The sequence below is a fragment of the Nostoc sp. JL31 genome (assembly GCF_017114965.1).
Taxonomy (GTDB): Bacteria; Cyanobacteriota; Cyanobacteriia; order Cyanobacteriales; family Nostocaceae; genus Nostoc; species Nostoc punctiforme_A.
This window is the reverse complement of the sequence record NZ_JABXKO010000096.1, coordinates 173,015-276,131: the sequence shown is the minus strand read 5'-3', so window position 1 is coordinate 276,131 and position 103,117 is coordinate 173,015. Positions and strand designations below refer to the sequence as shown.

Here is a 103,117-nt window from a genome sequence, read left to right as displayed (position 1 = left end):
TGACCTTCTGAGGCTCAACTTTGACCTTCTGAGGCTCAACTTTGACCTTCTGAGGTTCAACGTTGACCTTCTGAGGCTCAACTTTGACCTTCTGAGGCTCAACTTTGACCTTCTGAGGCTCAACGTTGACCTTCTGAGGTTCAAAAATACCCTGGCGACTTAACGCTTCTCAATGGATTCCAATACAGACCTAACCCCCAGCCCCTTCCCTTGTAGGGAAGGGGAGTAAGATTCAAAGCCTCTCCCCTACAAGGCTACGGTGTACACACAAGTGGTATCTGCAAGGGTTTCAAGCTTTCTAGACACAATAAATTGTCATTACGAGCAAAGCGAAGTAATCGCATAATCCCGTAGCTTTTGCGATTGCTTGTCTACGACACGCACTTGCGTTCGTCGTTCCTCCTCGCAATGACATTTCGGAGCGATCCAACAGCTTAGGGATAGACGACGAAACCAAGTGTGAGCTGTAATTTCAAGCTGTAATTTCAAGACTTGTGTGTACACCGTAGCCTTGTAGAGGAGAAGAATGGAAGTGAGGTCAAAGTATATTTTAGATAAACGAGATGCGCTACAGAAATCACAACTACACAGACAAAACCCGCCTACGCTAGTTTCAAAAATGTTTGAATACAAAACGCAAAAAGGGCATAACAATGTTATGCCCCGAAAAATGACGTGTATTTTACCAAGTTGATAACTGGTATAATTGCCTATTTTAGGCTTTAGCTAACTGGGACTTCGGATTGCTTTTTCTTAGAACGGCGGTTAAACCTGCGTCCCATCTCATCAATTACTGCATCTAAACCTGCAACATCACCGCTAGCTTTGGCATAGCTATAAACTGCTAATGCTGCTGTATAGGCTTCACTAGCAGCAGCTATACAGGTATCATCCACCAATTCTTGCAGTTGCGTTAGAGACAACAGCACCGGATACAAGTCCTCATATATTTCCAAGTCCCGGCGCATTTCTTCTAAATCAAAGTAACGAGGCAAAAAGTTAGGGTTTTGTGTTGCCACTTCTAAGGCTTTGCTGACAAAAGCCCGACTTTTATCTCCCATCTTTAGCATTGTTCGCCGATCTTCAGGGGTCAAATCAACCAAAAATGGTAACTTTTCTTTAATAGTAGCGATCGCCTGCATGACCACTTCTTTGTCTGCTGGGGCTAAACTGGCACTGATACGATTTTCTGCCATTTTTAATACTCCTTTAGGGTACTTAATTTCAGTATTCCCAAAGTTGTAGAAGCGATCGCATTCATCAGAGGGGAACACTCAAAAATACTTACAACTGCCAATCCTCAACTCTGCTGTTGAAGTTGTAATTTTTCAAGCTATAATCCAGTCAGGCTTCTATTTACCAGCAAAAGTGCCCGATAACCTGCTTGGACAAAGTGTTGATCGGCGGTTGCTGCAATAATTAAGCCCTGATCCTGCATGGCAATAAACGAAATACAATCAGTTAACCCCCAGGCTTTGTCTAAACGGGACTGATAAAGTTGTAAAGCACGGTTGAGCAGTTGTGTGTCTACACTTACAACACACATATTTTGTGTTTGATAACACTGCTGGATAAATCGTATCGCGGCTGTGCGATTAAAAGCACTCAAAGCATTACCAACTTCAATTAAAACAGCTTCAGTTACCCATACTTCCACGGCGCTTTGAACACGCGGTAGCAGTGTTTTAGCCTTGAGATGATATTGATCGCGTACATTTAGTAACGCTTGGATAAAAACAGTGTCTAAAAATATTCGCTCACCCGTCATGTGTTAATTTCAGGCTGACGTTTTGGTGTGCCATAGAGGTAATGATCGTGTTGATTTGCCCAATCTTCGGGTGCATCAACTGTCCCTGTTAAATCTTCTAATACATCCCACACATCAGCCACTTTAGTTTCAGATGAGTTAATATCCTCAGAAACAATGGTAATCACATAGCGTTTATTCGGTTCTAAATCAGGTGGAATATCTGGACGCAAAACAGAACCATCAAATGTAACCGTTAAAATTTTGCTCATTGTTCTATTTCTCCTAACCGCTAATCACCGCGATCGCATCAATCTCTACCAACACATCTTTAGGTAAGCGCGATACCTGCACACAAGCCCGCGCTGGGGCTGTATTTTCCGGGAAATATTTAGCATATACGGCATTCACCGCCGCGAAATCATTCATATCAGCTAGAAATACAGTGGTTTTCACCACATCTTCAAAAGTTGCTCCGGCTGCTGTGAGGATGGCTTCAAGATTAGCTAATACTTGCTCAGTTTGCTTTTTGACATCATCAGTGTAGACAACATCACCAAGGCGGGGATCGATGGCAACTTGCCCAGCGATGAATACAAATTGACCTGAAGCTGCGATCGCTTGATTATAAGGACCCACTGGTGCGGGTGCGTTATCAGTATTAATTACTTTACGGGTCATAGATATTACTTTCTCTAACGATGTTTCCTGTTTACCAATTTCCGCTTCAGCTGCGATCGGTTTGTAGACTTCTCCATCTGGCATTATCGCACCAGTTAGGTCAGCATCTTTAAAGGTTGCCCCATAGATATTTGCGCCAGTTAAGTCAACCCTTCTCAAATTTGCTCCATCCAAATTTGCCTTGGTTAAATTTGCCCATCGCAAATTAACTTTTTCTAAATTCGCTCCTTGGAGTAAGGCTTTTGTAAGGTTTGTAATTTGAAGAGATGCTGCTGTAAAATCTATATCAGCCAAATTCATGCCTGAGAGATCAACTTGGTACAGGTTTGATCTATGAAAGATACTTCCTTGGAGTTTGGCACTTTGCAATATTGCCTCACTTAAGTTTGCCAGAGTTAAATTTGATCCAATTAAGTACGCCTGACCCAAATTTGCCTTAGTTAGATTAGCTCTACTAAAATTAGCTTCAGCTAAAGAAGCCGCAGTCAGGTCTGCACTACTAAAATTTGCCCCACTTAAATTTGCTATATCTAAGTTTGCATAAATTAATTTCGCACTACTTAAGTTTACATCTGTCAGGTTTGCCTGTTCTAAGTTTGCATGATTCAAATTTGCGCTATTCAGATTTGACCTACTTAAGTCAGCACCATTGAGGTCTGCCCAATAAAATATTGCTGAAGAAGCATTTACTGAATTTAATTTTGTATCTATTAGAGACGCTTTAGTGAGATTTGTACTATTAAGTTTTGCTTGGGTTAAGTTTGCTCCACTTAAATCAACTCCAGTCAAATTTGCACTAGTTAGGTCTATTTCACTGAGTTCTGCACCTTTGAGATTTTCTTGACTCAAATTTACTGAATGAAATTTCCGTTCCCCTGCGGCGTATTTCTCCAACAGTTCCTCAGCGTCCATAATGCACCTTTAAATACCACTGACACAGTATAATCACAAAAACTTTGTGTCACAGGTATTCCTCTCTTTTCTTCCTTCGCGCCCTTTGCGTCTTGGCGGTTCGTCCCTCCTACCCCAACCTCGGACGTATCCCATAATGCCGATACCGCCAATAATCGCGCAGAATGCGATCGTGGTCAAAACATAAATTACCAGGCACTCGCCAATACTCAAAAATGCCTACACCCTTAGCATCATCTCCAGCCTTTGGTTCACCCTTAGCTGTCGCCAAAAACACAATGCTAATCGTATGCTGACGCGGATCGCGATTTGGGTCAGAATACACCAATAATTGTTCAACCAACTCCACCTGTAAACCCGTCTCTTCCTCAGCTTCTCGCCGCGCCGCAACTTCCACCGCTTCGCCATAATCTACAAAACCACCAGGAATAGCCCAACCTAAAGGTAGATTATGTCTTTCAATTAACACTATTGGCCGATGAGGTCGATCTACTAGTTCAATGATGATATCAACTGTCGGTGTAGGATTTCGGTAAGTCATAGTTATTTAGTCATTAGTCATTAGTCATTGGTCATTGGTCATTAGTCAATGGTTATTCCCAAAGGACATATGACAAAAGACAAATGACAAACAAAATGAGTTTACTTGATTTCCCCTACAAATACCGTTCAGTGATAAATTCGATGCGATCGCATCGTGTCTCCATCAGACAATTGCTCCCTCTCATAACTCAGGTTAAATATGCCTTTTCCTAGATCCAGTGGCATTTTGCTGCATCCTACCTCTTTTCCCAGTCGATTTGGCATTGGCGATTTAGGCTTAGAAGCCTATCGCTTCATTGATTTTCTTAAAGAGAGCCATCAACAATATTGGCAAGTTTTACCACTGGGCCCCACTGGATACGGCAATTCTCCGTATATGTGCTACTCGGCAATGGCAGGAAATCCTCTGCTAATTAGCCCAGAAAAACTCTTAGAAGAAGGTTTACTATCTGAAGAAGACTTTGCTAATTTACCAGGATTTCCGGTAGAAAAGGTAGATTTCGACCAGGTTGTGCCGATTAAGATTGGGCTACTCAAAAAAGCCTGTGACAACTTTAGAACCAATGCTACGCCTATCCAGCAGAAGGAGTTTGCAGGTTTTTGCGACAGTAAAGCCTACTGGCTGGATAATTACGCCTTATTTATGGCGCTAAAAGATGACAATGAGAATGCAAACTGGCACGCATGGAAGCCAGAATTTGTCAAACGCGATCCCCAAGCATTGGAGCAAGCACAGCATCGGCTCAACGGAGAGATTTATTATTACAAATTCGTCCAATTTGAGTTTTTCCGCCAGTGGTCTGACCTCAAAAGTTACGCTAATATGCGCGGCATTGACATTATTGGCGATATCCCCATCTACGTAGCTCATGATAGTGCCGACGTGTGGGCGCATCCCGACATCTTTTGCTTAGACGAAGAGACAGGAGCTGCTGCCCAAATGGCAGGAGTTCCACCAGATTACTTTAGTGCCACCGGTCAATTGTGGGGAAACCCGGTTTATAACTGGGAGGAATTGCAAAAACAAGACTTTAAATGGTGGGTACAGCGCTTTGAAGCAATGCTGGATTATGTAGATATAATTCGCATTGACCACTTCCGGGGCTTTGAGGCTTATTGGTCTGTGCCTCAAGGTGAAGAAACTGCCATGAATGGTAAATGGGTGGAAGCGCCAGGAGATGCTTTTTTTGCAGCGATTAGGGAGAAGTTGGGCAAGCTACCCGTCTTGGCGGAAGATTTGGGAGTAATTACACCAGAGGTAGAAGCGCTGCGAGACAAGTATGAATTTCCGGGGATGAAGGTTTTGCAGTTTGCATTTGGTTCCGATCCTAGTAATCCATTTTTACCATTCAATTACCCGCGAAATGCTGTAGTTTATACTGGCACTCACGATAATGACACAACTGTAGGCTGGTTCAATTCAGCTAATGACAACGAAAAGCATAACTTATGGCTTTATTTAGGTTGTATTAGTCCTGAAGGCATCCAGTGGGATTTAATTCGCCTAGCTTTGAGTTCCATAGCCAACCAAGCGATTATTCCCTTGCAAGATGTTTTGGGATTAGGAAACGAAGCGCGGATGAATTTTCCTAGTGTTGCTGAGGGGAACTGGGAGTGGCGCTATCAAGCAGGAGCGTTAACAGACGAATTACGCGATCGCTTGAAAGTTCTTACCAGACTCAATGGACGCGCCCCAGAAGCACAATAAGGTAGTTCTTGAGCAGGGAAGCAGGGGGAGATGGGTAAAAGAAGGCAGACAAGGGAGAGGGAAGAGTAAATGCTTCCTTTTCCTCCTTTTCTCCTTGTCCCCCTTATCCTTCTCATCTCCCACAGTCTTTTTGTTCTCTATGAGACGCTGCGCGTAGCTTGCTTCTCTGTAAGAGTACAATTTTGAATTTTGTTAGCGCAGCGTTAGCGAGTCCGCGAGCGTCATTTTGAATTGATTTCTCCTTCATCTCAAAACTTAGGCTTGGCAGCAATCCTAACTTCTTCCTCTTTGCCTGGCTCTCCCATTTCCTTGGCTTTCTCTTGATTAACACTCACCAACACACCACCAGCATTATCAGTTTTCACTGTCAGTTGCTCTTGGGCTTTCCAAATTCGGTGAGTTCCCTCTGGCAGAATACCCTCAAACTCGGTTTTGCCATCGGCTACTACACGAATCCAAGATGAGGCTTTCAAAGTTACACCAATCTGGACAACCTGTTTCTTTTGGACACCGCTAAGGGTATCGCTGACAGGTTGTACCTGTGTTGACTCTTTTAGTTGAGCTAGTTCTGGTTTAACAACAGACTTTTGTTTTGGATATGGCTGGTTTGGGCTATTACTTGCTTGTAGTAACGCGTTGTTTAATAACTGAGATAACCCATTTACAGAGCATACTATTAGGAATATGTAAAGAAAGTAAAGATGAATTGGACGTAGTTGAGCTAGGGGTGAATTATTCCCCCTACTGAGAGGGCTAACTTGTGGAGAACTGATCGGAAAAGTGCCAGAAAAGTCTACTCCATTCAAGCCTAGTGCATCGGCAAATTGTCTGATCAAACCCTGAATATAGACTGGTTCTGGTAGATCGTTTAAATTACCTTCTTCGATCGCCTGCAATAATCGTCGGGGAATCCTGGTCAATGCAACCACTTGCTCTAGGGATAAACCCTGTTCTTGACGCAATGCCCAAAGTTGAGCGCCTAACTCTGCCAACTTTTCGGCTCGTTGTTCCTCTAATGAAAGTGATGGCTGGTGCTTATTCTTCTTTCTTAGCCATTTCATGCCTACTGACACTCCTTAACTCCACTGAATCAATAATTAGGTTGCGTTATCTGATCTTGCAAAAAGTGAATCTCACGATCTTTGAGGGAACGATATTTACCCTCTGATAAAAAGGGTTCTTTGGGAGTTTGTAATTCAATTGGGCCGATAGCAGTCCGATGCAGCTTGATTACTGGGTATCCTAACTGTTGAGCTATACGGCGAATTTGGCGATTTCTTCCCTCCTGCAACACTATTTCTAAAACGCTTTCCTCGGTACGACGTTCGATTAGGCGTACCTTAGCGGCCCTGGTTTTTCTACTCTCCAACATCACACCTTGACGCCACATCTGTAGTACTGTTTCTGGAGGATGTCCTTTCACCAAAACATGATATGTCTTGGAAATACTGTGACGTGGATGGGTTAGTCCAAATGTCAGTTCTCCGTCATTAGTCAGGATTAATGCTCCTGTCGAATCTGCATCTAGACGGCCAACTGGGTGAATACCTGAACCCTCCCGTAATTCTTTCGGTAGTAAATCCAGGACTGTTGTTCTGCGATGAGGGTCGTAGCAAGTCGAAACCACTCCCGCTGGTTTGTGCAGCAATAGATATATTAAAGCCGGACGCTGCTTTTCAGATACAGGCTTACCATCAATTGCGATCGCATCTTTTTCGGGATCAACTTTTTGACCTAAATGTGCCAATACCCCATTAATCCGCACCCGTGAGTGCCTAATCATGTCTTCGGCTTCACGACGTGAGGCGATACCCCATTGAGCAAGAATTTTTTGTAACCGTACCTCCATGTGGAAATTGCTTATTTACTGTTATCAATTAAATGATATTTGCATTTTGTAGCGAGTAGACATAAATGTTACATTTGAAGCTTATTTAATTTCGGTTCAGTTGTTGAGCAAATACTCCTAAACAGATTGGTTAAATGCCAGAGCAAAATCCCCAAACAACAAGTGGAAATAAAATCCGCATAATTACGCAAGTACTCACAACAGCAGTCAAGCTCTGGTTGAGAGCGCAGGTCAGCCAAATATCGGAACTAGAAGTGGAGATTAAAGCTAGCGATCGCCAACTTTTCTCTGGACGCATTCCTTCGGTATCTGTTTTTGCTACTCATGCAGTTTATCAAGGTCTCCTAATTACACAAATTCAATTAATAGCAGAAAATATTCGGGTAAATATCGGTTCCGTACTCAAGGGAAAATCTCTGCAACTGTTAGAAACAGTACCAGTGGTTGGCGATTTGATCGTAGACGAGAAGGATCTGAATGCTTCTCTCTCATCAGACTTATTATCAACTGCTTTGAGCGATCTATTGATTAAGGTTTTACCAAAAGATTATTCCCAGTCACAACCAATCAAGTGGCAAGAAATTCTCCTTGGGAACAACCAAATTATACTGCGAGGTTTGAGAGTAACCAATAGTGAAACAACGCCTCTAGAGATTTGTCTGGGCTTACAATTACTCAGTGGGCATGAGTTGCAACTAGTACATATCCCAATCAAGCGCGATCGGGAAGATATATTAAAGGACAATTATGAGTACAATCTCGATCTTGGCTCAGATGTTGATATCGAAGAATTAACGCTGATCCCAGGCAAGCTAGTGTGTCGTGGGCGGATTAACGTTAACCCTTGACGATCGCAAATTAAAAAATATTAATACCCTATTTTAAATGATGTGGCGTCTAGTGGAACAAGAGCAGGGGAGCAGGGGAGAAGTTGCAGTAAGCTTTTCCTCTCTGCCCCTCTGCCCCTCTGCCTCTTGTGCCCAATGTCCAATGCCCAATGCCCAATTCACCTATTTACTAAGTAGTGGCAAAAGTAATGTCACAAAATAGTAAACCAAAGGAGCAGTAAAAATATAACTATCGGTACGGTCTAAAATACCACCATGACCGGGGATTAATTGCCCAGAATCTTTAACTCCAGCATCCCGCTTGAGCATAGATTCTGTGAGATCCCCTAAAAGACTAGCAATACCAATCAGCAAACCTAATGCTAAACCTGTGAAGGGGGATTCAGGCAAGTGAAGATAATAGGCTCCTGCTATGGCTACGGCAACACTTGAAGTAATGCCAAAGACAGCACCTTCGACAGTTTTTTTCGGGCTAATGTCAGACAAACGGGTTTTCCCAAAGAATTTGCCAATGGTGTAAGCACCGATATCAGCTGCCCAAATACAAAAAAAAGTCAGTAGTGTGGCTGTAAAACCTTGTGCTAAAGAAGCGGAATTTGCCTTTTCCCAGAAATCTGTCCAGGTTGTGGGCCAGTAACCTCCAAAAGGGAGATTACTAAAAGCAGCGCTATCAATTGCTCGTAACCGCACCCAGTAACTTGGTAAATAACCGACGTAAAATAGCCCCATAATAGAAGCGGAAACATCAGCGATCGTGGCAAATTTGGGTTGAAACAGCAGGTAAAAACAAATAAGTGTGCCAGCTATTGGCATCACAGCGTCAGCTAAACTGCCATCAAGGGTACAAATCACTAGCAAGACTTGGCTGACAGCCATAGTGGTTTTAGCGGCGGGAGCGATGCCTCTGGCTCGCACCAAATTAAAATATTCCTGTTGACCCAAAAAGATGATGACCGCAAAGATGATGGTAAAGTACCAACCCCCCAAAAGGGTTGCGGAAAGAGCAAGAGCGATCGCAACAATTCCACTTATAATCCGAGACCAAGGCATAGAAGTATTAAATATTGGGAATGGGGCATTGGGCATGGGGCATTGGGCACTTGTACTGACCGTAGTCGTTGGCGCAGCCTCTCGTAGAGAAGTATTGGGCATTGGGCGTTGGGCATGGGGCATTGGGCATTTATTAAATTAGTTATTCTTTCTTCCCCTACTCCCCGTACTTCCTCATCTCTGTCTTCTTCCTTCCCTTACCGCCTCTTCCAATGCCCCATGCCCTATGCCCCATTCCCTAATCCAGTTTCTCACCACTGAGGATAAAAATGGGATCGACGGCGGTAAAGGTTTGAGAAAAGCCGCGTGTCTCTAGGCGGTTAACCGCAGACTGAACGACTTCGATATTTCTAGCTCTTAATAGGGAAAAGCTCTGGGAAATAGCATACAGACTTTCTAGATTAGCAGCTGTGGCTACAACCCGACCGGATGGCGGCAAATAATGCCAAGCTGCTTGCAGAATTTCCTGAATAGGTCGTCCTCCCTCAATACAAACGCGATGAGGGGTAATTTTGAGGTCATGTAAACACTCTGGGGCGCTGCCTTCAACAACTTCGACATTTTTCACATCAAAGCGATCGCAGTTACGCTTGATCAAATTAGCGACTTCTTCATCCCTTTCGATAGCGATAATTTGTCCACCTGGACACAATAGCCCCACCTCTACCGGAATTGTACCTGTCCCAGCGCCAATATCCCACAACACAGAATCTGATTTTAGCCGCAGTTGAGAAATCAATAGCAGTCGGACTTCTCGCTGGCTCAGGGGAATTCCTGGCAAATGCTCAAATAAATCATCGGGAATACCTGGGGTAATATAAGGCCAAAGTTGGGAGGGCATAGAATTACGCAATTATACTAAAGATATCGATTTGCCAAATTGAAAAGCTATCAGCTATAAAACTTTTCAACCGTAGCATTATAAGAAAACATAATGATTGGTGAAATATTAGGCGAACGCTACGAAGTTCAGCAGCTATTAGGAAAAAAAGCAGGGCGGCGGACGCTATTAGCTCGTGATTTGCAAACTCAGGAATTAGTCGTCATCAAGTTACTCTCTTTTAGTAGTGATTTTGAGTGGGATTCACTCAAGTTGTTTGAGCGAGAAGCTGAAACTTTAAAAAACCTAGCACATCCCTCAATTCCTAGCTATTTAAACTATTTTGAGGTAAACTTACTAACCATCCAAGGATTTGCTCTAGTACAAACTTATATCCCTGCACAAACTTTAGAGCAATACTTACAAACTGGACGGACTTTTACAGAAACTGAAATCAAACAGATAGCTAAAGCACTTTTAAAGATTCTCGTTTACCTACATGAGCTACATCCGCCTGTAATTCACCGTGATATTAAGCCTAGCAATATTTTATTGGGGGAGCGCTCTGGTAATAGTGTAGGTCAAGTTTATTTGGTAGATTTTGGCTCAGTGCAGACTGTCCTGGCTAGCGAAACCGGGACAAGAACTGTGGTAGGAACTTATGGCTATATGCCACCAGAGCAATTTGGCGGACGCACTGTTGCAGCATCAGACCTTTATAGTTTAGGCGCAACCTTAATTTATTTAGTGACAGGGACTCACCCAGCCGATTTACCCCAAAAGGATTTTCGGATTCAGTTTGAACAATTGGCTAATCTCAGTCCCAGCTTTAGCAATTGGTTAAAGTGGATGATTGAACCCAGTTTAGAACGGCGTTTGAGTTCTGCTGAACAAGCAATCGCAGTTTTAGAGAAACCACAACCGACAAACTTTCCTACTTTAGTTGTTGGCAAACCAGAGGGGAGTAAGATTCAACTAACCAAAAATGGTGATTCTCTAGAAATTATCGTTCCACCATCTGGTTTTGATCCATCAATAATATTTACAGGTTTATTTGCGATCGTCTGGAATTCATTTATTCTTTTTTGGACAATTGGCGCACTCTCAGCACCTTTTCCTGTCAACATCCCCTTTGCTTTGTTCTCGCTTCCATTTTGGGGTGCTGGTTTTATGATGGTGTATAAATTTTTCTTTCATTTTTTTGGACGCATCTGCTTACGCCTGAATCCCGAACAAATAACCCTAACTTGGGAGTTGTTTGCTTGGAAATTTTATCGTCCCCGTGCATTGCCAAGACAAAGTATTAATAAATTAGTTTACATTCCCAAACATTTTACTAAAGATTCTGAAGGTACTAGAAGTGCCGTTCCCGCACAATTGGATATTTGGGTAGGAGTAAAAAAATATCAGCTTGGTGGTAGTGGTGGTGCAATTAAATCGGAAGCGGAACTGGAATGGCTAGCTCAGGAATTAAGCGATTGGTTAGGTTTGCCAATTACCAATCCAATGAAAAGTTAGTTACGCTCATTATGAGCGGTTGTTTATTTGAGCGTATAGTACTGTTGCCTTTTCCCGGGTAGCTTGATTCAATAATTTGCAACAGTTCTTCGTTTTTCACCTGCAAACCTCACTAACTTTGTAGCGATATTTACCAGACTAGTGTATCGCAACTTCTGCGATCGCACTCCTGCATAACTAGCAACTTAGGTTATTAGCGATTATGCCAAGTTGCTTTACCAAAAGTTTTTGAGGACAAAAATACTTATTTCTATTGATTTTATTTATACCCTATTTCCGAAAGAGGGTCGAGCGCTGATCGGTGGGGAACTCATCGGACTTGAGCCATCAATGTCTATATTTAATTACAGATGCCTTAGAGGAAATTTATATGTTTGGACTGGGATGGCCAGAAATAGCTGTAATTAGCATAGTCGCTATTCTAATTTTCGGCCCAAAAAAAATTCCTGAACTGGGAACTGCACTGGGCAAAACCCTACGAGGTTTTAAGGAGGAGATGAAAACTCCCAGCGAGGAAACCAATCAGGAAGAAGAAAAACAGTAATTAAAAGAGTCAGGAGGAGCCAGCACACTGCTTTCTCCTGATTACTCACTACAGCAAGGTATTAACAACAGAAGAAGGTGCGATCCCATTTTGGGAATCGATGACAGTTGTGCTGGGATTTTGTTGGTGTGTCTCTTCCTTGGCTAAACCACGCAGCTTAATTAACTTAATAGCTCTAGTAACACTTTCTGGCAAAATTACCACCAGGCTGTTATCAGGAGCCATGTCTAAGCCTTTATTGATCGCTTGGGTTTCATCCAGAATGGATTCATAGCGGCTATCAGGCTTAACTTCCGTGATGCCTTGAATAATCAACTGAGCAGCTGATCCCCGTAGTCGTCCCCGTGTATCATCATCTTCTTTGATGATGATGTAATCAAAAATTTGTGCTGCTAATTTACCCAAAGTAACAAAATCTTCGTCACGGCGATCGCCTGGGCCGCCAATTACGCCAATCCGTTGTCCTGTAGTCCAATTCCGCACAAAGGAACCTACCGCTTCATAACTGGCTGCATTGTGGGCATAGTCCACTAAAGCGTGGTAATTACCTAAATTAAATAGATTCATTCGTCCTGGCGTTTGGCTAACTGAAGCCCGGAAGGTCTTCAAACCAGCACGAATCTGCTCAATTGTGACGTTTTGCACAAACGCTGCCAAACTTGCTGCTAAAGCGTTGGCAATCATAAACGGCGCACGTCCGCCCATTGTTAAAGGTATATTTTCGGCTCTTTCTATGCGGTGTGTCCAATCACCTTTAACAATTGACAAATAGCCATTTTCATATACTGCCGCTACTCCGCCTTTTTGGATGTGCTTCCGCACTAATTCCGAATCGGGGTTCATGGTGAAGTAAGCAATATTAGCTTTAGTTTTTTCTGACATAGCAGCGACGCGGCGATCGTCGGCATTAAGTACCGCATAGCCATCAGGGAATACAGCTTCCGCTACTACACTTTTGAGGTTAGCTAATTGCTCAATGGTATCTATATCACCGATTCCTAAGTGGTCGGACGCTACATTCAATACCACCCCTACATTTGCGGCTTCAAAGCCCAATCCAGAGCGGAGAATGCCACCACGAGCTGTTTCCAGTACTGCTACTTCTACTGTGGGATCTTGGAGGATGACGTGGGCACTTTGGGGACCTGTATTATCGCCAGATTCTACTAAGTAATCACCGATATATGTTCCATCAGTAGTAGTATAACCTACTACTTTGCCAGTCTGTTTATAAATATGTGCTAGTAGTCGAGTAGTGGTGGTTTTGCCATTAGTACCCGTGATGCTGAGGATGGGAATTTGGCTAGATTGCTCGTTAGGAAACAGCATATCCATTACTGCACCAGCGACGTTACGGGGAATACCCACGCTTGGGGCAACGTGCATCCGGAAGCCAGGGGCGGCGTTAACTTCGACAATCACGCCATCAACTTCCCGCAGAGGACGGCTAATATCCGTGGTGACGATATCGAGTCCGGCGATATCCAAACCGATAATCTTAACTACTCGTTGTGCCAACCAAAGATTTTCTGGGTGAATTTCATCGGTACGGTCAACGGCACTACCACCTGTACTCAAGTTGGCTGTTGCCCTGAGATAACAAATAGTGCCCTTGGGTGGCACGCTATTTAGGGTGTAACCTTGCCTTTCTAGCAACTGGTAGCTGGTGCGGTCTAGTTCAATTTTTGTCAGGACGTTATCATGTCCTTCACCGCGATTTGGGTCAAGGTTTGTTTCTTCAATCAGTTCGGCAATCGTGGATCTACCGTTGCCAATGACATGAGCCGGGACGCGCTCGGCTACTGCTACTACTTTTCCATTTACCACCAGTACCCTGTGGTCGCGCCCAACGTAATATCTTTCGACAATAATTGACCGAGAAACTTGTCTGGCAGCTTCATACCCAGCTTCAGCTTCTTCCCAAGTTCTAATATCAATGGTGATCCCACGTCCATGATTGCCATCTAGTGGCTTGATAACTATGGGATAGCCGCCAACGAATTCAATGGCTTGTTCTAAATCGTCTAAGAAGTTGATTACTGTACCTCTGGGTACTGGCGCACCAGCAGCAGCGAGGATGCGTTTAGTGGCTTCTTTATCGCAAGCTAGTTCTACACCCAGAATGCTGGTGTTGTCCGTCATTGTGGCCTGCATCCGCTTCTGGTTGACGCCGTAGCCTAGCTGAATCAAAAAGCGGGCTTCCAGCGACATCCAGGGAATACCTCTTTTTTCTGCTTCTTTGACGATCGCTTCCGTAGAAGGGCCTAAAGAAGCATCGCGGGTGAAGTCTTTCAGGTCTTGGATATCTTGCTCTAATTCTGCCTTGGGATAACGGCCTCGATCAACGATACTCTGACACAGCCGTACTGCGGCTCGTCCAGCGTAGCGTCCCGCTTCCTCATTCAGGTACTCGATTACTACTTGGTAAATTCCGGGTGTGGCAGTTTCGCGGGTGCGACCAAAGCCGACATGCATACCAGCTAATTCTTGGAGTTCTAAGGCTACGTGTTCCACTATGTGGCCAATCATAGTGCCTTCTTTGACTCGCATCAGAAAACCACCGCGACAGCCAGGCGAACAATAGTGACCCTCCAGACTCGGCAGCGCCTCAACTAATCCTTCATAAAAGCCGGGGATTTCATTCGAGGGCGTCTCGCCAAGGGTTTCTAAATCGAGGCGCATGACGATCAGTTTGTGGCGTCGAATGCTCCAATAGTTTGGGCCGCGTAATGTCTGGATCTTGAGGATTCTCATGGGAATAGGTAGATGGAGATTCGGAACCAAAATTCTAGTTTCTTACTGGAATTGACCGCTAAACTGTTCGTTAGAAACAGTTTTTTCTTTTTACATGGTATTCTTATCATTTTTCTACGGTAAGAAATAATAAATGTGCGGTCAACTCAGTGTAACCTCAGATACTCTATCCCGTCAGCTGGAGATTCGGTGTACAGCAGGCAATACAGTCCGCTGGTACAAGTGGAAGCGATCGCCGTAGCTGAGGATATGGAGACGTAAATTATGTACGGTTAACGGTTCATTAGCACCGACATGGGGTTCGTTGGTATGGGTCAACTCAGTGGGATCAACAATGGTTACACTGCCTTTACCCATAACTTGTAGCCAACCATCACGTTCAAACACTGCACAAGTATCTTCGTCAATGCCAATACCTAAGCGATCGGGATGAGCTGAGATCGCACTAATCAGTCGCCCCATCCGATTACGGTTGTGAAAATGTTGGTCAACGATTACTTCAGGAATAAATCCCAAACCCGTCGCCATATCCACTAAGGAACGATTGGGCGTCTCTCCACTACCGCCGCCAGCAATCATATGATGCCCCATCACCGCCGCTCCTGCACTGGTGCCTGCTAACGTAAGTTGCCCCGCCCTCACCCGCTGGCGAATAATTTCCATTGCTGGCGTATCTGCCAATACGCCACAAAGACGCAGCTGGTCTCCTCCTGTCAAAAATACCCCACTACAGGCTTCTAAGGATGCTTTGATCTGGGAGGCTTCACACTGTTCTCGTTCGCGGATGTCTAAAATCTCTACCTTCTGGGCACCCATTTCTTCAAAAATGCGAATATACCGACCACCAATGATGGCAGGTTCGCGAGAGGCAGATGGAATAATTGTAATATAAGCCTTACTAGCACCGGCGCGTCCAAAAAAAGTTCGTAGGATTTCGCGCCCATGAACTTTATCTTCTGCACCTCCGATAACCAGAACGGCGGTTTTAGTTGCTTGGGGTGTCCTCATTTCTAGCGATTTAGCTTGTAATTGCGGCATTTTGGTTCTCCTGTCAACAACTTCAGGTGAATTTAACAAGTTTCAGTTGCCTGATAATTTTTGCGCTTTGCAACTTTCGAGAGGACACTTTTTGGAAGTTTGGAACTGGGGAAAGCCACTCTCCAAATTCTCGCTTAACGCTCGCGTTGCCTCAGTTTAAACGTGCTTGTTCACATTCCTCAAAGCCAGCGCCTTGTTTTTCACCTGTCCACTTGCAGCAGGGCAAAATAGTCTTTATGTGGCTAGATTCCCCCTTTAGGGTAGGGGATGAGCAGTTAAGACTACGCTTTTTTCTGAGGCTGGCTCGATGCATCCTGGAAGTTGTTAACTTGATATGATTATTAATTTAAATGTAGTTGTGACAACATTTAAACATAAATTAAGTAATTAGAAAAACTTTTGATCCCATCTAAAATCCAGAAGGCCCAGTAGTTTTAGATACTATTGATAAAGTTTAACTGGAGTTTAACCCGACCTTGGCTTGCTGGTGTTTGCTAGACATTCAAATTTAAGATTAGTGTCCTTGAATACGAATAACTGTGCGCTTTGATATAGTTACGCTTTTTCCTGACTGTTTTAACTCTGTTCTCAATTCTGGGTTGCTGGGTAAAGCCTTAGCCAAACAGATTGCCGAAGTGCATCTGGTTAATCCACGGGACTTTACCACTGACAAGCACCGAAAAGTAGATGATGAACCCTACGGCGGCGGTGTTGGGATGCTAATGAAGCCAGAACCTATTTTTACCGCTGTGGAGTCGCTGCCGATTCTACCCCGAAGAGAAGTAATTTTGATGAGTCCACAGGGTCAAGCAATTAATCAACCTCTTTTGAAAGAATTGGTGACAAATTATGACCAGTTAGTAGTTATTTGTGGGCATTACGAAGGAGTGGATGAGAGGGTGCTACATTTGGTCACTCGTGAAGTATCTTTGGGCGATTTTATTCTGACTGGTGGTGAAATTCCTGCAATGGCTTTGATTAATGGCGTCGTGCGGCTGATCCCAGGAACCGTGGCCAAAACGGAGTCCCTCACGGCAGAAAGTTTTGAGGAAGGGTTATTGGACTATCCTCAATATACTCGTCCTGCGAATTTTCGGGGCTTGAAAGTGCCTGATGTCTTGCTCAGTGGAAATCACGCCGCGATCGCAAAATGGCGTTACGAACAACAAATTCAAAAAACCCGCGATCGCCGCCCCGATCTCTTGGAGAAATTGAAGCAGGGGAAGCAGGGGAGCAGGAGAGCAGGGGAGCAGGGAGAGAATAATAATTTCTAACTCCTGACAAATGACAAATGACAAATGACAAATGACTAAAATTCGTATTGGTAATGGCTACGATATTCACCAACTGGTGAGCGATCGCGCTTTGATTTTAGGTGGAATTCAAATTCCCCATGAACTAGGTTTGTTGGGGCACAGTGACGCTGATGTGCTGACCCACGCGATTATGGATGCCATGCTTGGGGCATTATCTTTGGGGGATATTGGTCATTATTTTCCCCCAAGCGATCCCAAATGGGCGGGAGCAGATAGTTTAGTACTATTAACTCAAGTACATCAACTGATTCGGGATCAAGGTTGGCAGATCGGAAATATTGACTCGGTAGTAGTAGCAGAACGTCCCAAATTAAAACCGCATATTCACAAGATGCGCGACAAACTATCGGCAGTTTTAGAATTACAACCAAATCAAATTGGCATCAAAGCTACTACTAACGAAAAATTAGGACCTGTTGGACGTGAAGAAGGTATATGTGCTTATGCTGTAGTTTTGTTAGGTGCTTCAGAATAACTTTCTTTTAGCCTCTAATAAAGATATTCAAGACTGATTAAGATGGAAATAGATTAGTAATTATGAAGTTTTTTAGAAAGATATTTTTGGCAATTAAACATTTATGGTTGCCAATAATTTTTACTTCAGCAATAGCACTTACAGTTACCGCCTGTAACCCAGCTAACTTTAAAAGTTCAGCTGCTCAAGTGCCGCAATTGGTAAGTAGCATTCTCAGCGATCCCAAAACTTTTAACTACCCTCTGAGTCAAGAGTTTCCTAATGTTTTTCCTTTAATCTATGAGGGGTTAATCACCCAAAACCCAATCACTGCTAAAGTCGAGCCTGCATTAGCAGAATCCTGGCAAATTTCTGATGATAAATTAAAGATTGTTTTTACCCTACGCGAAGGGTTGAAATGGTCTGATGGTCAGCCACTAACAGTAGATGATGTAGTGTTTACCTACAATGATATTTACTTAAATGAAGCAATTCCTACTGATGTTAGAGACGCACTACGGATTGGTGAAAGTCGGAAATTGCCTACTGTGCGAAAAGTGGATGAACGCCGGGTTGAGTTTAGCGTACCAGAACCCTTTAGACCTTTCCTACTAAGTACAGGTTCGCCAATTTTGCCCGCACACATATTGCAACAATGGGTAAAAACCAAAGACCAAAATGGGAGTCCGATTTTTCTGACAAAATGGGGTGTTGATACTCCTCCCAACGAAATTATTGTCAACGGCCCTTACAAAATAGAGCGTTACGACACAAGTCAGCGTGTGGTTTTTCGGCGCAACCCCTACTACTGGCGCAAGGATGCTCAAGGCAATTCTCAGCCTTATATTGAACGAGTAATTTGGCAAATTGTGGAATCAACAGATACCTCCTTGCTGCAATTTCGTTCTGGCGGGTTAGATACTGTAGGAGTGTCGCCAGATTACTTTTCTTTGCTAAAGGTACAAGAAAAGCAGGGTAATTTCACAATTTATAATGGCGGACCAACATCCAGTACATCGTTTGTTTGGTTCAATCTCAACAAAGGTAAAAGGGACGGAAAACCACTAGTTGATCCAGCTAAATCTAGGTGGTTCAATAATGTGCAATTTCGGCAAGCTATAGCTTATGCAATTGACCGCCAAACGATGATTAATAACACTTTTCGCGGCTTGGGCGTGCCACAAGATTCACCGATTTCTGTGCAAAGCCCCTATTACCTTTCCCCTAAAGAGGGGTTAAAAGTTTACGATTACAATCAGCAAAAAGCAAAGGAATTGCTGCTAAAAGCAGGATTTAAGTACAACAAGAATCAGTTAGTAGACGATCGGGGAAATCGCGTTCGTTTCTCTTTGCTTACCAATGCTGGAAATAAAATCCGTGAGGCAATGGGATCGCAGATTAAACAAGACTTGAGCAAAATCGGCATTCAAGTTGATTTCACTCCGTTGGCATGGAATACTTTTACTGATAAAACTTCTAACTCCTTGGATTGGGAAGCTTCTTTGATGGGGTTGACTGGTGGATTAGAACCGAATGACGGTGCTAATGTCTGGGCACCTGAAGGCGGATTACACATGTTTAATCAGAAACCCCAAGCAGGACAAAAGCCGATTCAGGGTTGGGAAGTTGCTCCTTGGGAAGCAGAAATAGCGAATCTTTATATTCAAGCTGCAAGAGAATTGGACGAAGCTAAAGTTAAAGCAATTTATGCTGAAACGCAGCGAATTACCCAGGAAAATTTACCTTTTATTTACTTGGTTAATCCTTATTCAATGTCAGCGGTGCGTAATCGTTTTGAAGGTATTAAATTCTCTGCCCTTGGTGGCGCATTCTGGAATATTGAACAAATTAAAGTAACAGAAGATTAGGCATTGGGCAAAACAGTTCCGTTAGCGATAGCGGGGCGTTGAGCCAGTCCTGAGTAAAGAAGTGAGACCAATTTGAAAAATGATTGCGACAGATGGAAAACTGAAACACTTATCCAATGGATGTTTCACAATCCAAAATCTAAAATCTAAAATCCAAAATGGTATGAGATTCCTTACTCAGCACTCCTGAAGGGCATAGGGAATTAGTTATTAGACGACTGAGAAATCACAAAGGGCAAAAGACAAAGGGCTAATTACCGATGACCAATGAAAAAACTTTGCGATCGCTACTCGTTGCGGTTGCTAATGGTAAAGTTACGCCAGATACGGCATTAGACTCACTCAAAGACTTAACTTATGAATCTGTCGGTGAATTTGCCAAAATTGACCACCATCGCCAGCTAAGAACTGGTTTTCCAGAGGTGATTTGGGGGCCTGGTAAGACTACAGACCAAATTGCTCAAATTATGGAAGTAATGCGTCTCCGCAACCCGGTGGTAATGGCAACCCGCATTGAACCAGCAGTTTATACCGCACTGCAATCAAAAGTTAGTGGTTTGCGATATTACGAATCGGCGCGAATTTGTGCGATCGCTCCCCTTACCATCGAACCACAATTTGCAGGTGAAATTGGCATTCTTTCTGCTGGTACCGCCGATTTACCCGTTGCTGAAGAAGCTGCTGTCACTGCTGAACTTTCTGGTTTCCGCGTCCAGCGCCTCTGGGATGTTGGCGTTGCTGGGATTCATCGTTTGCTGAGTAACCGCCACCTGATTGAGTCCGCATCGGTATTGATTGTTGTAGCGGGGATGGAAGGTGCTTTACCCAGCGTTGTTGCGGGTTTAGCCAGTTGTCCAGTGATTGCCGTACCCACCAGTATTGGTTATGGCGCAAGTTTTGGTGGTTTAGCACCTCTATTGACAATGCTTAACTCTTGTGCAGCGGGAGTAGGCGTAGTAAATATCGACAATGGTTTTGGTGCAGCAGTTTTGGCGGGGCAGATTTTGCGGACTGCCGAGAAATTGCGGTTGGCATCAGCTGCATCTTGAGTTAAGACATTGAAGTTACATCCAATATTTCAGTAAATATCAGTAATTAATGTAAATCATAAACTGATGCTGAAATTTGCCACCTCTAACTTCTTAATCACAAAAGATGAGCAATTACAGCGATTTGACATCTCAGTTTCTTTGGAATTTGCCTGTAAATTGGACAGCCCTAGCACAAACAATCACCGATCCAAACGTTATGGGTCAGATGCAAAAAGCTTGGAGCCACTTTATACAAACAGGTCAAGTATGGGCATTGTTGATTGGTTTAGTCATTGGCTATATGATTCGGAATCTAACTAGCTACGGTTAAATTTAAAAGTTAGGAGTTGAAAGTGAGGAGTGAGAAGTTAGGAGTCAAAAACTCATAACTCCTCACTCTTAACTCTTAACTCTCACCCACTCTTTTCATAATTTATGACCGAAAAACAAACTTGGAGCCAGCGGTTTGAATCAGCGTTGCATCCAGCGATCGCTCGTTTTAATGCCAGTATAAGTTTCGATATTGAATTAATCGAATATGACCTCACTGGTTCTCAAGCTCATGCCCAAATGCTTGCTCACACGGGCATCATCTCCCCAGAAGAAGGAGAGCAACTGGTTGCAGGTTTAGAACAAATTCGCCAAGAGTACCGCCAGGGAAAATTTCAGCCTGGTGTCGATGCTGAAGATGTACATTTTGCAGTTGAACACCGACTGACAGAAATTGTTGGCGATGTAGGTAAAAAGGTGCATACAGCGCGATCGCGTAATGACCAAGTTGGCACCGATACCAGACTCTACCTCCGCGACCAAATCCAACAAATCAAAAGCGAATTGCGAGAATTTCAAGGTGTTTTACTAGATATAGCCGAAAAGCACGTTGAAACCCTGATTCCTGGCTATACCCACCTCCAACGCGCCCAACCCGTGAGTTTAGCTCATCACCTCTTGGCATACTTTCAAATGACGCAACGGGACTGGGAACGCTTAGGAGATGTTTCTCGCCGGGTGAATATCTCACCTTTGGGATGTGGTGCTTTAGCGGGAACTACTTTCCCTATCGATCGCCACTACACAGCCAAACTCTTGAATTTTGACGATATTTATGCTAACAGCCTCGATGGAGTGAGCGATCGCGATTTTGCGATCGAATTTTTGTGTGCTGCTAGCTTGATTATGGTTCACCTCAGCCGCCTTGCAGAAGAAGTCATTCTTTGGTCATCTGAAGAATTTCGCTTTGTCACCCTCAAAGATAGCTGTGCCACAGGTTCCAGTATCATGCCCCAAAAGAAAAACCCCGATGTACCAGAATTGGTGCGGGGGAAAACGGGACGTGTATTCGGTCATCTCCAGGCGATGTTAGTCATTATGAAGGGGCTACCCCTGGCATATAACAAAGACTTACAAGAAGATAAAGAAGGTCTATTTGATAGCGTTAACACAGTCAAAGCGTCTCTAGAAGCGATGACGATTTTGCTCAGGGAAGGCTTAGAATTTCGTACCCAGCGGTTAGCATCAGCGGTGGCGGAAGATTTTTCTAATGCTACCGATGTAGCAGATTATCTAGCAGCACGGGGCGTTCCTTTTCGGGAAGCTTACAACCTTGTAGGTAAGGTGGTAAAAACTAGTATTGCCGCAGGTAAACTCTTAAAAGACTTGAAATTGGAAGAGTGGCAACAACTACATCCGGCATTTGCAGCAGATATTTATGAGGCGATTTCCCCCCGTCAAGTTGTTGCTGCCCGCAACAGTTACGGTGGTACTGGCTTTGCACAGGTAAACAAAGCACTCATAGCCGCCCGCGCTCAAATTGCTCAATAGAAGGAATGGGGAGTCGGGAATGGAGAATAAAGAATGGGGAATAAAGAATAAATTCTTCCCCATACCCCATACCCAATGCCCAATGCCCAATGCCCAATGCCCAATGCTCCAATCCCCAAAATAAATAAGGGCGTACAAATAAATGTGCGCCCCAAAAGGTAAATAACCTAAACAATAAGGATTTAGGCAAGCAGCTTAGTCAGTGTCAGCTGCTGTTGCTGCGCCTTCTTCTTCTTCACTCTTTGGTGGTCTTTGTTGGAACCTTCTCTGCATTCTTCCTGTCGTAGTCCGTTTACGAAACTTTCTGGCATACGCCTGGTTACGTAGCGCCTTTTCTTTTTTCGGGTTACGGCGCTTGGCCATGTTCACCTCTATAAATAAACAACAAAAAAGTAGCAACTAGGCATCACGTAGGCAATATTAGCTACCAATGTTATTGATATACTTCTAGCCTAGTGCAGCAATAAATACGCTTTAAACAGTGTACTAGTCTATCGCATTATACCTAACTATGTCAATAAAATTATGAATGATCCCCGCCAGTAAGACGAAAAACATCTTTTCTTAGATTCCAATCTATCAAATAGATTAGAAATTAGCTCATTAGTTGTTTTTCTTGAAACAATCCAATATTATCAAGAAATAATTCAGGAGTTAGTCATTAAAACTCAGTAAGTATAGGTGGGTTTAAGCATAGAGTCTAATATTTGGTTTAGTAAGCTTTAATTAATTGTAGGTTTTAAAGCCTACTTAATTGCCTCTTATAAATTCAGATTTTTGAATTTTGACTTATTATTCATATTATTATTTTTAATGTGTTCTAAAAATCTATTAGTAACAGCTAGTTTCAGTAACGCCAATGCTAGCTATAAACTGAAAATTTACCTGCTTCAAAAAATATCATGTATAGATAAATACAGTGCTTCTATTGAAACTTGATGTTAGAATTGATAATATTCTACGTAAATCGTGAGAATAAAATCTCAACCCACAAACATTTTTGTATCAAACAAAACTCAACAAAAACTTTATTAGTTGAGCAGATGTAAGTGGTAGGGAACTATAGAATACAACACATAAATTTTGAAGATTGAACGTTATTGCTTTTTTTCCGGCAGCTGTAGAGTCCACACGTAGCTTATGGCGTATTGGACAAACAGTATTGGGTATAATATTTCGTCATCCCATTACTGGTACTAGTATCATCCCAATTTTACCCGATGGTCGGATTGTACTGATCCGGCGGCGCGACAATGGTCTTTGGTCATTGCCTGGAGGAATTGTAGATTGGGGAGAAGATATTCCCAATACAGTCCGCCGGGAATTGCTGGAGGAAACCGGGCTAGAATTGGTGAAAATTAACCGTTTGGTAGGAGTTTACTCTGCACCAGACCGCGATCCCAGAATCCATTCAATTTGTATTGTGGTTGAAGCCGAGGTGCATGGGACAATGGAGATTCAAGACACTTTAGAAGTCATGGAAATTCAAGCTTTCTCTCCCAGTTTACTACCTTCAGGAAAGATGTCTCACGACCATACTCGGCAGTTGCAAGACTACTTGAATGGCTTGACAACACTGGCATAAGAATATTTAGTCATTAGTCATTAGTCCTTTGTCATTTGTCATTTGCTGCCAAAGTTCTGATCTCAGGAAGCCTTAGCTTACACTTCTCTGTTTGTAATTTGTCCAGAACTAGTTAATAATTACCAATGACTAATGACTAATGACTATTTATTATGGTGCTAAAAGTTAACTACTAAATAAAATGGATACACTATTCCGTAACTCCCGGAGAAAGCTCTCTCAAGGGCTACTTTTCTGGCGTGAAGTCGGTGAAAAAACTCCTATAATTTTTTTACATGGTGCTTGGAATGAGAGCAGTCAATGGTTATCGGTGATGGAGTCCCTTGCACAAGATTTTCATTGTTTTGCACCTGATTTACTAGGGTTTGGTGAATCAGAAAATCCTAATATCCACCATTCGATAGATTTACAAGTTGAGTGTTTAGCTGAATTTTTGCAAGCTGTGAAGCTAGAAAAAGTATATTTAGTGGGGCATTCTCTTGGGGGTTGGATTGCTGCTAGCTATGCTTTAAAGTATCCAGAGAAAGTTGATGGTTTGGTACTGCTAGCACCAGAGGGTGTAGAGATAGCAGGACAAGAAGAGTATTGCCAGAAGATGCGGCGATTATTGAATTATCCACCACTAATAGTCAAATTTTTGCGATCGCTCAGTCCTTTAACTAAAATCCTGGGTTGGCATGAAAAAATTGCACAAGACTTGCAGTTGCGTCAAGCGCTATTGCCGTATCCCATAGGTTGCCAGTTACTTTTCAAACGGCGACAAGTAGAAATTGAGGCGGAATTACTGCAAAAGCAGCTTTACATGATAGATGTCCCAGTTTTTATTTTACAAGGTGGACAAGATACCCCAGATGCTTTAGCCAGAAGCCGTGTTTATGCTCAACTGATGCCAAAAGTTGAGTTGAAAATGATTGCCCATGCCGGAAATGACTTACCAGAATCTTGTGCTGAGGTTGTGGCGATCGAAATTCAGGAGTTTATTCAAGGTATTTTAAAAAGCTAGGACTTACGCATTGACAGAAAAGCCTAAATGACAGATATGCCTTTCAAGGCTTTTAGCTAGATTTTTCAATTATCTTTTTGCGATCGCAATTAACAAAGGATGCTTTGTAAAAGCCTGAAACAACCTATTTACGTTAATATACAAGATGATTCATTTGTACAGTGCGTAAATCCTAAAAGCCATAATTTCAACGAATTAAACTAGCTCATTCAGGGTTTGTTGCCAATCCACAACACATATTCCTTTGCTCTCAAAGCGTGATATGTGGTTTCAAGTTTGTTGTCACAACTATGACTTGAGCAAAACTCTTCAATTGGAGAATTGCTTGAGCAGCAAGAATTACATCACCATCCAAGCTGTCATTGCTTGCTGGATTTTATTACTTATTCTCCATTATTATTTTCTGCATTCCCAAAAAAATCAAATTTGGTTCCACAATTAAACGTGTTGCGATTTCAGGATATAAAGCTTGCAAATTGTTAATTAATAAAGTGCGATCGCCCCCTTTAATCGCAACTTTAGCATCAGGAAATAAATTCCACCACGCTTCAATAAAATCTTTAATACCAGCTAATATTGTATAAATCACTCCGCTTTGAATTGCTTCTGTTGTGCTGAGTGCAAAACGTGGTGGTAGAGAAACTAAATTTTGCATTTCCACTAATGGTAATTGTCCTGTTTGTTGACCGAGAGTTGCAAATTGTAAGCCCAATCCCGGCAAAATTGCACCTCCAACTAGACACTCATTAGCATCCGCAGCCGTAAAAGTTAGGGCTGTCCCAGCATCAATTACCAACATCGGAAAACCCCAAGTTTTCCCCGTCCCCCACAAAGCTAAAGCGCGGTCAATTCCTAGTGTGGGATAAACACCTTTTAGCGGTACTTGGTCTAATGTAATAACATGAGTATTTGGGTAAGTTTGCCAAATAGTAGTTTGACTGGGAACTACGGAGGCGATTAAGAGAGGGCAGAGGGGGAGAGTGTTTGTTAGAGATTTAAATTCGGGAAAAATTTTCTCTAGTAAATCATTCAGGGTTTGACATTCAGCCAACTGTTGTATAACAGACTCAGGAAGATAGTCAGTATCCCAGCCTGAGTAAAGCGTCTCGCCAATAAACAACGCCCAATGTAGCCGAGAATTCCCAATTTCCAGCGCTAGCCAAATTTCCTCTCTGTGTTCTCTGTGGTTCTGCGGTTTCACAGTTTTAACTTTTTTAAGTTAGTTATAGATTTTTAATAAAAATTAACATTCAAGCCATGTCACAATAAAAGAAGAGGAACAAATACTCATTGTGTTAAGGAGGGGAGTTATGGTAGCGCTCACCAAAAAAGCTGAAAAACGGCTCACCATACAGCAGGTGGAAATTGCTCAAGAAACGACGGCTATTCGCTCTTTGGATTGGGATCGCGATCGCTTCGATATTGAGTTTGGTCTGCAAAACGGTACTACTTATAACTCGTTTCTCATTCGTGGGGAGCAGATTGCCTTAGTTGATACCTCCCATGAAAAGTTTCGTCAACTATATTTTGATACGCTTACTGGACTAATCAACCCAACAGAGATTGATTATTTGATTATCAGCCACACTGAGCCAGACCATAGCGGTTTAGTGAAAGATTTGCTGCAAATGGCTCCAGAAATAACCGTTGTCGGTTCTAAAGTGGCAATTCAGTTTCTTGAAGATTTAGTACATCAGCCATTTAAGCGGCGGATTGTAAAAAATGGCGATCGCTTAGATTTGGGCAATGGTCATGAATTTGAATTCGTGATTGCTCCCAATTTACATTGGCCCGATACCATTTTCAGCTTTGACCACAAAACCAAAACTCTCTACACCTGCGATGCATTTGGGTTGCACTATTGCTCAGATAGCACCTTTGATGAAAACTTGGCAGCGATCGAAGAAGACTTTCATTACTACTACGACTGCTTGATGGGGCCGAATGCTCGGTCAGTTCTGTCTGCCCTGAAGCGGATGGCGGAACTGAAAACCATCGACATGATTGCCACAGGACACGGCCCATTATTATCTCACAATGTTGAAGAACTAGTTGGACGTTACCGCACTTGGAGCCAAAGCCAAGCCAAGCCAGAAACAGTGATTGGCATATTTTACGTTTCCGAATACGGATATAGCGATCGCCTCGCGCAAGCAATTACCAACGGTATTGGGAAAAGTGGTGTAGCTGTGGAAATTGTCGATTTGGGGTCTGAAGTCGATTTACAAGAACTGCGGGAACTAGTTAGCCGCTGTGCTGGGCTAATCGTTGGTCTAACTCCGGCTTCTGGCGCTGCGAGTATTCAATCTGCACTCAGCACAGTTTTAGGATCTGCCAAAGAAAAGCAAGCTATCGGCGTATTTGAAACAGGCGGTGGTGATGATGAGCCAATAGATCCTTTGGTGAGTAAATTCCGCAATTTGGGTTTGACAACAGTTTTTCCAGCAATTCGGATTAAACAAACACCCACAGAAAACACTTACAAGTTGTGTGAAGAAGCAGGTACAGACTTAGCTCAATGGGTAACACGCGATCGCACTATCAAAGCCATGAAATCCCTTGGTGCTGACTTAGATAAAGCATTAGGTAGAATCAGCGGCGGACTATATATTATTACTGCCAAAAAAGGTGATGTATCCAGTGCGATGTTAGCCTCCTGGGTTGCTCAAGCAAGCTTCAAACCATTGGGATTTTCCATTGCAGTCGCCAAAGATCGGGCAATTGAATCACTTATGCAAGTAGGCGATCGTTTTGTTCTCAATGTTTTAGAAGAAGGCAATTTCCAACCATTAATGAAACACTTTTTGAAACGGTTCGCCCCTGGTGCCGATCGCTTTGAAGGCGTGAGAACTCAGCCAGCCGAAAATGGTGCGCCCATCCTCAACGACGCCCTCGCCTATATGGAGTGCGAAGTTATCAGTAGAATGGATTGCGGCGACCATTGGGCAGTATATAGCACAGTCTACGCTGGACGGGTTTCTAAGCCAGAAAGTTTGACTGCAGTGCATCACCGTAAAGTTGGCAACCACTACTAAAAAGTTAGGAGTTAGGAGTTAGGGGTTAGAAGTTAAAAATTAGGAGTTGTAGTGACGAGTTTAATAAAACATATCGTCTGGACAACGGAAATTAAAAAATTTAGATTAACGACTTTCTTCAACTCATAACTCATAACTCATAACTCATAACTCTTGTTTTAGCTATGTCAAAAAATAAACCCCGTGACGTTCAAGTTTGCCCCATTGCTACAGATACGAGAATACTGCGATCGCGCAGTTGGTCAAGGCTGAGATTTGAAATTGAATATGCTCTTGCTAAGGGTACAACTGCTAATTCTTATTTAATCGAAAGCGAGAAAACCGCAATTATCGATCCTCCAGGGGAAACCTTTACGCAAATTTATTTAGAAGCTTTGCAGCAACGTTTCCATTTTGAAGATTTAGATTATGTAATTTTGGGGCACGTAAATCCTAACCGCGCTGCAACTTTAAAAGCTTTGTTAGAAATTGCCCCGCAAATCACCTTTGTGTGTTCTAATCCAGGGGCGATAAATTTACGTGCGGCGCTGGAAAATCCAGATTTACAAATTCTTGTCATGCGGGGCGAAGAAACTCTAGATTTGGGTAATGGGCATAATTTACAATTTATTCCTACCCCCAATCCCCGCTATGCAGATCAACTTTGCACCTACGATCCGCAAACAGAAATTCTGTACACAGATAAGTTATTTGGGGCGCACGTTTGTGGAGATCAGGTATTTGATGAAGGGTGGGAAGTATATAACGAGGATCGGCGCTATTATTTTGATTGCCTCATGGCTCCCCACGCCCGTCAAGTTGAAACAGCACTAGATAAACTCGCTGATTTTCCCGTGCGAATGTATGCCAATGGACACGGGCCTTTGGTACGCTATGGTTTAATTGACCTGACCAAAGCTTATCGGGAATGGAGTCAACAGCAAACTTCTGCTGACTTGACAGTAGCGTTAATTTATGCATCCGCTTATGGAAATACAGCCACATTAGCCCAAGCGATCGCTCGTGGGATCACAAAAGCTGGCGTTGCCGTAGAATCGATTAACTGCGAGTTTACTGAACCAGAAGAAATCCGGGCGGCTGTGGAAAAAGCCGGTGGTTTCATCATCGGTTCTCCTACCCTTGGTGGTCATGCACCGACACCCGTACAAACAGCTTTAGGAATTGTCCTATCCACCGCTACTAACAATAAACTCGCCGGTGCTTTTGGTTCCTTTGGCTGGAGTGGGGAAGCGGTTGATTTAATTGAGAGTAAGTTAAAAGATGCTGGCTATCGGTTTGGTTTTGATACAATCCGCGTAAAATTCAAACCCGACGATGCCACCTTACAATTATGTGAAGAAGCTGGAACCGACTTTGCCCAAGCACTCAAAAAAGCCAGAAAAGTGCGATCGCAGAGTCTTCCTGCAACAACTGTAGAACAAGCAGTTGGGCGAATTGTGGGTTCTCTTTGCGTTCTCACAGCCAAGGAAGGCGATCGCTCCAGTGCCATGTTAGCTTCTTGGGTATCTCAAGCCAGCTTCAATCCACCTGGTTTAACTATCGCCGTCGCCAAAGAACGCGCAGTGGAAACACTGACGCATACAGGAAATAAATTTGTCCTCAACATCCTTAAAGAAGGAAACCACTTAGGATTGATGAAGCACTTTCTCAAACCTTTTGGCCCAGGACAAGACCGATTTGCTGATGTCGCCACCGGAGAAACAGAAAGCGGTTCTCCCATACTTACGGATGCTCTAGCATATCTTGAATGCTCCGTACAAAATCGGATGGAATCTGGCGACCACTGGCTGGTTTATGCAACTGTCGAGAGCGGTAAATTGTTAGATAATGATGGCGTTACAGCCGTCCATCATCGCAAGTCAGCAACTCATTATTAATTGGCCATGGGCTAAACAGGGCATGGGCCAAACAGGGCATTAACTAAAGTCTGGTGTTTTCATCTCAAAGTTTCGTGTTCTGAACTCGGAGTTTGAAGTTATGAACTCAGAGTTTCGTGTTATGAACCTCAAGTGTCGAGTTCAAAACTCAAAGTTTCGTGTTCTGAACTCGGAGTTTCCTATTCCAAAGCTCAAGTGTCGAGTTCAGAACTCGAAGTTTGGAGTTTCAAGCTTGAAGTGTCGAGTTCTAAGTTAAAAGGTGGAAGTTTTGAGAGCGATCGCATATCATTTTGTTTTCACGAATCGTCTATTGGTAAGCTTGTCTGGAGAGATGTGATCGCTTAGTAAAAGAATTTATTTGTGACTTGTATCTTTTAGAGTATTTTTAATAAAAAGGGAATGCAGCCTTTCAGATTTGCTCATAAGCAGATAAAAAATCCTCTCTTGAGATATCCGATTGAGTACAGATGAATCTCAACGTCGAACCTTTAATTTGAGAGTGGTTAGGCATAGTCAGTGGAGTTTTTGTTCCATCTTCGCTCGCTTCATAACAATATGTTCCCTCTCCCTAATAAGCTGTTCCACATTTAAATTGCATAACTACGGCGGACAAGATGCCCACCCCACAAGAGTTATATAAATTTTAGATATGCAAACTAGATGTGGTTTACCTTAACAGTAAATCCCAGAAATTCTAATGTCTTAATTACTTTAGTTTTAGATACATCTACTGGGAATTTAACCATTAAATAGGAACCTCAGCTTCCGCCACAAAAGCTTCTAGGACTAGTGAATTCCTCTTCTAAAACCTCTTGACCAAATATCTCTATATGGCTGTGGATAGCAGATTTAACATCAGCTAGTGCTTCTTCATAGCTGTCACCTTCGCCAACTACAACCCCCTTGATACCCAAGGGGTATGCTACGTAACCGTCATTATGTTTTTCAACAATAATTTTGATTGCTCTCATTGTCATATAAAAGAATGGCTGAAAAGTTCGGGGGGAATGTAGGACTTACACACAATAAACCCTTCAACCCCCTTAAAAAGTTGACTCTTCAGAAGGCGGCTATTTGCTAAAGCTGTAAATTTGCTGTGTCTCCAAGCGATCGCTAATCGATGAAGGCAGTGTACCATCAGTGAATATCTGCCGATCTAGTTGGACTTGTAAATTACTCAAAGGATCGCAACCAGAGGAAATTAGAAATTCTAATTTCTGGATGTATGGCAAAGTAGCAAGGTTGTCCAGAATTTGGAAGATTGCCTGTATATAAGGATGACCACTCTGCTGATACCAATCACAGCTAGCAACTTTTGCCTGATCGAAACCCAAGTGTACAGTTAAAGATGGTTCATCAAATATAGCGATCGCCAAGGGACGCGCTTCTTCCTGCAACAATAGATCGTTAGTTTTCGCTAAGTGTCGCAGTTTTTCCAAGCGTTCATAGCGTTCTGTCACAGCTTCCGGGTCATCTTGCCAGTGGATTGCCACTGTCACCAGATAAGTCTGTAACAGCATGTGACCCAGCTTTTTCGCCTTTGTCGCCAGATAATAGGAATTGTACTCGGTTGCCTCAATCAACAATGGCACGCGATCGACTACTTCCAATCCATAACCCTTAACTCCAGCAATTTTACGGGGGTTATTGGTAATCAGACGAATCTTTTTGATGCCCAAGTCCATGAGCATTTGTGCCCCCATCCCGTAGTCTCGCAAGTCAGCAGGAAATCCTAAACGCTCATTTGCCTCTACTGTATCCAGTCCCATATCCTGCAATGAGTAGGCTTTCAGCTTGTTAATCAAGCCGATTCCCCGCCCTTCTTGGCGCAGGTATACAACTACACCTTGACCAGCAGCCTCAATCATTTTCAGTGCAGCTTGTAACTGCATCCGACAATCGCAGCGCAAAGAACCCAAAGCGTCACCAGTTAAGCATTCTGAATGCATCCGCACCATCACTGGCTCATCTTTGAAGTTAGCTGGATCGCCCTTGACAATTGCAACGTGTTCTGTATTATCCAGAGTATGGCGATAGGCGTAAATTTCAAACTGACCGAATTGACTAGGCAGCTTGGTAATAACCTCACGATACACTAGGCGATCGTGCTGTAGGCGATAGCTGATTAAATCCGCAATACTAATAATTTTTAAATTGTGACGTTTCGCGTATTCAACTAACTGCTGTAACCGCGCCATTGAACCATCGGAGTTTTGAATTTCACAAATTACCCCTGCCGGGTATAGCCCTGCTAATCTAGCTAAGTCCACAGCAGCTTCCGTATGTCCTGCGCGTTTGAGTACGCCTCCAACCTTAGCCCGAATGGGAAAAATATGACCAGGACGACGTAAATCGGTAGGTTTTGTGGCTGGGTTGAGAGTAACCTGGATAGTGCGGGCGCGGTCTTCTGCTGAAATGCCTGTGGTGACACCTAACTCTGGCCCGGCATCAATACTGACAGTGAAGGCAGTTTGGTTAGTGTCTGTAATGTTGCTTACCATCAAGGGTAAGTCTAGCTCGTCTAGGCGATCGCCTGTCATTGCCAAACAAATTAGTCCTCTTGCTTCCACCGCCATGAAATTAATCATGTCGGGTGTGGCAAATTGGGCAGCACAAATTAAGTCGCCTTCATTTTCTCTATTTTCATCATCTACCACTACAATGACGCGACCTGCTTTTAGGTCTGCTAAGGCGGCATCAATCGAATCAAATTTAAAAGCTTGGGTAGGATTAGGCTGTGACACAGAAAGATTTCCAGCTATAAACGTAAATTTTTTTAACAATTTCTTCTTTTAGATTGTAGCTCCTTTATAAGGCAGAGAAGTAGACTAGCAATGATTTGATAACGGGGCAAAATTTTTTGCTATAAAAAGTGGGGATAAAGTGCAGCGACAGTAAAGGATGAAGGGGAAGGGGATGAGGAAGAATAATAATCGTTTCTTTGCTTCCCCATCTCCTCAGAACCAAGTAGAGGGGTTTAAGACGTTTTGTGCGCTGTGCGTCTGGTCGCTGATATTGTTGATAGCTGATAACGAATTAACCATTCATGGGATAAGGATTTCAGATCATGGGCAAATTTAGACGCGTACCCGTTGGGATTGTTGGCGCGTCGGGCTATGGTGGAGTGCAGTTAGTACGACTACTGATGGATCACCCAGAAGTCGAAATCGTTTATTTAGGAGGTGAGAGTAGTATCGGGAAATCCTTTGGGGATCTCTACCCGCATCTGGCTCATGCAACTAACCTGCTAATAGAAGCGGTAGAACCAGAAATAATTGCTCACCGCTGTGAAGTAGTTTTCCTGTCTTTACCAAATGGTCTGGCTTGCCAAATCGTACCTAAACTGTTGGAAAAAGGATGTAAAGTACTAGATTTGAGTGCAGACTATCGATTCAGTGATTTGATAACTTATACAAATTGGTATGGTACAGAGAGAACCGATCGCACAATCGCAGCTACAGCAGTTTATGGATTACCAGAACTGTATCGCGATCGCATTACCGAAGCTCAACTCATTGGCTGTCCTGGTTCCTATCCCACTGCCAGTCTCCTTGCACTTTCGCCACTTTTAAAGCAAGGCTTAATCAGACCAGAAACAGCTATTATCGATGCCAAGTCTGGCACATCTAGCAGTGGACGGCAGGCTCAAACCAATTTATTACTAGCTGAAGCCGACAACTCCATAGCAGCTTTCAATGTTGGTCGTCACCGTCATACCCCAGAAATTGAGCAAATTTGCAGTGACTTAGCCGGTCACGAACTCATGATCCAATTTACACCGCACCTTGTCCCAATGGTACGCGGTATTTTGGCAACGGTATATGCCACAATGAGCGATCCCGGTTTAGTACGAGATGACTTAATCACAATTTTCTCAGCCTTCTACCGCAACTCTCCTTGGGTAAAAGTCTGCGGTAGCGGCGTTTACCCGCAAACCAAGTGGGCTAACGGCAGCAATCTTTGTTACATCGGTGTAGAAGTTGACCCACGCACAGGTCGCGTCATTGTCATGTCAGCAATTGACAATCTAATCAAAGGGCAGGCGGGCCAAGCCATTCAGTGTCTAAACCTGATGATGGGCTGGGATGAAACCTTGGGGTTGCCCAAATTGGGGTTTTATCCGTAAATCAGTTAGGAGTTAAAAGTGATGAATTATGAATTAAAAACTCTTAACTCCTAACTCCTAACTCTACTTCGGCCCTAACCCCACAGCACCAGCATAAACGGCGCGATCGCCTAGTTGATCTTCAATTCGCAGCAAGCGATTATATTTTGCTACGCGTTCGCTGCGGCACAGAGAACCTGTTTTGATTTGACCCGCACGGGTTGCTACAGCTAAATCAGCGATCGTTGTATCTTCTGTTTCACCAGAACGATGGCTAATTACTGAACGGATACTATTGCGAGTTGCCAAATCAATCGTTTCCAAGGTTTCGGTGAGTGAACCAATTTGATTGAGTTTTATCAAAATGGCATTAGCGGCTTTTTCTTGAATGCCTCTTTGCAAGCGAGTAGCGTTAGTCACAAACAAGTCATCTCCTACCAATTGCACCCGCGAACCTAACTTCTGGGTCAGCAATTGCCAACTTTGCCAATCTTCTTCGTGCAAGCCATCTTCAATTGACACAATTGGATATTGGTCAACTAGTTGTCCTAAATAATCAATAAACTCAGTCGGGGCGTGAGGTTTACCATCGTAAACATACTGACCATTCTTGTAAAATTCACTAGCCGCCACATCCAACGCCAAAGCGACTTGTTCCCCTGGTTTGTAACCAGCTTTCTTAATGGCAGCAACCAGCAATTCTAAAGCGACCTGATTTGACTCTAGGTTAGGGGCAAAACCACCTTCATCACCCACACCAGTAAGCAAACCCTTCTCATCTAACACCTGACTGAGGGTAGCAAACACCTCTGCACCCCAGCGCAATGCTTCCCGGAAGGAAGTTGCACCAATTGGGACAATCATAAACTCTTGAAAGTCCACGTTGTTTGATGCGTGTGCGCCACCGTTAATCACATTCATCAACGGCACTGGGAGCAAATTCGCTAAAGGGCCACCCAAATAGCGATATAGAGGAATATCTAGAGATTCAGCACCTGCTTTGGCTGCTGCTAAGGAAACCCCCAAAATCGCATTCGCGCCCAAATTGGATTTGTTAGGAGAACCATCTATGGCGATCATTGTCCGGTCTAGCAGTTCTTGGTTGAGGGCATCCAAGCCTAGTAATTTTGGTGCAAGTGCTTCTTTGACGTTTTGTACTGCCTTGAGTACGCCTTTGCCCCCATAACGGCTTTTATCGCCATCACGCAGTTCGTGAGCCTCAAAAGTGCCAGTAGAAGCACCACTGGGAACTTGCGCCAGTCCGACAACACCGTTAGCTAAATGCACTTCGGCTTCAATTGTTGGTCTACCGCGAGAATCAAGAATTTCACGGGCTGCGATCGCCTCAATGGCAGTATCTAGAAATTTACTCATCTGTACTTTATCCTTTATTCGAGTGTGTTACGCATCCAGTCCAGTTGCCTAACCCAATCGCTAGCATAGGCGGTTAAGAGACTTTCTCGGCTGAGATTAAAGAAGATTTCCATTATAGGGATAGGGAGCAATGCCCAGAATGGGTAATTCTTTATTTTGTCCTTTCGGCTTTTAATTCTTTCTGTGACGGCATTTTTACCTTAAGACTTTGAGCTAGGTAAAATGTTTGCAGAGAATAACACTAAATCAATTACAGAGAAAAGGTCAATATGCGATTACTACACACAATGCTGCGAGTGGGCAACCTTGAAGAATCCTTAAAGTTCTACTGTGAAATTCTCGGAATGAAACTGCTGCGCCGAAAAGATTATCCGGGCGGAGAATTTACCCTGGCTTTTGTTGGCTATGGCGACGAAAGCGACAACTCGGTGATCGAACTCACCTACAACTGGGGCGTGGAAAAGTACGAATTGGGTAATGCTTACGGTCACATTGCTCTTGGCGTTGATGATATTTACGCTACGTGTGAAGAAATCCGCAATCAAGGCGGTAAAGTCGTGCGCGAACCAGGGGCGATGAAACATGGTTCGACGGTAATTGCTTTTGTTGAAGATCCAGATGGGTATAAAATTGAACTAATTCAACTGGGAACTCAAGGTTCAGCAGTCAAACAAGAATCACAAGAGCAACTTGTGAGTCAGTAATTTTTATCAGGGATTTCCAAAAAATAAATTATCCGTAGGGTGGAATGTCATTTATTTAAGCTAGATTCAGATCCCCGACTTCTTGAAGAAGCCGGGAATCTGGACAGCAACTTGTCCTTAAGAGCCATAGGAAAATCCACGCTGATGTCTTAAAAAGTTGAGCTAGAGAGAGAGATTGATTCTTTCCGTGTCGTCTCGTGTCAGTAAACCCAGACGCGCGAGACTTTTCCGTTTTTAGGCGGGTTCGGGGATCTCCTCTACGTAAATCCTATTACTATTACCCCAATACTGCCCTTGATGAGCAACACTAATAGCGACGCCGAATATCCTATCGTAGACATCGCTCCCATAACACCATCGGGGAAAGTCTGCTCATAACAGTGTTTTCGTTTTAAATTAGGAAATAGGCAATAGATTAAACTATCATCAATTGCCAATCCCAAATTGCCACCAGAGATACACGCGGATATACGCTGAGAATGTTTGGATAATTATCTGGGTATTAAGGAGTAGGGTTACAACCACTCCCTACTCCCTTTAATAATCCCCAATCCTTAAACTAAAAATTCAAATTCCAAAATTCTAAAGATGCAACCTACAGATCCCAATAAATTTACTGATAAAGCCTGGGAAGCAATTGTTAAATCTCAGGATATAGTCCGTGCTTATCAACAACAGCAACTAGATGTTGAACATTTAATTATTGCCCTGTTAGAAGAACCCACTAGTCTAGCAATACGTATCCTGGCTCGATCTGAGGTCGATCCGATCCGCTTGCAGCAGCAGCTAGAAGCCTTTACCCAACGCCAGCCCAAAATTGGTAAAAGCGATCAGCTTTACCTTAGCCGTAATTTAGATATTTTACTAGACCGAGCCGAGGAAGCTAGAGCCAGGATGAAAGATTCCTACATTTCCGTGGAACACATACTTTTGGCTTTTGCTGAAGACGATCGCATTGGACGAAAGATACTCAAAGGCTTTAGCGCGGATGCACCTAAACTCGAAGCTACTATCAAAGCCGTTCGCGGTAGCCAAAAGGTCACAGATCAAACCCCAGAATCCCGCTACGAAGCCTTACAAAAATTTGGCAGAGATTTGACAGAACAGGCAAAAGCGGGAAAACTCGACCCGGTAATTGGGCGGGATGACGAAATTCGGCGGGTAATTCAAGTATTGTCTCGTCGTAGCAAAAATAACCCCGTACTCATTGGTGAACCTGGGGTAGGTAAAACTGCGATCGCCGAAGCATTAGCACAGCGAATGGTAAATGGTGACGTTCCCGAATCCCTGAAAAACCGCAAGTTGATCTCGTTAGATATCGGCAGTTTAATTGCTGGAGCAAAATTACGAGGTGAATTTGAAGAACGCCTAAAAGCAGTTCTCAAGGAAGTTACTGAATCTAACGGTGACATTGTTCTGTTTATTGACGAACTGCACACCGTAGTCGGCGCAGGCTCTACTCAACAAGGGGCAATGGATGCCGGAAATCTGCTCAAACCAATGCTGGCACGGGGAGAATTGCGTTGTATTGGCGCGACTACCCTTGACGAATTCCGCAAACACATTGAGAAAGATGCTGCCCTAGAACGCCGTTTTCAGCAAGTATTTGTCGATCAGCCAAGTGTGGAAAATACTATTTCCATTCTGCGAGGGTTGAAAGAACGCTATGAAGTTCATCACAACGTCAAAATTTCTGATTCGGCTTTGGTAGCAGCAGCGACTTTATCAGCACGTTACATTAGCGATCGCTTCTTACCAGATAAAGCTATTGACTTAGTAGATGAAGCAGCAGCGCAGTTGAAAATGGAGATTACCTCCAAACCAGCCGAATTGGAAACCATCGATCGCCGCCTCATGCAGTTAGAAATGGAAAAGCTGTCATTAGCTGGCGAAGAAAAGGGTACTCCCCAAACGAAAGAACGTTTAGAGCGCATTGAACAAGAAATCGCCAATTTAACGGTAAAGCAGCAAATATTTAATGAGCAATGGCAAGGTGAAAAGCAGATATTGGAGGCTATAAGCGCCTTAAAGAAAGAAGAAGATGCGCTGCGAGTGCAAATTGAACAGGCGGAACGCGCCTACGATCTAAATAAAGCTGCCCAACTGAAGTATGGCAAATTGGAGGGAGTACAGCACGAGCGCGAAGCCAAAGAAGCGAGCCTTTTAGAAATTCAAAACCAAGGTTCCACGTTGCTGCGAGAACAAGTTACTGAATCCGATATTGCCGAAATTGTCGCAAAGTGGACAGGAATCCCCGTCAATCGTCTGTTGGAATCGGAACGACAAAAATTGCTGCAATTAGAAAGTCATTTGCATCAACGAGTCATTGGGCAAGAAGAGGCTGTAGAGGCAGTAGCAGCCGCAATTCGCCGCGCCCGTGCGGGGATGAAAGATCCCTCTCGTCCCATTGGTTCATTTCTGTTCATGGGCCCCACAGGCGTAGGTAAAACCGAACTTGCCCGTGCCTTAGCTCAGTTTCTCTTTGATTCTGATGATGCATTGGTGCGCTTGGATATGTCTGAGTATATGGAAAAACACTCAGTTTCTCGCCTTGTGGGAGCGCCTCCAGGATATGTAGGCTATGAAGAAGGCGGTCAACTTTCCGAGGCAATTCGCCGCCGTCCTTACTCTGTGGTGCTGTTGGATGAAGTCGAAAAAGCGCACCCCGATGTATTCAATATTTTGTTACAGGTGCTAGATGATGGGAGAATTACTGATTCTCAGGGAAGAACGGTAGATTTTCGTAACAGCGTTATTGTAATGACCAGTAACATTGGTAGCGAACATATTTTGGATATATCTGGTGATGATTCCCAGTATGAAACGATGCGGAAACGGGTAATGGAAAACTTGCGATCGCATTTCCGCCCCGAATTTCTCAACCGCGTCGATGATATTATTCTCTTCCATACACTAAATCGCACTGAAATGCGGCAGATCATCCGCATTCAACTCAAACGGGTAGAAAATCTCCTCCGCGAGCAAAAAATCTTCTTTGAGATATCCCAATCTGCTTGTGATCACCTAGTCGAATCAGGCTATGACCCAGTTTACGGTGCCCGCCCACTCAAACGGGCAATTCAGCGAGAAGTAGAAAACCCCCTTGCCACCAAATTATTGGAAAATACTTTTATCTCTGGAGACACGATTATTATCGACAAAAATGAAAACGGTCTGTCTTTTAGCAAAAAAGTGCCTGTGAAGGTGTCAGTACCACAGATTGCTACATAGCACCTGGCGTCTCCCCTTCACTCAATGGTACGTATCCAAAGGGCTGTAGGGAGAAGACCAAACTGGCTTGGATACACAAACAAAGTCTAAGAATAATTGAGGGTTTGAAACCCACGGAGGTGGTTAAACCCCGTGTTTTTGCGGTTTCTAACACCCTTTTTAATGTTAGACTGCGTGTTGCATCTATGATGCCTAGTAGCTTCTGCCACAGGGTACTAATTTCTCGTACCTTGTGGCAGAAGCTTGCTTGCTTTAAAGGTGGTAGTTGGATTTACGCCAAGCTCTACTAGCGAGTAATGAGTAATTAATCAAAGCAATGTGAACAACAAGATTTCCGACTTCTTAATTTAAAGAGGTCGGGAATCTAAGCTGCACATCTGATTATTTTGCACCTAACTGATATTTTTCCTTTAACAGATGGGTATTATAAGCTTACTCTGCTGACAACATCTTCATAAATTTGTCTTCAAATAAAACACATTTACGCAAATCTACTATGAAGTAATGCTCTTATGATTTATCAGACTGGAACAAAATAATTCTGGAAAAATCAGTATTTACCGGATCAAATGAACAATTCATAAATGATATAACTTTAATAAATTATCTTTTTTTATAGCTACTTTCTTTGGAGGTTAGTAAAGCCAAAGAAAGTAGTTAGATAAATATCGTCTCATCCAATGTCTGTAGAAATACTTGATAGGTATGAGTGAAACTTTGAAACAATAGAAACTCCGCTACAATCTACTCGATCAGGAAGCAGATATGTCTCGAAAAGGTCAGCTATTCAAGGTAATTCAAAAAACCTTCAGACAAATTAACAAGCAGCTTTTATCTGCAATCAATAAGCAAATTATTTGGCTTTTGCGAACTATTTCCGGTACTCAAAGAAGACGTGGTTCGGTTAATTCTGGCTTTGTATTGCCAACAGTGGCGATGGTAGTTTTGGTAGTCGTACTGTTAACAACTGCAATTCTATTTCGGTCTTTTGAGCGTTCTAAAAATGCTAGTAATGTCCGGGTGAATGAAGCGACAATGCAAGCCGCTACCCCTGCCTTAGACAGGGCTAAAGCCAAAATAAGCGCACTGTTTGCTGACCCGACTCTACCACGCTCTGTCCCATCAAATCTAACCCTATACAATACCTTAATTAATAAACTTTCTATCTATACATTTGGTGATGAAACTCCTATAACCCTGGCTTATAACCTGAATAAAAGTACTTCAAATCCGATGATTGAAGCAGGTAGTAGTATGGCTTTAGAAAATCAAGAAAACATACAAACAGCCTGGAAATTTCCTGCCGATACAGATAATAACGGTAAATTTGATAGCTTTATTCTCTATGGTATCTACTTCCGTACTCCCCCCCAAACTGGTACAACCCAAAACAGAAGTAGAAGCCCACTAGATGCTAGAACCCCTCCTATGCTACCAGCTAAGGCAGGTGGAGCTTGTGACGTAGCTGGTGATACTAGTGCCAGCTTAGTAGGTAGTTCGGGTTGGTATAAACTACCAACTGGCGAATTGAAAAAAAGCTTTTTCGTATATGCAGTAACGGTTCCCATTAGTGATATTGCTCAAGCTACTTCTCTTGATACAACCAAATATGAGAAGTATCGAGGTAATAAGGGCTTCTCGGCATTAGAAATGCAACAAGATCGTAGCCAAGTTTCTATTACTAATAATGCTGTTGTTTATGAAGATGACTTAGATATTACACCAGGGCCGAGATTCCGTCTCAATGGACGCATCTTTACTAACAGTAACTTATTTACTGCTAAAACTAATCAAGATATAACTCTATTTCAGGTCAGTAGTAGGTATTCATGTTACTACGAACGAGAAAATAGCAAGATAGTTGTTGGCGGCAATATTGCAACTAGTAGTCCAATCAGTACAAGTAATACAGGTGGAACATACGTAGATTTATTTGTAGAAAATGGTGCGCCTACTACAAATAAAACTTTAGCATCTACAAATAAAACTACCTCAAATAACTCAAATGACATTGCCTATAACACTCAGGCTTATGCTCAACGCATAGACTTATTAGTGAAGGCACAACTTAACAATGCTACTACTACTGATCCTCAAGAAATCAGAACTAATATAAACAACCGGATTCTAAACGATCCAAGTTTAGATGCGACTAAAGTACGTAAGGAAGAATTAGAAAACTGGTTCCGTAAGCGTACTAGGCGTGTACCATTTAAAGAAGTTCCTTATGGTAATTCTGCTATTATAAAAACTGGCACTACTGAGTACGACTATATAACAGATGCAACAACCTTTATGAAAGGTTCTGCTAATACACTACGTCCAATGGATGCCTGGATTTATCCAACAGATGCTAACACAACACTAACACTAGATACAGCGCAACTACCTACTGGAGATCCAGACGTTGTAGATAATACTCCCGTAATAGAAACACAGTTAGGCGATCGCATCGTAGTAGGCAACAACCTGCCTGAACTTATATGGGATAGCACAAAAGGAGACTTTGTAGGAGAGAATGATCCTCAAGCCATCTCCCCTGCGGTGAGGTGGACAGGTAGCACTACCAAAGATCGAACTCGTAGCACTCGCGTCAGACAGTTATCAGATTTAGGTGTAACAGGACGTGATGGTTTTTGGGAAATTTCAGCCGCTTCACCCCGATCTAATCCTCTTGATGTCGTCGGTGGACTGAGGGTGATTACAGGTGCAGGAATATACAACCCAACTGGTTCTGGACTAACACCTACTCGTCCAACACCAACTAACGATCCAAGCACGTCGGGAGTCAACGAAAGTGCTGGCACAGTAGTCTGGCCTGATACTATGCCTATGCTTATACCCGATGCAACCGATCCTCTTGATGCGAGTAAACAAAAACGTGGTGATTTGGTAATGCGTGCCACGGCAGTGTATCACTACAAGTTTGATCCCTACAATCCTCAGGCGACTACACCAGACGATTATCAAACACCTATGGCCTGTGTAAGTAGCTACTATGATCCCACAAACAAGGATACGGCAATAAATACTGGTACACTGGCGGATGTGAGCGGTGTACCAGTTGGTGCTAAACCTGCTGGAGCCAGATCAAATAATGGGATTGTTTACGAGGCTCCCGCTACTACATCTGCTGGAATAACTAGAGGACAGACAGTAGATAGCAATGGTTTTTTTGCAGCTGCGACTAATGATGATGATGTTACTAACACTAGCGTAACTTTGCTAAATCGCTTGAAACATCAAGCTAACTTGGTATTTCCCAATGGTCGCCTTGTAAATCCTTTACTAAGGCAAGCACTGGCCAAAGCAACTACCAGCAAACTCACTCTTTCTGAGCAATCAGCAATTGACTCTACCATCTGTGCAATACAGATTGCTGATGGCACTCTTGCTCAGAGTACTACCTACATTCCTCATGGTGCAATCACAGAAAGGGCATTTCTTGATGCCCGCCAAATTAAAGATATAGATAAAGGCGATCCATCAACATTAACTGGATACTACAATCTCGAAGTCGAACAACGTCAGCCTTTAGAAATTCGTGCCACTACCATAGATTTAAGTAAGCTTCGCACACAAGCAATCGGCGCTGCATCGGATAACGAATATCTATTGCCCAATAGCGGCATTATCTATGCCTCTCGTGATGATGCTCAAAAAGATCGCAGTAACCCAAACAGTGAAAATGTCAGTGCTAGTGACTACAGACTCGATCCAGAACGGCGACCTAACGCCATTATGTTGATTAATGGCAGTAATTTGAGTCGCCAGACTAATTACAGAGCAGAAGAAAAAGGCTTAATTTTAGCAACTGAGCTACCAGTGTATGTTGAAGGCGATTTTAATCTGCACACTAAACAAGAATTCAAAACTCCGGATCTTTTACCTGCTCCTAGCGCTGCTACCTACGATACTAAATTTTACACTCGTGCTGCGGCAAATCGCGATCCTGACTTTGCTTGTCGGCCTAGTGATCCTAGACTACCAAATTGTACAACAGGCGAAACTTGGCGACCAGCATCAGTAATTGCCGATGCTGTTACCTTGCTCTCTGGTAACTTCCGTGAAGGTTTCCGCAATGAGGGTGATTACGACTTGCGAAATAACCAAGGGAGCGATCCTAATGTCGTACTCAACCGACTGAAGGTAGGTTTCTGGAATAACAACTTTGTCACTTCATCTAATTTTTTCACTGCAACTAATGATGATTCCTACTATAAAGATACTCCCACTGCTACTGACTTAAGGGACTATAACAGTTCTTACTTGAACAACTTTGTCACACCCATTCAACGCCGAGGAGATTTCCCAGAGTATGTAATGGAAATGTGCTTCAAAATACCAGTTTCAGAGTGCCAACCGAGTGACTGGTATGTGGGTTTAGATAGTGATGCTGATAAAGACAATGCTTTAACCTCAGCAGAAATCTTTAAAAGGTCTAGTGAGGTAATAAATGCAGATCCTGAAAGACTCTTAGCTGGTACAACCAAATGGCGATCGCCAAGAGCTGGTTTTGAAGGATTTGCTCGTAGGGTTGCGTTCAAACGGAAATACACACCAACGAATGATCCAAATTTTGGCAAGCTTGTTAACACTCTTAATGGCGTCATAACTTATACTAGCGATACTCCCATTCCACTAGGTATTAAATCAGGTGTAGTAAAAGAATTGCCGCTAGTTATCACAGGTGGTGCGGTAGACCCATCTAGCATACCTGACATAGCGTCTAATGCCCTATGGTTTGCAACCACAACAAGTATTGTTACTACCCCACCAGCCTCCACAATGAGCGAGATCAAATACAACAACACTGATCGTGTATTCTACAGATACCCCAAACTACCAGCTACTGGTTCAGTTAGGGATTTTCCTGGAGCCACATCATTCGCGGTTGCACCCATCAGAGATGCGTCATACCAGCCGCTATTTGAACCTGTATTGCAATTACAAATAACAACTGGAACACCACCTACTAATCTAAATTATGCCGCTTTAGCAGGAGCGTCTAGTGTCGTTAAAAACACTAGATGGTTGTCTCAGGCAAGTCAAACAAATTTTAATCTAGTAGTTGCTGCTGGTGATACTCCGGCTCGTGTGGGTTCAAGTACCTACGAAATCAATGGGGGTTTGCATAACTTTGTGCGCTTCTTAGAAAACTGGGATGGGATTGATGCCAATATCAACGGTTCATTCATCCAATTTAAACGCAGTATCTATGCTACTGCACCATTCCAAGCTCTTGTCAGACCAGGACCAACAACTCCTCCTGCAACCACTGCTGACCCTAATGATACTACCGCTCCTAACCTTTTGAAGAATAACAGTATCTTTTTCAGAGTTCTGAATTCTGCAAGACCTGGTTACACATCAGATAGTACTTACATTACTAATCCTAGTGGTGAAGCGCCTTATTATATGCCTCCTAACCGTAACTGGGGTTTTGATGTGGCGTTATTGGCGCAAAACCCTGACTTGTTTGCCCAGCGCTTTGTAACTCCAGCAGCAGATCCTCCAAATGAATACTTCAGAGAAGTAGGCCGCGATGACCTTTGGGTGAAAACTCTGTTGTGTGGTGTACAAACTCAAACATCGGATGGATTTGAGACTGCGGACACTACTTACTTTGGCAGTGGTTTCAAATTTGCACTACCAGCAACTGAACGTCCTACTAGCTGCCAACTCCAACCATCCTAAAGTGTTTGAATGAGAGTTTTTACATCACTTTTCGGGTGAACAGACCACGTTAACAAAGCTAGCCTAGCCCCCTCTTCCCGAATGGAGAAGAGGGGAAATTTAAAGCCTCTCCCCCCATTAGGTTACGAGTGTATTACACCCGATCGCAAATTACTTTAAAACATAGCCTTATTAAGAAATTGAGTATGAACCCACGCCAACTACAAGAATTATCTACTCAGTCTAACGATTCTGGTTTTACGATCATTGAGTCACTTGTGGCGATCCTCGTAGTTGCCATTTTGCTAGTAGCGATCGCACCTGTCCTAGTAATGTCAACAGCAACTCGTGTACAAGCTAAACGGGTGGAATTGGCAACAGGAGCGGCTAAAGCCTTTATTGATGCTCTTAAGTCTAAAACAATCTCAGATCCGACAATCACCGTTACACTGGCTGCTAGCACAACTAGAAATGTATCCAGTTCAAGCAGTGACTATTTATTGAGTAGTACGTCAGCTCCTACTGCTAGCACTAGTTTGTATTGCTTTAACAAAAATGGCAGCCTTGCTAATCCCGACTGTACTAGCGATCTATTTTACATTCAGGCTATTCGCGTTGCTGTCACAGGTAGCGACGCTGATAAAGGTCAAGGCTATCGTTTGGGAGTTCGGGTATATCGTTCAGATGCTGAATTTGGTTCTTTAACTGCGGGTAGCAGTGGAAAAACAGCAGCAACATTCACAGGGGGACTAGGCGATCGCAAAGCACCCCTAGTAGAAATGACAACTGAAATTGTCAGGGGTCAAAGCTCCTATAGCGCTTTGTGCGATCGCCTTGGTGGCTGTCAACCATAATTAACCCGGTAAACATAAATAATTTCATGACTCAGTATCGGTCACTAAGGAGAACCTGTAGCAAAATGAATATATTGAGGTGGCTGTTAAGTACTCAGCTAAAACCCTCTCACAAGCAAAATAAAAATAGTGGTTTTACCCTGATTGAATTATTGGTGGCTATGCTCATTGCATTTTTAGTAATTACGCCGTTACTAAGTTTTATGATCAGTGTTTTAAACACTGATGGTCAGGAACAAGCCAAAGCGAACTCTGAGCAAGAAATTAAAGCTGCACTAGATTATATTACTCGCGATCTCCAACAAGCAATATATATATATGATGCTACTGGAATTGCTTGTCTAAGCGGTACTGTTGATGCTAGTACCAATAACACTTGCCCAAATGCAAGTACAACTGGGAATCAACTACCTAACGGAACAGATAAAGTTCCTGTACTTGTTTTTTGGAAACGAGAATTGGTTAATCAAGCAATTACAATTACAGGCACTGAAAAAGATGATACTTTTGTTTACTCATTAGTTGCCTACTATTTAATTAAAGACACTAGTGCTAGTACTACTTGGTCTAACGCTGCACGCATCGCTAGATGGGAAATTAAAGATGGCGTTCCAAATACTGCTGCTACAGTGACTTGCTCTGGATTTGCTGCAACCGAAAAATTTCTCCCATGCCCAGATAAAGGTTTTAAACCATTTGACTTGTCACAAAAGGGCATAACATTACAAGCAAAAATGAATAGCTGGGCAGGAGGGGGGACTTACGATCAAGTTCCCGTGGTTTTGGTTGATTTTATAGATCAAACAACAATAGCACAGGGAGCGCCAGCAGTAATATGCTCTACTAACTTTAGTCAAGTTCCAGTAGCAGCAACTATTGTTAGAACAGGATTCTATGCTTGTATAAATTCAGTTAGCACAGATAATAGAAGTGCTGCGGAAGTTTATTTAAGAGGTAATGCACAAGCTCGTTTAATACAAAATGATGAAACTAAAGTACGTTACGCGCAGAGCAAATCTAGTTATTTTCCGAGTGCAAACATTAAGGTTCAAGGAAGCAGCTTTATCTTTACCAAATAGCTCCTATCTTTGACAAATATTAATAAAAGCAGGATAGTATGCCGAATATTCCTAGTTTAAGAGTATTAAATTATTTCCAGTTACACAGCCGAGAAACAAAGCTAAAGCAGCAATATTTAGCAAATAGATCGTCTAACGATGGCTACAATCTACAAGATGCTGGATTTAGTCTTATAGAGTTAATAGTAGTACTGCTGTTAGTAGGAATTTTAGCAGCGATCGCAGCTCCTGGTTGGGCTGCCTTTGTAAATCGGCAACGGATAAATAAGGTTAACGACGCTGTTTTCGCCGCACTGCAAGAAGCACAGCGCCAAGCTAAAATCAAAAAACTTAGCTACAGTGTCAGTTTTCAGAGAAATAGCACAACCCAAAATGTAGAGGTTGCTATTTATAGTACCGATGCTGCAATCGGTACATGGACATGGAAACCTTTAGCAGCCGATGTGGGAGCCAATTCTGATAAATTTTTGCTGGGCGGAAATCTTAGTGGGGAAAACATTGCTAATACTACTACTAATTCTCCTGTATCCTATCCTTTAAGTACATCAGCAAAAATTACCTTTGACTATATGGGAGTTCTAACTCTGCCAAATAACTTTGGAACAGTGGCAGCAGGTACAGAGCCACCTGGATTAAAAATAGTGGTAGCTGTACCAAGCTCTGCAAATCCTACATTGGCTAGTAGCGTAAAGCGATGCGTCATTGTAAAAACTCTCTTAGGCTCAATGGTGACAGCAAAAGATAATAATTGCAGTTAAGTAATTTAAATACCACTATTTATTTAAAAATAGGTAATATTGCTGAACATAAAACTGCACATTGATAGCAAAATTGAAACATCATGTGCAGTTTTAATATTTGATAGATTTATTTAAGAGCCATTGATAAATTAGCCATTGCCTGAACATAATAAAAAGCGTCATCATCAAAATATACTTTTCGGAAAATGACTGAGAACCTTGACTTTACTGTAGCTATCCCAACTTATAACGGTGAAAGTCGTTTGCCTGAACTACTAGAACGACTGCAAAACCAACTTAACACCGAAAATTTATCTTGGGAAATTATAGTTGTAGACAATAACAGCACTGATAATACAGCTAAAGTTGTTCAAACCTATCAAAAAGATTGGCGAGGTCCTTACCCTTTAAAGTATTGCTTTGAAGCAAAACAAGGTGCAGCTTATGCGCGAAAAAGGGCAGTTGCAGAAGCTAAAGGTAGACTCATAGGTTTTCTAGATGATGACAACTACCCAGTATCAAATTGGGTAGTCGCAGCTTATGCTTTTGGTGAAAAATATCCCAAAGCTGGAGCTTATGGCAGCCAAATTCACCCAGACTGGGAAGTAGAACCACCGGAAAACTTTAAGCGAATTGCTCCATTCTTAGCAATTACAGAGCGGGGAAATCTACCGCTATTATATGAAGCATCTAAAAAATTGCTACCCCCTTCTGCCGGACTTGTTGTCCGTAAAGAAGCATGGTTAGAAAGTGTACCAGATAAGTCGATTTTAACTGGTAGAGTTAAAGGCAATATGCTTACCAGTGAAGATTTAGAAATGTTGTCTTACATCCAAAAATCAGGATGGGAAATCTGGTACAACCCAGAAATGGAGATATCACACAAAATACCAAAATTGCGTTTGCAAAAAGATTATTTGATTCCATTTTTCCGAGGGATTGGACTTAGCCGTTGTGTAACGAGAATGGTAAATATAAAACAAATATATAGACCATTTGCTCTTTTATCTTATATGATAAATGACTTGCGTAAAATCACCTTACACTTACTAAAATATCGAACTAATCTAAAAGATGATCTGGTAGCGGCTTGCGAAATGGAACTTTTTTTAAGTAGTTTCATTAGTCCTTTTTATCTTTGGAAAAATGGATATTTTAAAAAATAATTTTTTTAATAATTAGGCATTATGATTGAATTAAAAGATGAAAATTTAGATATTAGCGTAGCCATTCCTGCATACAATGGAGCAACCCGTTTACCTAAAATTTTGGATAAGCTATTAACCCAGACAGGAGTAGAACAACTTAGCTGGGAAATTATTATTGTGGATAATAATAGTTCTGATAATACATTTGAAATAATTCAGAATTACCAAAAAATATATGATGGTAACTGTCATTTAAGATATTTTTTAGAACCCGAACAGGGAGCAGCTTTTGCGAGATTGCGAGCAGTACGTGAAGCCAAAGGGCAGCTAATCGCATTTTTAGATGATGATAATTTACCTGCTCCTGATTGGTTATCAGAAGCATATATCTTTGGATTAGAGCATCCTCAAGCAGGTGCTTGGAGTGGACAGATTCATGGTGATTTTGAAGTAAATCCGCCAGAAAATTTTGAAAGAATTCAAGCTTTTTTAGCGATTAGAGAACATGGTTCCAATCCATATTTGTTTGACGCAGATAACTTAAGACTTCCTCCTGGTGCAGCGCTTGTTGTTCGGAAACAAGTATGGCGTGAAAATGTACCACAGCGGCCTAATTTAAGTGGGAAGCTACCTGGTATTTTGGTACAGGGTGATGACTATGAACCATTGCTTTACATACATTATGCAGGCTGGCAAATTTGGTATAACCCTACCATGCACACTTATCATCAAATACCACGCTGGCGACTTGAGAGAGATTATCTCTTAACTCTGGCACGCGGTTGTGGCTTGTGTATTTTCCAATTAAGCTTGATAAATACTCAAAATTGGCAAAAACCAATAGTGTTTATAAAAACTATTTTAGGGAATTTACGCCGAGTATTAAAGCACCGTATTCACTATAGAGGGGAATTGAAAAATAATTTAATTGCACTTTTTGAAATGGAATTTTACTTGGCTAGTATGATGAGTCCTTTTTACTACTTAAAATCTAATTGGCGCAAAGGATTAAAAAATAAATTAGCCCTATAAAATGATTAACTCTAGTAACCAGTTGCCGAAAACTTCTGTAATCATCCCCGCTTATAATAGTGAAAAGACTATTACTCACACAATTCAATCTGTTCTAAATCAAACTTTGATTGAGCTAGAATTAATTGTAATTAATGATGGTTCAGAAGACTCCACTTTAGATGTTGTTACACAAATTCAAGATCCCCGAATAAAAATATTTTCCTATACCAATGCTGGCGGAAACGTTAGTCGTAACCGAGGTCTACAGCTTGCAGTTGGAGAATTTGTTAGTTTCTTAGATGCGGACGATCTTTGGACACCTGACAAGCTTCAGTCTCAGTTAAAGGCTCTGCAAGAAAATGCTACTGCGACTGTTGCTTACAGTTGGACTGATTATATCGATGAAAATGGTGAAATAGTACTCTCTGGTACACATGTTATAGCCAATGGAGACGTTTATGAAAAGTTATTGTTGACAAACTTTCTAGAGAATGGCTCCAATCCTTTGATTCGTAGAGAAGCTTTAATCAAATTAGGTGGATTTGATGAATCTCTAAGTGCTGCTCAAGATTGGGATATGTGGTTGCGATTATCTTGCCAGTTTGATTTTGTATGCGTACCATCTGTACAAATATTATACAGAATAAGTCATAATTCAGTTTCTTCTAATCTTGTAAGGCAAGAGCAAGCTTGCTTGCAGGTGCTTGAGAGAGCATATAAGGAAAGACCTTTAGTACTTAAGCATACTTGGAATATAAGCCTGACAAATTTATATAAATATCTGACATGCAAAGCCCTACAAAAGCCGTTTAATCGGCAAAAAGCTTTAACTGCGGCTAAATTCTTATGGAATTATGTTCTGAATAATTCTTCAAGGCTTCAGCGTATAAATTTCACTTTAAAGTTATTATTAAAAATTTTCATCATCCTTTTAATGCCTACGTTGTTCGACAATATTACTAACCAGCGCGAAGTAAAAAGCCAAAAAGCTGAAACATTGCTCAACACCTAGTTAGCTGAAAAAGTATCAGAATAAAAAATGTATAGCTTGGTGCATCTACCGTCTTTAGTTTCTGCAAAAAATCTCTTGAAGAATAATCATTCTAACAGTGGTTTTACCTTACCAGAGATGTTAGTAGTTATTGTATTAATTAGTATATTAGCTACGATCGGAATATCCAATTGGCTGGCTTTTGTGGACACTCGCCGTCTCAACACTGCCCAAAATGAGGTTTATTATGCTATGCGCCAAGCACAAAGCCAAGCCACTAAAGATAAATTGACCAGGCAACAGGCAAACCAGTTTTCGTATACAAAATGGTGTCGTGCAATGGGCCGTTCATCAAGCAGAAGCAGGACAATTCATTCCTGATACTGTTAAAAACAATGGCAACCTATGGCATAACCTTGAGCCAAATATTCGGATTGATGAAGAGGAAAACGATAAAGGAAAAAAGGAGACAACTTTACGAAAACACACTTCACAGCCAATGTGGCGAGTTTTATTTAACTATTACGGTTGTCCGATCTCTGAAATTGGAAATCAGTGTACAGTAGGCGGATTAGGACAAATAACATTCTACAGCTTGAATGCTGGTAAAGCTAGACGTTGTGTCTATGTTTCTACAATTATGGGGGCTATGCGGACGGGAAAAGATCATGCTAGAGCAAACGAAAACGACAAGTATTGCTATTAAGATATTTTTAGTTGTTAAACAAGGTATTGTATGCTGAACTTACCAGCAAGCCCAAAACAGCACCTGATTATTTTCACCCGCTATCCAGAACCAGGTAGGACAAAAACCCGATTGATAGCTGTTTTGGGAGATGTTGGTGCTGCCAATCTTCAACGGGAAATGACTGAGCATACAATATTTCAAATTCAAGAATTGCAAAAAGCCATTGACATATCTGTGGAAGTGCGTTTTGCAGGTGGCGATTCGCAACTTATGCAAGACTGGCTGGGGTTGGATTTGGTTTACCAGTATCAAGGTGAAGGGGATCTAGGTTTGCGGATGGCGCGATCGCTTTTTGATGCTTTTCAATCTGGTGCAGAAAAAGTAATTATCATTGGTACAGATTGTCCGGGAGTGAATGCCCAGATTTTAGCAACAGCCTTTGAGAAGTTACACGACTTTGACCTCGTACTTGGGCCTGCGATCGATGGTGGATATTACTTAATTGCTTTGCGCCAACCCATCCCGGAGCTATTCGTTAACATCGAGTGGGGAACTGCTCAAGTATTCCAGACAACCGTGGATATTGCCCAGAAACTTAATTTATCATACGTGAACTTGTCGCCTTTAGCTGATGTTGACCGACCGGAGGATCTGCCGATTTGGGAACAAGCCCTTGCAGGGAAAATAAAGCGATCGCTTTAGGGAATAGAATCAAAGGTCGGTCAATTTAGATAATGCAAGCTAATGGAAAAAGTTTGTAGACATCACTTTTTCATGAAAATGTGAGCCGATTAGCTTGGGGATGAGAATAAGAGACAGAAACAATAAAATCCTGTGGAATATCAGCACTGTTGAAATAGCTCCTTAAAGCTTTTTGAAGCTGCTTCAGGTTTGGCAACGATTTCGACAATTTTATTGCGTGCATCTGCTTCAAACAGCGCTTCAACTGCAACTTGTGCGACTTTCTGCCTGGGGATACTACCATCAAATAGTGTATCTGCACTCTGCATCACTATGCGGTCGGAGTTGTCTTCATTCTTCAACCCACCAGGCCGCACAACTGTATAAGTAAGACCACTTTTCTGAATATACTCTTCAGCTTGTTTTTTCCACAATAAAATTAGCCAAAACAAGTTTAGCGGATGGAAAAGCCGGGAAGTACACAAAGAAGAAACTAAGATCAGATGCTCAATTCCCTTTGTCTTAGCAGCATCTACTAAATTTTTAGTCCCTTCAAAATCCACTTTATAGGGACCAGTGGGGTCAAAGCTAGGTTTTGCCCCAGTCGCAACCAACACAACTGTGCTATCTCCCAACGCAGCAGTTAAACTTTCTGGTTGTAATACGTCACCTACCACTAATTCGGCTTCAGGAGACAGAATAGCCCTAGCTTTCTCTATATCCCGCACCAGGGCTATGACGGGAATATTCCGCGCTATCAACTCCTGTACAATCCGGCGACCTGTTTCACCTGTTGCCCCTGCTACAAATGCTTTCATGATAAATGTTATCCTGGGAAACTATTGTGTACTTGTTTAGTTCTTTATTTTAGTAATTCTATGGAGTCGATCGCAGATTAATGAGGTTTCGGTCAAAATGGGATCTGAATGCGAAATGACCCAGGTATGTGGGGAATCATTAATATAGACAACGCCAAAATATACAGTAATGCATTTATGCTTTCAAGAAAAGGCGAATATAAATCCTGGGAACTAACACAAGCAGTTTTACCTGTAGCGTCCAGCCAAGAAGCCGAGGATACATTAACAGAACCAAATGTAGCGACGCTCACAAAATTTTACGGTCGTTATCAAGATTTTATGGAAATGGCTGCTCCAGTAGAGAAGGTTGCTGAGTATCTCAATTCTCACGCCTCATGGTTTTCGCGCAGCGCTGAACCTATGAAGGTACAATCACTTGGGGAAAATGGCTATGCTTTAACAATTGGTCGTTTTGGTTCTTTCGGTTATGAAGTAGAACCGAAAATAGGTTTGGAATTGTTGCCCCCAGAGGAGGGTATTTACCGCATCCGTACAATCCCCATTCCTGACTACCAGCCGCCTGGTTATGACGTAGATTATCGGGCATCTCTACAGTTAATCGGAAGCGATGCTTGCAGCAGTATTGGCGAAGTTACAAAAGTTGAATGGGAATTGGATTTGATAGTTTATCTTCACTTTCCCCGATTTATTCAGCGATTACCCAAGTCTATAATTCAATCTACTGGCGATCGCTTACTTAATCAAATTGTCCGCCAAGTCTCCCGCCGCTTAACTCGCAAAGTTCAGGAAGATTTTCATAAATCTTTGGGAATACCCTTTCCTGCTAATTTTAAGCAAAAGCGTTGAGTCAATAGTCAGTTAACAGTTATCAGCCTGTTAACTGACAAATAACTTACAGACTATGCTTTAGTGAGAATTCTTTGGACAATTTGCACCCCAGTAACAGCCTGCCAAGCAAAAAGTCCCAAAAGCGTAAAATTTATTAAAATGTGAGTTGCACGCGCCCAATTTGCCCCTTTCTGCATATAAGGGGACAAAGCAGCAGAAAATGCTATTAGACTTGTCATGCCCAGTCCTGCTAACAGGTGAGGAGCGACAAATAACTTACCATTATTGATATAAGTGACAGCCATCCCGCCGATCGCACCTGCCACCATCAAAGCTAGTAGTATAGACCCGATTTGGTAGTGTCTGACGTTATATCTACCTTTAATTAATTCTTTTTTTTCTTCCCCCTGAGCATTTCTGGTACGCTGCAATTGTAGTCCTAAATAGGCAGCATAAATTGAGAGTACTAATAGCGCCCACATGAGCACCGGATGGAAGAAGTTCAGCCAATATTTCACCGACGTAGAAAGTTCCAGACTCATCGTGTTCTCGCCTAATGATTAAATCTTCATAAAAATTAGCATAACTCTATTTTCTGTGCTTAAAGTTGCACAAATTAAAAGAGACTCCCCCATCTTCCCCGACTATTTTCCTTTGCCCTCTTGCCAAAGTGGATAAACAATCTCAGACTAAATTTTGAGGGTAGACGAACAAAACCCCTGTGTGGGATCTCATTCATGACTGAAAACAACGATACTTTGCTGCTCAAAGCTGCTAAAAGTGGCGATATCAAGGGTCTGTGTGCGCTATTGGCTGCTGGTGCGAGGGTGGACGCGTGCGATCGCCAAGGCACCACGGCGTTAATGTTTGCTGCTAATTTAGGCTATACCGAAATTGTGCGATCGCTGCTAGATGCTGGGGCAAATATCAACTTGCCCAGAAAAATCTATGGTTTGACGGCTTTGATGTTGGCAGCTAGTGCCAAACAGCTTGACATTGTACAACTTTTAATATCTAAAGGTGCAGATGTCAATGGCACTAATGAAGATGGCAGTACAGCTTTAATGGCAGCAGTACTCAAAGGTCATATCGATGTAGCGCGAGTTTTATTGGCTGCTGGTGCCCAAGTTAATATCGCTGATAAAGATAATGATACGGCGGTGAAACTTGCAGTTAAGCAGGGAAAAATAGAAGTTTTACAAGCAATTCTCCAAAGTGGTGTCGATGTCAATATCCCAGATGAGGAGGGTGAGACACTTTTAATGCTAGCAGCAGACTTGGGACATTTGGAGATTGTGAAAGCACTGCTAGCAACAGGGGCTGATGTGAATGTGAAAAACGCTGATGGTGGAACTGCTCTATCGGCAGCAGCAGCGGCTGGATACAGTGCGATCGCAGCAGCTTTACTAAATGGAGGTGCCCAGATTAATCTTCAAGATCGAGATGGTGAAACTGCCTTACACCTTGCCGTTGTGGAAGGCTACATTGATGTCGTGCAAATATTACTTAACAGGGGTGCAGATGTCCAAATTAGCAACCACTTGGGCGATACACCACTTCTTGTAGCAGCATTGCAGGGACATAGCCAAATTGTCGAGGCACTGCTACGTTCTGGCGGAGATATAAATGGGAAAAATCTTGGGGAAGTACCTTTGACGTTGGCTGCATCACAAGGACACACGCAAACGGTACAAGTGTTGTTAGACTATGGTGCTGATGTCAACATTCCTGGGGATGATGGCAAAACTGCTTTAATTAAGGCAACTGAACGCAAACACAAAGAGATCGTACATTTGCTGCTGGCAAAGGGGGCAGATGTGAATTTTCAAGACTCAGCGAGGGCCACATCATTAATGTGGGCTGCTTCAGCAGGTTATGGCGAAATTGTGCAGTTATTACTCCAAGCTGGGGCAGATGTGAATTTGAAAAACCGGGGCGGTTATACTGCTTTGATGATTGCAGAATTTAATGGTTATAAGAATGTGGTGCGGAGTCTGCAAAAAGCTGGGGCGCAAGAATAGCAATCTAAATTCTTCATCTAAAATATTTTCAGAAATATCTTGACAAATCATTAAATGAAGGTTTTCAGCTTAAATCCCAAGGAAGTTTAAAAAAACAAATCTAGGACGAAGAAACAAAGAAAGTAAAACTCCGTCGTAGCTGTTGTGAACTTGCTACGGCGGAGAAAGAAAAATTAAAACGCCAAAAGGGAGCAGACCAAATGCTTGCGTCACAAGGATAGAAAGAAAGCAAAAATGAAGAAGTAAATTTACCTTTTACTTTTTACCTTGTACATTTTACCTTTTACCTGCTCTCCCCCTTGGCGTTTCCTACTGTGCTAGATGTGCAAAATATATAGTTTTTAATTGAACGGAAAAGTATTCTAACGATCATTTTTTATGTATTATCCTAAAGGCTAAATACAAACAAGTTACCAAAAAAGCTTGATATACAACCATTTGGGCGGTTGCTACGGAAATTCAAAGGAAAATAAATAAAAATTAAATTTAGTGGAATCACTGTAGTGAATCCTCTGTCACCATAAAATCGAGCATTGACTCATGACTTGATCGAGTATAAATGCCCAATGATTATAAGATTTGCAGAACAACTAGTGTCATATCATCAGTATTTTGTTTATCAGCACCGATGAATTGCTGAACTTGGTCAAATAGGTAATCCACAATCTCCTCTGGCCCATTGCAGTATTTACAAGCCGTATTGAAGCCAGCAACAAAATTGTCTTCATCGAAGCGATCGCCACCAGCAGCAGCGGCATCAGTCAAGCCATCTGTATAGTAAATAATTGTATCCCCAGGCTCTAGCTGTGCCTGGGCATCTTCATATTGGCTGTTAGCATCCAAACCGATCAACATTCCCAAAGTATCTAAACGGGTGACAGTTTTTGTCGCTGCGTGCCACCACAAGGGAGGATTGTGTGCCGCATTGCTATAAGACAGAATTCGGCTGTAAGGGTTATATTCTGAGTAAAATAGCGTTACAAAGCGGTGGGAATTTTCCAAATCCGCATACATAACTCTATTTAAGTTTTGTAGAATTCCGGCTGGGGAATTACCATGTAGCACTTCTCCTCGTAGCATTCCTCGCATCATCGTCATAATCAGCCCAGCGGGGACACCTTTGCCCATGACATCTCCAATAACCAAACCCCAGCGACTAGTTTCGGTGCCACCTTTGATCTTGGGCTGAATCTTATTATGATTGGTAGCAATAAAGTCGTAGTAGTCTCCGCCGACGCGATTGGCAGGTTTACAGCGTGCTGCCAGAACTGCACCAGGGATTGTGGGGCATTGACGTGGTAGAAGTCGCCGTTGAATTTCTGCGCCAATTTCTAGTTCTTGGTCTAGGCGTTCTTTTTTTCTTAGTTCTACAGCTAGTTCATCGTTTTCGATCGCTACTGCTGTTTGGTCTGCCACTAACCTAACTAACTTTTGCCTGGTTTCTGTCCAACTATATTCTGGATCGCGGCTCAAGACATAGAGCCATCCCCGTTCTGTATGCTTTACCAGAATCGCCGTACCAAAGATTTGCACATCTGGCCCCAAATAGCGATGCATCTGGTCATCCAAAATCCCTGTGGCATTCGCTAGGGGAGCAGTATTGGGCAAAAGCGTGATTTGACTACTGGCTATTTCTAGCGCTTTGCGGATATTCTTGCGCTGGCCACTATCTTGCCAATGTAACTGTTCTAACCTGACTTGACCATTAGGTTTGTAGAGAAACAGGGCGCTACCGTCTGCATCTGTCACTCTTGTTGCCATCAGCGGAATCAGTTCCAAAAACTGATTCAAATTATTGAAACTTCTCAGGGCAAATCCTAAAGAACTTAGCAAATCTTGAATTTTGTTCTGTTCCCGGTGCAACCTTGCCACGAGTTCTTTGAGTGCCACGACTGGTGTGACATCCGTCGTGGCACTACTATTATTATCAGTGGGTTGAGAAGGCAGTGGAGACACAGGCACGGGTATTATTGCACTTTATATTGGCAGATTTTAGATTACTTATAAATCTTTTGGCTTTGGCATTGCTAAACCATATTTAGACAAGACTTGCCATTTTAGCAAGAGTATAAAGACGTAACAGGCAAATTTTATAAGTATTTTATTTGCTTATTGTATTTCTAATGGAATGTTGATAATTTCAAATCATGTATTTTTAGTCCAAATTCTACCCGTAATAATTACTATTTTTGCTGATATATCAGAAAGGATTTCATTTTTTCATAACTTAATTACCAAAGCATATCTCTAAAGTCATAAAAATACTTTATTCAAAGAATAATTTATAACGCTTTCAGAGGGACAGTTTGAGCAGAAGCAACTAGGAGACTAGAAGTATTTTGAGTGAAAACCTCTATAAGCGCTCAAATCGAGCTTAATTTGCTAAAAAACAGACTTACACTCGTTCCCAAACCTGAGAATATGTAAATAAGTTTTCAAATATTTAATTTGTATACCATAATTGCTGTGATAATCGCCAAGATTGAGCTTTTCCATTTTTAATTTCTCGTTTTGTGAATTTTGAGTTGCTGAAGATGCAAAACTTAAACCCATCAAAACAGGATAAAAGTGAAGTAACTCTATCTTTTTAGTCAGATGTAACAGAGTTAAACCATTCGCCTGTAATTTATTTGAGGTGTGAGTCATTTGGTAAGTGTAAGATATGAATAGAAGAGATGACACGAAAAATAGAAGAAATATCCTCTAAGAACTTTAAGTCAAAAGCCAGAAAGAGTTTTTTTAACCATCAGAATTCAAACCTCTCGATAGACGTTGCATGAGTAAGTCGCCATAGCCAACACCAAACACCTATGGAGGAAAAACCTCCCGCAGCACTGAAGAAATCACCCGCGCTGGTTCCCCAACGCACTGCTCACCATTGAGACTGCTATCCATCCCACAATAGAGTTGTATTAGGGGTGAGCGTCTCAATTCCCTTTTCAATTGCTGCAATATGAAAGTCTAGGGGCTTTTGTGTGTAACAACTAAATACCGTGCTGCTACATTTTAAAAGCCCATTTAAGACTTCAAAAAGGGCATTAGCTAGAAATTTTAGCAAAAGTCACCCATTTATGGTGACAAATTCATAATTTTAGGACTTGAGCTGTTTCTAGTTAGTTCAAGTGATAATACCAGATCAGTCATCCCTAAATTTATCAGTTTTAGGACTTATGCAAAAATAGCTAAAAAGCTTAATTTATCGAATCTCCTTCTCTGTCAGAGGCTGACGCCAACACGCAGCGTCTCCCAGAGAAGAATCATACAGTATTGCGTAAGTCCTAAGTTTGGTAAGAAAAATTTTTAACTCGAAATTTTTCAACTAACCGCTCAAGAGAGCTTCGACAAACTCATAGCTCGAAAAGGGGCGTAGGTCTTCAATTCCTTCGCCAGCACCAATAAAGCGAATGGGTAAACCTAGCTGCTGCACGACGGCAAGGGCAACTCCGCCTTTGGCAGTGCCATCTAGCTTGGTTAAGACAACACCACTGAGTTGGGCAGCTTGGGAAAAAACTTCGGCTTGCCGTAGTCCATTTTGGCCTAAAGTTGCATCTAGAACCAAAAGAGATTCTACTTTGGCATCTGGGGCTTTTTTGTCGATAATTCGGCGGATTTTACCGAGTTCGTCCATTAAATTTTTCTTGTTTTGCAGTCGCCCAGCTGTATCTACGAGAAGCAATTCAGTTTGACGCGCTTGAGCGGCTGCGATCGCATCAAATACAACTGCTGCCGGATCTGTATTCTTTCCCGGATTGGCAATTACATCCACGCCACTTCTACTACCCCAAACCTTGACTTGTTCCACGGCGGCGGCGCGGAAGGTGTCTGCTGCGCCAATCAAGCATTTATAGCCAGATTTTTGTCCCAGATGGGCAATTTTACCAATAGTGGTGGTTTTACCCGCACCATTTACCCCAGTAATTAACCAAATATTTAAGGTTTCTTTTTCTGGGGTAAAGGTAGTTTTGTGGGAGGTTTTGCTCGGTGCATCCAGCATATCCCGGAGGATTTTTTTCAGGAAAGCGATCGCTTCTTCAGGTGCGGTAACTTCTTCTCGAAGTTTTGTCTGTAGGGCATTGATAATAAAGTCTGTCGCCTCTACACCCACATCAGCTTGTAAAAGCAATGCCTCAATTTCCGTCACAGCAGCTTGGTTTAGCGGCCCTTGACCAACGATCGCCTTCAGTTGATTGAGAATACTACGGCGAGTTTTGTCTAATCCTTGCCGGAGCTTTTTCAGCCAGGTAATTTCTTCAATAGAAACGTCTTCTGCACTCCTACCTTGAGCTGCTAGAACTTTCGCTGACCAGACAAACCCATCATCAAATAGCAGTCCAGGAATTTCCTCTTCTGTTTCTGAGGTTGTCGCTACTGGCTGTACTACCTCCGGTTCTGGAACTTCAATGGCGGTGGCTATTAGTTGTTCTAGCTTGGCTTGCCGTTCTGCCGCCGCCCGTTCTAAAAAGGATAAGTTAGCTGGTGCTGTTGGCTGTGTTGCCTCTGGCGTAGCTAGTGGTTCGGTGGGTGTTAGTTCAACTTCACTTGTTGTGAGTTCTTGGCTAGAAACATCTGGCTGTTCAACAATTGCTGCCACTGAGGAATCTTCTATAATTTCTTCCTCACTAGCAGCTTGGATAACTTCTGGCTGTGCTGTTTCTACGGTTGTACTAGCAGGTTCTTCAGTTGCTTCTGGTTCAGCTATTGCCGCAATTACCGTTTCTGCGGTTTCAGGTTGTGTTGATGGTGCTAAGGTATCTGCTGAATCAGGTGGGGTTTCTACTACCTCGACTTGCTGTTTTTGCTGAATATTTTTGTAGGCAGCTTTAGCAAATGCCAATAAGTTTGCCGTTGAGTCTGGTGCAGTTTCAGCAGTTGGTATTGAGGTTTCGGCTGGCTCTAGTTGGGGTTCTTGTGCAGGAGGAGTTTCTTCCTGTTTTTTATCAGAGGGAGTATTAGAGGAATCGTTATGTTGACGACGGAACCAATTAAAAACCATTGCAGCAGTATTGTTTATATGAATTATGAGTTATGAATTATGAGTTTAATTTAACTTTGCACTTTTTCTTGGGGTGAAAACTTCCGAGTTATCCTCACCTTTCAACGCCAGTTTGAGGAGAATCGTTACAATAGAAGGCCCCTTGCGTTTGCGCAGCGTCTCACTTTGAGTGAAGTTCCGCTTGGAGGAAGCCGCAGAAGCGGCTACAGATTTTTCTCCACGGCAGTATAAAAATTATTAATTCCGCACCAGTACTACGCAGTTTTTTTCTGCTCAGTGACTCGGCGCAAAACACCGTTAATAAACCGATGACCATCGTCTCCACTGTAGCGTTTGGCTAGCTCCACAGCTTCGTTGATGGCGATACTGTCTGGAACTCCTAAGAACTTCATTTCTGCCACGGCGATTTGCAAGATATCGCGGTCAATTTGGGCGAGGCGAGTTACTTGCCAATCTACTAAGGCAGCAGAAATGAGTTCTTCTATAATGTGTCGATTGTCGTTGACGGTAATCACAAGCTCTTTAGCGTAATTCCGAACTCCCTTGTCCTGATTAGCTAACTGAATCAATACTGGAAAATCAACTGCTGTACCCAACTGATTGATTGCTGTCTGGGTGCAGGCGATCGCTTCTTGAAGCATTGTTCTGGCAGTATTGAGGTCGGAGGCCCGAGTTTGGCTACTTAAGAGGCGATCGTTACTGCGTTGCAGTTCACCTGCGGCATTATCGAGGGTATCTTGAACTTCTGAAGTCAGAGTGCGTACTGCACCTAGTACCAACTTGGATACTAGTTGGTCGTCTTCCAATTTATCTAATTTCTTTGGGTTGACTGGCAATTGGCTAAGGCTTAAAAGCGCCAATTCACGAGCAATTTGCTGGGGTTTACGAGGTTGCATAGAACTGAGGGGTGATTGTGCGAGAACTGAATTTACTAGGCAAGACAAACTTATAAACCTATCAATTTTGGCACAGTTAAACAACAACATTACGCATTTGCTTGTGACTATGCCAGATTGATTCCAGAGAGGCAGAGGGCAGGAGGGAAGATAAATACACTCCTATATCTCTTGTCGCAACCAGAGCTTTTTCTTGGAGTTTAAGTCAAGATACCAAAATCTCTGAGTTGGTGGCTTGAAATTTAGATGGAGTGCGAGCTGCTATTGTTTATTCCAACCTCCTGCCTTCTTCACGTTTCTTCGACGGGAATAATCTGCTGCTTGATTTCTTCGTGTTTCACTTCCAATGTGGACTCTTTGGAGAAAACCAAAGGCGTATTGGGGGCGACAATGCCACCTGATACAACTATTTTAAAGGCGTCTTCAATCGACATGGAGAGGTTCACTACTTCGTCTTCAGGAACGACTGCGTACCATCCAGTAGTCGGATTTGGGGTGGTGGGGATAAAGACACTTAGTACAGGGCGAGACATCTGGGCTTGGATATCACTGCTGATTGCACCAGTAACAAAAGCGATCGCCCAAATTCCTCGGCGAGGATACTCTACCAAAATTACCCGGCGAAACTTGCCATTAGAATCTTTCAGTATTGTTTCTAAAAGCTGTTTAAGAGTTTTGTATACCTGCCCTGCTAAAGGAATTGCCTGTAATAATCGCTCACCAAAATCTAACAACCAGCGCCCAGCGATATTTCGAGCCATCAAGCCCATCAGCAATATACTTAGTAATGGTACAGCCAAGCCTACCAATAAATTAAGTATATTTACCAAGACTGGGTTTAAGCCATCAAAGGGATTCAATTGTTTAGGAATTTGGGTGAGGAAGTTGATTACCCAAGTCGCAATGGTAATTGTCAGCCAGATAGTGGTTGCTAGGGGAATTATTACTAACAAACCAGCAATCAGGTCGTTTTTTAAGTCCTGTTTTAGGCGATCGATTACCAAGCCCCGATTCTCCTGTTTTAAGCTAGAGGAACTTTTGTTATTCGTATCCATACCAGCAGATTCGTCAAATTCCGAAGGCTTTAACTTTGGCAGATTCTGCCGCAAGTAACTGTCTAAAACGCTAGCAAGTTGCCTGCTGCTGGAAATCAGCTATTTTCCTATAAGCATACACATAGACATTAACCAATCCGATGGCGACTGGTTATTCTTAGAAGATGTTACTTTTATTTATAAGACTTGTAAATAATTGTTGCAAGTTCTTAGGTATTATTAATCTATCGCGCTTAATCAAAAGCTGCTCATGATTGTGAAAGTACTACAGGGTAATCTAATAAATTATTTTATCTGGTCAGTCACTCACTTTTGAGTAGGAGCGGCTTTTATGAAAATGTTCTGTTAAAAATATTAATTTGTTAGGGATTTCCAAGAAATAAATTATCCATATTGTGGGTGAGTATTCTGCCCGTCCTGAATATAGAAGCGATGGGGACAACCATTTCCCTAGAAAATTTGCGATGTTTTTGATTTGGAAGTCTCTTTTATCTAGTCTTGAATTATGAAAAACAAGATCCCCGACAACTTTTACGAAGTCAGGGATCTGTGTAGCACATCTGTGTACCCTATGATTTTGCGATCGCTATACAGGAAATCCTTCTAATCTCCAGCCATCTTCACACTGCATCAACCTGTGTAGTTTCAGAATCTGCGCACTGCAACTGTTGCGTACTCTCTTGTACTAAAATTGCTGTTGCATCTAAATTAGGTTTTGGTAAATACTTCATTTCCCAGACTTTGAGCAAAATCAGGTATTCATAGAATGCCTGCAATGTACACCAAGCGACTCCGGCGCGTCCATCTAAACATCCGCCTAAGATAAAATACATATATATAAACCGTAGCAACGGTCTGGCGGGCAAACGTAAAGACAAATCTTTCAGGGCACGCCGTCTTTCGACTTCTGATTTGCCAAAGAATAAATCTTGCCAGTTAACCTTTCCTTGTTCCAACTGATACAATGTTTCTTGAGCCTCATCCGTAGAATAACGGTTGTGCTTGTCAATCCAGCGGCTCAAACCTTTGCTAGAAGTGTAGTGTGGGTATGTTTCTTTTAAAAAGCTAGTTGCACCCTCACAAACTTCTCGCTCAGTATGACCGTAGTCTGTAAACCACACTTTACCGTGGCGGAAGAGCCGCATTTGGTAACGGGGATACTGTGTGCTGTAGCGAATCCAACGATTCATGAACATGACGCGTTCAGCCACGTAGTAACCGATGTAGTCTGGATTCTGACTTGCCTTTTCGCATTCCGCAAACAGTTCTGGTGTCATACGCTCGTCAGCTTCGAGAATGTAAACCCATTGATGCTTCGGGGGGATAGACTCTAACATCCAGGTGCGTTGGCGTCCGTGGCTTTCAAAAGCGTGTTGGACAACGCGGATGGGATAGCGACTGGCGATTTCCACAGTGCGATCGCTACTGCATGAATCCACAACAATGATGTCATCTGATAACATCGCCGATTCGATACAAGCAGCAATATCTAGTTCTTCGTTATATGTCAGTATGTAAATTGAGAACATTACTCAAGTTTTATAGCGATTTTAGTCAGTGATAATTGCCTTGTTATTGTTATTAGCTATTAGGCGCATGGCAGTATCAGCCGTCAATAATTTTGGGATACTTCTTACTGCCATGCCAATAGTAGATTAGCGTGCGGCAGTTCTAGGTTTACCACCTTGTACAGCACCCCTACCTCTTAAGCTTGTCCAGCCGATGATAATGTAACCAATGGACAATAGCAAACTGCTAATACCAATCCGCAGTCCAGACTTCCAAGCCGTATCTTTAGCTTGTTGCAGTGCTTCGTCTCGGCGCTGGCGAAGTTGGCTCAGTTGTTGAGTTTGCAGCGTTTGAATATCTGTTTGTTGTTCGATAGCTTTGTCAAGTACTTGGGGATTTGTTTTAGCTTTCTTCAGTAACTCTTTTATATTTGCGGGAATTTGAGGGCTTTCAATTGCTTGCTTATATTTTTGGTCATCTTTGAGGATTTCACTAAACTGAGCTTTGGTTTGGTTTCGCAGCTGGTCTAGTTGCGCTTTTCCTTGATCGGTATTCAGCTGTGCTTGCAATTGCGATAATCGAGTGTTTAGTTGAGTTTCTGCCTGATCTGCTTCTTGGGTGATTCGGTTGAGTGTTTGAGTCTTGGCTTGATTGACGTTATTTAGGTGCAGGGGAAAAATCAGCAAGAACATCAACCCTAAAATACTGGAGATAATCGCGGCGGTAAATCTTAAATCGATACCTTGGGGGCGATCGCTTGCTGGATCGGCATTCTCAATCCAATAGGCAGCAAACAGAAGCCCCAAACCGACTAGAGGAACAATTCCGCGATCGACAAGCGCTGTTCCCAAATTGATTTGCCATACACGATCGGTGGGTTGAAAGGGTAACAACAGAATCAAAAAGTCAACAAAAAAGGACAAAATGCAGATTATTCCAACTACCTTAAGTGTGAGAGCAGTGCTCACGGAAGTAAAACGGTTAACCATAATTTTTCAAACTGGTGGTGAATACGAGTGATTTTCATATTTCAAGCTACTTGAATATTGTGCCCATGACTATGACTATTGTGTAAAAACACAAAGCAGATTCAATATTGGTAAAGGCTATCTGCCTCTTGGTTTTCAACTAGGCCACAGTAACATTTGTTATCTACAGTGTCTTCAGGAAATTCCTGGTATTTTAAGATACGAAGTCTATGCGGGGCTAGAGGAACAGACTCATTAATTACCCAATCACCCTGATTGCAGTTCTCAATCAGTCGTAATACAGACCTTTTGTAAGGGTTCACAGATGTGCATTGGTGTCAACTTAAATCGAAACCTTTGCAATGAGGTTGTATCAACTTATCGTCCGCTTTGAGCAAAGAAGCAATTATTACCGAGAGCAAATGCTACCCAAGTGATTGAGCTTATACTTGTCCAGGATTTTTACGAATATCTCGCTTGTTATACTTAGAATAGTTTTTTTTTGCATGAAGTACAAAGCTACGGGTTTTGAGGCAGAAGGTAGAAACTCTTTATATCTGAAGCGTGAGTCCTGCATTTTGTACCTCAGTTATTTGCAAACTCCTGTATTTATACTCTTTTTTGCTAATTCCTAATAAAAATGAGCAAATCGGAAATAATAACTAACAATCAGGTGTGAACTTTACTAGAATCAGTTCGTCGATGATTTTTGTTAGCAAAAAGAGTGAATTTGAAGGAGTCAAACTCTGAAAGGCTTTGAATTCAAAGGTGTTGAAAAACTTATTGGGCCAATAGCCGCGCTTCTCGGCTTTGTGTATTTGTTGCAATGGTATATAGGAGACTTGCGATCGCCTTCCGATCCCATCTTTGAAAATAAACAGCCGCCTTTAGTGATGAAAGAGGGCGACCCTTATATCCGCGCTTTAATGCGAACCATCTCGGCAAGTGAGGCTAGTGGAAACCGTCCCTATTCGCTGTTATACGGTGGACAGCAAGTCAACGATCTTAGCCGACATCCTGAGATATGCGTCACAATTGTCACAGGCCCCAATACAGGTAATTGTTCTACTGCTGCTGGCAGATATCAAATTATCAACATTACTTGGTATCGTTTAGCTCCTCGTTATCACCCAAAGCCGATGCAGATGATGTTTTGGACTGCTTATAGTTTTGAAGCAGAATATCAAGATGTAGTAGTTTACCGTTGGTTAAATGATTCTAAAGTTTGGGGAACTAATATTTCTCAACTGTTGCGTCAGGGAAAGTTAAATGATGTTTTGCGGCGACTCTCTCCCACCTGGACAAGTCTGGGATATGGCATAGAAACTAATTCTGTGAGTAACTCTTTGCCCAAGGTTTATCAAAAAATGTTGCAAGAGGAATTAACCGCAGCGAAACAACCAATAGCCCCGAATTTGCCACCATCCCCAACTCCTTCTAGCAAAGCAGTAAAAAAGTAGTAAGGTTATCCTAGTTTTTAACTTGCTGTGGACAAAAAACTTTTTATATTTTCCACAAATGCCAAAGTATTTTCAAAGTGGATATTGTGTCCAGCATTGCTAATTATTTTTATCTGAAAAAATTCACACATTTTAGCCATTTCTGTATTAATAGATATAAATTTTTGATCGTATTCACCGACTAGTAAAAGTATGGGAATTGTATTGCATTGTAGTTTTTCCCATAAAGAAGGTTGACATCCAGTACCCATAAAGCGAAGTGATTTATCCAATTCCTGTGGATTGTTCTGCAACCTGCTTTCAACCATACGATCGTATTCTGGATGATTTTTTATATAACCAAAAATCGGTTGATTATACCAATTTGATAGAAAAGTGACAAAATCACTTTTTTCAAAGATTCTTGTTAATTTTCTGCCTATTTGTGTATCAAGTTTAATCCGTTCTAATCGTTCTGCTACTGTTGGTAAACCTGGGGAAGCTGACTCTAGAACAACTTTATCAAAACGTTCTGGAAAATGCAGGGCCAGGTATAAAGCCAATCTTCCACCCATTGAATAACTAACTAAAAAGCATTTGGCAATTTTTAACTCATCTAGTAAGTTGATTAAAGCATGAGCAGCATTTGCCATTGTATAGTATTCGTCCTCACCTAAAACTTGAGTTTTGCCATGTCCGGGGAGATCAAGTGTTAAATAGGAAAATTCGTTAAATAGTAATTTTATGGCTTCATCAAATTCATTAATGTTACCCATGAAGCCATGCAAAAAAAGAATTAGTGGTTTATCTAAAGTGCTAGTTAAAGAATAATGAAATTGATAATTTTTTAGAATCATAGTCTAGGTAAAAATCATCATTGCACAGCATATTATCTGATGGAATAAGTTTTTTCCTCGTTGCCTCCTAGAAAAAGCGAACAAAGGAAAGTCTATAAGAAATAGGTTGTCTACCAGTTGGCAATATGATGTCGCTGGAATGAATGTCAGGATGCACTATTGAGTTTTGATGTATTGCTGCTAGTGCATCACTAATTTGGCGAATGCATTTTAGATTATTTTTCTCATTCTTAAGGCAAAAATCGATCTAAAGCTGCTTTTAACTGTTTAATTTCAACATCAATATTACCCTCTTGTGCGGCTCTCGCAATACACTCAGTCAAATGTTCATCCAAAACAATTCGTGCAACTCGATCCAATGCGCCCCGCACTGCGGCAATTTGCAGTAAAACATCAGGACAAGGGGTACTTTGCTGCACCATTGCCTTAATACCACGAACATGTCCTTCTATACGCGATAATCGATTGACAATTCGCCGTAAAGACTCTTCGCTATGGATGTGAGGATGAGTCAACTCTCCAGTTCCATGAGTCCGATCTGTATACTCGTGGTCTGTATCGTGATAGTGGGAATGTTCTGCTTGCTGGGATGTTGGCAAGGATTCCTTACCTAATCGGTTTGATCCATTCATGGGCTATCAAAAGGCTTGTATTACTAAGATCCTAGTCTAGTACTCGACCAACCCAAAATTTATGAGTGGGGAATGGGGAAGAGTTAGAATTTCATTGAGTTTAGAGACTCATTAATGGAGTTCAAATACTCATTCACGAGTATCAAAAACTCATTTATCTAGTTTAAAGGCTCCCTCATCTCCCCACTACCCCTAACTTTACTACTGACGATTGGCTTTTTCTTGAGGAATAATCTCCGTTACTACCCTACCGCTAGAACTGCCACCTTTGACAACAATATTTTCTGTTTGCAGATTACCAACTGCTGTTTCACCCACAAAATTTAATGGTGGGTCAACTTGCCGATAAACAACATTTCCCTGAGCTTCAACTAACTTATTATCTAAATACCAAGTTAGTGTATTGGATCTTAGAGACTGGCGACGCTGACCAACTGCGTTGACGTTACCTTTTAAGTAAACGGTTTTTTGCGGTATTTTCATTTCACCTTGATTGGCTGTCACTGTGACATTTTCGGCACGCTGGAACATTCGTGTAGGTGAGTTTGTAGTGACAGTTTCTGCGTTCATGTTCCAGGTCATAGAATTACTAGATATTTGCATTGGTGGGTCTAGTAACTCTAGTTGAGCATTTTTTTGGACAGTGGCAATTTTTGTTTTTAAGTTGACTTCGGCAGAATTTCCCTTACCGCGATCGCTAATTTTATTATCTTTGTAGCGGTCAATTTCTAGGGGGCGATCGCCAATCAGTTTTTCTTCTTTAATATTCCAGATTAAATGTTCAGTTCTCACTTGCATCTGGGGATCGATAGAATTTGCTACTACTCCGCCAGAAAATTCCATCCGCTGTTCGCGGGTTTTAACTCGCACTTCCTGCGCTACTGCTTGTAGTTTTTTATGGGTGCCGTTAATCTTGTTACGAACAATCAACAAATCTTCTTTGGGACGCCATTCTAATTCATTACCTTGCAACACAATCCCATTACTAGGGTCTGTGGCAAATATCTTACCTTTCAGAAACAACTGCTTCCCATCTTGTTCAATGTCTGCTACATCTGCCTTGATTTGGTAAACAATTTTGCCATCTTGATATAGCTCACCATAAGGACTTTCAGCCTGACCAATTTGTTTTTCTTTGGTGTATTTTGCGGTTTTAGCCCTGACTTTCCAAATTGGTCTTCCCACTTCATCTGCTTGTTCTAGGGTGACATCAAAGAAAGTCAAATTGCTATCTGGATTAGATGAATCCGCAGTATTTTGTTGCGAAGCTAGGGGAGATTTGCCCCCACAGGCGACTAAACCAAATACCAATAAAAAGGTCAAAGGTAAAATAAGAAAGAAGGGAGTGGGGGAGAAATTTTGAATTTTTCTCTTTCCCCATCTCCCTCTTTTATGAAATTGATACGCCATTATTCTTGGATTTCTAGGTGTCCATCACTAGTTCTAGGGTCTTCCAAAAAACCGATACCAGATAACGGCCGGTATGGATAGCTTTGGCGAGGGGTTTTTTGAATATCTTCTTTGATAGCTTCTAAATCAATGTAGCGATCGCTTACATTAATTAAGCTGTCGCTGGTCATGGAACGCAAGCTCACAACTTCTACCCGCACGCCACGATAGCTGACTGAATTGACCGCATAAGCTAAATCTCCATCACCGCTGACTAAAACTGCGGTATCATAAGAATCTACTAACGCCATCATGTCTACTGCTATTTCTACATCTAGGTTAGCTTTTTTAGAGCCATCTGGTAGCTGGACTAAATCCTTAGCAATGACTCGATAGCCATTGCGACGCATCCACAGCAGAAACCCCTGTTGCTTCTCGTTTGTCCGATCTACGCCAGTGTAGAAAAAAGAACGCAGTAATCTAGAACCCCCTGTTAATCGACATAATAGCTTCGTGTAATCTATTTCAATACCTAATTGCAGTGCAGCGTAAAATAAATTTGAGCCATCAATAAATATGGCTACCCTACCCCGATTCTCCAAAACCTGTTCTGGCGTAAAGATTGAATCATTTTCCAAATTATTCAACATCATTGTGATACCTCAATTTTTATCCCTGTTATTTTTGATACAAATTACCAACTTTTAGATGCTAGTCACAGCGGCTTATGATAATGTTCCGCGGCTAATTTAAATTGAGCCACGATAAATTTCGTGAGAAAATAAAAAATTGAACAAAATCAGAGTTTGATAAGGACTAATCGTTTTTCGGGGGTTCTATTCGTTGAAATACAGGTTGGTGTTTACCCAACTGTTGTTTGCTCGATAGTAGTCCCCATGTAGCATGGGTGGCAAAAGGAGCATTAACTGAACTTTCTATTCGATTGTTAAAGTTTATTCCAAAACCCAGTTGCTGATAAATATCGCTACTGATGTTTGGAATAATTGGGGATAGCAGATAAGCTGCTAGTCTAACCGATTCTAGAACTGCGTAGAGAACCTTTTCCACCGACTCCTGCTGTCCCTGTTTATATAATGACCAAGGAGCCTGTTCATCAATAAACTTATTACTGGCTTGTGCCAATGAAAGTATGGCCACGCAGGCTTGACTGAAAGCTAGCTCTTGGTATGCTTGTTTTACCTGTTCCCCTAGACGTAAACCAATTGCTTTCAAAGGATTTTCGTCAGGAATCCCTTCATTGCCGATTGATGGGACATTATTCTCAGCACAGTACTTTTTCACCATGCTCAAAGTGCGATTGAGCAAATTACCTAAATCATTTGCCAAATCTGCATTCAGAACATTAATGAACCTAACTTCATTAAAATCTCCATCCTTACCAAATTCGATTTCCTTAAGGAAGTAATAACGAACGGCATCACTACCATAGCTCTTAACTAATGCCACAGGATCAAGGGTGTTACCCAGACTTTTGCCCATCTTCTGCCCGTCTTTAGTCAAAAAGCCATGCCCAAAGACTTTCTCTGGTAAGGGCAAGCCTGCTGACAACAGCATTGCTGGCCAGTAAACTGCATGAAAGCGCAGAATATCTTTACCAATTAGGTGCAGGTTAATCGGCCACCATGTTTCTAACGCATTTGCTAAAGTCGGTTCTGCATCTGGTTCTAGTAATGCTGTGACATAACCTAACAGCGCATCAAACCAGACATAGAGAGTGTGCTTGGGATCGACTGGTACGGGAAAACCCCAATCTAAATTCACTCGGGAAATGGAAAAGTCTTGCAGTCCTTGATTGACAAAGCTGAGAACTTCATTACGCCGACTTTCTGGTTGAATAAAATCTGGTTTAGATTGATAAAATTCTGTCAGCTTAGTTTGATATTTGGATAAGCGGAAAAAATAGTTTTGTTCGTCTCGCCACTCCACTTCTTTGTTAGTATGAATTGGGCAACGGTGTCCTTCTAACAGATCCCGTTCTTCTTTGAATTCTTCGCAGGATACGCAGTACCAGCCTTGTTGTTGTCCTTGGTAAATATCACCAGATTCCCAGACTCGCTCAAAGAATTCTTTGACGATCGCTTGATGACGAGGCGCAGTAGTCCGACTAAAGCGATCGTATTGAATATCTAATAATTGCCATAAACTCACGAAACTAGGGACAATTTCATCACAAAATTCTTGTGGCCCTTTCCCTAAACTTTCTGCCGATCGCTGAATTTTTTGCCCATGTTCATCTGTACCTGTAATTAGTAATACTTGATGTCCCAGTAATCTCTGAAATCGCGCCACTACATCGGCTGCGATCGTCGTGTAAGCACTGCCTATATGGGGGACACCGTTTACATAATATAGGGGTGTGGTCAGTGCAAATGTCTTTTTTGTTTTATTCACTAGATTCATGCAAAATAAAAATTAACTTATTAAAAGGTTTTATCTCTTAGCTTTCAGCGGCAAAACCACGCAATTATACAATATTATTCCTATTTTTTCCAATAACATCTTCATAGTAGCAAATTTATCAAGTCCAGAATTGTTTTTTAATATGCATCAATTAAACTCATTTTTACCTAAAAAATGGAAATTAACTAATCATAATTTTTTCGAATAGTTTCTATTAGATATTATTGTGATCGAGAATACATAATTGGGAATACAGAAAATTTAGTTGCTTTTGGAGATTAGATATTTCTATCTTAAGACGGTCATGGCAATAGTAAAGAAATGTAAAAATTAAATTAAGACAAATTGCCATATTTACCGGAAAATATATTGATTAGGTATGAGTGGAAATAGCCCCCTAGAGATTTCTCGCGCTTTGGTGGCGGCATTCTCAACGCAAATGTTCCGCTATTACGAAGACCGCATTCCCCAAGATGCAAGCGTCTTGGTAGTCAGCAATCACCGCAGCTTTATGGATGCACTGATTTTAATGGCAGCGTTATCGAGTCCGATTCGCTTTGCTTGCCATCACTACATGGGACAAGTTCCAGTCATGCGAGAGATTGTCACCCGTCAATTGGGGTGTTTTCCCTTGGAAGAAACTCAAAACCGCCAACAAAGCTTTTTTTCGCAGTCACAGGTGCTATTGCAGTCCAAGCAGATGGTGGGAGTATTTCCAGAAGGGACTGAACCAATGGTGAAATTTACTCAGCCAAACCAGGTAGGTGAGTTTCAGCGGGGATTTGCCCATTTGGCATTGCGAGCGAATGTGCAGGATTTAGCTATTTTGCCGATCGCGATCGCTTCCTTAGAAGAAGTAAACACTAATGGCTTCCCATTAAGACTTTTGAGTGTATTCGACCCTTCAGAACCTTTATTTAATCAAAATGGTTGGCATCCCTTGGTAATTTATCGTCGAGTTGCGGTGTTAATCGGTCGTCCTTATTGGATTACGCCCCAACATCATAAAAAATATCATGGCAAACAAGCCAGAACTGTTGTGGCTGAACTGACAGAACACTGTCAGGGTGAAATTAGCAATTTACTGCGTCAAGGTTGCTATTAAAGCTATTCGATTTGGAATTTTGGATTGTCTGCACAACTTTGAGTAGCTTGTTCCGAGACTTTTTTGTTTTTGCTCAAAAGTACCGAAGCTCATAAAAGCAACAATTCGCAGTCCAAAAGTTTTATACCATTGACCAATGACCAATGACCAATGACCAATGACTAATGACTAATGACCAATGACTATCACAGAAGTTGAGCTAAACCCTTGTTTCCTGACTCCTAAACGAGTACAGCCAGAGTATCCTTTGTTGGTATATTTGCCAGGAATGGATGGAACTGGTCAACTATTGCGATCGCAAACCGCAGGATTAGAAACTGGGTTTGATGTGCGCTCTTTGGCGCTCCCCCGAAAAGACCTTAACACTTGGGATGCCCTAACTAAGAGTGTATTGGACTTGATCGACGCCGAATTAGAAAAAAGCTCTCAGAGGCCAGTTTACTTGTGTGGTGAGTCCTTTGGTGGTTGCTTGGCAATGAAAGTGGCAATCCAAGCACCCGATTTATTTAAGCGAATCATCCTAATTAACCCAGCTTCGTCCTTTCATCTTCGCCCTTGGTTAAGTTGGGCATCCCAGCTAACTTACTTAGTGCCAACAGGATTATATGATATTGGCGCACTAGGCTTGTTGCCATTTTTAGCATCTTTGTCACGCATTTCTCGAAGCGATCGCCACGATTTGCTGAAAACTATGCGTTCTGTGCCGGCAGAAACCGTTCTTTGGCGGTTGTCTTTGCTGCGAGAGTTTGATATCGATGAGGAAAAGTTAGGTCACTTGACTCAACCAGTTTTGTTGATTGCTGGTGCTAGCGATCGCCTTTTGCCTTCTGTAAGCGAAGTCAACCGAATAGGGAAAGTCTTACCAAATAACAAGATTGTAGTGTTGCCCCATTGTGGACACGCTTGTTTGCTAGAGCAAGATACTAATCTCTATGAAATTCTTAAAGATAACGACTTTTTAGAAAGTAAAGCTGATAGCTGAGGTAGGATTAGATGAATATACAGAACTACTTACACAAGAAGATTTAATTGCTGGTAATTGATCGAACAATATTGCCAAGAAAAATGGGCGCTCTTATTTCAGAAATACTCACTATTTTAGAAGGCAAAGTGTTTTTGACATTAGGTTATCATTGGCAAAATCAAAATCTCTGTCATCCATCTTCTGTCTATAGTTAAAACTCAGAATAATTCCTATTTGCTCTGACGAATTGTACTTATCGAGAGATGTCAAAGCCCCTCAAACTTCGCTACAACCAAAAGAGAGAGGCTTTACAAGATGGTGTCAAGCAATGGCAGACAAACCCCAAAAAATAGAGGTGAATAAATTAGTTAATTCACCCAGAGAAACTTCAGAAGCAGGAATTCAGGCTCAATCATCAATAGAAAATGAACCGTCTATAGTAGAGTCTTTTGTTAAAACTGTTGTTCAGACTAGCCAAGCAGTTTTAGATACAGCAGTAGGGGTGGGAGAAGCGACGGCAAAAGAAACACACAAGTTTATTGAGCAAACAACTCAAACCAGCGGTCAGTTTGTGAATCGCCTCAGCGAAAATTGGCTGATTAGAAAACTATCTGGAGTCTTAAATCTCAATTGGCTGATTAACGATAGTAACCTTGTTGATTTAGAACAAGCAGAAGCGGCGGTAAACAAGCTTAAAAAACAGTATCCAAATGAATTACCTAGCCAGCTTGCTCACCGCATCATGGTGGAAAAAGCAACTCAAGCAGGGACAGTGGGACTAGCCACTAGTATTTTGCCAGGAATAGCAGTGGCATTATTGGCAATTGATTTAACAGCCACAACAAAATTGCAGTCAGAAATGCTTTATCAAATTGCATCTGTCTACGGGCTAGATTTAAAAGATCCTGCCCGTAAAGGTGAAATTTTGGCAATTTTTGGGTTGGCTTTGGGTGGAGGGCGTTTGTTGAAAGCTGCGGGATTAGGCTTGCTGCGAAATGTGCCCTTGGCGGGTGCAGTTATTGGAGCTAGTTCAAATGCAACGATGATCTATTCATTGGGGTATGCTGCTTGTAGATTTTACGAAACCAAGCTGGATGAATCTACTTCTCTGGCATCGCCACAGACATTAGCAACATTAAAAGCCGAAAGTGAAAAGTATCTAGAAAGTGCGATCGCTCAAGAAGCCATCATGGATCAAATCTTAGTTCACATGATTTTGGCTAGTCATCCAGATAAGACTTTGGAAGAAATTTTGCCAGAATTACAAGCTGTAAAACTCAGTCCTACCTCGTTGGATGCCATTGCCCAAAATATCAAATCACCTAAGTCTTTAGATATACTGCTCAATCAGCTGAATCGTGATTTTGCTATACCCTTGCTCGTTCAGTGTGAAAAAATTGCCCAGCTTGACAATAAGACTACACGACTTGAGCAAGAAATAATAGCAGCGATCGCCAGAAAATTTAACATTGATACAACAATTGGGGCATAGGGAATGGGGCATGGGGCATGGGGCAAGAAGCAGGACGTAAAAGAATCTGACTTTTCACGGTATCTGGAAAACCTCTCTCTAAATCTCTCTCCTAAAAGGAGAGAGACTTTGAATTTTCCCCCTTCCCGTGTCGGGAAGGGGGTTAGGGGGTTAGGTTTTTAGTGGACTTTTCCACATAACGCAAAAAGTCAGGTAAAAGAATGGAGATCATAGCTTCTTTAACGAGGATCAAAGACTCGTTAACGGAGTTCTGAGATGGATTAACGAGGATCAAAGACTCATTAACGGAGTTCTGAGGTGGATTAACGAGTATCAAAGACTCGTTAACGGAGTTCTGAGGTGGATTAACGAGGATCAAAGACTCGTTAACGGAGTTCTGAGGTGGATTAACGAGTATCAAAGACTCGTTAACGGAGTTCTGAGGTGGATTAACGAGGATCAAAGACTCGTTAACGGAGTTCTGAGGTGGATTAACGAGTATTAAAGACTCATTGACAAGTGCTATTTATACTAATTTATTAACTTATACTTGCTGACTCCTGCTCCCAATGCCCCATGCCCCATGCCCAATGCCCAATACCCAATACCCACTCCCCTCAGCATGAAACAAGAATTTTGAGCAATACTGGTACAAGAAGGAATATTTACACAAAATCCCAAAATGACAATTCAACCTAGTGATAAGCCTTTACTAGAGTGGGCAGGCGATAGTTTGGCAATTGGATTATTTGAAGATGCAGTAGAGTTAACCGGAGAACTAGCTACTTTAGATCAAAAGTTTTCTGGGGTATTAAAAGAACTGATTACTGAAGAAGAATTTAAAGGTAAAGCCAATAGCACTATTTTCACCCGTGTAAATGCTGGTAGCCCAGTGCGGAAATTGATTTTAGTAGGTTTAGGCAAACCAGATGCACTAAAACTAGATACTCTGCGCCGCGCTGCTGCGGCTGTAGCCAGGGTAGGAAAAAAGCAAAAAAGCAAAATTTTGGGTTTTAGTTTTCCATTGTGGAATAACGATCCAGCAGCGAGTGCCCAAGCGATCGCAGAAGGTGTGGAATTAGCACTTTACCAAGATATTCGCTTTAAATCAGAACCAGAAGATAAAGGTTCACAAATAGAAAGTGTAGATTTACTAGGTTTCGGTGGGCAAGAAGCCGCCATTACCCGCGCCAATCAAATTGTTTCTGGGGTAAATTTGGCACGGCAATTAGTCGCAGCACCAGCCAACGCAGTCACACCAATTACCTTAGCCGAAACTGCTCAAGCGATCGCCAAGGAATACGGTTTACAACTAGAAATTCTAGAACGAGAAGACTGTGAAAAGTTGGGCATGGGTGCATTTTTGGGAGTAGCCCAAGCTTCCGATTTGCCACCGAAATTTATTCACCTAACTTATAAGCCAGAAGGTACACCCAAAAAGAAATTAGCAATTATTGGCAAAGGTTTAACCTTTGACTCCGGCGGACTCAACATCAAAGGTGCTGGTAGCGGCATCGAAACCATGAAAATTGATATGGGCGGTGCAGCTGCCACCTTGGGCGCAGCAAAAGCAATAGCTCAAATTAAGCCAGATTCGGAAGTTCACTTCATCTCAGCGGTTACTGAGAACATGATTAGCGGTCATGCCATGCGCCCAGGAGACATTCTCACAGCATCAAACGGCAAAACAATCGAAGTGAACAACACCGACGCAGAAGGACGTTTGACCCTAGCAGATGCTTTGGTGTATACCGACAAATTGGGATTAGATGCGATCGTTGATTTAGCCACCCTGACTGGTGCCAATGTCATTGCCTTGGGTGAGGATATTGCTGGTTTGTACACTCCCGATGAAGCTGTCGCTTCCCAAATCGAAAAAGCTGCGGAAAGTTCAGGAGAAAAGATTTGGCGGATGCCAATGGAAGAAAAATATTTTGAAGGACTAAAATCTGGTATCGCGGATATGAAAAATACAGGGCCGCGTCCAGGTGGTGCAATTACCGCAGCCCTTTTCCTCAAGCAATTTGTCAAACAAACCCCTTGGGCGCACATAGATATTGCTGGCCCAGTGTGGACAGATAAAGAAAATGGCTACAACAGCGCTGGAGCAACTGGCTACGGCGTTCGGACGCTAGTTGATTGGGTGCTGGGAAGTGGGGAATAAGGAGTAGGGGAGCAGGGGGGCAGGGGAGAATAATTAATGCCCAATGCCCAATGCCCAATGCCCAATGCCCCATGCCCAATGCCCTACTCCCTACTACCAAACAATTCGTGCTATCTTGAGCTTGCCAGCAAATATTGTTGCAATAGTAACAGAATTAATTTGGCGGTCAGAAAATTAAGCTTTTTCGGGCTTTGCCATCTGGTAAAATTTGTAAGGTTTCTAGAAGCTGTGAGCAATGGGATCGACTCGCGTACGGATCGCAATTGACGCAATGGGAGGGGATCATGCACCCGGTGAAATCGTTGCTGGCGCATTGCGAGCAAGAGAAGAATTGGGTGTAGATATATTGTTGGTTGGCGATCCCCAACAAATAGAAGCTGCCTTGCCATCAAAAACAAGTTTAGGGCAGGTAGAGATCGTGACTGCTGAGGAAGCGATCGCAATGGATGAGGAGCCTTTAAATGCAGTTAGACGCAAACGCAAGGCTTCTATCAATGTGGCGATGGATTTAGTCAAGCAGCAAAAGGCAGATGCCGTATTTTCTGCGGGTCACTCTGGGGCCGCTATGGCATCAGCTTTGCTCCGCTTAGGAAGATTGCCAGGAATCGATCGCCCAGCGATCGGGACAGTTTTTCCCACAATTATTGCTGGTAAGCCAGTGCTGGTACTTGATGTCGGTGCTAATGTAGATTGCCGCCCCAAGTTTTTAGAGCAGTTTGGCGTTATGGGGTCAGCTTACAGTCAGTATGTTTTGGGTACACCTGAACCGAAAGTGGGTTTGCTGAATATCGGTGAAGAAGACTCGAAGGGCAATGATGCAGCCGTCCGCGCCCACCAACTGCTACGCGAAAATTCCCAAATTAATTTTATTGGCAATGCTGAAGGGCGTGATGTGCTTTCCGGCCGCTTTGATGTGATTGTCTGCGATGGCTTTGTGGGCAATGTATTGTTAAAATTTGCCGAAGCCGTTGGAGAAGTGATTCTGCAAATTCTGCGGGAAGAATTACCCCAAGGATTGCACGGTCAAATCGGTTCCGCACTCTTAAAACCCAACTTGAAGCGGATTAAGCAGCGAATGGATCACGCAGAACATGGTGGTGCTTTACTGCTAGGCGTGGCAGGAGTCTGTTTTATCGGTCACGGTAGTTCCCAAGCACCTTCAATTTTTAATGCAATTCGCATGGCAAAAGAAGCTGTTGACAACGAGGTGATACAACGAATTCAGTCCCAATATATCCTAGAGCGCGAGAGCGGTTAGTCATTGGTCATTAGTCATTGGTCATTAGTCATTGGTCATTAGTCATTGGTCATTTGTAAAGGACAACTGACCAATGACTAATGACAACTGACAAAGGACAACTGACAATTGGACTTTGGACAAAAGACAAAAAGCTGATAGCTTGGGAGATTAGGAGTGCAAAACTTAGGCGTAGCGATCACTGGAAGCGGCTCGGCAGTACCAGCAACTTCCCTACACAACGAGACATTGAGTGAACTAGTTGAAACATCAGATGAGTGGATCGCGACAAGAACGGGAATTCGTCAGCGTCGATTAGCTCTGCCATCTGAGTCCTTGAGCGCACTCGCTACTGCCGCCAGCAGTCAGGCGATCGCAGCTTCAGGAATTAAACCAGAAGACCTAGACCTGATTTTGCTAGCGACTTCCACCCCTGATGATTTGTTTGGTAGTGCTTGTCAAGTGCAGGCTAAATTGGGAGCTACCAACGCAGTTGCCTTTGACTTGACCGCTGCCTGTTCCGGCTTTGTTTTTGGTTTGGTTACAGCAGCCCAATACATTAGAACTGGTGTCTATAGAAATGTACTATTGATCGGGGCAGATATACTCTCTCGCTGGGTAGATTGGGAAGATCGGCGGACTTGTGTATTGTTTGGTGATGGTGCCGGGGCAGTGGTGTTACAGGCTGCCAAAAGCGATCGCTTATTAGGATTTGCACTTAAAAGTGATGGTACTCAAAACCATTACCTCAACCTTGCTTATACAGGTACTTCCCAAGAACTGTTGACTGATGTAAATATCACCAAAGGTACTTACCAACCGATTACGATGAATGGCAAAGAAGTTTACCGCTTTGCTGTACAAAAAGTGCCAGAAATAATTGATAAAGCCTTGTTTCAAGCTAACATCAGCGTCGATCAAATAGATTGGCTGATATTGCATCAAGCTAATCAGCGGATTATCGATGCCGTTGCCCAACGCCTAAATATCCCAGAACATAAAGTTATAAGTAATCTTGCTCAGTACGGCAATACCTCAGCTGCTTCCATCCCCTTAGCTTTAGATGAAGCAGTACGACAAGGTAAAATTAAACCCAATGACATCGTTGCGACATCCGGCTTTGGTGCCGGTCTTACTTGGGGCGCGGCAATCTTTCAATGGGGAAGATAAATATTTTGTCATTAGTCATTAGTCATTTGTCCTTTGTGAATGACAAATGACTAATGATAAATGACCAATGACCACTGACTATTGACCAATGACAAAAACTGCATGGGTGTTTCCCGGACAAGGTTCCCAAGCGCTGGGAATGGGAATGGATTTACTAGATATACCGTCCGCTAAAGACAAGCTTGCCAAAGCTGAGGATATTTTGGGTTGGTCTGTGACTGAAATTTGTCAAACTCAAGAAGAGAAGTTATCACAGACGCTGTATACTCAGCCAAGTCTTTATGTGGTCGAAAGCATTCTTGCTGACCTGCTTCGAGAACGAGGACACCAGCCAGATTTAGTTGCTGGCCACAGTTTGGGGGAATATACTGCTCTTTATATAGCGGGTGTCTTTGAGTGGTCAGCTGGTTTATATCTGGTGAAGCGTCGTGCAGAACTCATGGATAATGCCGTCGGTGGGATGATGGCAGCTTTGATGAACTTTGACCGCGAACAGTTAGAAAAAGTTATTGCTCAAACGCCTGATGTGGTAATCGCAAATGATAATAGTTCGGCTCAGGTGGTAATTTCAGGCACTACTGAAGCTGTACAAGCGGTGATGACTCAAGTTAAAGCAAAACGTGCTATTCCCTTAAAAGTTTCTGGAGCATTTCATTCACATTTAATCGCACCAGCAGCTGCGGAATTCCAAGATATTCTAGAATCTGTAGAATTTCAGCCAGCTATTGTGCCAGTTTTGTCTAATGTCGAACCAATTCCGTCCATTGATGCTGGTATTTTAAAGCAACGCCTGAACAAACAAATGACTGGTTCTGTAAGATGGCGAGAAATTTGTCTGCAATTACCAGCCAACGGTATCCAGCGAGTAATAGAAATTGGCCCTGGTAAAGTGCTAACTGGCTTGATTAAACGTAATAGCCCTGATTTAATATTAGAAAATATCCAGAGTGCTGCTAATTTGCCTGGTTAATTTTTTTAGCTTATATCGGTAGGGTTACGACAAATTCTGCGCCCTTTCCTAATGTGGAATTACAATCAAGTTTACCTTGATGTAGTTCAGTCGCAATTTGATAGCTGATAGATAAACCCAATCCAGATCCTTTACCCACATCTTTAGTTGTGAAAAAGGGGTCAAATAATCTTGTTAAAGTTGTGTCTGGAAATCCAAGACCATTATCTGCAATGGAAATCTTGATTTGGTTTTCAGATACCAAGCAAGTATGAATCCAAATTAGGCGTGCGCTGCTGATTTGCATCTTCTAAGGCATCAATAGCATTAGACAGAATATTCATAAATATCTGATTGAGTTGTCCGGGGTAGCAGATCGCCGGAGGCAAGTTACCATAGTTTTTTATCACTTCTATGACTAGACACTGCGATTGCTCTTTCAGATGATGTTGCAAAATCAATAACGTACTATCATTCCGGAATTGCAATTACAAATTCTGTACCCTTACCCATAACTGAGTTAACGCTCAATTTTCCGCCGTGGGTTTCTTCAACAATTTGCCGAGCGATCGCTAATCCTAATCCTGTCCCTTTCCCCACGGCTTTTGTAGTAAATAAGTGGTCAAAAATCTTTTGTTTTACTGATTCACTCATTCCCTTACCATTATCAGCGATCGCAATTTCCACGCCTTCACTTTTTTGGGAAGTTTTAATTATAATTCGGTTGGGATTGGCCTTAATTTCCTGAAAACTCTGTTCTGTATTTGATTCATCTAGCGCATCAATGGCATTTGCCAGAAGATTCATAAATACTTGATTTAATTGTCCAGGAAAACATTCAACCTTAGGTAAATTGCCATAATCAGTTATCACTTCAATTGCTGGACGTTGTTCGTTTGCTTTCAGGCGATGTTTGAGAATTAAAATCGTACTGTCGATACCTTCATGGATATTAAACGGCACTTTGTAATCTTTATCAGCACGGGAAAAAGTTCTTAAACTAGTGCTGATATTTTCCAGGCGATCGCACGCCATCACCATTGAATCAATTATCTTGGGTAAATCTTCTAAGGTATAATCTAAGTCAATTTTTTCGGCATGGTCTTTGATTTCATCACCTGGATTGGGTAGACTTTCTTGATATAGTTTCAAGTGTTCAACAATATCAGTAAGGGTGGGTTTAGCTTGTTGGAGGCTGGCATAAATAAAGCCCAAAGGATTATTCATTTCATGAGCTATCCCTGCAACTAAATTACCCAGTGCCGACATTTTCTCACTTTGAACAACTTGTAATTGTGCTTGTTGTAAGTCTTGTAATGCAATTCCTGCTTGTTGATATAGTCGAGCATTTTCTAGGGATATTGCTGCTTGAGACGACAGGAGGTTAATTATCCTGAGGCGATCGCTAGTAAATACGCCAGAAGTTAAGCTATTTTCTAGGTAGAGAATCCCCACCATCAGCCCTTGATTAAGAATTGGAGTACAAAATACACTCAGAGGCTGATGTTGCAGCATATACTTGCCAATTAAACCAGGAATATCTGTTTTACAATTATTAATTACAACTGTTTGTTGGGTATTTTTGACGTAATGAATAATATTTAGGGGAATATCTTGACAATTGAAGAGTGATTGTGGCTCAAGAATGGTTTGTATTTCCTCATGAGCAATAAAGGTAATTGCCCTAACTTGCCAAGTATCACCAGACACTTGGCTCAACGGGGGCAACCCCCGCACGGCAGTGTCCTTTTCTTGTGGAAGAATTAGTGCAGATTTGTTCGCGCCAGAGTTTTCTAGGATAATACGGGTGAGACTGGCGATGAGTGTGTCTAATTCTAGAGAACTGGAGATAGCTTGAGCGGCTTTGAGGACAGAGGTAAAATCTAGAACGTCGGGAATACTGCTGCTGCTAGTGCTAGAAGTGCGAAAAGATGAAGAAGTGCCATCAAAGCTAATAGTTTCTAGGGAGTTGAGGTCAATTCGTTGCTGTTGCAGAATGGATTGGAGTAGTTGCGGATAGCGTTTTTCTAGGTCTTCTATTTTGGCTTTTGCACCCCAACGAGCGTAACAGTAGTATGCTTCTTGCATATATGCTTGGGCGACTTTTTCTTTACCCCAATCGAGATAAAATTTGGCTACTAGTTCATTGCTAAGTGCTTCTTCGTTAACGTACTCGTTTTCTTTGGCGAGGGAGATGGCGCGATCGTAATGTTCAAGTGCTTCTGTTTTATTTCCCAACACTCGTTGTTTTTCAGCCTCAACTAAATGCCATTTATGCAGATGATTCATGGGAGCATATTGCGCCCATTGGTACAGAGTGGTTTGATGGATTTCTACCTGGGCGAGAATTACACAAAGCTCAATTTCTGACTTGGGAAATAGTGCCAGGTGCGTCAGGGCAGCATAGAAATAGAAAATCGGCGCAAAAATCACTCCTGCTACTGCGATCAAATACTGCTGGGCTTGGTCAATGTAGTCGCTCGCAGCCTTGTAGTTACCAAAAGAATAGGCAAGTAAAAGTTTGTGGATATATATCTCAGCCATCACCGAAAGTTCATTAGCCTCGCGATGCTTGGGAATCATGATTTCATCATAGATAGTGCCACTCAAACAATCCGGCTGAATCCGGGTTTCCCTGAAGTTCTCTGCCGTCCGCCGCATAAGATTTAAATGGGTCTGAGCAGAATGTTGCTTCACCTGAGTCAAGACAGCGTTGTAATTTGCTATATCTGATTCCCAATTGCTTAGTTCAGCACCACTCCAAAAGCCGGCATAGCTGTAACAGCAAACGTTATAACCAGCGTGTAAAAAATCGCCAGTTTCCATACCAGACGTAAAACCAAGTTTCAGTGTCGATATCGTTGCCCTAAAGCTCTCTTGGCGATGCTGAATAAAGCCACCAAACAAAATTAGAATCATAGATTTGAATTCCCCCACATCAAACCGATCGAGCAAATTCAATGCCAATTGCCCAAAGCCATAGCCTGTTTCGATCTCTCCCAAAAAGGTACACAGCACCATTCCGTGAAGCACATACCCCACCGTGGAGGCGGGTGTATTCCCAAACTGAAGCGATAGACTCACCATTTTCGAGCTAACTAGGGGCAATAAACCCGGTATTATCTGGATAATAGGTGAAAACAACATTCCTAACAATTGTATGGCTGCTTTTGCTTTGGGATCAGTCATCACTGGTAGGTCAGCCAGTTCCTCAATTCGTTTGCCTTCGAGTTGACTGGCAAGAACTTGTAGAGCTTTAGCAATCTCAGCATCGTTTAGCTCGATAGATAGCTCAACTCCCAATTCTAAGAGTGCATCTCTGCCCAGTGTAATAGCTTCTAATAGTCTGCTCTGGGCTGTCTGGGCAGCAATTTGAATTTCGTAAATTTTAATTTTGTCTAAAATCGTCTGGGCTGATTGCAACACCTGTACTGCTATCTGTTCCATACCATCAAAGTCAGCATTCAAGTAGGCGGCTTCGGTAGCGGCAACATAGAGACTCAGGGTCAATTCATATTGATCTTGCCAGCAGTTGGCCGTGAGTAGCTCAATCCCAGTCTGTAAATAGACTCTGGACGCAGTGTATGCGGTAGAATTTTTAGCTTTACCTCCTGCTGCCAAGTTAAGTTGAGCCAAGGCTTCTCGTTCGTTTGATTCGGTAATTAACTCTTGTCCTAGATTCAAATGCCCGACAATATCAAACAGTTTTTCCTCTTGTTCTCTCACAGAGGAATTTTGTAAAAGTAATTGGCCAATCTGGAGATGAGTTGCTTGTTTTTGGTTATCAGGAATTAGAGAATAGGCAGCTTGTTGCACCCTGTCATGTAAAAATCTATATTTGGCTAATTGTTTATTGGTATTCCCAGTTGACAGCGCCAATTTATCATAATCTTCTCCCTGATAAAACTTATAAACATCACTAATGGGTAAAATCAACCCTTCTTGTAAAGCTTTCCATAAACTAGCAGCTGTTTCAACTTCTGATTCTTCGGAAACAATTGCCAAAGTTGTTAAATTAAATCGATTGCCGATACAAGCTGCTAACTGCAACACCTTTTGAGTTGATTGAGGCAGTCTTTGTAATTGAAATACCATGAACTTAACAACATCATCTGTAACCGCTTGTTGATTTATTTGTGTGATATCATATTGCCACCCCCCCGTAGCCCCCCCTTGGTAAGGGGGGGTTGGGGGGGTGAATTCAATTAATCCATCTTGGTGTAATGCCTTGAGAAACTGAATAGCAAAAAATGGATTACCTTGAGTTTTTTGAGATATCAGTATAGAAAGAGGTAATGCCAAATTTTCTGTACATTTAAGTGTCTCAGCAACTAATTGATTCACTTGTCCTTGACTCAGTGGTGCTAAAGTAATCGTATTAATTGTGGCTGCTGTTTTTTGAATCTCATTCAAAGTCAACATCAAAGGATGTGATGGGTTGACTTCGTTATCACGATAGGCACCAATTAAGAAAAGATGCTTTGTATCAGCCATTAATAACTGCATTAAATTCAGGGATGCTGAATCAGCCCATTGCAAATCATCTAAAAATATTACTAATGGATGTTCAGCACTAGTAAAGACTTGGGTAAATTTCTGGAATAATAAATTAAATCGATTTTGTGCCGCAGTTCCTGATAATTCTGTCGCAGGTGGTTGTTGACCAATAATTCTTGATAATTCGGGGATAACTTGAATAATTACCTGTCCATTTTCTCCAATAGCTGCTAAAATCTGGCTTTGCCATTGCTGGATTTGAGCATCGCTTTCTGTTAACAATTGCCACATTAAATCCCGGAAGGCTTGCACAAATGCACTGAAGGGAATATTCCTTTGAAATTGGTCATATTTACCTTTGATAAAATAACCGCGTTGTTTGACAATTGGTTTATGAACTTCGTTAACTACAACAGTTTTACCAATACCCGAAAAACCAGCTACCAGCATCATTTCTGTCGCACCAAGGCTAACTCTTTCAAATGCTTGGAGTAGGTTTTCTACTTCTGTTTCTCGCCCATAGAGTTTATCAGGGATAATAAAGCGATCGCACACATCCCTTTGGGCAATTTCAAAGTTCTCAATCTTACCAGTTTCTTGGAGTTGAGTTAAACAATCTTCTAAATCAAATTTAATTCCTAATGCACTCTGATAGCGGTCTTCGGCATTTTTCGCCATCAATTTCATGACAATATCTGACAACACTTGCGGAATCTCTTCACTTTTGACTTTTGACTTTTGACTTTTAACTTCCCGAAGGGATGGTGGAAATTTTGCAATATGACAATGTACTAACTCCATTGGGTCATTTGACTGAAACGGTAATTCACCAGTCAGTAATTCGTAAAAAGTTACGCCCAAAGAATAGAAATCCGTGCGGTAATCAATCCCCCGATTCATTCTGCCAGTTTGTTCTGGGGAAATATAAGCAAGTGTCCCTTCTAAAACATTGGGATTGATGAGTGTTTGAGTTTCTCGTGGCAGTAAAGATGCAATACTAAAGTCAATTAATTTAACTTGTTTGGTTTCGGGATTAATTAAAATATTGGCGGGTTTAATATCTTTATGAATAATCCGCCAGCGGTGGAGTATCTCTAAGGTATTGCATAGTGCGATCGCAATTAGTAAAAACTCTTGGAGAGACGCGATATATTGCATTCCTACCGAGGCGAAATAATTTTTAAGAGAAATCCCGCCAAAGTCTTCCATCACCAACGCATAGCCATTTTGGTATAGTTCCAGGCTATAATTTTGGATGATTAGAGGTGAGTTAAGATTTTTAGCTATAGTGTACTGGTTGCGAAACTGCACTAGTTCACTGAAACTGGGATAAGGATTTTTCAGCAGTTTAATCACTACAGGTAATGAGTCAGTCTCTCGAAACCCTCGATAAACCATTGTTTTAGAACCATTGTAGAGTTCTTCACTGATGCGATATCCGGGAATACTGACTGTAGTGCTATCCATACTGCAAAATCCTAATATTTTATGGATTTAGTATTCCCAAATGGTGAACCAATTCATCTGCACAGCTTTTTTGCGTTTGCTCTGGGCCTTGCGATCGCTTATGCTAAATTCAGTTTGATTTGCATTATCTTCTGTGGACAAAAACCGCGAACCGTTTATCAGTCTGGCACTTTACCACGCCTTTAAATGGTCAGTAGTCAGCCCCATGCTTCACGCTTACTTTCGGGGCCAGATTCATGGTACGGAAAATGTCCCCCAATCAGGGCCGTTATTAGTAGTAAGTAATCACGCTAGTTACTTTGACCCACCGATTGTCTCTAATTGTGTACGTCGTCCTGTGGCGTACATGGCTAAAGAAGAGTTATTTAAAATCCCTGTTTTGGCGCAAGCGATTAAACTGTACGGTGCTTACCCGGTGAGTCGAGGAAGTGCCGATCGCAATGCTATCCGTTCCGCCCTAGAATATCTCAATAATGGTTGGGCTGTCGGTGTTTTCTTGCAAGGTACTCGCACCCCAGATGGTCGAATTACAGACCCCAAAAGAGGCGCACTGCTGCTGGCTGCGAAAGCAAAAGCCCCAATATTACCAGTAAGTGTCTGGGGTACTGAGAAGATTTTACAAAAAGGCTCGTCCCGACCTCATGCAGTTCCCATCACTGTGAGAATTGGTAACTTGATTGATGCTCCAACTTCCAGTAATAAAGAGGAATTGGAAGGATTGACACAAAAGTGTGCCACGGTAATTAACGAAATGCATGATTTAGGGCGATAAGCTAGACAAGCTCAGATAACGCAGTTTGCAAGTAAATAAGGTATAAAATGCAGGACTAAAAATCATAATATAAAAAGTTTCTGCCCCCTGCCTCCAAACCAGTAGCTTTGTACTTCATACGAAAGAAAACTGCTGTATATGCTTTAGGGAGGTAGCGATCGCCCCTTAATCTCTGTATGTTTAAGGTCAATCTGCTCTAGCAATGACATTAGACTTTGTGCTTAAATGCAACTGCTAGGCAAATCTACCAGCAATTTCACTCTAAACAGCATTATGAGCGGCTTTGAAGCCAAGAATTTTTGGGAGCGATTAAATAATCTGGCATTAGTCCGCTTTTTGCTTTTAGTTGCTTCTGGCTGGGCAATTGTACAGCTTTTAGCTTACTTTGAAGCAGTCATTGTTATTTTTACATTTGCGGCAATTTTGGCTTTTTTACTCAGCTATCCTGTACAAGGGCTGCGGCGTTTTTTGCCCCACGGTGTAGCTGTTGGCTTAGTTTTCTTACTCAGTATTGTGATTATAGGCGGTCTGATAATTACCGTGGGCTTAACGGTTTTATCTCAAGGACAAGAATTAATTGATAGTATCACTGTGTTTTTAAATTCTTTAGTACCTTTATTAGAAGGACTAGAAGCATTTTTGCGAAGCCGTAATTTACAAATAGATTTAAGTTTCATTGAAGAACAATTGCGGAATCAAGCTGTATCAAGTCTTGTGACTAGTTTGGCTATCTTGCAAGGGTTCATGACGAATTTTGTGACTTTTATATTGATTGCAGTTGTGGCTTTCTTCATGCTATTAGATGGAGATAAATTGTGGAATTTGATTTTAAAAATAGTCCCCAAACATCGCCGCAATAGATTTACAAATATAATCAGGCGGTCTTTTCTAGGATTTTTTAGACGACAGTTATTATTAAGTGCATTTCTCACAAGTACAACTTTCCTAGTTTTCTTAATATTAAAAGTACCTTTTGCTTTGATATTATCAATAATAGTCGGTTTTCTTGATATTATTCCTGGCATTGGAGCGACATTAGGAGTAAGCACAATTACTTTATTTGTCTTATCTCAAGGTGTTTGGTTAGCATTGAAAGTCTTGATAGCTTGTATTGTCCTACAGCAGATACAAGACAATTTAATTTCGCCTCGAATTATGCAAGATGCGCTAAATCTTAATCCTGTAGTGATATTTTTTGCTTTGCTAGTAGGTGCCAGAGTAGCAGGATTATTAGGTGTTTTTATATCTATTCCAATTGCGGGAGTAATTGTATCTTTATTTGAAATTGATGAAATGAAGTCAGAAGTTTAGCTAAAAGGTGAAAGAGACGCGATTAATTGTGTCCTTACAGGAGTTAGGAGAGACGCGATTAATCGCGTCTGTACAAGAGTTTGGAGTTTTTAAAAGTAGCAATTAATGTAAAATAATTTATTAGCCAAGACAAATTGAAGAATGATGTCGGATTTAAAAGCGGAATTAACAGAAATTTTGGATGAGGCAGAGTGGGAGTGGCTAATTCCTCATGTACAACGAGATGCAGTAATTTTGGTAGCACCGGAGTTAAACTTAGTGGATGTTGGAGTAGCGATCGCCAGTGATAACATTCCATCAGTAGAACAGTGGATTGATGAGCAATTAATTACCAAACCCACAACAGTACAGGTGGGAGAATGGAATCTTGAGCGCAGTAAGCGATTTAATACTCTCATCGTTCAACCTTACGTTTTGGTGAAGGAAATAGTCGCTACTTAAATTAGTTTCCGTATTGTTTTCGATGACAGTTTGTGTTAAGGTAATTTCTCAAGAAAGATAGCTTGACGTGCTATTTATTACTTGGTGATTACCACACACTATCTGGCTGATTTGAATAAAGCGAAATTTTCTCCTTTAAGATTTAGCCATCTAGGAGCTAGAATTGTTACGATAATTTCAGATTAGATGTTGAAACCTTGATCCAATCTGAAACCTTAGAATTATTAGAATGGCATCGCCTCTGCCAGCACCTTGCCACCTTCGCGGCAACTAAGCTGGGGGCGACAGCTGCGCGTCATCTGAAAATACCCGATTCTCAGACCCAAAGCGAACAGTTGTTAGAGCAAACCAAAGAAGTCTACCAACTGGAAAGTCGCCTGACTACGGGACTGTCATTTGAGGGAATTCAAGATATTGGCGATTCCTTAGAACGGGCAGAACGCAGTGGAGTTTTGGCAGGAGAGGAACTGTTAGCGATCGCCACCACCCTCGCGGGTGCTAGAACTTTGCGCCGTGTCATCGACAATCAGGAAGATTTGCCAATACTGACTGAGTTAGTTGCCGACTTGCGGACTTATCCAGAACTAGAACAAGAAATTCACCGATGTATTGATGAACGGGCCCAGGTAACTGACCGCGCGAGTCAAAAACTGGGAGAAATTCGCACAGATTTGCGGCGATTACGCAGCCAAATTACCCAAAAGCTGCAAAATATCTTACAGGCAAAATCTGGGGCAGTTCAAGAACAGCTAATTACGCAACGCAGCGATCGCTTTGTCATCCCCGTAAAAGCACCGCAAAAAGATGCTATCCCCGGTATTGTTCACGACACATCTACCAGTGGCGCAACCCTTTACGTAGAACCGAATTCGGTAGTGCCTCTAGGCAACCAACTGCGGCAAATCATCCGCAGAGAGCAAGCGGAAGAAGAAGCGATTCGCCGTATTTTGACTGAACAAGTAGCCGCAGTCAAACCAGATTTAGAGAGATTGTTAGCGATCGCCACCACTTTAGATATGGCAACCGCTAGATCGAGATATAGTTTCTGGCTAGGAGCGAATCCCCCGCGATTTATTCAACGTGAAGATAAGGAAATCATTACCTTACGGAACTTACGACATCCTTTGTTAGTGTGGCAACAACAACATGAACAAGGGCAACCAGTAGTTCCTGTAGATTTGCTGATTAACCCGCTAATTCGGGTTGTAACCATTACCGGGCCAAATACTGGCGGTAAAACTGTAACCTTAAAAACCTTGGGGTTAGCAGCATTGATGGCCAAAGTGGGTTTATTTGTCCCCGCCCGCGAACCAGTGGAAATTCCTTGGTTTGACAAAGTGTTAGCAGATATTGGCGATGAACAATCCTTGCAGCAAAGTTTATCCACATTTTCTGGACACATCCGCCGAATTAGTCGGATTTTAGAAGCATTGGGAGATGAGGGAGAGTCCAATGCCCCATGCCCCATGCCCAATTCCCTAGTTTTACTTGATGAAGTCGGCGCAGGAACCGATCCAGTTGAAGGAAGTGCCTTAGCGATCGCCTTGTTGCAATATCTCGCTAACCATGCCCAACTAACGATCGCCACAACTCACTTCGGGGAACTAAAAGCCCTGAAATACGAAGACGAGCGGTTTGAAAATGCCTCTGTAGAATTTGACGAAAGTACTCTCTCGCCTACTTACCGTCTGCTATGGGGCATCCCCGGACGTTCTAATGCCTTAACCATTGCCTTACGCCTGGGATTAAAACCAGAAGTGGTAGAAGAGGCGAAAATCCAAGTGGGAGAGGCCACAGATGAAGTCAACCAAGTAATTGCTGGCTTAGAAGCCCAACGCCGCCGCCAGGAAACCAAAGCAGCCGAAGCCCAAAGTTTGTTGCAGCAAGCGGAACGTTTATACAAAGAAGTATCCGCAAAAGCCGCAAGTTTGGAAGAAAGGGAAAGTAGCTTGCGGGCTTCACAAGAAATAGCCGTCCAGCAAGCGATCGCTCAAGCAAAAGGTGAAATTGCCCAAGTGATTCGGCGCTTGCAGAAAGGTACGCCCACAGCCCAAGAAGCCCAGCAAGCTACCAATGCTTTGAATCAAATTGGCCAGCAATATCAGCCAGCAACGCCAGCAAAACCAAAAGCTGGGTTTATGCCCAAAGTAGGCGATCGCGTCCGCATTCCAAAATTGGGACAGATAGCAGATGTGATCACCGCCCCCGATGAAGATGGCGAGTTAAGCGTTCGGTTTGGGCTAATGAAGATGAACGTGAAGTTGCAAGATGTAGAATCTCTAGATGGTCAAAAACCCGAACCAGTTGTTAAAGCCAAACCAGCCCCAGCAGCAGTAACCCCGCCACCGCCAGCTGTCCCAGAAATTCGGACTTCCAAAAATACCATCGATTTGCGTGGTAAACGGGTGGCTGATGCCGAATACATTTTAGATAAAGCCATCTCGGAAGCTACAGGCCCACTCTGGATTATTCACGGGTACGGCACTGGTAAGCTGCGCCAAGGAGTTCACGCCTTTTTGCAACAGCATTCCAGAGTGAACAACTACGAACCAGCAGAACAAGCAGATGGCGGCACTGGTGTTACCGTTGTTCATATAAAATAAAGTTTACTTGCAAATGGTAATCCTCAGAATATTTAGAGAAACTACCAAGTAACGTTTACTGTTTGCAAGTCTCTTTATTAATCATCACCTATAGTTCAATACAGTTTAGATAAGCCCAAAACCCAATACGCTTGGGTTAGCGCCAAAAATCTTAAACTGTGTAGGTTGGGTGGAGGCGCAAATTAGTATCTTGGCAACAAATGAACAATTTATATTGCGCCGTAACCCAACATCAAGGGATATTAATCTTAGCAAATAATTAAATATATAAAATAGCTTTAGCATTGATTTTATCCAATAAATTGAAAGATTATTATAGTGTGAAGATTTTCTGTTTTTCCGATATTATGTGTTGGGTTCCACTACGTTCCACCCAACCTACAGGAAAGAGCGATCGCACTCCATATTTTTTATTAAATCAATTTCTTCTGAAAAGTTAATGATTGCTTGATATTGGTATAGCCAATTTTATCATAAAACAAGTGAGCCTCTTTGCGTTTAATATTAGAACGTAACAGAACACTATCACATCCAGCCAGAGAAGCCCACTGTTCAATTTGATGCATCAAAAAACGTCCAATTCCACTATGACGATAATCTTTATCTACAACTAATCCCAAAAGAATCGCTGGAGTCGAAATAACTATTGAGTCACAAATATGAGCGTGTGCCCAACCAATTACATATTCATCTTCTAAAGTGGCAACATACACAATATGAGCATCGTTATTGTTAATTTTAGTAAGGCGCTGCTCTATATGTTGATTTGTTACAGAATATTCAAGTTGTTCGCAAAGACTAGCAATTTGCTCTACATATTTAATCTCAGCTTGTCTAATTTTAATTTTTTCACCTACACTAACTTTATTTGTCATAATTTTATTTGAAATTACAATTATTTAGTTATCCAGCGTTGCACGGATAAAACGATAGCCTATATCAATCTCTGTCAAATTGTGAATATCACCATATTTTTTTCTCCATTCGCCACTACTTAAATTTGCTGCAAGTAACTTTACTCCTTGCTCTACTAAATCTTGATTTGCTAACGCAAAAGATGATATTCCCGCACGTACTTCTGCTTGAAGATATAACTCTGGCGGCCTCCAGCCTGCTGCTGCGAATAAATCAGATAAATCGTATGGTAACAAAAGGGGTATAGCTTCAACACGCCTTTTAGTATTAATCTGAATTAAATTAACCTGTTCATTAAGTGGTAAAAATCGCAACGCATCTTCCCACAAAAACGGAAAATAATCATAAAGCCATATTTTCTGAGCTAATCTAATATCAAAAGTTAACAAAATTATTGCCCCATCTCTAATTATTCTGTGCATTTCCTGAAAAGCTTTTTCGAGATGAGAAAAGTGATGAATTGCTAGGATACTTACAATGCCATCAACAGAGTTATCTAATAGAGGTAAATTTTCTGCATAGCCAGTAAACCACTTAATTTGCTGATGTTCTACTGCTTGTTTTTGCATAACTACAGAAGGTTCAACAGCATTAACAAGAAATCCTTTATTGGCTAGCGCTAGACTGTAGCCACCGGTACCAGCGCCGATATCAGCAATAATGCTACCTTTGGGTAAATTGAGTAAATCAATTAATTTATTGACAATGCGGATATCAGGAACGCGAGTTTTTGAGTATTGTTGACCAATTGAATTATATATAGACATATTGAAAAATTCTTCAAAATAATTTACAATAAACCATTTAAAATCTAACTTTAGATGAATAAAAATTCTGTTAGTTAAACAATTTCAGCAAATTTAAGAGTTCACTTATCATAAACTTTGGTTTTGCTTCTTGTGGTAAATTTCGATTTTTTCTGTTGTAATAGCAAAAATCCATTTTGACTTGTGTTGCTCCCGCATAGTCGTGCTTTAGAGAATCTCCAACGTAAATAACTTCTGCTGGTGTTAAATTTAACCTAGATAAAGCATGATGGAATATCTTAGGAGATGGTTTAGCAAAACCAATTGCTTCAGAAACTACAACTTCCTCAAAAAAATGCTCAATTCCAGCAGCTTGCATTCTTGGTAGTTGTGCTGATACAAAACCATTGGTGATGACAGCCAAACGATAATTACCTGCGAGAACAGTTAGTACTTCATTTACATCAGGTTCCATTACAGCAAAATGATTAAAAATATGCCAAAAACTTTGACTAAGATTACTGATTTTATCTGTTTGTATATCTAATTCAGCAAGTGTACTTCGATAAGACATCTCGATTAACTCACTAGGAGAAAAAATTTCTCGGTGTCTCCAATACTTGGAATTATAAGTTTCAAATACTTGCAGAAAAACATTTTCACTTATTCCATGTAAATCTAAAGATATTGTACAAGCTTCCAAGGCACCAAGAATAGCTTGACGTTCACATATTTCAAAATTTAATAGTGTATTATCGAGATCGAAAATTATGGCTTTATAACTCATTCAATTCTTTAATTCACGAAAATGCTTTCTTCAATAGTTGAGATTTCTCTAATTATTTTTAGTATTCCTCTAAAATCTTGACTATAAAGTTTATAATTTTTATCATTAGGCTTCCTGACTAAAATCGCTTGTATATCTGCCCGTAATGCTCCAGCGATATCAGCATCGTAGCTATCACCTATCATTACACATTCTGTTTTTTCAATCTTTAAATCATTGATGACATGAGCATAAAATTTGAGGTTGGGTTTTTCATATCCAATTTTTCCAGACGTATATATTTTTTCAAAGTATTCTGTAATATTTAATTGGTCTATGATTTCGTGTAACTCAGGTATATGATTTGATAAAATTATATTTTTATAATTATTCTTGATTGTATATTGTAAAGTAGGAATTACATCATCATATAAATGCCATTTTTCAATATTCTTATATTCATTTTGGACTTGAAAAGCATATTTTATTGCCTGATTTCTATTTATCCCTACTCTCTCATATATTTCTGCAAAGTATTCATTCATGTATTCCCACCATGTTTTTTCATTAAACAATAAACTATGAGAAGTTTCAGGCGAGTGCCAAGGAAAGACATTCTTCAAGAATGGTCGAATCTCTTCTAAATCTATGTTGTAGATTCTATTCAATATTAAAATTGAATGTAATGTTTCACTCCACATTCCTTGACGATAACCTAGTGTATTATCAAAATCCCAAAATAAATATTTCATTTTTATCTCGCTGCTATATCATAAATTTCATGATGTAAATTTACATCCACAATGTAAGGATCTACAGGACGTTTAAACAATATCATTTCCCCTAATTCATCTTTTTTTAAGTTGACATGACAAAACCACTCATCATCATTCTTTTCGGGATAATCTAAGCGGTAATGATAAAGTCCCCAACGAGTCTCTTGACGATATAATGATGCTCTGGCTGCCATTTCTGCACAGTCGCGAATAAAGTGAACTTCTAGACTACGCATTAATTCATGAGGATCACGAGCGCCCATTAAATCTAATGTTTCTTGATATTGCACAAAATGTTTTAAACCAATCTCGATTTTATTACCTGATTTTGGTGGTTGCAGATAATCATTAACTAAGCGTCTTAATTTATATTCTACCTGGGTGTGAGGTACACCATTCGGACGAGTTAAAGGTGCATAAATTCTGGTTTTTTCAGCTTCTAAAAAATCTGTGTCTGGTTCAATAAAATCTATATTTTGGATATATTCAATGGCATGAGTTCCGGCTATGCGACCGAAAACAAATGCCCCAATCATGTAATTATGGGGAACACTGGCCATGTCTCCAGCTGCATATAAACCTGTGACGGTTGTTTGAGCGTTTTCATTTACCCATACACCAGAAGCACTATGACCGCTACATAAGCCTATTTCGGAAATGTGCATCTCTACGCCGTGAGTGCGGTAATCTTCATTTCTACCTTGATGAAAACGTTCTCTACTCGGTCGTTCATTCGCCCACAATATGGATTCGATTTCAGCGATTGTATCTTCATCAAGATGGGTCATTTTCAATTGGACTGGCCCTTTTCCAGAATTTAATTCTTTCCAGATTTCCAACATCATTTGACCACTCCAATAGTCACAGCTAATGAAGCGATTTCCTTCGGCGTTAGCAGTATGAGCGCCAAAAGGCCCAGCAACATAGGCACAGGCGGGGCCATTGTAATCTTTGATTAAAGGATTAACTTGAAAGCATTCAATATTACTAAGTTCTGCACCTGCATGATAAGCCATTGAATAGCCATCTCCAGCATTAGTAGGATTTTCATAAGTGCCGTAGAGATAGCCAGAAGCGGGTAATCCTAATCTGCCACAAGCACCTGTACACAGGATGACTGCTTTAGCTTGAATGACAATATAATCTCCGTTTCTGACATCAAATCCCACCGCACCAATAGCACGTCCTGCTTTGACTAATACACGGGTTGCCATGACGCGATTTGTCACTTTGACTTTGTGACGTTTAACTTGGCGAGTGAGAATGGTTTTGAGGTCTTTTCCTTCTGGCATGGGTAAGACATATTTACCCACACGATGCACTTGTTTTAAGTCATAGTTGCCTTGGGCATCTTTTTGAAATTTCACACCCCAACTTTCTAATTCTTGGATGACTTCGTAACCTAATTTGCCTGTTTGATAAACGGCTTTTTGGTTGACAATCCCATCGTTAGCTAGGGTAATTTCACGCACGTATTGTTCTGGGGTGGAATGTCCGGGAATGACTGCGGTATTCACTCCATCCATACCCATTGCGATCGCACCACTCCGTCGGATGTTAGCCTTTTCTAAAATAAGCACCTCTGCATCGGGATTCGCTTGTTTGGCTTTAATTCCAGCCATTGTCCCAGCTGTACCGCCACCAATGACAAGTACATCCGTTTTTATTTGTTGGGAGTTGATGTCCATAAACTTTTGCGAGTAGGGAGGAACTTCTAAGATTTATTACCGTTCCAAACAATATCTTTGACTTGGATTTGCTTGGGAACTAGCTTGATTTTGTAAAAAGTATCGGCAATATTTTGTTGCTGAGTGATTACTTCATCTGTTAGCGGTAAAACACCATACTTTCGTCGCTTTTCGGCAATTTCTAATGCTGCTGCGGGAATACCTAACTCTGGTTCTAAAAACTTGGCAACTTCTTCTGGATTATTTGTTGCCCATTCATTTACTTTGCTGACTTCATCTAACAGGGTTTTCAACAAATCTGGGTGAGATTTAACAAACTCTTGACGCGCAAGATAGTAACCCCGATTCGGTGCTAAATTTGTCGCATCTGTTAATATCCTAACCTTTGTGTCGTGTTCAACTGCTGCTAGGTAAGGGTCCCAAATTGCCCAAGCATCAACGTTACCACCAGTAAATGCTGCACGGGCATCTGCTGGTGTTAGATGTGCTGGTTGAATGTCACTATAGTTTAATCCGGCAGCTTCTATAGCTTTGACAACAAGATAATTAGTGTTCGAGCCTTTAGCAAAGGCTAATTTTTTCCCTTTAAGGTCAGCAACCGTTTTAATTGGTGAATCTTTCGGTACAATAATTGCTTCAGCTTTGGGACTCCAAGGATCATAAGCAACATAAAGCAAGGGAGTACCTCCGGCTTGGGCAAATATTGGTGGTGATTCACCTGTATAGCCAAAGTCAATACTACCTGCGTTCATTGCTTCTAGCATAGGTGGGCCGGCGGGAAATTCTGCCCATGTCACTGAAGCACCAGCAGTCGTTAAAGCTTGCGCTAAATTGCCTCGGTTTTTGAGAGCACTGAGAATAGTCGCCGCTTTTTGATAGCCGATACGAACTACCACACCTTGATTTGCTCTCTGTGTTGCTACAGAGTTACCTGTATTGTTGGCAGAACACGCAGATATCACAAGAGTCAAACTTAACCCACAGGTAAAGAATAAGGCAAATATGCCAATTCTGGATATTTCATAATTCTGAAGAAAGCTGCTGACAATCTTCATCAGTCGATTTGGTAAAAACTTAGCGAACATACCTACATTTAAACTACAAGCAATATAAATACTACTATAATTCGGGCGATTTACCGTATTTTACTCATAAAATATTCACATAGATAAGCACCAGAAAACGAACTTAGTAGAGAATTGATTAATTACCGTGACTCACTCAAGGCTAACGTCAGTGAACAGGGTGAAAAATTGCTAGGTGGTAAACACATCTAGGGAAAGCTCATGAGTAAAGTAGTAAACTTACTGTTCCAAGAATTGTGTAAAGTGATTCCCGTGACCTGATGTTAAAACCCTTCATACAAATGAAGGGTTTTGAAATCTAAACTTTCAGTTACCCTGAAGTTGATATATAAAAGAGCAATTTTCAAATGACCATTTACTTTTATAAGGTTTGGCAGCCTTATGGCTGTTTTTCTAACTTTTCTCTCCACGGAATCCACATCGAGGGTGCTTACTGGCCAACGGTTGAGCATTATTATCAAGCGCAAAAGTTTGTAGGCAGCACAGATGCGGCAATTATACCTCTCATCCATGCTGCCGCCACCCCAGAAGAAGCTGCCACTTTGGGAAGATGTAGCACTCGCCAACTCCGACGAGACTGGGATTTGGTTAAAACTCAAATTATGCGAGAAGCTGTACTCAAAAAGTTTCTCACTCATACCGATATCAGAGAAGTTCTCCTGAAGACAGGTGATGAGATTTTGGTTGAAAATTCCCCAACCGATTCTTTTTGGGGCTGTGGTGCTAATAAAAGCGGTCAAAACCATCTCGGTAAAACTCTCATGAGTGTGCGTGAAGAAATTCGTAATTTACTATCTTTAACGGTAATTTACGAATGATTTAATCAAAATAGTTACATTCAACATAAAGTCAGTAATTAAACGGGGAATAGTAAAATTCCCCAGCCCAAAATATTTTAAGAAATTACTAATAATTTATTTATTGCTTTGATGGAATCTTAAGTAATTAAATTAATGGGCAAAAATATGAAAATAATATTTTTATTTTCAAGAAATTATTCAAGCTTTAAGTTAAGTAAAAATACTGGAATAATTTAATGATTTAGAGTATAAAATTAGTAGATGTCAATGATGAAAAACTTCTTAACTTTAGACTTGAGACGATAGTTGAAAAGTATCTAATGATACAGCAGTTTTATATCTCCCTAAATCCACTATATAAGGGCTACAGGGAACAAGCAAAATATCTGTTACTTTTCAAACATCCTCTAATCCATTTTCAAAATTTGTAATACATGTATGCCCTGAGCAATGCATTAGTAGCAAGCATTTCTTGAAATAGGATGAAAATCAAAGCATTGTAAGTTGAAAATTCCGATCAGAGACAAATATATAAAAAATTATACTTAAGTCATGGTGTATACAAAGCAATGACACGTAGGGATAAACCAAACGAGTTGCAGCAAACCTTTAATCGAGAAAGTTTACTGCACCGAATGACAAAACAGATCAGGCGATCGCTCGACCTTCAAGAAATATTAACGACAACTGTTAACGAAGTGCGTTTATTTTTGGGTGCAGATCGGGTGAAAATGTATCGCTTTGATGCTGATGGTAGTGGTGAAGTTATTGCAGAATCTATTTATGAGCAACGTCTGCCATCCTTATTAGGTCAACGCTTCCCAGTTGATGATATTCCAGAAGCCGCCAGAGAGATGTTTTTGTTAGTGGGGCAACGTTCGATTGTCGATGTGGCAAATGAGAAGATCGGGCTATCACCTCTACAGTCAAAAGAAACTGGCAAACGTCTAGAAACTAATATCTACTATCGGCAGGTAGACCAGTGTCATATTCAATACCTAAAAGCAATGGGCGTGCAGTCTTCGTTGGTAGTACCAATTTTAGATTGCGACCCACAAGGACAATCAGCAAAGCCTAAATTATGGGGATTGTTGGTATGTCACCACAGTGAACCGCAAAAGATTTTGAAGCGGCAGCTAAAAGTATTGCAGCAAGTTGCTGACCAGGTAGTGATCGCGATCGCTCAAAGTAATTTACTTACTGAAGCCCACGCCAAGCAAAAGCGAGAAGCTACTATTAATCGAGTCACAACACTATTGCATAAACTGCCGACAATCCAATTACAAGGAGCGCTAGAAGAAGTTATTACTGCTTTTTGTGGAGTTGGTGGCCGGCTTTACATTGCAGAGAGCCAAGAATTATACACCTGGGGCGACCAACCGACACTCTCCTACGAGTTAGATAACAGTATTATCGAACAGCATCCCATCTGGCAAAAATGGATGGCTGATTTTCAACAAGGTAATATTTGGGCAACCACTGACCTCTATAAAGAACCACATTTACAAGTTTTGTCTTTAGCATTCCGTTCTACTCAAATTCGCGGACTCATGGTGATTCCCCTACATTATCGCGAAAAATTTATCGGTGTATTAAGTATTTTCCGCTCTGAATTTGAAACGGAAATCTTGTGGGCGGGACGATGCGAACAAAATCGGCGACAACTATTACCCCAGCTTTCCTTTGAGGTTTGGCGAGAGCAAAAAAAAGGGCAAGCACCTGAGTGGAAGTTGGAAGACATCTTTTTGGCACAAGCCTTATACGATCATTTCTCAATGGCTATTCAGCAGCAGCAAATGTATAAACAGGTACAATCACTGAATGCTAACTTAGAACAGCGGGTGCAAGAGCAAACCGCTGAACTCGAAAAATCATTACTATTTACCAAAGTCATCAAGCAAGTTACAGAGCATATTCGCCGCACATTGGACTTGCAGGCAACTCTGCAATCTATAGTTCGGGAAGTCCGTCCCCTGCTAAATTCAGACCGAGTGCTGATTTTCTACCTGAAGACCAAATCAGTGATTGTGGAAGAAATTCATGGCAATTGGCAGTCAGTTTTGGAAGTGAATGCACCACCAGAATGCTTTCCTGATGAGTATACCCGTCTCTACTGTCAGGGTAGGATACGGGCAATTAACAACCTTTCAACGGCTTCTTTAAGTGATTGTCATCGAGAGTTTTTGCAAAGTCTGCAAGTGCAAGCAAACTTAATAGTTCCGATTAATATAGGTATGGAACTATGGGGTTTACTAATTGCCCATGAGTGTGAGGCTCCCAGAAATTGGCAGGATATAGAAATTGATTTATTGCAGCAGGTGGCAGATCAGGCTGCGATCGCTATTCAACAAGCACAACTCTACCAACAAACCTCTGATGCCGAAACTGAAGCCAGAAATCAAGCTGTTCAGTTAGAGCAGACCCTACATGAACTCCAAGAAACACAAACAAGATTGATTCAGACTGAAAAAATGTCCGGCTTAGGACAGTTGGTGGCGGGTGTCGCCCACGAAATCAATAACCCCGTTAACTTTATTTACGGTAATCTGTGCCACGCCAGTGATTACACTGAACAACTGCTAGAAATTTTACGTCTCTACCAGCTACACTATCCCCATCCCCATAGTGAAATTCAAGCCGCGATCGAAGCGATCGATTTTGAATTTTTGGTAGAAGACCTGCCAAAAATCATGACCTCAATGCAAGTAGGAACTGAGCGCATCCGTTCAATAGTGTTGTCGTTACGCAATTTTTCTCGCTTGGATGAGGCTGAAAACAAGCGTGTTGACCTGCATGAAGGCATTGACAATACCTTATTAATTTTGCAACATCGGCTGAAAGGAAATGCTGAATTTCCACGCATTGAGATAATTAAAGATTATGGCAACATCCCACTGGTGGAATGCTATGCTGGCCAAATGAATCAAGTATTCATGAATATTTTCACCAATGCCATAGATGCTCTGGAAGTAGGTAGTCGGAAGTGGCAAAATCAGGGTGACAAGGAGAATAACTCATGCCCAATTCCAACGATCCAGATTTCCACTAAAGTCTCAGTGGATAACTCTCGTCTGTTAATTCGTATTACTGACAACGGGCCCGGAATGAATGAAGACGTGAAAAAGCGAATTTTTGACCCGTTTTACACTACCAAGCCTGTGGGCAAAGGTACAGGATTGGGACTAGCAATCAGCTATCAGATTATTGTCGAAAAACATGGGGGAATAATGGAGTGCGTTTCAGAACCTGGCAAAGGTACAGAGTTCTGGATTGAGATTCCCGTCAAGCCTCCAGCCAAAATAGTTAACTAGCAATAGGGAGCGGGGGTTAACAATTCAAAATTCAAAATTAAAGGCATTTCAGACGGGGATTTAAACCCCGACTGAAATGGCTGATACATGTAGATGTAGGGGTGTTAAACCCTTTAATTTACGATAAGGACGCAGGCGAAGAATCACTATTGGTTATTGAGCAATGCTCAATTGTTAGTTTCAAAACTTAAAAATTGACTGAGAAATTTTTAAATTCATCCAAAAGGTAGATGATAATATTCTGAAGATATAATGTAAAGAAATATCTATCAACGATCAGAGTGTGCAATATATTGAATTTGCTTAAAATCATTTAAAAGTAAAGTTTAGTTGCAAAATAAATCTCTTCCAGCTACAAGTGATAATCTAATAGTAGAAGCTAATAAAAAAGCTTTCTTGGCAGATATAACAGCTGCATTTGAAATGTTAGCAAGAGGTATAAGACGCTGTTTAACTTACATCTGTCTCGTCAAAATACAGCAACACCCAACGCGAAAACTGCTGTTTCCTCAAATGTGGAAGATTAGGGGGCACTGTAACTGATTTTCATTACTTGTTTACAAAAGCAATGGAAGTTAGTACATCCCTAGCTACGATCGACAAAGAGAGGAGATAGTTCAGTGAGTAGAGGTTTGGGTGTTGTTGTGTTTAAAGAGAAGTCTGAAATAGGGACTCCTCTGGGTGTAAGATTATACGAAGTTGAATAGTGAGAAACAGTTAAAATAGCGCCTTATGTCAATAATTGCGCTCAGAGCGTGGTATC

Annotated in this window: 81 protein-coding genes and 1 pseudogene (1 of these 82 only partly in view); 45 read left to right on the top strand and 37 right to left on the bottom strand. The window is 41.8% G+C overall.

What is annotated here, in order from left to right:
* Positions 1–722: 722 nt before the first annotated feature.
* From HWQ43_RS23430 to HWQ43_RS23410, 5 genes are all read right to left on the bottom strand, one after another.
* On the bottom strand, positions 723–1,196 hold the full coding sequence (locus HWQ43_RS23430; RefSeq protein WP_292738377.1) for a hypothetical protein: 474 nt from the start codon (positions 1,194–1,196) through the stop codon (positions 723–725).
* 137 nt (positions 1,197–1,333) lie between these two features.
* Positions 1,334–1,768 carry a PIN domain-containing protein gene (locus HWQ43_RS23425; RefSeq protein ID WP_292738376.1) on the bottom strand — a complete coding sequence of 145 codons (435 nt, stop codon included), beginning with the start codon at positions 1,766–1,768 and terminating at the stop codon, positions 1,334–1,336.
* Positions 1,765–2,019: a hypothetical protein gene (locus tag HWQ43_RS23420; RefSeq protein WP_292738375.1), complete on the bottom strand. Its 255-nt coding sequence runs from the start codon at positions 2,017–2,019 to the stop codon at positions 1,765–1,767. Before HWQ43_RS23420 ends, HWQ43_RS23425 begins: the two co-directional genes overlap by 4 nt.
* A gap of 13 nt (positions 2,020–2,032) precedes the next feature.
* Positions 2,033–3,340, bottom strand: coding sequence for a Rid family detoxifying hydrolase (locus HWQ43_RS23415; RefSeq protein ID WP_292738374.1), 1,308 nt, complete (start codon positions 3,338–3,340; stop codon positions 2,033–2,035).
* A gap of 109 nt (positions 3,341–3,449) precedes the next feature.
* Positions 3,450–3,881, bottom strand: coding sequence for an NUDIX hydrolase (locus tag HWQ43_RS23410; protein WP_292738373.1), 432 nt, complete (start codon positions 3,879–3,881; stop codon positions 3,450–3,452).
* Between the two features lie 83 nt (positions 3,882–3,964).
* On the opposite strand from HWQ43_RS23410, the gene HWQ43_RS23405 reads away from it, so the two are divergent.
* Together HWQ43_RS23405 and malQ are read left to right on the top strand one after the other, a co-directional pair.
* Positions 3,965–4,096: a hypothetical protein gene (locus HWQ43_RS23405; RefSeq protein ID WP_292738372.1), complete on the top strand. Its 132-nt coding sequence runs from the start codon at positions 3,965–3,967 to the stop codon at positions 4,094–4,096.
* Entirely contained in the window at positions 4,083–5,591 is a 1,509-nt protein-coding gene (gene malQ / locus HWQ43_RS23400; protein WP_292738371.1) for a 4-alpha-glucanotransferase, read from the top strand. The genes HWQ43_RS23405 and malQ overlap by 14 nt, the downstream gene beginning before the upstream one ends.
* Positions 5,592–5,839: 248 nt before the next feature.
* Here malQ and HWQ43_RS23395 read toward each other — a convergent pair whose 3' ends face one another.
* Together HWQ43_RS23395 and HWQ43_RS23390 are read right to left on the bottom strand one after the other, a co-directional pair.
* Positions 5,840–6,652, bottom strand: a complete 813-nt coding sequence (locus tag HWQ43_RS23395) for a RodZ family helix-turn-helix domain-containing protein (RefSeq protein WP_292738370.1) — start codon at positions 6,650–6,652, stop codon at positions 5,840–5,842.
* A 29-nt stretch (positions 6,653–6,681) separates the two neighbouring features.
* Complete coding sequence (locus tag HWQ43_RS23390; protein WP_292738369.1) at positions 6,682–7,440, bottom strand: pseudouridine synthase; 759 nt, start codon at positions 7,438–7,440, stop codon at positions 6,682–6,684.
* Positions 7,441–7,574: 134 nt separating this feature from the next.
* Between HWQ43_RS23390 and HWQ43_RS23385 the strand changes: the two genes are divergently transcribed.
* Positions 7,575–8,288, top strand: coding sequence for a DUF2993 domain-containing protein (locus HWQ43_RS23385; RefSeq protein WP_292738368.1), 714 nt, complete (start codon positions 7,575–7,577; stop codon positions 8,286–8,288).
* 162 nt (positions 8,289–8,450) lie between these two features.
* Here the strand turns inward: HWQ43_RS23385 and HWQ43_RS23380 are convergent, their stop codons facing one another.
* A complete protein-coding gene (locus HWQ43_RS23380; RefSeq protein ID WP_292738386.1) occupies positions 8,451–9,338 on the bottom strand; it encodes a phosphatidate cytidylyltransferase in 888 nt (295 codons plus the stop codon).
* A 238-nt stretch (positions 9,339–9,576) separates the two neighbouring features.
* Complete coding sequence (gene cbiT, locus HWQ43_RS23375; RefSeq protein WP_289796809.1) at positions 9,577–10,179, bottom strand: precorrin-6Y C5,15-methyltransferase subunit CbiT; 603 nt, start codon at positions 10,177–10,179, stop codon at positions 9,577–9,579.
* A gap of 93 nt (positions 10,180–10,272) precedes the next feature.
* Between cbiT and HWQ43_RS23370 the strand changes: the two genes are divergently transcribed.
* The gene (locus HWQ43_RS23370; protein WP_292738367.1) at positions 10,273–11,676 is read left to right on the top strand and encodes a serine/threonine-protein kinase; all 1,404 of its coding nucleotides are present in this window, start codon (positions 10,273–10,275) and stop codon (positions 11,674–11,676) included.
* Between the two features lie 370 nt (positions 11,677–12,046).
* Positions 12,047–12,220, top strand: coding sequence for a twin-arginine translocase TatA/TatE family subunit (gene tatA / locus HWQ43_RS23365; RefSeq protein ID WP_094348761.1), 174 nt, complete (start codon positions 12,047–12,049; stop codon positions 12,218–12,220).
* Positions 12,221–12,268: 48 nt separating this feature from the next.
* Here tatA and cphA read toward each other — a convergent pair whose 3' ends face one another.
* Together cphA and HWQ43_RS23355 are read right to left on the bottom strand one after the other, a co-directional pair.
* Complete coding sequence (gene cphA / locus HWQ43_RS23360; protein WP_292738385.1) at positions 12,269–14,974, bottom strand: cyanophycin synthetase; 2,706 nt, start codon at positions 14,972–14,974, stop codon at positions 12,269–12,271.
* A 174-nt stretch (positions 14,975–15,148) separates the two neighbouring features.
* Entirely contained in the window at positions 15,149–16,012 is an 864-nt protein-coding gene (locus HWQ43_RS23355; RefSeq protein WP_179068376.1) for a cyanophycinase, read from the bottom strand.
* A 539-nt stretch (positions 16,013–16,551) separates the two neighbouring features.
* On the opposite strand from HWQ43_RS23355, the gene trmD reads away from it, so the two are divergent.
* From trmD to argH, 6 genes are all read left to right on the top strand, one after another.
* Positions 16,552–17,286 carry a tRNA (guanosine(37)-N1)-methyltransferase TrmD gene (gene trmD, locus HWQ43_RS23350; protein ID WP_292738366.1) on the top strand — a complete coding sequence of 245 codons (735 nt, stop codon included), beginning with the start codon at positions 16,552–16,554 and terminating at the stop codon, positions 17,284–17,286.
* A 31-nt stretch (positions 17,287–17,317) separates the two neighbouring features.
* Entirely contained in the window at positions 17,318–17,803 is a 486-nt protein-coding gene (ispF, locus tag HWQ43_RS23345) for a 2-C-methyl-D-erythritol 2,4-cyclodiphosphate synthase (protein WP_292738365.1), read from the top strand.
* Positions 17,804–17,865: 62 nt separating this feature from the next.
* The gene (locus tag HWQ43_RS23340; protein ID WP_292738364.1) at positions 17,866–19,650 is read left to right on the top strand and encodes an ABC transporter substrate-binding protein; all 1,785 of its coding nucleotides are present in this window, start codon (positions 17,866–17,868) and stop codon (positions 19,648–19,650) included.
* A gap of 260 nt (positions 19,651–19,910) precedes the next feature.
* A complete protein-coding gene (gene larB, locus HWQ43_RS23335; RefSeq protein ID WP_292738363.1) occupies positions 19,911–20,699 on the top strand; it encodes a nickel pincer cofactor biosynthesis protein LarB in 789 nt (262 codons plus the stop codon).
* Between the two features lie 106 nt (positions 20,700–20,805).
* A complete protein-coding gene (locus tag HWQ43_RS23330; RefSeq protein WP_292738362.1) occupies positions 20,806–21,012 on the top strand; it encodes a hypothetical protein in 207 nt (68 codons plus the stop codon).
* A gap of 104 nt (positions 21,013–21,116) precedes the next feature.
* On the top strand, positions 21,117–22,502 hold the full coding sequence (gene argH, locus HWQ43_RS23325) for an argininosuccinate lyase (RefSeq protein WP_292738361.1): 1,386 nt from the start codon (positions 21,117–21,119) through the stop codon (positions 22,500–22,502).
* Between the two features lie 195 nt (positions 22,503–22,697).
* Here argH and HWQ43_RS23320 read toward each other — a convergent pair whose 3' ends face one another.
* A complete protein-coding gene (locus HWQ43_RS23320) occupies positions 22,698–22,865 on the bottom strand; it encodes a hypothetical protein (protein WP_012412073.1) in 168 nt (55 codons plus the stop codon).
* 727 nt (positions 22,866–23,592) lie between these two features.
* Between HWQ43_RS23320 and HWQ43_RS23315 the strand changes: the two genes are divergently transcribed.
* Entirely contained in the window at positions 23,593–24,087 is a 495-nt protein-coding gene (locus HWQ43_RS23315; protein ID WP_292738360.1) for an NUDIX hydrolase, read from the top strand.
* Between the two features lie 181 nt (positions 24,088–24,268).
* Complete coding sequence (locus tag HWQ43_RS23310) at positions 24,269–25,090, top strand: alpha/beta hydrolase (protein WP_292738359.1); 822 nt, start codon at positions 24,269–24,271, stop codon at positions 25,088–25,090.
* Between the two features lie 379 nt (positions 25,091–25,469).
* Here HWQ43_RS23310 and HWQ43_RS23305 read toward each other — a convergent pair whose 3' ends face one another.
* Positions 25,470–26,291 carry a pantothenate kinase gene (locus HWQ43_RS23305; protein WP_292738358.1) on the bottom strand — a complete coding sequence of 274 codons (822 nt, stop codon included), beginning with the start codon at positions 26,289–26,291 and terminating at the stop codon, positions 25,470–25,472.
* A 109-nt stretch (positions 26,292–26,400) separates the two neighbouring features.
* Between HWQ43_RS23305 and HWQ43_RS23300 the strand changes: the two genes are divergently transcribed.
* Entirely contained in the window at positions 26,401–28,125 is a 1,725-nt protein-coding gene (locus tag HWQ43_RS23300) for a diflavin flavoprotein (protein ID WP_292738357.1), read from the top strand.
* Positions 28,126–28,289: 164 nt separating this feature from the next.
* On the top strand, positions 28,290–30,002 hold the full coding sequence (locus tag HWQ43_RS23295) for a diflavin flavoprotein (protein WP_292738356.1): 1,713 nt from the start codon (positions 28,290–28,292) through the stop codon (positions 30,000–30,002).
* Positions 30,003–30,760: 758 nt separating this feature from the next.
* Here the strand turns inward: HWQ43_RS23295 and HWQ43_RS23290 are convergent.
* Positions 30,761–30,979: a hypothetical protein gene (locus HWQ43_RS23290; protein ID WP_292738355.1), complete on the bottom strand. Its 219-nt coding sequence runs from the start codon at positions 30,977–30,979 to the stop codon at positions 30,761–30,763.
* Positions 30,980–31,072: 93 nt separating this feature from the next.
* A complete protein-coding gene (gene ribBA, locus HWQ43_RS23285) occupies positions 31,073–32,746 on the bottom strand; it encodes a bifunctional 3,4-dihydroxy-2-butanone-4-phosphate synthase/GTP cyclohydrolase II (protein WP_292738354.1) in 1,674 nt (557 codons plus the stop codon).
* Positions 32,747–33,069: 323 nt separating this feature from the next.
* Here ribBA and argC point away from each other — a divergent pair, with 323 nt between their 5' ends.
* Positions 33,070–34,128, top strand: coding sequence for an N-acetyl-gamma-glutamyl-phosphate reductase (gene argC, locus HWQ43_RS23280; protein ID WP_292738353.1), 1,059 nt, complete (start codon positions 33,070–33,072; stop codon positions 34,126–34,128).
* A 63-nt stretch (positions 34,129–34,191) separates the two neighbouring features.
* Here argC and eno read toward each other — a convergent pair whose 3' ends face one another.
* Positions 34,192–35,481: a phosphopyruvate hydratase gene (gene eno / locus HWQ43_RS23275; protein ID WP_292738352.1), complete on the bottom strand. Its 1,290-nt coding sequence runs from the start codon at positions 35,479–35,481 to the stop codon at positions 34,192–34,194.
* Positions 35,482–35,750: 269 nt separating this feature from the next.
* Here eno and gloA point away from each other — a divergent pair, with 269 nt between their 5' ends.
* From gloA to HWQ43_RS23220, 11 genes and pseudogenes are all read left to right on the top strand, one after another.
* Positions 35,751–36,185 carry a lactoylglutathione lyase gene (gene gloA / locus HWQ43_RS23270; protein ID WP_292738351.1) on the top strand — a complete coding sequence of 145 codons (435 nt, stop codon included), beginning with the start codon at positions 35,751–35,753 and terminating at the stop codon, positions 36,183–36,185.
* A 588-nt stretch (positions 36,186–36,773) separates the two neighbouring features.
* Entirely contained in the window at positions 36,774–39,416 is a 2,643-nt protein-coding gene (gene clpB / locus HWQ43_RS23265) for an ATP-dependent chaperone ClpB (protein ID WP_292738350.1), read from the top strand.
* A 765-nt stretch (positions 39,417–40,181) separates the two neighbouring features.
* Positions 40,182–45,113 carry a hormogonium polysaccharide biosynthesis protein HpsA gene (gene hpsA, locus HWQ43_RS23260; protein WP_292738349.1) on the top strand — a complete coding sequence of 1,644 codons (4,932 nt, stop codon included), beginning with the start codon at positions 40,182–40,184 and terminating at the stop codon, positions 45,111–45,113.
* A 185-nt stretch (positions 45,114–45,298) separates the two neighbouring features.
* Entirely contained in the window at positions 45,299–45,946 is a 648-nt protein-coding gene (gene hpsB / locus HWQ43_RS23255; protein WP_292738348.1) for a hormogonium polysaccharide secretion pseudopilin HpsB, read from the top strand.
* 65 nt (positions 45,947–46,011) lie between these two features.
* Positions 46,012–47,025: a hormogonium polysaccharide secretion pseudopilin HpsC gene (gene hpsC / locus HWQ43_RS23250; RefSeq protein ID WP_292738347.1), complete on the top strand. Its 1,014-nt coding sequence runs from the start codon at positions 46,012–46,014 to the stop codon at positions 47,023–47,025.
* 38 nt (positions 47,026–47,063) lie between these two features.
* Positions 47,064–47,783, top strand: coding sequence for a prepilin-type N-terminal cleavage/methylation domain-containing protein (locus HWQ43_RS23245; protein WP_292738346.1), 720 nt, complete (start codon positions 47,064–47,066; stop codon positions 47,781–47,783).
* A gap of 188 nt (positions 47,784–47,971) precedes the next feature.
* Positions 47,972–48,931, top strand: a complete 960-nt coding sequence (gene hpsE / locus HWQ43_RS23240) for a hormogonium polysaccharide biosynthesis glycosyltransferase HpsE (RefSeq protein WP_292738345.1) — start codon at positions 47,972–47,974, stop codon at positions 48,929–48,931.
* Positions 48,932–48,952: 21 nt separating this feature from the next.
* On the top strand, positions 48,953–49,945 hold the full coding sequence (gene hpsE, locus HWQ43_RS23235) for a hormogonium polysaccharide biosynthesis glycosyltransferase HpsE (RefSeq protein ID WP_292738344.1): 993 nt from the start codon (positions 48,953–48,955) through the stop codon (positions 49,943–49,945).
* Between the two features lies 1 nt (position 49,946).
* Positions 49,947–50,939 (top strand): glycosyltransferase, encoded by a 993-nt coding sequence (locus HWQ43_RS23230; RefSeq protein WP_292738342.1) that lies wholly within the window; start codon positions 49,947–49,949, stop codon positions 50,937–50,939.
* Between the two features lie 27 nt (positions 50,940–50,966).
* Positions 50,967–51,624 (top strand): annotated as a pseudogene (locus HWQ43_RS23225) (type II secretion system protein).
* Between the two features lie 30 nt (positions 51,625–51,654).
* On the top strand, positions 51,655–52,308 hold the full coding sequence (locus HWQ43_RS23220; protein ID WP_292738341.1) for a TIGR04282 family arsenosugar biosynthesis glycosyltransferase: 654 nt from the start codon (positions 51,655–51,657) through the stop codon (positions 52,306–52,308).
* Positions 52,309–52,448: 140 nt separating this feature from the next.
* Here HWQ43_RS23220 and HWQ43_RS23215 read toward each other — a convergent pair whose 3' ends face one another.
* On the bottom strand, positions 52,449–53,105 hold the full coding sequence (locus HWQ43_RS23215; RefSeq protein WP_292738340.1) for an NAD(P)H-binding protein: 657 nt from the start codon (positions 53,103–53,105) through the stop codon (positions 52,449–52,451).
* Positions 53,106–53,282: 177 nt separating this feature from the next.
* Here HWQ43_RS23215 and HWQ43_RS23210 point away from each other — a divergent pair, with 177 nt between their 5' ends.
* Positions 53,283–53,954, top strand: a complete 672-nt coding sequence (locus tag HWQ43_RS23210; protein ID WP_292738339.1) for a DUF1997 domain-containing protein — start codon at positions 53,283–53,285, stop codon at positions 53,952–53,954.
* Positions 53,955–54,007: 53 nt separating this feature from the next.
* On the opposite strand, the gene HWQ43_RS23205 is transcribed toward HWQ43_RS23210, so the two are convergent.
* Positions 54,008–54,478 (bottom strand): DUF4079 domain-containing protein, encoded by a 471-nt coding sequence (locus HWQ43_RS23205; RefSeq protein WP_292738338.1) that lies wholly within the window; start codon positions 54,476–54,478, stop codon positions 54,008–54,010.
* A gap of 195 nt (positions 54,479–54,673) precedes the next feature.
* Here HWQ43_RS23205 and HWQ43_RS23200 point away from each other — a divergent pair, with 195 nt between their 5' ends.
* The gene (locus HWQ43_RS23200; RefSeq protein WP_292738337.1) at positions 54,674–55,957 is read left to right on the top strand and encodes an ankyrin repeat domain-containing protein; all 1,284 of its coding nucleotides are present in this window, start codon (positions 54,674–54,676) and stop codon (positions 55,955–55,957) included.
* A gap of 570 nt (positions 55,958–56,527) precedes the next feature.
* Here HWQ43_RS23200 and HWQ43_RS23195 read toward each other — a convergent pair.
* The 6 genes from HWQ43_RS23195 to HWQ43_RS23170 all read right to left on the bottom strand — a co-directional run bounded on the left by HWQ43_RS23195 (position 56,528) and on the right by HWQ43_RS23170 (position 65,399).
* A complete protein-coding gene (locus HWQ43_RS23195) occupies positions 56,528–57,919 on the bottom strand; it encodes a PP2C family protein-serine/threonine phosphatase (RefSeq protein WP_292738336.1) in 1,392 nt (463 codons plus the stop codon).
* Between the two features lie 1,357 nt (positions 57,920–59,276).
* Positions 59,277–60,950 carry a signal recognition particle-docking protein FtsY gene (ftsY, locus tag HWQ43_RS23190; RefSeq protein WP_292738335.1) on the bottom strand — a complete coding sequence of 558 codons (1,674 nt, stop codon included), beginning with the start codon at positions 60,948–60,950 and terminating at the stop codon, positions 59,277–59,279.
* A gap of 254 nt (positions 60,951–61,204) precedes the next feature.
* The gene (nusB, locus tag HWQ43_RS23185) at positions 61,205–61,846 is read right to left on the bottom strand and encodes a transcription antitermination factor NusB (RefSeq protein ID WP_292738334.1); all 642 of its coding nucleotides are present in this window, start codon (positions 61,844–61,846) and stop codon (positions 61,205–61,207) included.
* Between the two features lie 290 nt (positions 61,847–62,136).
* Positions 62,137–62,901, bottom strand: a complete 765-nt coding sequence (locus HWQ43_RS23180) for a DUF502 domain-containing protein (protein ID WP_292738333.1) — start codon at positions 62,899–62,901, stop codon at positions 62,137–62,139.
* A gap of 620 nt (positions 62,902–63,521) precedes the next feature.
* Positions 63,522–64,430 carry a glycosyltransferase family 2 protein gene (locus HWQ43_RS23175; RefSeq protein WP_292738332.1) on the bottom strand — a complete coding sequence of 303 codons (909 nt, stop codon included), beginning with the start codon at positions 64,428–64,430 and terminating at the stop codon, positions 63,522–63,524.
* A 126-nt stretch (positions 64,431–64,556) separates the two neighbouring features.
* The gene (locus HWQ43_RS23170; RefSeq protein ID WP_292738331.1) at positions 64,557–65,399 is read right to left on the bottom strand and encodes an HpsJ family protein; all 843 of its coding nucleotides are present in this window, start codon (positions 65,397–65,399) and stop codon (positions 64,557–64,559) included.
* Between the two features lie 791 nt (positions 65,400–66,190).
* Between HWQ43_RS23170 and HWQ43_RS23165 the strand changes: the two genes are divergently transcribed.
* Positions 66,191–66,838 carry a glycoside hydrolase family protein gene (locus tag HWQ43_RS23165; protein WP_292738330.1) on the top strand — a complete coding sequence of 216 codons (648 nt, stop codon included), beginning with the start codon at positions 66,191–66,193 and terminating at the stop codon, positions 66,836–66,838.
* 17 nt (positions 66,839–66,855) lie between these two features.
* Here HWQ43_RS23165 and menH read toward each other — a convergent pair whose 3' ends face one another.
* The 5 genes from menH to metG form a co-directional block, all read right to left on the bottom strand.
* Entirely contained in the window at positions 66,856–67,674 is an 819-nt protein-coding gene (gene menH, locus HWQ43_RS23160; RefSeq protein WP_292738329.1) for a 2-succinyl-6-hydroxy-2,4-cyclohexadiene-1-carboxylate synthase, read from the bottom strand.
* Positions 67,675–67,904: 230 nt separating this feature from the next.
* Positions 67,905–68,306 (bottom strand): metal-sensitive transcriptional regulator, encoded by a 402-nt coding sequence (locus HWQ43_RS23155; RefSeq protein WP_292738328.1) that lies wholly within the window; start codon positions 68,304–68,306, stop codon positions 67,905–67,907.
* Positions 68,307–68,507: 201 nt separating this feature from the next.
* A complete protein-coding gene (lptC, locus tag HWQ43_RS23150; RefSeq protein ID WP_292738327.1) occupies positions 68,508–69,716 on the bottom strand; it encodes an LPS export ABC transporter periplasmic protein LptC in 1,209 nt (402 codons plus the stop codon).
* The gene (locus tag HWQ43_RS23145; protein ID WP_094348455.1) at positions 69,716–70,345 is read right to left on the bottom strand and encodes an NYN domain-containing protein; all 630 of its coding nucleotides are present in this window, start codon (positions 70,343–70,345) and stop codon (positions 69,716–69,718) included. Before HWQ43_RS23145 ends, lptC begins: the two co-directional genes overlap by 1 nt.
* A gap of 166 nt (positions 70,346–70,511) precedes the next feature.
* Positions 70,512–72,116, bottom strand: a complete 1,605-nt coding sequence (gene metG / locus HWQ43_RS23140; protein ID WP_292738326.1) for a methionine--tRNA ligase — start codon at positions 72,114–72,116, stop codon at positions 70,512–70,514.
* Positions 72,117–72,495: 379 nt separating this feature from the next.
* Between metG and HWQ43_RS23135 the strand changes: the two genes are divergently transcribed.
* From HWQ43_RS23135 to fabD, 8 genes are all read left to right on the top strand, one after another.
* A complete protein-coding gene (locus HWQ43_RS23135; protein ID WP_292738325.1) occupies positions 72,496–73,221 on the top strand; it encodes a 1-acyl-sn-glycerol-3-phosphate acyltransferase in 726 nt (241 codons plus the stop codon).
* A gap of 178 nt (positions 73,222–73,399) precedes the next feature.
* Positions 73,400–74,203 carry an alpha/beta hydrolase gene (locus HWQ43_RS23130; RefSeq protein WP_292738324.1) on the top strand — a complete coding sequence of 268 codons (804 nt, stop codon included), beginning with the start codon at positions 73,400–73,402 and terminating at the stop codon, positions 74,201–74,203.
* Positions 74,204–74,513: 310 nt separating this feature from the next.
* The gene (locus HWQ43_RS23125) at positions 74,514–75,677 is read left to right on the top strand and encodes an EcsC family protein (RefSeq protein ID WP_292738323.1); all 1,164 of its coding nucleotides are present in this window, start codon (positions 74,514–74,516) and stop codon (positions 75,675–75,677) included.
* Positions 75,678–76,338: 661 nt separating this feature from the next.
* Positions 76,339–77,820 (top strand): leucyl aminopeptidase, encoded by a 1,482-nt coding sequence (locus tag HWQ43_RS23120; RefSeq protein WP_292738322.1) that lies wholly within the window; start codon positions 76,339–76,341, stop codon positions 77,818–77,820.
* 43 nt (positions 77,821–77,863) lie between these two features.
* The gene (locus HWQ43_RS23115; RefSeq protein ID WP_292738321.1) at positions 77,864–77,998 is read left to right on the top strand and encodes a hypothetical protein; all 135 of its coding nucleotides are present in this window, start codon (positions 77,864–77,866) and stop codon (positions 77,996–77,998) included.
* Between the two features lie 57 nt (positions 77,999–78,055).
* On the top strand, positions 78,056–79,078 hold the full coding sequence (gene plsX, locus HWQ43_RS23110) for a phosphate acyltransferase PlsX (protein ID WP_292738320.1): 1,023 nt from the start codon (positions 78,056–78,058) through the stop codon (positions 79,076–79,078).
* A 156-nt stretch (positions 79,079–79,234) separates the two neighbouring features.
* The gene (locus HWQ43_RS23105) at positions 79,235–80,227 is read left to right on the top strand and encodes a beta-ketoacyl-ACP synthase 3 (RefSeq protein WP_292738319.1); all 993 of its coding nucleotides are present in this window, start codon (positions 79,235–79,237) and stop codon (positions 80,225–80,227) included.
* Positions 80,228–80,315: 88 nt separating this feature from the next.
* A complete protein-coding gene (gene fabD, locus HWQ43_RS23100; RefSeq protein ID WP_292738318.1) occupies positions 80,316–81,197 on the top strand; it encodes an ACP S-malonyltransferase in 882 nt (293 codons plus the stop codon).
* Between the two features lie 10 nt (positions 81,198–81,207).
* Here fabD and HWQ43_RS23095 read toward each other — a convergent pair whose 3' ends face one another.
* Together HWQ43_RS23095 and HWQ43_RS23090 are read right to left on the bottom strand one after the other, a co-directional pair.
* Positions 81,208–81,483, bottom strand: a complete 276-nt coding sequence (locus HWQ43_RS23095; RefSeq protein ID WP_292738317.1) for an ATP-binding protein — start codon at positions 81,481–81,483, stop codon at positions 81,208–81,210.
* A 164-nt stretch (positions 81,484–81,647) separates the two neighbouring features.
* Entirely contained in the window at positions 81,648–87,140 is a 5,493-nt protein-coding gene (locus HWQ43_RS23090) for an ATP-binding sensor histidine kinase (protein ID WP_292738316.1), read from the bottom strand.
* Between the two features lie 133 nt (positions 87,141–87,273).
* On the opposite strand from HWQ43_RS23090, the gene HWQ43_RS23085 reads away from it, so the two are divergent.
* The 4 genes from HWQ43_RS23085 to HWQ43_RS23070 all read left to right on the top strand — a co-directional run bounded on the left by HWQ43_RS23085 (position 87,274) and on the right by HWQ43_RS23070 (position 92,267).
* The gene (locus tag HWQ43_RS23085; RefSeq protein WP_292738315.1) at positions 87,274–87,912 is read left to right on the top strand and encodes a 1-acyl-sn-glycerol-3-phosphate acyltransferase; all 639 of its coding nucleotides are present in this window, start codon (positions 87,274–87,276) and stop codon (positions 87,910–87,912) included.
* Positions 87,913–88,185: 273 nt separating this feature from the next.
* The gene (locus HWQ43_RS23080; protein ID WP_292738314.1) at positions 88,186–89,223 is read left to right on the top strand and encodes an AI-2E family transporter; all 1,038 of its coding nucleotides are present in this window, start codon (positions 88,186–88,188) and stop codon (positions 89,221–89,223) included.
* A 144-nt stretch (positions 89,224–89,367) separates the two neighbouring features.
* Complete coding sequence (locus HWQ43_RS23075; RefSeq protein WP_041565097.1) at positions 89,368–89,664, top strand: DUF2288 domain-containing protein; 297 nt, start codon at positions 89,368–89,370, stop codon at positions 89,662–89,664.
* A gap of 197 nt (positions 89,665–89,861) precedes the next feature.
* A complete protein-coding gene (locus tag HWQ43_RS23070) occupies positions 89,862–92,267 on the top strand; it encodes an endonuclease MutS2 (RefSeq protein ID WP_292738313.1) in 2,406 nt (801 codons plus the stop codon).
* Between the two features lie 413 nt (positions 92,268–92,680).
* Here HWQ43_RS23070 and HWQ43_RS23065 read toward each other — a convergent pair whose 3' ends face one another.
* The 6 genes from HWQ43_RS23065 to HWQ43_RS23040 form a co-directional block, all read right to left on the bottom strand.
* Positions 92,681–93,142: a GNAT family N-acetyltransferase gene (locus HWQ43_RS23065; RefSeq protein ID WP_292738312.1), complete on the bottom strand. Its 462-nt coding sequence runs from the start codon at positions 93,140–93,142 to the stop codon at positions 92,681–92,683.
* A 24-nt stretch (positions 93,143–93,166) separates the two neighbouring features.
* Positions 93,167–93,949 (bottom strand): class I SAM-dependent methyltransferase, encoded by a 783-nt coding sequence (locus tag HWQ43_RS23060; RefSeq protein WP_292738311.1) that lies wholly within the window; start codon positions 93,947–93,949, stop codon positions 93,167–93,169.
* A 70-nt stretch (positions 93,950–94,019) separates the two neighbouring features.
* The gene (locus tag HWQ43_RS23055; RefSeq protein ID WP_292738310.1) at positions 94,020–94,715 is read right to left on the bottom strand and encodes an HAD family hydrolase; all 696 of its coding nucleotides are present in this window, start codon (positions 94,713–94,715) and stop codon (positions 94,020–94,022) included.
* An 8-nt stretch (positions 94,716–94,723) separates the two neighbouring features.
* The gene (locus HWQ43_RS23050; protein ID WP_292738309.1) at positions 94,724–95,446 is read right to left on the bottom strand and encodes an HAD family hydrolase; all 723 of its coding nucleotides are present in this window, start codon (positions 95,444–95,446) and stop codon (positions 94,724–94,726) included.
* 2 nt (positions 95,447–95,448) lie between these two features.
* Positions 95,449–97,158 carry a fumarate reductase/succinate dehydrogenase flavoprotein subunit gene (locus tag HWQ43_RS23045; RefSeq protein ID WP_292738308.1) on the bottom strand — a complete coding sequence of 570 codons (1,710 nt, stop codon included), beginning with the start codon at positions 97,156–97,158 and terminating at the stop codon, positions 95,449–95,451.
* A gap of 26 nt (positions 97,159–97,184) precedes the next feature.
* Positions 97,185–98,243, bottom strand: coding sequence for a sulfonate ABC transporter substrate-binding protein (locus tag HWQ43_RS23040; protein ID WP_292738307.1), 1,059 nt, complete (start codon positions 98,241–98,243; stop codon positions 97,185–97,187).
* 347 nt (positions 98,244–98,590) lie between these two features.
* Between HWQ43_RS23040 and HWQ43_RS23035 the strand changes: the two genes are divergently transcribed.
* From HWQ43_RS23035 to HWQ43_RS23025, 3 genes are all read left to right on the top strand, one after another.
* Complete coding sequence (locus tag HWQ43_RS23035) at positions 98,591–99,061, top strand: N-glycosidase (protein ID WP_292738306.1); 471 nt, start codon at positions 98,591–98,593, stop codon at positions 99,059–99,061.
* A gap of 551 nt (positions 99,062–99,612) precedes the next feature.
* Positions 99,613–102,354 (top strand): GAF domain-containing protein, encoded by a 2,742-nt coding sequence (locus HWQ43_RS23030; RefSeq protein ID WP_292738304.1) that lies wholly within the window; start codon positions 99,613–99,615, stop codon positions 102,352–102,354.
* Between the two features lie 732 nt (positions 102,355–103,086).
* Positions 103,087–103,117, top strand: the beginning of a protein-coding gene (locus HWQ43_RS23025) for a hypothetical protein (protein WP_292738303.1). It continues 740 nt past the right edge of the window; 31 of the gene's 771 nt are visible here — the first part of the coding sequence; it begins with the start codon at positions 103,087–103,089; the stop codon falls past the right edge of the window.

Bases quoted from the DNA above. Each gene is read 5' to 3' on its own strand.
- HWQ43_RS23420 (WP_292738375.1), bottom strand. From the start codon at position 2,019: ATGAGCAAAATTTTAACGGTTACATTTGATGGTTCTGTTTTGCGTCCA.
- HWQ43_RS23145 (WP_094348455.1), bottom strand. From the start codon at position 70,345: ATGTTGAATAATTTGGAAAATGATTCAATCTTTACGCCAGAACAGGTT.
- nusB (WP_292738334.1), bottom strand. From the start codon at position 61,846: ATGCAACCTCGTAAACCCCAGCAAATTGCTCGTGAATTGGCGCTTTTA.
- tatA (WP_094348761.1), top strand. From the start codon at position 12,047: ATGTTTGGACTGGGATGGCCAGAAATAGCTGTAATTAGCATAGTCGCT.
- HWQ43_RS23330 (WP_292738362.1), top strand. From the start codon at position 20,806: ATGAGCAATTACAGCGATTTGACATCTCAGTTTCTTTGGAATTTGCCT.
- hpsE (WP_292738345.1), top strand. From the start codon at position 47,972: ATGACTGAGAACCTTGACTTTACTGTAGCTATCCCAACTTATAACGGT.
- HWQ43_RS23425 (WP_292738376.1), bottom strand. From the start codon at position 1,768: ATGACGGGTGAGCGAATATTTTTAGACACTGTTTTTATCCAAGCGTTA.
- HWQ43_RS23065 (WP_292738312.1), bottom strand. From the start codon at position 93,142: ATGACAAATAAAGTTAGTGTAGGTGAAAAAATTAAAATTAGACAAGCT.
- HWQ43_RS23300 (WP_292738357.1), top strand. From the start codon at position 26,401: ATGGTAGCGCTCACCAAAAAAGCTGAAAAACGGCTCACCATACAGCAG.
- HWQ43_RS23220 (WP_292738341.1), top strand. From the start codon at position 51,655: ATGCTGAACTTACCAGCAAGCCCAAAACAGCACCTGATTATTTTCACC.
- HWQ43_RS23310 (WP_292738359.1), top strand. From the start codon at position 24,269: ATGGATACACTATTCCGTAACTCCCGGAGAAAGCTCTCTCAAGGGCTA.
- HWQ43_RS23035 (WP_292738306.1), top strand. From the start codon at position 98,591: ATGACCATTTACTTTTATAAGGTTTGGCAGCCTTATGGCTGTTTTTCT.
- metG (WP_292738326.1), bottom strand. From the start codon at position 72,116: ATGAATCTAGTGAATAAAACAAAAAAGACATTTGCACTGACCACACCC.
- HWQ43_RS23155 (WP_292738328.1), bottom strand. From the start codon at position 68,306: ATGAATGGATCAAACCGATTAGGTAAGGAATCCTTGCCAACATCCCAG.
- gloA (WP_292738351.1), top strand. From the start codon at position 35,751: ATGCGATTACTACACACAATGCTGCGAGTGGGCAACCTTGAAGAATCC.
- HWQ43_RS23180 (WP_292738333.1), bottom strand. From the start codon at position 62,901: ATGGATACGAATAACAAAAGTTCCTCTAGCTTAAAACAGGAGAATCGG.
- HWQ43_RS23380 (WP_292738386.1), bottom strand. From the start codon at position 9,338: ATGCCTTGGTCTCGGATTATAAGTGGAATTGTTGCGATCGCTCTTGCT.
- cphA (WP_292738385.1), bottom strand. From the start codon at position 14,974: ATGAGAATCCTCAAGATCCAGACATTACGCGGCCCAAACTATTGGAGC.
- clpB (WP_292738350.1), top strand. From the start codon at position 36,774: ATGCAACCTACAGATCCCAATAAATTTACTGATAAAGCCTGGGAAGCA.
- ispF (WP_292738365.1), top strand. From the start codon at position 17,318: ATGACTAAAATTCGTATTGGTAATGGCTACGATATTCACCAACTGGTG.
- menH (WP_292738329.1), bottom strand. From the start codon at position 67,674: ATGATTCTAAAAAATTATCAATTTCATTATTCTTTAACTAGCACTTTA.
- plsX (WP_292738320.1), top strand. From the start codon at position 78,056: ATGGGATCGACTCGCGTACGGATCGCAATTGACGCAATGGGAGGGGAT.
- HWQ43_RS23095 (WP_292738317.1), bottom strand. From the start codon at position 81,483: ATGCAAATCAGCAGCGCACGCCTAATTTGGATTCATACTTGCTTGGTA.
- HWQ43_RS23340 (WP_292738364.1), top strand. From the start codon at position 17,866: ATGAAGTTTTTTAGAAAGATATTTTTGGCAATTAAACATTTATGGTTG.
- HWQ43_RS23040 (WP_292738307.1), bottom strand. From the start codon at position 98,243: ATGTTCGCTAAGTTTTTACCAAATCGACTGATGAAGATTGTCAGCAGC.
- hpsB (WP_292738348.1), top strand. From the start codon at position 45,299: ATGAACCCACGCCAACTACAAGAATTATCTACTCAGTCTAACGATTCT.
- HWQ43_RS23290 (WP_292738355.1), bottom strand. From the start codon at position 30,979: ATGACAATGAGAGCAATCAAAATTATTGTTGAAAAACATAATGACGGT.
- HWQ43_RS23130 (WP_292738324.1), top strand. From the start codon at position 73,400: ATGACTATCACAGAAGTTGAGCTAAACCCTTGTTTCCTGACTCCTAAA.
- HWQ43_RS23175 (WP_292738332.1), bottom strand. From the start codon at position 64,430: ATGTTCTCAATTTACATACTGACATATAACGAAGAACTAGATATTGCT.
- HWQ43_RS23320 (WP_012412073.1), bottom strand. From the start codon at position 22,865: ATGGCCAAGCGCCGTAACCCGAAAAAAGAAAAGGCGCTACGTAACCAG.
- HWQ43_RS23245 (WP_292738346.1), top strand. From the start codon at position 47,064: ATGCCGAATATTCCTAGTTTAAGAGTATTAAATTATTTCCAGTTACAC.
- HWQ43_RS23115 (WP_292738321.1), top strand. From the start codon at position 77,864: ATGCCCAATGCCCAATGCCCAATGCCCCATGCCCAATGCCCTACTCCC.
- HWQ43_RS23045 (WP_292738308.1), bottom strand. From the start codon at position 97,158: ATGGACATCAACTCCCAACAAATAAAAACGGATGTACTTGTCATTGGT.
- HWQ43_RS23200 (WP_292738337.1), top strand. From the start codon at position 54,674: ATGACTGAAAACAACGATACTTTGCTGCTCAAAGCTGCTAAAAGTGGC.
- HWQ43_RS23135 (WP_292738325.1), top strand. From the start codon at position 72,496: ATGAGTGGAAATAGCCCCCTAGAGATTTCTCGCGCTTTGGTGGCGGCA.
- fabD (WP_292738318.1), top strand. From the start codon at position 80,316: ATGACAAAAACTGCATGGGTGTTTCCCGGACAAGGTTCCCAAGCGCTG.
- HWQ43_RS23075 (WP_041565097.1), top strand. From the start codon at position 89,368: ATGTCGGATTTAAAAGCGGAATTAACAGAAATTTTGGATGAGGCAGAG.
- cbiT (WP_289796809.1), bottom strand. From the start codon at position 10,179: ATGCCCTCCCAACTTTGGCCTTATATTACCCCAGGTATTCCCGATGAT.
- HWQ43_RS23060 (WP_292738311.1), bottom strand. From the start codon at position 93,949: ATGTCTATATATAATTCAATTGGTCAACAATACTCAAAAACTCGCGTT.
- HWQ43_RS23385 (WP_292738368.1), top strand. From the start codon at position 7,575: ATGCCAGAGCAAAATCCCCAAACAACAAGTGGAAATAAAATCCGCATA.
- HWQ43_RS23090 (WP_292738316.1), bottom strand. From the start codon at position 87,140: ATGGATAGCACTACAGTCAGTATTCCCGGATATCGCATCAGTGAAGAA.
- hpsC (WP_292738347.1), top strand. From the start codon at position 46,012: ATGAATATATTGAGGTGGCTGTTAAGTACTCAGCTAAAACCCTCTCAC.
- HWQ43_RS23030 (WP_292738304.1), top strand. From the start codon at position 99,613: ATGACACGTAGGGATAAACCAAACGAGTTGCAGCAAACCTTTAATCGA.
- HWQ43_RS23205 (WP_292738338.1), bottom strand. From the start codon at position 54,478: ATGAGTCTGGAACTTTCTACGTCGGTGAAATATTGGCTGAACTTCTTC.
- HWQ43_RS23355 (WP_179068376.1), bottom strand. From the start codon at position 16,012: ATGCCGCAATTACAAGCTAAATCGCTAGAAATGAGGACACCCCAAGCA.
- HWQ43_RS23120 (WP_292738322.1), top strand. From the start codon at position 76,339: ATGACAATTCAACCTAGTGATAAGCCTTTACTAGAGTGGGCAGGCGAT.
- lptC (WP_292738327.1), bottom strand. From the start codon at position 69,716: ATGGCGTATCAATTTCATAAAAGAGGGAGATGGGGAAAGAGAAAAATT.
- hpsE (WP_292738344.1), top strand. From the start codon at position 48,953: ATGATTGAATTAAAAGATGAAAATTTAGATATTAGCGTAGCCATTCCT.
- argC (WP_292738353.1), top strand. From the start codon at position 33,070: ATGGGCAAATTTAGACGCGTACCCGTTGGGATTGTTGGCGCGTCGGGC.
- argH (WP_292738361.1), top strand. From the start codon at position 21,117: ATGACCGAAAAACAAACTTGGAGCCAGCGGTTTGAATCAGCGTTGCAT.
- eno (WP_292738352.1), bottom strand. From the start codon at position 35,481: ATGAGTAAATTTCTAGATACTGCCATTGAGGCGATCGCAGCCCGTGAA.
- HWQ43_RS23230 (WP_292738342.1), top strand. From the start codon at position 49,947: ATGATTAACTCTAGTAACCAGTTGCCGAAAACTTCTGTAATCATCCCC.
- HWQ43_RS23215 (WP_292738340.1), bottom strand. From the start codon at position 53,105: ATGAAAGCATTTGTAGCAGGGGCAACAGGTGAAACAGGTCGCCGGATT.
- HWQ43_RS23170 (WP_292738331.1), bottom strand. From the start codon at position 65,399: ATGGTTAACCGTTTTACTTCCGTGAGCACTGCTCTCACACTTAAGGTA.
- HWQ43_RS23080 (WP_292738314.1), top strand. From the start codon at position 88,186: ATGAGCGGCTTTGAAGCCAAGAATTTTTGGGAGCGATTAAATAATCTG.
- HWQ43_RS23125 (WP_292738323.1), top strand. From the start codon at position 74,514: ATGGCAGACAAACCCCAAAAAATAGAGGTGAATAAATTAGTTAATTCA.
- larB (WP_292738363.1), top strand. From the start codon at position 19,911: ATGACCAATGAAAAAACTTTGCGATCGCTACTCGTTGCGGTTGCTAAT.
- HWQ43_RS23405 (WP_292738372.1), top strand. From the start codon at position 3,965: ATGACAAACAAAATGAGTTTACTTGATTTCCCCTACAAATACCGTTCA.
- malQ (WP_292738371.1), top strand. From the start codon at position 4,083: ATGCCTTTTCCTAGATCCAGTGGCATTTTGCTGCATCCTACCTCTTTT.
- hpsA (WP_292738349.1), top strand. From the start codon at position 40,182: ATGTCTCGAAAAGGTCAGCTATTCAAGGTAATTCAAAAAACCTTCAGA.
- HWQ43_RS23050 (WP_292738309.1), bottom strand. From the start codon at position 95,446: ATGAAATATTTATTTTGGGATTTTGATAATACACTAGGTTATCGTCAA.
- HWQ43_RS23410 (WP_292738373.1), bottom strand. From the start codon at position 3,881: ATGACTTACCGAAATCCTACACCGACAGTTGATATCATCATTGAACTA.
- HWQ43_RS23390 (WP_292738369.1), bottom strand. From the start codon at position 7,440: ATGGAGGTACGGTTACAAAAAATTCTTGCTCAATGGGGTATCGCCTCA.
- HWQ43_RS23370 (WP_292738367.1), top strand. From the start codon at position 10,273: ATGATTGGTGAAATATTAGGCGAACGCTACGAAGTTCAGCAGCTATTA.
- HWQ43_RS23295 (WP_292738356.1), top strand. From the start codon at position 28,290: ATGTCAAAAAATAAACCCCGTGACGTTCAAGTTTGCCCCATTGCTACA.
- HWQ43_RS23395 (WP_292738370.1), bottom strand. From the start codon at position 6,652: ATGAAATGGCTAAGAAAGAAGAATAAGCACCAGCCATCACTTTCATTA.
- ftsY (WP_292738335.1), bottom strand. From the start codon at position 60,950: ATGGTTTTTAATTGGTTCCGTCGTCAACATAACGATTCCTCTAATACT.
- HWQ43_RS23415 (WP_292738374.1), bottom strand. From the start codon at position 3,340: ATGGACGCTGAGGAACTGTTGGAGAAATACGCCGCAGGGGAACGGAAA.
- HWQ43_RS23210 (WP_292738339.1), top strand. From the start codon at position 53,283: ATGCTTTCAAGAAAAGGCGAATATAAATCCTGGGAACTAACACAAGCA.
- HWQ43_RS23055 (WP_292738310.1), bottom strand. From the start codon at position 94,715: ATGAGTTATAAAGCCATAATTTTCGATCTCGATAATACACTATTAAAT.
- HWQ43_RS23430 (WP_292738377.1), bottom strand. From the start codon at position 1,196: ATGGCAGAAAATCGTATCAGTGCCAGTTTAGCCCCAGCAGACAAAGAA.